Source organism: Mycolicibacterium iranicum (assembly GCF_002101705.1).
Lineage (GTDB): Bacteria > Actinomycetota > Actinomycetes > Mycobacteriales > Mycobacteriaceae > Mycobacterium > Mycobacterium iranicum.
Genome location: NZ_LQPC01000051.1, coordinates 1 through 99,791 on the forward strand (window position 1 = coordinate 1; position 99,791 = coordinate 99,791).

Annotated in this window: 97 protein-coding genes, 1 tRNA gene and 2 pseudogenes; 41 read left to right on the forward strand and 59 right to left on the reverse strand. The window is 65.6% G+C overall.

Annotation, left to right across the window (positions count from 1 at the left end; translation table 11 throughout):
* The first annotated feature begins 389 nt into the window (after positions 1-389).
* The 7 genes from AWC12_RS25135 to AWC12_RS25165 are packed head-to-tail and all read left to right on the forward strand — an operon-like array spanning position 390 to position 6,180.
* A complete protein-coding gene (locus AWC12_RS25135; RefSeq protein WP_085177889.1) occupies positions 390-932 on the forward strand; it encodes a carboxymuconolactone decarboxylase family protein in 543 nt (180 codons plus the stop codon).
* 5 nt (positions 933-937) lie between these two features.
* Positions 938-2,260 carry an aromatic ring-hydroxylating oxygenase subunit alpha gene (locus tag AWC12_RS25140; protein ID WP_024448264.1) on the forward strand — a complete coding sequence of 441 codons (1,323 nt, stop codon included), beginning with the start codon at positions 938-940 and terminating at the stop codon, positions 2,258-2,260.
* On the forward strand, positions 2,253-2,582 hold the full coding sequence (locus tag AWC12_RS25145) for a hypothetical protein (protein WP_085177775.1): 330 nt from the start codon (positions 2,253-2,255) through the stop codon (positions 2,580-2,582). The genes AWC12_RS25140 and AWC12_RS25145 overlap by 8 nt, the downstream gene beginning before the upstream one ends.
* A 2-nt stretch (positions 2,583-2,584) precedes the next feature.
* Positions 2,585-3,829 carry a metal-dependent hydrolase family protein gene (locus tag AWC12_RS25150; protein ID WP_085177777.1) on the forward strand — a complete coding sequence of 415 codons (1,245 nt, stop codon included), beginning with the start codon at positions 2,585-2,587 and terminating at the stop codon, positions 3,827-3,829.
* Positions 3,813-4,241: a nuclear transport factor 2 family protein gene (locus AWC12_RS25155; protein WP_085177779.1), complete on the forward strand. Its 429-nt coding sequence runs from the start codon at positions 3,813-3,815 to the stop codon at positions 4,239-4,241. Before AWC12_RS25150 ends, AWC12_RS25155 begins: the two co-directional genes overlap by 17 nt.
* Positions 4,238-5,365, forward strand: a complete 1,128-nt coding sequence (locus AWC12_RS25160) for an acyl-CoA dehydrogenase family protein (RefSeq protein WP_085177781.1) — start codon at positions 4,238-4,240, stop codon at positions 5,363-5,365. Before AWC12_RS25155 ends, AWC12_RS25160 begins: the two co-directional genes overlap by 4 nt.
* Positions 5,366-5,400: 35 nt before the next feature.
* A complete protein-coding gene (locus AWC12_RS25165; protein WP_036465708.1) occupies positions 5,401-6,180 on the forward strand; it encodes an acyl-CoA dehydrogenase family protein in 780 nt (259 codons plus the stop codon).
* A gap of 159 nt (positions 6,181-6,339) precedes the next feature.
* Here AWC12_RS25165 and AWC12_RS25170 read toward each other — a convergent pair.
* Positions 6,340-7,121 (reverse strand): annotated as a pseudogene (locus AWC12_RS25170) (enoyl-CoA hydratase).
* 164 nt (positions 7,122-7,285) lie between these two features.
* On the opposite strand from AWC12_RS25170, the gene AWC12_RS25175 reads away from it, so the two are divergent.
* The 4 genes from AWC12_RS25175 to AWC12_RS25190 all read left to right on the forward strand — a co-directional run bounded on the left by AWC12_RS25175 (position 7,286) and on the right by AWC12_RS25190 (position 11,918).
* Positions 7,286-7,999 carry a TetR/AcrR family transcriptional regulator gene (locus tag AWC12_RS25175; protein ID WP_081660099.1) on the forward strand — a complete coding sequence of 238 codons (714 nt, stop codon included), beginning with the start codon at positions 7,286-7,288 and terminating at the stop codon, positions 7,997-7,999.
* Positions 8,000-8,236: 237 nt separating this feature from the next.
* Positions 8,237-9,445, forward strand: coding sequence for a cytochrome P450 (locus AWC12_RS25180; protein WP_085177783.1), 1,209 nt, complete (start codon positions 8,237-8,239; stop codon positions 9,443-9,445).
* A gap of 47 nt (positions 9,446-9,492) precedes the next feature.
* On the forward strand, positions 9,493-10,329 hold the full coding sequence (locus tag AWC12_RS25185) for a mycofactocin-coupled SDR family oxidoreductase (protein ID WP_085177785.1): 837 nt from the start codon (positions 9,493-9,495) through the stop codon (positions 10,327-10,329).
* A 149-nt stretch (positions 10,330-10,478) separates the two neighbouring features.
* On the forward strand, positions 10,479-11,918 hold the full coding sequence (locus AWC12_RS25190) for a WS/DGAT/MGAT family O-acyltransferase (protein WP_085177890.1): 1,440 nt from the start codon (positions 10,479-10,481) through the stop codon (positions 11,916-11,918).
* Between the two features lies 1 nt (position 11,919).
* Here AWC12_RS25190 and fadD12 read toward each other — a convergent pair whose 3' ends face one another.
* Both fadD12 and AWC12_RS25200 read right to left on the reverse strand, forming a co-directional pair.
* Positions 11,920-13,521 carry an acyl-CoA ligase FadD12 gene (gene fadD12 / locus AWC12_RS25195; RefSeq protein WP_036465706.1) on the reverse strand — a complete coding sequence of 534 codons (1,602 nt, stop codon included), beginning with the start codon at positions 13,519-13,521 and terminating at the stop codon, positions 11,920-11,922.
* 23 nt (positions 13,522-13,544) lie between these two features.
* Positions 13,545-14,342, reverse strand: a complete 798-nt coding sequence (locus AWC12_RS25200; protein WP_234814155.1) for a lysophospholipid acyltransferase family protein — start codon at positions 14,340-14,342, stop codon at positions 13,545-13,547.
* Positions 14,343-14,403: 61 nt separating this feature from the next.
* Here AWC12_RS25200 and AWC12_RS25205 point away from each other — a divergent pair, with 61 nt between their 5' ends.
* A complete protein-coding gene (locus AWC12_RS25205) occupies positions 14,404-15,465 on the forward strand; it encodes an NAD-dependent epimerase/dehydratase family protein (RefSeq protein WP_085177789.1) in 1,062 nt (353 codons plus the stop codon).
* Here the strand turns inward: AWC12_RS25205 and AWC12_RS25210 are convergent.
* Genes AWC12_RS25210 through AWC12_RS25300 form a run of 19 tightly spaced genes read right to left on the reverse strand, consistent with a single transcriptional unit; the run spans position 15,462 to position 36,072 of the window.
* Positions 15,462-16,268 carry an SDR family NAD(P)-dependent oxidoreductase gene (locus AWC12_RS25210; protein WP_085177791.1) on the reverse strand — a complete coding sequence of 269 codons (807 nt, stop codon included), beginning with the start codon at positions 16,266-16,268 and terminating at the stop codon, positions 15,462-15,464. The genes AWC12_RS25205 and AWC12_RS25210 overlap by 4 nt on opposite strands.
* A gap of 10 nt (positions 16,269-16,278) precedes the next feature.
* The gene (locus tag AWC12_RS25215; RefSeq protein ID WP_085177793.1) at positions 16,279-18,696 is read right to left on the reverse strand and encodes a CaiB/BaiF CoA-transferase family protein; all 2,418 of its coding nucleotides are present in this window, start codon (positions 18,694-18,696) and stop codon (positions 16,279-16,281) included.
* Positions 18,697-18,703: 7 nt separating this feature from the next.
* The gene (locus AWC12_RS25220) at positions 18,704-19,663 is read right to left on the reverse strand and encodes an enoyl-CoA hydratase/isomerase family protein (RefSeq protein ID WP_085177795.1); all 960 of its coding nucleotides are present in this window, start codon (positions 19,661-19,663) and stop codon (positions 18,704-18,706) included.
* Positions 19,656-20,798, reverse strand: a complete 1,143-nt coding sequence (locus tag AWC12_RS25225) for a M24 family metallopeptidase (protein ID WP_085177797.1) — start codon at positions 20,796-20,798, stop codon at positions 19,656-19,658. Before AWC12_RS25225 ends, AWC12_RS25220 begins: the two co-directional genes overlap by 8 nt.
* The gene (locus tag AWC12_RS25230; RefSeq protein ID WP_085177799.1) at positions 20,798-22,045 is read right to left on the reverse strand and encodes a M24 family metallopeptidase; all 1,248 of its coding nucleotides are present in this window, start codon (positions 22,043-22,045) and stop codon (positions 20,798-20,800) included. The genes AWC12_RS25225 and AWC12_RS25230 overlap by 1 nt, the downstream gene beginning before the upstream one ends.
* Entirely contained in the window at positions 22,042-23,211 is a 1,170-nt protein-coding gene (locus AWC12_RS25235; RefSeq protein ID WP_085177801.1) for an amidohydrolase family protein, read from the reverse strand. The genes AWC12_RS25230 and AWC12_RS25235 overlap by 4 nt, the downstream gene beginning before the upstream one ends.
* Positions 23,212-23,251: 40 nt before the next feature.
* Positions 23,252-24,484: a cytochrome P450 gene (locus AWC12_RS25240; RefSeq protein WP_085177803.1), complete on the reverse strand. Its 1,233-nt coding sequence runs from the start codon at positions 24,482-24,484 to the stop codon at positions 23,252-23,254.
* A 7-nt stretch (positions 24,485-24,491) separates the two neighbouring features.
* On the reverse strand, positions 24,492-24,686 hold the full coding sequence (locus AWC12_RS25245) for a ferredoxin (protein WP_085177805.1): 195 nt from the start codon (positions 24,684-24,686) through the stop codon (positions 24,492-24,494).
* A 1-nt stretch (position 24,687) separates the two neighbouring features.
* Positions 24,688-25,362, reverse strand: coding sequence for a TetR/AcrR family transcriptional regulator (locus AWC12_RS25250; RefSeq protein ID WP_110808747.1), 675 nt, complete (start codon positions 25,360-25,362; stop codon positions 24,688-24,690).
* A 38-nt stretch (positions 25,363-25,400) separates the two neighbouring features.
* The gene (locus AWC12_RS25255) at positions 25,401-26,228 is read right to left on the reverse strand and encodes an SDR family NAD(P)-dependent oxidoreductase (RefSeq protein ID WP_085177807.1); all 828 of its coding nucleotides are present in this window, start codon (positions 26,226-26,228) and stop codon (positions 25,401-25,403) included.
* Positions 26,221-27,051, reverse strand: a complete 831-nt coding sequence (locus AWC12_RS25260; protein WP_024448241.1) for an alpha/beta fold hydrolase — start codon at positions 27,049-27,051, stop codon at positions 26,221-26,223. Before AWC12_RS25260 ends, AWC12_RS25255 begins: the two co-directional genes overlap by 8 nt.
* A 4-nt stretch (positions 27,052-27,055) precedes the next feature.
* Positions 27,056-27,646 carry an NADPH-dependent FMN reductase gene (locus AWC12_RS25265; RefSeq protein ID WP_024448240.1) on the reverse strand — a complete coding sequence of 197 codons (591 nt, stop codon included), beginning with the start codon at positions 27,644-27,646 and terminating at the stop codon, positions 27,056-27,058.
* A gap of 8 nt (positions 27,647-27,654) precedes the next feature.
* Positions 27,655-28,653 carry a cyclase family protein gene (locus AWC12_RS25270; protein ID WP_085177809.1) on the reverse strand — a complete coding sequence of 333 codons (999 nt, stop codon included), beginning with the start codon at positions 28,651-28,653 and terminating at the stop codon, positions 27,655-27,657.
* Positions 28,650-29,489 (reverse strand): coniferyl-alcohol dehydrogenase, encoded by an 840-nt coding sequence (locus tag AWC12_RS25275; RefSeq protein WP_085177811.1) that lies wholly within the window; start codon positions 29,487-29,489, stop codon positions 28,650-28,652. The genes AWC12_RS25270 and AWC12_RS25275 overlap by 4 nt, the downstream gene beginning before the upstream one ends.
* Positions 29,490-29,504: 15 nt before the next feature.
* A complete protein-coding gene (locus AWC12_RS25280; RefSeq protein WP_024448237.1) occupies positions 29,505-30,824 on the reverse strand; it encodes an LLM class flavin-dependent oxidoreductase in 1,320 nt (439 codons plus the stop codon).
* Positions 30,821-32,626, reverse strand: a complete 1,806-nt coding sequence (locus tag AWC12_RS25285) for an FAD-binding protein (RefSeq protein ID WP_085177892.1) — start codon at positions 32,624-32,626, stop codon at positions 30,821-30,823. The genes AWC12_RS25280 and AWC12_RS25285 overlap by 4 nt, the downstream gene beginning before the upstream one ends.
* Entirely contained in the window at positions 32,623-33,570 is a 948-nt protein-coding gene (locus AWC12_RS25290; protein WP_085177813.1) for a 3-carboxyethylcatechol 2,3-dioxygenase, read from the reverse strand. The genes AWC12_RS25285 and AWC12_RS25290 overlap by 4 nt, the downstream gene beginning before the upstream one ends.
* Positions 33,488-35,209, reverse strand: coding sequence for a bifunctional 3-(3-hydroxy-phenyl)propionate/3-hydroxycinnamic acid hydroxylase (locus AWC12_RS25295; RefSeq protein ID WP_085177815.1), 1,722 nt, complete (start codon positions 35,207-35,209; stop codon positions 33,488-33,490). Before AWC12_RS25295 ends, AWC12_RS25290 begins: the two co-directional genes overlap by 83 nt.
* Positions 35,206-36,072 (reverse strand): alpha/beta fold hydrolase, encoded by an 867-nt coding sequence (locus AWC12_RS25300; protein WP_085177817.1) that lies wholly within the window; start codon positions 36,070-36,072, stop codon positions 35,206-35,208. The genes AWC12_RS25295 and AWC12_RS25300 overlap by 4 nt, the downstream gene beginning before the upstream one ends.
* A gap of 152 nt (positions 36,073-36,224) precedes the next feature.
* Here AWC12_RS25300 and AWC12_RS25305 point away from each other — a divergent pair, with 152 nt between their 5' ends.
* Genes AWC12_RS25305 through AWC12_RS25315 form a run of 3 tightly spaced genes read left to right on the forward strand, consistent with a single transcriptional unit; the run spans position 36,225 to position 39,222 of the window.
* Entirely contained in the window at positions 36,225-36,926 is a 702-nt protein-coding gene (locus tag AWC12_RS25305) for an IclR family transcriptional regulator (RefSeq protein WP_085177819.1), read from the forward strand.
* A gap of 17 nt (positions 36,927-36,943) precedes the next feature.
* Complete coding sequence (locus tag AWC12_RS25310) at positions 36,944-38,557, forward strand: FAD-dependent oxidoreductase (RefSeq protein ID WP_085177821.1); 1,614 nt, start codon at positions 36,944-36,946, stop codon at positions 38,555-38,557.
* Positions 38,558-38,610: 53 nt separating this feature from the next.
* Positions 38,611-39,222, forward strand: a complete 612-nt coding sequence (locus AWC12_RS25315; protein WP_085177822.1) for a TetR/AcrR family transcriptional regulator — start codon at positions 38,611-38,613, stop codon at positions 39,220-39,222.
* Here AWC12_RS25315 and meaB read toward each other — a convergent pair.
* Complete coding sequence (gene meaB / locus AWC12_RS25320) at positions 39,153-40,052, reverse strand: methylmalonyl Co-A mutase-associated GTPase MeaB (protein WP_085177824.1); 900 nt, start codon at positions 40,050-40,052, stop codon at positions 39,153-39,155. The two genes, AWC12_RS25315 and meaB, sit on opposite strands and share 70 nt — an antisense overlap.
* Positions 40,053-40,148: 96 nt before the next feature.
* Here meaB and AWC12_RS25325 point away from each other — a divergent pair, with 96 nt between their 5' ends.
* Entirely contained in the window at positions 40,149-40,913 is a 765-nt protein-coding gene (locus AWC12_RS25325; protein WP_085177826.1) for an SDR family NAD(P)-dependent oxidoreductase, read from the forward strand.
* On the forward strand, positions 40,910-41,656 hold the full coding sequence (locus AWC12_RS25330) for an SDR family NAD(P)-dependent oxidoreductase (protein ID WP_085177828.1): 747 nt from the start codon (positions 40,910-40,912) through the stop codon (positions 41,654-41,656). Before AWC12_RS25325 ends, AWC12_RS25330 begins: the two co-directional genes overlap by 4 nt.
* Before the next feature lie 165 nt (positions 41,657-41,821).
* Here the strand turns inward: AWC12_RS25330 and AWC12_RS25335 are convergent, their stop codons facing one another.
* The 4 genes from AWC12_RS25335 to AWC12_RS25350 are packed head-to-tail and all read right to left on the reverse strand — an operon-like array spanning position 41,822 to position 45,886.
* The gene (locus AWC12_RS25335; RefSeq protein ID WP_085177830.1) at positions 41,822-42,586 is read right to left on the reverse strand and encodes an enoyl-CoA hydratase/isomerase family protein; all 765 of its coding nucleotides are present in this window, start codon (positions 42,584-42,586) and stop codon (positions 41,822-41,824) included.
* Between the two features lie 3 nt (positions 42,587-42,589).
* Positions 42,590-43,678 carry an acyl-CoA dehydrogenase family protein gene (locus AWC12_RS25340; RefSeq protein ID WP_085177832.1) on the reverse strand — a complete coding sequence of 363 codons (1,089 nt, stop codon included), beginning with the start codon at positions 43,676-43,678 and terminating at the stop codon, positions 42,590-42,592.
* Positions 43,665-44,480, reverse strand: coding sequence for an acyl-CoA dehydrogenase family protein (locus AWC12_RS25345; RefSeq protein WP_085177833.1), 816 nt, complete (start codon positions 44,478-44,480; stop codon positions 43,665-43,667). The genes AWC12_RS25340 and AWC12_RS25345 overlap by 14 nt, the downstream gene beginning before the upstream one ends.
* Positions 44,465-45,886 (reverse strand): class I adenylate-forming enzyme family protein, encoded by a 1,422-nt coding sequence (locus tag AWC12_RS25350; RefSeq protein ID WP_085177835.1) that lies wholly within the window; start codon positions 45,884-45,886, stop codon positions 44,465-44,467. The genes AWC12_RS25345 and AWC12_RS25350 overlap by 16 nt, the downstream gene beginning before the upstream one ends.
* A gap of 112 nt (positions 45,887-45,998) precedes the next feature.
* Here AWC12_RS25350 and AWC12_RS25355 point away from each other — a divergent pair, with 112 nt between their 5' ends.
* Positions 45,999-46,328: a 2Fe-2S iron-sulfur cluster-binding protein gene (locus AWC12_RS25355; protein ID WP_085177837.1), complete on the forward strand. Its 330-nt coding sequence runs from the start codon at positions 45,999-46,001 to the stop codon at positions 46,326-46,328.
* On the opposite strand, the gene AWC12_RS25360 is transcribed toward AWC12_RS25355, so the two are convergent.
* The 4 genes from AWC12_RS25360 to AWC12_RS25375 all read right to left on the reverse strand — a co-directional run bounded on the left by AWC12_RS25360 (position 46,316) and on the right by AWC12_RS25375 (position 50,419).
* Complete coding sequence (locus AWC12_RS25360; protein ID WP_085177839.1) at positions 46,316-47,374, reverse strand: CaiB/BaiF CoA transferase family protein; 1,059 nt, start codon at positions 47,372-47,374, stop codon at positions 46,316-46,318. The two genes, AWC12_RS25355 and AWC12_RS25360, sit on opposite strands and share 13 nt — an antisense overlap.
* Positions 47,371-48,327 (reverse strand): LLM class F420-dependent oxidoreductase, encoded by a 957-nt coding sequence (locus AWC12_RS25365; RefSeq protein ID WP_085177841.1) that lies wholly within the window; start codon positions 48,325-48,327, stop codon positions 47,371-47,373. The genes AWC12_RS25360 and AWC12_RS25365 overlap by 4 nt, the downstream gene beginning before the upstream one ends.
* A gap of 85 nt (positions 48,328-48,412) precedes the next feature.
* Positions 48,413-48,811 carry a cobalamin B12-binding domain-containing protein gene (locus tag AWC12_RS25370; RefSeq protein ID WP_024448219.1) on the reverse strand — a complete coding sequence of 133 codons (399 nt, stop codon included), beginning with the start codon at positions 48,809-48,811 and terminating at the stop codon, positions 48,413-48,415.
* 18 nt (positions 48,812-48,829) lie between these two features.
* Positions 48,830-50,419, reverse strand: a complete 1,590-nt coding sequence (locus tag AWC12_RS25375) for a methylmalonyl-CoA mutase family protein (protein ID WP_085177843.1) — start codon at positions 50,417-50,419, stop codon at positions 48,830-48,832.
* Positions 50,420-50,552: 133 nt separating this feature from the next.
* On the opposite strand from AWC12_RS25375, the gene AWC12_RS25380 reads away from it, so the two are divergent.
* The 4 genes from AWC12_RS25380 (at position 50,553) to AWC12_RS25395 (ending at position 54,768) form a co-directional block, all read left to right on the forward strand.
* Positions 50,553-51,437 (forward strand): SDR family oxidoreductase, encoded by an 885-nt coding sequence (locus tag AWC12_RS25380; protein ID WP_085177845.1) that lies wholly within the window; start codon positions 50,553-50,555, stop codon positions 51,435-51,437.
* Positions 51,434-52,933 carry a class I adenylate-forming enzyme family protein gene (locus AWC12_RS25385; RefSeq protein ID WP_085177847.1) on the forward strand — a complete coding sequence of 500 codons (1,500 nt, stop codon included), beginning with the start codon at positions 51,434-51,436 and terminating at the stop codon, positions 52,931-52,933. The genes AWC12_RS25380 and AWC12_RS25385 overlap by 4 nt, the downstream gene beginning before the upstream one ends.
* The gene (locus AWC12_RS25390) at positions 52,930-53,232 is read left to right on the forward strand and encodes a hypothetical protein (RefSeq protein ID WP_085177849.1); all 303 of its coding nucleotides are present in this window, start codon (positions 52,930-52,932) and stop codon (positions 53,230-53,232) included. Before AWC12_RS25385 ends, AWC12_RS25390 begins: the two co-directional genes overlap by 4 nt.
* Positions 53,233-53,307: 75 nt before the next feature.
* Positions 53,308-54,768 (forward strand): adenylate/guanylate cyclase domain-containing protein, encoded by a 1,461-nt coding sequence (locus AWC12_RS25395; RefSeq protein WP_085177851.1) that lies wholly within the window; start codon positions 53,308-53,310, stop codon positions 54,766-54,768.
* Positions 54,769-54,861: 93 nt separating this feature from the next.
* Here AWC12_RS25395 and AWC12_RS25400 read toward each other — a convergent pair whose 3' ends face one another.
* Genes AWC12_RS25400 through AWC12_RS25420 form a run of 5 tightly spaced genes read right to left on the reverse strand, consistent with a single transcriptional unit; the run spans position 54,862 to position 60,218 of the window.
* Positions 54,862-55,275, reverse strand: a complete 414-nt coding sequence (locus tag AWC12_RS25400) for a nuclear transport factor 2 family protein (protein ID WP_085177853.1) — start codon at positions 55,273-55,275, stop codon at positions 54,862-54,864.
* Positions 55,276-55,330: 55 nt separating this feature from the next.
* On the reverse strand, positions 55,331-55,747 hold the full coding sequence (locus AWC12_RS25405) for a Zn-ribbon domain-containing OB-fold protein (RefSeq protein ID WP_085177855.1): 417 nt from the start codon (positions 55,745-55,747) through the stop codon (positions 55,331-55,333).
* Between the two features lie 2 nt (positions 55,748-55,749).
* Positions 55,750-56,958 (reverse strand): thiolase family protein, encoded by a 1,209-nt coding sequence (locus AWC12_RS25410; protein ID WP_085177857.1) that lies wholly within the window; start codon positions 56,956-56,958, stop codon positions 55,750-55,752.
* Positions 56,959-56,970: 12 nt separating this feature from the next.
* Entirely contained in the window at positions 56,971-59,208 is a 2,238-nt protein-coding gene (locus tag AWC12_RS25415) for an acyl-CoA dehydrogenase family protein (RefSeq protein WP_085177858.1), read from the reverse strand.
* Entirely contained in the window at positions 59,205-60,218 is a 1,014-nt protein-coding gene (locus tag AWC12_RS25420; protein WP_085177859.1) for an NAD-dependent epimerase/dehydratase family protein, read from the reverse strand. The genes AWC12_RS25415 and AWC12_RS25420 overlap by 4 nt, the downstream gene beginning before the upstream one ends.
* Before the next feature lie 106 nt (positions 60,219-60,324).
* Between AWC12_RS25420 and AWC12_RS25425 the strand changes: the two genes are divergently transcribed.
* From AWC12_RS25425 to AWC12_RS25435, 3 genes are read left to right on the forward strand one after another with little or no spacing between them, the layout of a single operon-like run.
* Positions 60,325-60,912, forward strand: coding sequence for a TetR/AcrR family transcriptional regulator (locus tag AWC12_RS25425; RefSeq protein ID WP_085177860.1), 588 nt, complete (start codon positions 60,325-60,327; stop codon positions 60,910-60,912).
* Between the two features lie 43 nt (positions 60,913-60,955).
* A complete protein-coding gene (locus AWC12_RS25430) occupies positions 60,956-61,396 on the forward strand; it encodes an SRPBCC family protein (protein ID WP_085177861.1) in 441 nt (146 codons plus the stop codon).
* The gene (locus AWC12_RS25435) at positions 61,393-63,216 is read left to right on the forward strand and encodes a sulfatase-like hydrolase/transferase (RefSeq protein WP_085177862.1); all 1,824 of its coding nucleotides are present in this window, start codon (positions 61,393-61,395) and stop codon (positions 63,214-63,216) included. Before AWC12_RS25430 ends, AWC12_RS25435 begins: the two co-directional genes overlap by 4 nt.
* 9 nt (positions 63,217-63,225) lie before the next feature.
* Here AWC12_RS25435 and AWC12_RS25440 read toward each other — a convergent pair whose 3' ends face one another.
* Positions 63,226-64,488 (reverse strand): amidohydrolase family protein, encoded by a 1,263-nt coding sequence (locus AWC12_RS25440; RefSeq protein WP_085177863.1) that lies wholly within the window; start codon positions 64,486-64,488, stop codon positions 63,226-63,228.
* Positions 64,489-64,543: 55 nt separating this feature from the next.
* Here AWC12_RS25440 and AWC12_RS25445 point away from each other — a divergent pair, with 55 nt between their 5' ends.
* Positions 64,544-65,383, forward strand: a complete 840-nt coding sequence (locus tag AWC12_RS25445) for an AraC family transcriptional regulator (RefSeq protein WP_085177864.1) — start codon at positions 64,544-64,546, stop codon at positions 65,381-65,383.
* Between the two features lie 3 nt (positions 65,384-65,386).
* Here AWC12_RS25445 and AWC12_RS25450 read toward each other — a convergent pair whose 3' ends face one another.
* Complete coding sequence (locus AWC12_RS25450; protein ID WP_110808748.1) at positions 65,387-66,022, reverse strand: TetR/AcrR family transcriptional regulator; 636 nt, start codon at positions 66,020-66,022, stop codon at positions 65,387-65,389.
* Positions 66,023-66,117: 95 nt separating this feature from the next.
* On the opposite strand from AWC12_RS25450, the gene AWC12_RS25455 reads away from it, so the two are divergent.
* Positions 66,118-66,390 (forward strand): WhiB family transcriptional regulator, encoded by a 273-nt coding sequence (locus AWC12_RS25455; RefSeq protein WP_085177865.1) that lies wholly within the window; start codon positions 66,118-66,120, stop codon positions 66,388-66,390.
* A gap of 5 nt (positions 66,391-66,395) precedes the next feature.
* Here the strand turns inward: AWC12_RS25455 and AWC12_RS25460 are convergent, their stop codons facing one another.
* Positions 66,396-67,289, reverse strand: coding sequence for an alpha/beta fold hydrolase (locus AWC12_RS25460; RefSeq protein ID WP_085177866.1), 894 nt, complete (start codon positions 67,287-67,289; stop codon positions 66,396-66,398).
* Positions 67,290-67,503: 214 nt separating this feature from the next.
* Between AWC12_RS25460 and AWC12_RS25465 the strand changes: the two genes are divergently transcribed.
* On the forward strand, positions 67,504-67,755 hold the full coding sequence (locus AWC12_RS25465) for a hypothetical protein (RefSeq protein ID WP_085177867.1): 252 nt from the start codon (positions 67,504-67,506) through the stop codon (positions 67,753-67,755).
* Between the two features lie 181 nt (positions 67,756-67,936).
* Complete coding sequence (locus tag AWC12_RS25470) at positions 67,937-68,551, forward strand: hypothetical protein (RefSeq protein ID WP_085177868.1); 615 nt, start codon at positions 67,937-67,939, stop codon at positions 68,549-68,551.
* Between the two features lie 95 nt (positions 68,552-68,646).
* Here AWC12_RS25470 and AWC12_RS25475 read toward each other — a convergent pair.
* Positions 68,647-68,732, reverse strand: a tRNA-Leu gene (locus AWC12_RS25475).
* 105 nt (positions 68,733-68,837) lie between these two features.
* Between AWC12_RS25475 and AWC12_RS25480 the strand changes: the two genes are divergently transcribed.
* The 3 genes and pseudogenes from AWC12_RS25480 to AWC12_RS25490 form a co-directional block, all read left to right on the forward strand.
* Positions 68,838-69,212 carry a hypothetical protein gene (locus tag AWC12_RS25480; protein ID WP_085177869.1) on the forward strand — a complete coding sequence of 125 codons (375 nt, stop codon included), beginning with the start codon at positions 68,838-68,840 and terminating at the stop codon, positions 69,210-69,212.
* Between the two features lie 18 nt (positions 69,213-69,230).
* Positions 69,231-69,575 carry a DUF3817 domain-containing protein gene (locus tag AWC12_RS25485; RefSeq protein WP_024449518.1) on the forward strand — a complete coding sequence of 115 codons (345 nt, stop codon included), beginning with the start codon at positions 69,231-69,233 and terminating at the stop codon, positions 69,573-69,575.
* A gap of 40 nt (positions 69,576-69,615) precedes the next feature.
* Positions 69,616-70,719: pseudogene (locus AWC12_RS25490) on the forward strand (acyltransferase family protein); the annotation flags it as partial.
* A 26-nt stretch (positions 70,720-70,745) separates the two neighbouring features.
* On the opposite strand, the gene rdgB reads toward AWC12_RS25490, so the two are convergent.
* From rdgB to clpS, 11 genes are all read right to left on the reverse strand, one after another.
* Positions 70,746-71,354, reverse strand: a complete 609-nt coding sequence (gene rdgB / locus AWC12_RS25495) for an RdgB/HAM1 family non-canonical purine NTP pyrophosphatase (protein ID WP_085177894.1) — start codon at positions 71,352-71,354, stop codon at positions 70,746-70,748.
* Positions 71,351-72,133, reverse strand: coding sequence for a ribonuclease PH (gene rph, locus AWC12_RS25500; RefSeq protein ID WP_024449520.1), 783 nt, complete (start codon positions 72,131-72,133; stop codon positions 71,351-71,353). Before rph ends, rdgB begins: the two co-directional genes overlap by 4 nt.
* A 59-nt stretch (positions 72,134-72,192) precedes the next feature.
* Positions 72,193-72,966 (reverse strand): cyclic nucleotide-degrading phosphodiesterase, encoded by a 774-nt coding sequence (locus AWC12_RS25505; RefSeq protein ID WP_085177870.1) that lies wholly within the window; start codon positions 72,964-72,966, stop codon positions 72,193-72,195.
* A 58-nt stretch (positions 72,967-73,024) separates the two neighbouring features.
* Positions 73,025-73,855, reverse strand: coding sequence for a glutamate racemase (murI, locus tag AWC12_RS25510; RefSeq protein ID WP_024449522.1), 831 nt, complete (start codon positions 73,853-73,855; stop codon positions 73,025-73,027).
* Positions 73,852-74,529, reverse strand: a complete 678-nt coding sequence (locus AWC12_RS25515) for a rhomboid family intramembrane serine protease (RefSeq protein ID WP_085177871.1) — start codon at positions 74,527-74,529, stop codon at positions 73,852-73,854. The genes murI and AWC12_RS25515 overlap by 4 nt, the downstream gene beginning before the upstream one ends.
* Positions 74,526-75,500 (reverse strand): cysteine synthase, encoded by a 975-nt coding sequence (locus AWC12_RS25520; RefSeq protein ID WP_085177872.1) that lies wholly within the window; start codon positions 75,498-75,500, stop codon positions 74,526-74,528. The genes AWC12_RS25515 and AWC12_RS25520 overlap by 4 nt, the downstream gene beginning before the upstream one ends.
* Before the next feature lie 9 nt (positions 75,501-75,509).
* Positions 75,510-75,782 (reverse strand): MoaD/ThiS family protein, encoded by a 273-nt coding sequence (locus AWC12_RS25525; protein ID WP_024449525.1) that lies wholly within the window; start codon positions 75,780-75,782, stop codon positions 75,510-75,512.
* A gap of 14 nt (positions 75,783-75,796) precedes the next feature.
* Entirely contained in the window at positions 75,797-76,210 is a 414-nt protein-coding gene (locus tag AWC12_RS25530; protein ID WP_085177873.1) for a M67 family metallopeptidase, read from the reverse strand.
* A 10-nt stretch (positions 76,211-76,220) separates the two neighbouring features.
* Positions 76,221-77,243: a P1 family peptidase gene (locus AWC12_RS25535; RefSeq protein WP_085177874.1), complete on the reverse strand. Its 1,023-nt coding sequence runs from the start codon at positions 77,241-77,243 to the stop codon at positions 76,221-76,223.
* A 124-nt stretch (positions 77,244-77,367) separates the two neighbouring features.
* Positions 77,368-77,952 carry an oxidative stress transcriptional regulator AosR gene (gene aosR, locus AWC12_RS25540; RefSeq protein ID WP_085177875.1) on the reverse strand — a complete coding sequence of 195 codons (585 nt, stop codon included), beginning with the start codon at positions 77,950-77,952 and terminating at the stop codon, positions 77,368-77,370.
* A 7-nt stretch (positions 77,953-77,959) separates the two neighbouring features.
* Positions 77,960-78,262 carry an ATP-dependent Clp protease adapter ClpS gene (gene clpS, locus AWC12_RS25545; RefSeq protein WP_085177876.1) on the reverse strand — a complete coding sequence of 101 codons (303 nt, stop codon included), beginning with the start codon at positions 78,260-78,262 and terminating at the stop codon, positions 77,960-77,962.
* Between the two features lie 52 nt (positions 78,263-78,314).
* On the opposite strand from clpS, the gene AWC12_RS25550 reads away from it, so the two are divergent.
* The 3 genes from AWC12_RS25550 to AWC12_RS25560 all read left to right on the forward strand — a co-directional run bounded on the left by AWC12_RS25550 (position 78,315) and on the right by AWC12_RS25560 (position 83,230).
* Entirely contained in the window at positions 78,315-79,670 is a 1,356-nt protein-coding gene (locus tag AWC12_RS25550) for a nicotinate phosphoribosyltransferase (protein ID WP_272937898.1), read from the forward strand.
* Positions 79,671-79,676: 6 nt separating this feature from the next.
* Positions 79,677-81,656: an ATP-dependent DNA helicase gene (locus AWC12_RS25555; protein ID WP_085177878.1), complete on the forward strand. Its 1,980-nt coding sequence runs from the start codon at positions 79,677-79,679 to the stop codon at positions 81,654-81,656.
* A gap of 116 nt (positions 81,657-81,772) precedes the next feature.
* The gene (locus AWC12_RS25560) at positions 81,773-83,230 is read left to right on the forward strand and encodes a neutral zinc metallopeptidase (protein ID WP_085177879.1); all 1,458 of its coding nucleotides are present in this window, start codon (positions 81,773-81,775) and stop codon (positions 83,228-83,230) included.
* Positions 83,231-83,259: 29 nt separating this feature from the next.
* Here AWC12_RS25560 and AWC12_RS25565 read toward each other — a convergent pair whose 3' ends face one another.
* Positions 83,260-85,890: a glycosyltransferase family 1 protein gene (locus tag AWC12_RS25565; protein ID WP_085177880.1), complete on the reverse strand. Its 2,631-nt coding sequence runs from the start codon at positions 85,888-85,890 to the stop codon at positions 83,260-83,262.
* A 259-nt stretch (positions 85,891-86,149) separates the two neighbouring features.
* Between AWC12_RS25565 and AWC12_RS25570 the strand changes: the two genes are divergently transcribed.
* Together AWC12_RS25570 and glgB are read left to right on the forward strand one after the other, a co-directional pair.
* Positions 86,150-88,240 (forward strand): alpha-1,4-glucan--maltose-1-phosphate maltosyltransferase, encoded by a 2,091-nt coding sequence (locus tag AWC12_RS25570; RefSeq protein ID WP_085177881.1) that lies wholly within the window; start codon positions 86,150-86,152, stop codon positions 88,238-88,240.
* 4 nt (positions 88,241-88,244) lie between these two features.
* Positions 88,245-90,458, forward strand: a complete 2,214-nt coding sequence (gene glgB, locus AWC12_RS25575; protein WP_085177882.1) for a 1,4-alpha-glucan branching protein GlgB — start codon at positions 88,245-88,247, stop codon at positions 90,456-90,458.
* A gap of 32 nt (positions 90,459-90,490) precedes the next feature.
* Here glgB and AWC12_RS25580 read toward each other — a convergent pair whose 3' ends face one another.
* The 3 genes from AWC12_RS25580 to AWC12_RS25590 all read right to left on the reverse strand — a co-directional run bounded on the left by AWC12_RS25580 (position 90,491) and on the right by AWC12_RS25590 (position 93,019).
* Entirely contained in the window at positions 90,491-91,387 is an 897-nt protein-coding gene (locus tag AWC12_RS25580) for a tetratricopeptide repeat protein (RefSeq protein ID WP_085177883.1), read from the reverse strand.
* A gap of 13 nt (positions 91,388-91,400) precedes the next feature.
* Positions 91,401-91,775, reverse strand: a complete 375-nt coding sequence (locus AWC12_RS25585; RefSeq protein WP_085177884.1) for a DUF3817 domain-containing protein — start codon at positions 91,773-91,775, stop codon at positions 91,401-91,403.
* Positions 91,776-91,837: 62 nt separating this feature from the next.
* Positions 91,838-93,019, reverse strand: a complete 1,182-nt coding sequence (locus AWC12_RS25590; RefSeq protein ID WP_085177895.1) for an acetyl-CoA C-acetyltransferase — start codon at positions 93,017-93,019, stop codon at positions 91,838-91,840.
* Positions 93,020-93,122: 103 nt separating this feature from the next.
* Here AWC12_RS25590 and mce point away from each other — a divergent pair, with 103 nt between their 5' ends.
* The gene (gene mce / locus AWC12_RS25595) at positions 93,123-93,596 is read left to right on the forward strand and encodes a methylmalonyl-CoA epimerase (RefSeq protein ID WP_024444777.1); all 474 of its coding nucleotides are present in this window, start codon (positions 93,123-93,125) and stop codon (positions 93,594-93,596) included.
* Here mce and AWC12_RS25600 read toward each other — a convergent pair.
* Both AWC12_RS25600 and nucS read right to left on the reverse strand, forming a co-directional pair.
* Positions 93,593-93,886, reverse strand: a complete 294-nt coding sequence (locus AWC12_RS25600) for an Rv1322 family protein (protein ID WP_085177885.1) — start codon at positions 93,884-93,886, stop codon at positions 93,593-93,595. The genes mce and AWC12_RS25600 overlap by 4 nt on opposite strands.
* The gene (gene nucS, locus AWC12_RS25605; RefSeq protein WP_024444776.1) at positions 93,886-94,557 is read right to left on the reverse strand and encodes an endonuclease NucS; all 672 of its coding nucleotides are present in this window, start codon (positions 94,555-94,557) and stop codon (positions 93,886-93,888) included. The genes AWC12_RS25600 and nucS overlap by 1 nt, the downstream gene beginning before the upstream one ends.
* 47 nt (positions 94,558-94,604) lie before the next feature.
* On the opposite strand from nucS, the gene AWC12_RS25610 reads away from it, so the two are divergent.
* Positions 94,605-96,218, forward strand: a complete 1,614-nt coding sequence (locus AWC12_RS25610) for an adenylate/guanylate cyclase domain-containing protein (protein WP_085177886.1) — start codon at positions 94,605-94,607, stop codon at positions 96,216-96,218.
* On the opposite strand, the gene AWC12_RS25615 is transcribed toward AWC12_RS25610, so the two are convergent.
* Both AWC12_RS25615 and AWC12_RS25620 read right to left on the reverse strand, forming a co-directional pair.
* Complete coding sequence (locus tag AWC12_RS25615) at positions 96,205-96,819, reverse strand: DUF3159 domain-containing protein (protein WP_110808750.1); 615 nt, start codon at positions 96,817-96,819, stop codon at positions 96,205-96,207. The two genes, AWC12_RS25610 and AWC12_RS25615, sit on opposite strands and share 14 nt — an antisense overlap.
* A 91-nt stretch (positions 96,820-96,910) precedes the next feature.
* Positions 96,911-97,543: a TetR/AcrR family transcriptional regulator gene (locus tag AWC12_RS25620; RefSeq protein ID WP_234814159.1), complete on the reverse strand. Its 633-nt coding sequence runs from the start codon at positions 97,541-97,543 to the stop codon at positions 96,911-96,913.
* Between the two features lie 125 nt (positions 97,544-97,668).
* On the opposite strand from AWC12_RS25620, the gene AWC12_RS25625 reads away from it, so the two are divergent.
* Both AWC12_RS25625 and AWC12_RS25630 read left to right on the forward strand, forming a co-directional pair.
* Positions 97,669-99,156, forward strand: coding sequence for a DNA-3-methyladenine glycosylase 2 family protein (locus AWC12_RS25625; protein ID WP_085177888.1), 1,488 nt, complete (start codon positions 97,669-97,671; stop codon positions 99,154-99,156).
* Positions 99,156-99,659, forward strand: coding sequence for a methylated-DNA--[protein]-cysteine S-methyltransferase (locus tag AWC12_RS25630; protein ID WP_085177897.1), 504 nt, complete (start codon positions 99,156-99,158; stop codon positions 99,657-99,659). The genes AWC12_RS25625 and AWC12_RS25630 overlap by 1 nt, the downstream gene beginning before the upstream one ends.
* Positions 99,660-99,791 lie beyond the last annotated feature (132 nt).

Consider the following 99,791-nt stretch of genomic DNA (forward strand, 5'->3'; position numbering starts at 1 on the left):
TCCTCGTTGTGCACCAACCGCGGCGCCTCATCCAAATACTTCTTCGACAGATGATTCTTGAACATGTCCGGCGGCTCGACGATGTGATCATCCACGCTGATCAAAATCATGTCATCTCGGTTCACGGGACCATTCCTCTCGTCCGCACGGCCGTGCGCAGCGGGCATGCGATTCGGGCTGTTGTTCTCCTGCTAAGGAAACTATCTTCTCCATCAGCGAGAATCAATGTGTCCAACCGACAACATGCCTGGCAGGCAGCGTCAATCGGACTTTCCGGAGGCCCCTCACGCTGGAGCCCCTGACCTCGGACGTTGACGACGTCGCCGAAAGATGGAAATCTATTGGCGAAATATGAGAACCTGATTCTCATGAGCGAGAGGAGGTTGGCGGTGAGACTTGCCCCACTGCCCGCCGATCAGTGGGACGACAGCGTCACCAATGCGCTGAGCGGACTCATGCCTCCGGAGCGGCACAATCCGGAAGCGACGGGAAATCTGGTGGCCACATTGGTGCGCCACCCCCAGCTCACCAGGGCGTTTCTGCGCTTCAATTTTCACCTGCTGTACGGATCGACGGTGCCGGCACGCATCCGCGAACTGGCTGTCCTGCGGGTCGCGCGCCTGACCAACTGCGAGTACGAGTGGCGCCACCACGTCGACATGGGGCGCGAGGCTGGACTCTCCGACGACGAAATCGCCGGTATCGAACGCGGCGAGCTGTCCGACGACCTCGACCGCGCCGTGCTGTCCGCCGTGGACGAGCTGCAGCACGACTCGGTCGTCTCCGATGCCACGTGGTCGGTGCTGACGGCGCATTTCGACGAGCGCCAACTGATGGATCTCGTCTTCACGATCGGCTGCTATGGCTCTCTGGCCATGGCGATCAACACCTTTGGCGTCGAACCCGACGTCAACATGGAAGCAGAGAGGTAGCCACCGTGGCATTTTTCAAGAAGCCCGATGTCGGCAGCTGGACCGAGAACTGGCCCGAACTCGGCACTGCTCCGGTCAACTACGAGGACTCCATCGACCCCGAGCACTGGAAGCTGGAGCAGCAGGCCATCTTCCGCAAGACGTGGCTACAGATGGGCCGCATCGAGCTGATTCCCAAGAAGGGCAACTACATCACCCGCGAGTTGCCGTCGGTGGGACCGGGCGTGTCGATCATCATCGTCAACGACGGCGAGCAGATCCGGTCGTTCTACAACCTGTGCCGGCACCGTGGCAACAAACTGGTATGGAACGACTACCCGGGCGAGGAGACATCCGGGACCTGCCGTCAGTTCGTCTGCAAGTACCACGCCTGGCGGTACAACCTGCAGGGCGACCTGACATTCGTCCAGCAGGAACAGGAGTTCTTCGACCTCGACAAGGCCGACTACCCACTCAAGCCGGTGCGGTGCGAGGTCTGGGAAGGCTTCATCTTCGTCAACTTCGACGACAACGCCGTCTCGTTGGAGGAGTACCTGGGCGAATTCGGCCAGGGCCTCAAGGGATATCCATTCCACGAGATGACCGAACACTACAGTTATCGCTCGGAGGTCAAGGCGAACTGGAAGTTGTTCATCGACGCGTTCGTCGAGTTCTACCACGCGCCAATCCTGCATATGAAGCAGGCGGAGAAGGAGGAGGCCGAGAAGCTGGCCAAGTTCGGGTTCGAGGCGCTGCACTACGACATCAAGGGCGATCACTCGATGATCTCGTCCTGGGGCGGCATGAGCCCGCCGAAGGACTTGAAGATGGTCAAGCCTATCGAACGCATCCTGCACAGCGGCCTGTTCGGACCGTGGGATCGACCCGACATCAAGGGAATTCAGCCTGACGAACTGCCGCCCGCGATCAACCCGGGCCGCCACAAGACCTGGGGGCAGGATTCGTTCGAGTTCTTCCCGAACTTCACGCTGCTGTTCTGGGTTCCCGGCTGGTACCTCACCTACAACTATTGGCCCACCGGAGTGGACAGCCACATCTTCGAGGCCGACCTGTACTTCGTGCCACCGAAGAACCTGCGCGAGCGGCTCTCCCAGGAGTTGGCCGCGGTAACGTTCAAGGAGTACGCATTCCAAGACGCCAACACTCTCGAGGCCACGCAGACCCAGATCGGCACGCGAGCAGTTCTGGACTTCCCGCTGTGCGATCAGGAGATTCTCCTGCGGCACCTACACCACACGGCACACAAGTACGTGGACAGGTACAAGGAGTCCCTCGCCAACAGCAACGGGGCTGTCGACACGAGGGAGAAGGAATCTGCACATGCCTAAGTTGCCAGAGGAATTCGCCGACCTGGAGCGGTTCAGCGACTGGTGCCTGCCCACCGAAGAGGAGCGCTACCAGAAGCGGCTCAGCTCCACGATGGACGAAATGCAGGAGCTCTATGATGCCGGCATGGCAAGGCTGGAAGACATCATGGTCTATGTGGACGCGCGCTTCCCGCTCAAGGGCATGCCCGACGACGCCAAGGCGTTGGTACATCTGGGACAGTCGATAGTCATGGTCAGCTTTCCTGTCGAGGTTTGGAAGCAGCCGCGGGTTCTGGACAGTGGTGCGGCCTACATCAAACTCATCAAGGAGCCGGTGGTCTAAGGGTGTCCTCTCCGCCACCGCTCTCGCTCAAAGCCGCGGGTTACATCGACGTCGACACCGGAGAAATCATCCGGCCCGGCGTCATCCACGTCGCCGATGGACACATAGTCGGCATCGGCGGCGAGACACCCAGCGGCTCAACCGAAATCGACCTCGGCGATTCCATCTTGCTGCCCGGCTTGATGGACATGGAGGTCAACCTCCTGATGGGCGGGCGCGGAGAGAACCCTGGTCTGTCGCAGGTTCAGGACGACCCCGCCACCCGCGTGCTGCGGGCGGTGGGCAATGCCCGCCGAACACTGCGCGCCGGGTTCACGACGGTGCGCAACCTCGGCCTGTTCGTCAAGACGGGTGGCTATCTCCTCGACGTCGCACTCGGTAAAGCCATTGCGGCGGGCTGGATCGACGGCCCGCGCGTCATCCCCGCGGGGCATGCCATTACGCCGACTGGCGGCCATCTCGACCCGACGATGTTCGCGGCCTTCATGCCGGGCGTCCTCGAGCTGACGATCGAGGAGGGTATCGCCAACGGTGTCGACGAGATCCGCAAGGCGGTGCGCTATCAGATCAAACATGGCGCTGAGCTGATCAAGGTGTGCTGTTCGGGCGGTGTCATGTCGTTGACCGGAGAGGCCGGCGCACAACATTATTCAGACGAGGAACTACGTGTCATCGTCGACGAGGCGCACCGTCGCGGCCTGCGCGTCGCAGCGCACACTCACGGAGCCGAGGCAGTCAAACACGCAGTGGCCTGCGGTATCGACTGCATCGAGCACGGGTTCCTGATGGACGACGAGGCCATCCAAATGCTGGTCGACAACGACCGGTTTCTCGTCACGACCCGGCGTCTCGCTGAGGCGATGGATGTATCCCGCGCTCCGAAAGAGTTGCAGGACAAAGCTGCTGAGATGTTCCCAAAGGCGCGGACGTCCATCAAGGCGGCCTACGAGGCCGGGGTCAAGATCGCCGTGGGCACCGACGCGCCGGCCATCCCGCACGGCAAGAACGCCGACGAACTGGTCACGCTGGTCGACTGGGGCATGCCGGCTGCCGCGGTCCTGCGCGCCGCTACCGTCGTCGCCGCCGACCTGATCAACCGCTCCACCACGCTCGGGCGTCTCGCCGAGGGCTATATCGCGGACATCATCGCCGTGCCCGGTGACCCGCTGACCGATATCACCGTTACACGGGATGTCAACTTTGTAATGAAGGACGGTAAGGTCTTCAAGAATGAGCTCACGAACTGAGGATCTCGTCGAGATCCAGCAGCTCCTCGCCAAGTACGCGGTGACGATCACCCAGGGTGACGTCGAAGGGTTGGTCGAGGTCTTCACACCCGACGGCACCTACAGCGCGTTCGGGGAAACCTACACGCTGAACCGCTTCCCCGTGCTCGTCGACGCGGCGCCCAAGGGATTGTTCATGACCGGTACCGCACTGGTGGACCTGGTCGACGGCGCCGACACCGCAAGCGGCACCCAGCCGCTGTGCTTCATCGAGCACTCCAAGCACGATATGCGGATCGGCTACTACAACGACACCTACCTGCGCACCGAAGCCGGGTGGCGGCTGAAAACCCGTGCCATGACGTTCATCCGGCGCAGCGGCGACCACGACTCCGGACGCCCCCATGCGATCGGGAGGCCCGAAGCCGGATGAGCACTGAGCTCCACGAACCCGCCGCGTTCCGTACCGCGTTGCGTGACTGGCTCGATCAAAACGATCTGACCCCGGTGGTGGACGACCACTCGCTCGAGGGCCACATCCGGCAGTTCGCGCGGGTGCAACGGGCGCTCTACGACGCCGGCTGGAGCCGCTACGGCTGGCCGGAGCACGCTGGCGGCCTCGGTGGTCCCGCCATGCTGAGAGCCATCGTCGGCGAAGAGGTCGTGGGTAGGCGGCTGGCCGAGCCGGGACCGTACTCAATGCTCGAGGTGCTGGCACCGACGATGATCGATTACGCACAACCCGAGCTGGCCGCCGAGATGGTGCCCAAGCTGCTCAGCGGCGAAGAGCAATGGTGCCAGGGGTTTTCCGAGCCAGGCTCCGGCAGCGACCTGGCCTCGCTCACGACCCGCGCGGTGAAGCGCGGAGACAAGTGGGTCATCAACGGGCAGAAGGTGTGGACCAGTTTCGCGCAGTTCTCCCACCGGTGCATCCTGCTCACCCGCACCGGCGATGCGAACACCCCTGCGCATGAGGGCATCACGGCTTTCTTCGTCGATCTGGACACCCCGGGCATCTCGGTCCGTCCACTGCGCACCATGCACGACGTCGACGAGTTCTGCGAGGTCTATTTCGACGACGTCGAGGTGGATGCGAGCCGGATGCTGGGCGAGCCCGGCGACGGCTGGAAGCTCGCGATGGACCTCCTCCCCTACGAGCGGTCCACCTGCTTCTGGCAGCGCGTGGCGTATCTGTACTCGCGTCTCGACGCGCTCGTCAACGAGGTTCGCAGCCACGGCCAAGCCATCGATTCCGACATGGGAGAGGCCTACCTGGCCCTGCACACCCTGCGCTGCCGATCCCGAGCCACCCAGCACCGGCTGGGTGAGGGCCACAAGCTCGGTCCGGACACCTCCATCGACAAGGTGCTGCTGGCCGGCGCCGAGCAACGGCTCTACGACACCGTCCGAGATCTTCTGCCGGGTGTCATCGAACTCGACGACACGGAATGGCGAACGGAGTACCTGTATTCGCGCGCTGCGACGATCTACGGGGGAACCGCAGAAGTGCAGCGCAACATCATCGCCCGCCGCCTGCTCGACCTCGGGAAGGAGTGACCGTGACCGCTCAGCTTGATCGGGAGTCGCTCGAGATGCTCGAAGCATCGTTGCGCAAGACCATGCTGTCGTCGTCGGGGCCGACGCTCGACGCGGCGCTGACAGACCTGGGCTGGGCCGAGATGTTGACCGAGGTGCCCGAGCTGGCGATCCCGCTATACTTTCGCCTGCTCGGCGAAACTGGCTCCCACGCTTCGATTCTCGTCGATGTCGTGCTGAATGCGACCGGGAATACGATTGGCGACACGGTGGAACTGCCGCTGCCGTACGCCGGCAATGCATGGGTGGTGTGGGACCGAATCAGTCCTGAAAGCCTCGACCCCACGCTCGGCGGGCTGCCATTGCGCCGAGAAGAAGAGGGTTACCCCATCCGCGTGGCCGAGGCGCGGGTTGCCGTCGGCTGGTGGCTGGTCGGCTCGGCGAGGGCAATGCTGGCGCTGGCTCGGCAACATGCACTGGACCGCACGCAGTTCGGCAAGCCGATCGCCGCGTTCCAGGCGGTACGGCATCGGCTCGCCGAGACGCTGGTCGCGATCGAAGGTGCCGAGGCGACGCTGACCCTGCCCGGGGCAGACAACCCGGACCTCACAGCCCTGCTGGCCAAGGCGGCCGCAGGGAAGGCCGCGCTGACTGCGGCCAAGCACTGCCAGCAGGTGCTCGGCGGTATCGGCTTCACCGAGGAGCACGCACTTCAGCACCATGTGAAGAGGGTGCTGGTGCTCGACGGATTATTGGGTAGCTCAAGAGAACTCACGCGACGGGCGGGAGCAGGCCTGCGCGCCCGCGGCTCCGTCCCCCGCCTGGCCCAGCTCTAGCGCCGCCGCACCGCGAGCGCGCGCGTCTGCTCGCCAACACGCCGGTGGTTGATGGCATTTCGCGCACGCTCGCAATCAGCGAGCGCGCCCTCAGTGCCGCGCTGCGCCCGCGTGTCGCTGTGCTAACACGCGCGCTCGCGGTGCGAATCGAATCGGCACCTACTTGATGTTGGCCTTCATCTCTTCGAGGTTCACCAGAACCGGCCAGCCCCCTACGCTGAGCGCGTTGCCGTGTCCGGTCTGGTGCACATCGAACACCGACTGGATCGCGGCGTAGAAGCCCTGGACGTCCAGCGTCTGGTTGACAGCGCGCTTGGCCTGGCGCAAAGCGAACGGCGGCATCTTGGCGATCTGTTCAGCCAGCGCCCTGGTCTCGCTGTCGAGCTGATCGCGCGGCACCACACGATTCACCATTCCCGTGGCTGCCACCTCGTCTGCGGTCATGGCGCGGCCGGTGAACAGGATCTCCTTGGCCTTGCGAGGCCCGAGCTCCCACGTGTGGCCGTGGTATTCCACGCCGCCGATACCCATCAACACGACAGGGTCGGAGAACTGTGCGTCGTCGGCCGCGACGATGAGATCGCAGGGCCAGCACAGCAGCAGACCACCGGAGATGCAGCGACCCTGCACGGCGGCAATCGACGGCTTCGGGACGTTGCGCCAGCGCAGGGTGTACTCCAGATAGCGTCTGGCCTCGTGCTGGATGATGAACTCCAGCGTGATCTTGTCCGGGACCGGGCCGCCCCCACGCAGATCATGGCCGGCCGAGAAGTGCTTGCCGTTGGCCCGCAGCACGATGACCGAACCTCGTTGTCCTCGGCGGCACGCGTCCACGCGGCGTCGAGTTCGTCGAGCAGTTCCGGGTTCTGCGCGTTGGCTGCTTCCGGCCGATTGAGGGTGATGGTCGCGATCCGGTCGGTCACGTCATAGTCGATGTACACGGCAGTCCTCGGGTCCGGGAGGTAGAAAATCAGCAGGTGAAGGCCGGGTAGCCCGCCAAGCCAAAGATCTGGGCCTTCTGTTATCGCCAAAATGAGAATACTATTCTCGCCAAGAGGAAGTTTCAATCTCTGACACGTTGACCGAGAGGGGGTCGAGGACCGCTATGGCAAGGCGTTCTCCGGTACAGTCAGTTCATGTTCTCCCCAGTCGGCCTGCATCTGAGCCCTCGGTGACGAATCCCAGCGAAGAGCCCGCGTGGAAGCAGCGCGCGGTCGAGCGTTCGATCAAAACCGCGAAACTGCGGGCCGCCCAGCGCGTGCAGCGCTTCCTCGACGCCGCGCAGGCCATCATCATCGAAAAGGGCAGCACCGACTTCACGGTGCAGGAGGTCGTAGACCGCTCGCGCCAGTCGCTTCGCAGCTTTTACCTGCAGTTCGACGGTAAACACGAGCTCTTGCTCGCCCTGTTCGAGGACGCCCTGAGTCGGTCGGCCGACCAGATCCGGGCCGCCACCTCCGGACAGGAAAGCCCCATCGAGCGCTTGAAGGTGGCTATTGAGCTGCTTTTCGAGTCTTCGCGCCCGGACCCTTCTGCCAAGCGGCCGCTGTTCACCGACTTCGCGCCGCGCCTGCTCGTGTCACATCCTTCAGAGGTCAAGGTGGCCCACGCACCACTGCTGGCCTTGCTGACCGAGCTGATGGAAGAGGCCAGCGAGGCCGGCCAGTTGCGCGAAGGGATCAACCCCAAGCGCATGGCCGCAATGACGATGCAGACGGTCATGTTCGTCGCGCAGTCCAGCGGTGACGGCGACGGGTCCCACCCCATCACCGCGGATGAAGTCTGGGACTTCTGCGCCTTCGGATTCTGTGCCGACTAGGGCGAGAACCCTACTCTTTTTTGGTCAGAATCACGCTCTCCTCGCAACCAGAGCGTGCTCTCATTGATTCGGTGCTTTTCACGCTGCCCGTTGTACGAGAAGATGATTCTTCACATCGGAGAGCTGCAATTGCGCCACAGGAGTTTGGCATTGACACCCGCGCGTCGGCAATGCCACAGTTGTGAGACAAATGGCAGCCCGATGTCTTACGAAGACTGATCCAGCGAGAGGGACCACGTGACGATCAGCGCTGACAACTCCGACGTGCAGGATGCGACGACGGAGGACCTGTACTACGACACGTACAACGTCGAACTCAACATGAATCCCTACCCGGTGTTCGCCCGCCTGCGGGAAGAGGCACCGCTGTACTACAACTCCAAGCACGACTTCTACGCGCTGAGCAGATACGAAGACGTCAACAAGGGCGTCATCGACCACGAGACCTTCATCTCGGGCCGCGGTGCCGTGTTGGAAATCATCAAGTCCGGTATGGAGATCCCGCCCGGGACACTGATTTTCGAGGATCCGCCAATCCACAACATCCATCGCAACCTCCTCTCCCGGGTATTCACGCCGCGCAAGGTGCAGGCTCTTGAGCCGCAGATCCGCGAGTTCACCGCGCGGTGCCTGGATCCGCTAGCGGGAACTGACCAATTCGATTTCGTCCGAGATCTCGGCGCGCAGATGCCGATGCGTGTGATCGGCATGCTGCTGGGGATCCCAGAAGAAGATCAGCGACGCGTCACCGACCACGGCGAGGCCACTCTCCAGAGCGACTCGGTGGATCTGATGGCCACCGGCGAAGTCTTCGCCGAGTTTATCGACTACCGCACTGAGCACCCGTCGGACGACATCATGACCGATCTGCTCAACGCCGAGTTCGAAGACGAAACCGGCACCCGCCGCAGGTTGAGCCGGGAAGAGCTGCTGATGTACCTGACCGTGATCGCGACCGCGGGCAGCGAGACCACCACCCGCCTTATCGGCTGGGCGGGCAAGACTCTCGCCGACTACCCGGATCAGCGCGCCGAACTGGCGGCCGACCCTAGCTTGATACCGCAGGCGATCGAGGAGATCCTGCGCTGGGAGCCGCCCGCCCTGCAGATCGCCCGCTACGTCACCCGCGATGTCGAGTACTACGGCCAGACCGTGCCCGCGGGGTCGGCGATGCTGATGCTCGTCGGTTCTGCGAATCGAGACCATCGCAGGTTCCCGCCCAACGGAGACGTCTTTGACATCCACCGGGAACTGCGTTCCCACATGACGTTCGGTGCCGGAACCCACTTCTGCATGGGCAACGCCCTGGCCCGGCTCGAAGGCCGCATCGCTTTGGAGGAGATCCTGAAGCGCTTTCCGACGTGGGAGGTTGACTGGGCCAACGCCACGCCTTCCCAGACCACCGCAGTGCGCGGCTGGGAATCCATGCCGACGTTCGTCTCCTGAAATCACCACCACCTCAACACCTCGACACCTCAAAGGACTGGAAACACATGGCAGGACGTGTAGAAGGCAAGGTCGCTTTCATCACCGGTGCGGCGCGCGGACAGGGACGGGCGCACGCGGTGCGGATGGCCCAAGAGGGCGCCGACATCATCGCCGTCGACATCTGCAAGCAGATCGACAGCGTGCTGATCCCCTTGTCCACGCCCGAGGATCTCGCCGAAACCGCCGATCTGGTCAAGAACGCGGGCGGGCGAATTCACACCGCCGAGGTCGACGTTCGCGACTTCGACGCATTGAAAGCAGCCGTCGACGCGGGCGTCGAAGAGTTCGGGAAGCTCGACATCATCGTTGCCAACGCCGGCATCGGCAACGGCGGCCAGACACTCGACAAGACCGGCGAGCCCGACTGGGAGGACATGATCGCCGTGAATCTCTCGGGTGTCTGGAAGACCGTCAAAGCCGGTGTGCCGCACATCATTGCCGGAGGCAATGGCGGCTCGATCATCTTGACCAGTTCTGTGGGCGGACTCAAGGCCTACCCGCACACTGGCCACTATGTCGCCGCCAAACACGGTGTCGTCGGTCTGATGCGGACGTTCGCCGTCGAACTCGGCGCGCAGAACATTCGCGTCAACTCCGTGCATCCGACGAATGTGAACACCCCGCTGTTTATGAACGAGCCGACGATGAAGTTGTTCCGGCCCGACCTGGAGAACCCCGGCCCGGACGACATGAAGGTGATTGGCCAGCTCATGCACACGCTGCCCATCGGCTGGGTGGAGCCCGAGGACATCGCCAACGCGGTGCTGTTCCTGGCCTCCGACGAGGCGCGCTTCATTACCGGCGTCACGCTGCCGGTCGACGGTGGCAGCTGCCTGAAGTAGCGGCGCCGACCGGGCGCCGAGAAAAGCCGCCGGCCACAGGAGATCTCCCGCGTGGCCGCAGCGGCACCTGACGGCGTTCGGGCATCTGGGCTGGTCACATTCGGCCAATCCACCGTGATCATGGGGCGCGAATGGTTGCATGGTTCACCATGAAGCGGCTCAACGGTATGGACGCCATGCTGTTGTATAGCGAGACCCCGAACCTGCACACGCACACCTTGAAGGTGGCGGTGATCGATGCAGACTCCTATGACGGCGACTACGGGTTCGATGCCTTCCGGCAAACCGTGGCCCGCCGGCTCCACCTGCTCGATCCCCTGCGTTACCGGTTGATCGACATCCCCGGGCGGCTGCATCACCCGATGTGGCTGCAGGACTGCCCGGTGGACCTGGACTACCACCTTCGACGCGTCCAGGTGCCCGCACCGGGTGGGCGTCGCGAACTCGACCGAGTCATCGGGGAAGTCGCCAGCGCACCGTTGGACCGCAGCAAGCCGCTGTGGGAGTTCCACTTCGCCGAAGGGATGGCCGATAATCGCTTCGCCCTGATCGGCAAGGTGCATCACACGCTGGCCGACGGGGTGGCCTCGGCGAATCTGCTTGCGCGACTCATGGATCTGGTTGACATGCCCCAGGACGAGCGTGACCAGCCGCCGCCCGCCTGTGCGGAGCCGTCGGCGAAGGATCTGCTGTGGGATGCGCAGGTCGACCATCTCCGGAACATCGCGGAACTGCCCGGTCTGCTCGCCGACGCCGCACGGGGAATGACCCGGTTGCGCAGACGCGCCAAGGAACGCCGCACGATCCCCGACCTGGCCAAACCGTTCAACGCACCGCCGACTTTCCTCAATCACGTGGTTTCGCCTGTCCGAACCTTCGCCACCGCCACGCTGTCGCTTGCCGAGATCAAGGAGACGACGAAACACCTTGGGGTGACGTTCAATGATGTCGTCCTGGCCGTTGCCGCCGGTGGGCTTCGCGAGCTGCTGATGCGCTACGACGGGAGGGCAGATCGTCCCCTCATGGCGACGGTTCCTGTCGCGACGGATAAATCGACCGATCGAATTACCGGCAACGAGATCGGCGGAATGATGGTGTCACTTCCGGTCCACATCGACGATCCGCTGGAACGGGTTAAGCTCACGTCCGTGGCGACGACCCGCGCCAAGGAGAACAACGAGCTGCTCGGCCCCACACTCCAGGGCAGGATGCTCGAGTACCTGCCGCCCCCGTTGGCGCCCGCGCTCTTTCGAGCCCAAGCCAAGCGCGCCGACCACAACCGGCTGATGAACGTCGCGATCTCCAATGTCCCCGGACCCAGACAGCGCGGACACATCGGCGGCGCCCCGGTCAGCGAAATCTACTCTGTCGGCGTGCTTTCCGCGGGCAGTGCATTCAATATGACGGTGTGGAGCTATGTCGATCAGCTCGACATCGCGGTGTTGACCGACGACCGCACATTCGCTGATCCGCACGAATCCACCGACGCGATGGTGCACGCATTCGACGAGCTGCGGCGTGCGTGCGGTCTGCCGCCCGCGAGCTCCGTCGACACCGCGATGGCACCGGCACCCGCCGGCGGCCGCTGACTCAGCGACCGAGCAGTTCGTTGCGAAGGATTTTGCCGGTGCTTCCGCGCGGCAGTTCCCCCAGCATCGTAATATCGCGCGGCACCTTGTAATTGGCCAGATTGGCGCGCACATGCGCTTTCAGATCGTCGACGGTCGCCGCGCCGCCGTCGGTGAGCACGACGAACGCGGCCAGGCGCTGGCCGTATTCCGCGTCGTCGACACCCAGGACGGTCGCCTCAGCCACCTCCGGGTGGGCTACCAAGACCTTTTCGACTTCGATCGGGTAGACGTTCTCCCCGCCGGAGACGATCATCTCGTCATCGCGTCCGACCACGAACAGTCGACCCGCGTCGTCGAGATAACCCATGTCCCCGGTGGCCATGAACCCGTCATGGAAGTCCTTGGTGGAACCCGAGGTGTAACCATCGAAAAGCGTTCCGCTGCGGACGAATATCTGCCCCACCTCGCCTGCGGGCACCTCGCGCTGGTCGGCATCGAGAACGCGAAGCTCGGTACCGTCGGCGGGCTTGCCCGCGGTGTCCGGTGCCGCGCGAAGGTCTGCCGGCGTCGCCGTGGCGATCATGCCGGCTTCTGTGGCGTTGTAGTTGTTGTAGATGACATCGCCGAACTGGTCCATGAATGCGGTGACGATGTCGGGGCGCATCCGCGATCCCGAGGCCGTGGCAAAGCGCAATGACTTGCCGCTGTAGCGATTGCGCACCTCATCGGGCAAGTCCATGATGCGGTCGAACATGACCGGGACGACGGCAAGACCGGTTGCGCGGTGGCGGTCGATCAAGGCGAGTGTGGCGGCCGGGTCGAACTTCCTGCGGGTGACGATGGGGCAGGCCAGCAACGCGGCGAAGAGCAGTTGCGAGAAGCCCCAGGCGTGGAACATCGGCGCGGCGATCACAATCGGTTCCTCGGCACGCCACGGGATCCGATCGAGGATCGCCTTGAGGTCCCCGGAGCCCCCGCTGCCCGCAGAACGCTTGGCGCCCTTTGGACTTCCCGTGGTGCCCGACGTGAGCAAGATGATGTCACTCTTGCGGGTGGCCGGCTCAGGACGGTGCCCGAGGTGGTTGCCGATCAGCGATTCGATGGTCGTCAGATCGCCGTGGTCACCGTCGACCCACCCCAGGATCTTGACCACGTCCGGGGTGTCCTGGAGTGCGCGGTCGACGGTCGCCGCGAACTCCTGGTCGTAGATCACGACGTCGGCGCCTTCACGCGCGATGACCTCCGCCATCGCCGGTCCGGCGAAGGACGTGTTCAGCAGCAGCACATCCGCGCCGATCCGGTTGGCGCCGACAAGCGCCTCGACGAAGCCCCGATGGTTGCGGCACATCACGGCGACGGTCGCCGGCGAGCCGGCAGTGGGCTTGAGCGGTTCGTGCTTCTGGAGTGCGACACCGAGCGCGTCGCAGCGGTCGTCGAGCTGCTTCCACGTCAGAGTGCCGAGCTCGTCGATGATTCCGGGGCGGTCGGGGCAGCGCGCTGCGGCAGCCGCAAAACCGACAGTCGCGGTCAGACCGGCGCGGCGCATCGCCAGCCCCATCCGCAGATAGCGGTCGGGGCGCATCGGCGCGATCAGCCCGGCCCGCCACAGGGTCGCCAGCATGCCGAATTGATCTGCCACGGGCCTCAACCGATTACCGGGAACCGGCGCTTGCGGGACAGATCGTCGAGGGCGGTCTGCATCACCGAGCGCACGTGGTGGTCGACCTCGTCGATATCCGGGTTCTCACCGAACGTCGCGGTGATGTCGATGGGCTCCAAAACCTGGGTCACGATCTTCGACGGCAGCGGGAAATTCGGCGGGAAGATCACCGAGAGACCGAACGGGAATCCGACGCTGACCGGCAGGATCTCCATGCGCGCCTTGGTGAGGCCGATGCGGCGCGCGATGGAATCGCCCCGGGTGAGGAACATCTGAGTCTCCTGCCCGCCGATCGACACCATCGGCACGATGGGCACCCCCGCGTCGATTGCCGTGCGGACGTAGCCGGTACGTCCGGCGAAGTCGACCTTGTTGGCCGTCATCGTCGGGCGATAGGAGTCGTAGTCCCCGCCCGGGAAGACGAGCACCACGGCGCCGTCCCGCAGTGCCTTACCGGCATTCTCGCGGCTGGCCTCGATGACGCCCGCGCGACGCAACAGGTCACCGAGAGGGCCGATGAAGACTCCGTAATGCGCCAGCGTGTACAGCGGGCGATCGAACCCGAATCGCTTGTAGAACTCGGGAGCGAAGATGAGGACATCTGGAGTCAGCATGCCACCGGAGTGGTTGGACACCAGCAGCGCGCCTCCGCTTTCCGGCATCGAAGCCAGACCACGAACCTCGGCACGGAAGTATCGTCTGATCAGCGGACCGACCCAGCCCGTCACCTGGCGGGTGAACCCGGGGTCCCATTTGGCCGTCTCGGCGCCCTCGTCCGACATGGTGACGGATATGCTACTCTCGCCTGAGGAGAATGTCATATCCGCAGCTGGGAGGCCATAAATGACGGGTACGGTGCTCGTCACCGGCGGCTTCGGTCTTGTGGGTTCGGCCACGGTGCGACGACTCGTCGAGCTCGGCCGCACCGTCGTCGTCGCCGATCTGGAAACACCTGCCAACCGTGCCGCCTCCGAGAAACTGCCACCGAGCGTGTCGGTCCGTTGGGTTGACCTGACCAACGCCGATCAGACGGCCCGCCTCGTCGGAGACGTAGCACCGTCAGTCATCATCCATCTCGCTGCGGTCATCCCGCCGGGGATTTACAAGAACCGAGCACTCGCCCGTCGCGTCAACGTCGATGCCACCGCGACGCTGGTCAAGATCGCCGAAGCCCAGCCCACTCCCCCTCGGTTCGTGCAGGCGTCCAGTAACGCCGTCTTCGGCGCGCGCAACCCGCACAAGGCGACCGGCCCGGTGACCGCGGACATGCCGATGAGGCACTCCGATCTGTACAGCGCGCACAAGGCCGAAGCAGAGTCGATCGTGCGGGCGTCGTCGCTCGAATGGGTCGTGCTGCGCCTCGGCGGTGTGCTGAGCGTGGACCCGAAGGCGATTCCGTTCAACGCGGACGCCCTGTACTTCGAAAGCCTGCTGCCGACCGACAACCGGATGCACAGCGTCGACGTCCGTGACGTCGCATGGGCTTTCGCGGCCGCGACCACCGCCGATGTTGCCGGTGAGATTCTGCTGATCGCGGGCGACGACTCTCACAAGCAGCAGTACGGCGACATCACCCCGGCACTGGCCGGAGCTCGCGGCTTCAAAGGCGGGTTGGCACCGGGACGCAAAGGCGATCCCGACGACGACGATGCCTGGTTCGTCACCGACTGGATGGACACCACCCGCGCTCAGGAAGCACTGCAGTTTCAGCACTATTCGTGGCAGGACATGATCGACGAGGCCGCCCGTCAGGCGGGTCCCTCGAAGTATGTGCTGCCGCTCGTGGCGCCCCTGGTGCGCGCCGTTCTGAAGCGTCGGGGAGCCTATTGGAAGCAGCCGGGCCAATACGCCGACCCGTGGGGCGCCATCAAGCGCAGACTCGGTGATCCGTCGCCGGATTCCTAAGCGGATCCCAGCGTCGGCGTGCCGGTGCCCGGGTGAAAGTACCAACCACCCGCGGCTTCTGTACCGCCGTCGACGTGGATGGTCTGACCGGTGATGTAACTCGCCATATTGGATGCGAGAAATACTGCTGCAGATGCGATTTCGTCGACATGACCGACTCTTTGCATCGGGATGCCGTCGGCCAGCCCGCCGGAGAGGTCGCCGATGGCCAGGTTCTGAATCCCCTCGGTCATGGTGAGGTCGGGCGCTATTGCGTTGACGCGGACGCGGTGCGGCGCCAGCTCGAACGACGCGGTCTTGGTGTAGTTGACGACCCCTGCCTTGGCCGCGGCGTACGCGGCGTATCCCGGCGCGGCGCGGCCGCCTTCGATCGAGGTGATGTTGATGACGCTGCCGGGCTGTGCCGCGTCGACCAACCGGCGGGCCACCCGCTGCGTGCACAGAAGCACGTGACGAAGATTGCTGCGGTACAGAGCATCCCAGCCGTTCTCGGAGGTCTCCAGTAGCGGTGAGTGAAACGTGCCGCCCGCGTTGTTCACCAGGATCGAGACGGTGCCCAGCTCCCCTTGGGTGCGGTCGAGGGCCGCGTCGACTGCAGCGGCATCGCGGACATCGGTCTCAATACCGAGTCCGCCCACCTCCTGCGCCGCCTGGACGCATGTGTCGGGATTTCGCTCCCAGATGGCCACCGACGCTCCGAATGCGGCCAGGCCCTGTGCGATTCCTCGCCCGATGCCCGCTCCGCCGCCGGTGACGACGGCGACGCGGCCGGTGAGAAGGATGTCCGACGGGGCGATCGCCATGACAGGCAGGCTAGCGTGCCGGCGATGTGCCGATGACGCCATCGGCCTCAAGTTGGGCGATCTCGTCCTGTGTCAGTCCGAGCTCACCGAGCACCTCGTGGTTGTGCTGGCCGAGCAGCGGGGCCGGCGCGGTGTGCACCCGCTCCGGTCCGCGCGAGCTGCGGAACGGCAGCGTGCTGTGCGGGGTGGTCGGGTTGACGGGATGTTCCACGGACTCGAAGAACCCGCGGAAGGTCAGCTGAGGGATTTCCGTCTGCCGATGCGGCTGCAACACCTTGGCCACCGGGACTCCTGCGCCCCACAGTGTTTCGACGATCTGGTCGCGGGTGCGCTCGGCGCACCACGCCGACAGGTGCTCGTCGATCAGATCATGGTGTGTCCGACGCCCCTCCGCGGTCGCGAGCCCACTCATGGTCGCCCACTCCGGCTCTCTCAGCGCGCAGCGCAGTCTCGACCATTGTTCGTCGGTCGCGACAGCGATCGCCACCCAACTGTCGGAACGGCCGAACTCGTCGATCTCGTTGGACAGATACAGGTTCTGCGGCGCGGCCGCGGGTCCGCGATTGCCGTCGCGCTGAAGCACCGCTCCGTAAGCGGAATACTCGATCACCTGCTCAGCGGCAAGATTGAGTGCGGCATCGACCATCGCCGCCTCGATCATCGACCCTTCACCGGTGCGTCGGCGGTGTTCGAGTGCCAGCAGAATCGCGTTGAGCGCGTGGATCCCGGCGTTGGGATCGCCAACCGAGTACGGCTCGAACGGGTTCAGGTCGGGATAGCCGGTGAGCCAGCTGATCCCGGCCGCCGCCTCGATGACATAGGCAAACGCCGGGTTGTCGCGCCATGGACCGTCGAGACCGAAGCCTGGCATCCGTACCATCACGACGTCCGGCCGAATCGCCTGGACGACCTCATAGGTCAATCCCATGCTCTCCAGGACGCGCGGCGTGAAGTTTTCGACCACGACGTCGGCCGTCCCGATCAGCCGTTTGAGGATGTCCCTGCCGGTGTCGCCCTGCAGGTTCAGCGTGAGGCCGCGCTTGTTGGTGTTGAGGCCCGAGAAGATAGGCGACTGCTCCCACCACCGGTCCTCGGTGACCGGGATGCCTGCGATCAGCCGGGTCCCGTCCGGGTGGCGGGTGGACTCGACGTGGATCACGTCGGCACCCAGCATGGCGAGCAGGTGGGTGCAGCTCGGACCGGCCCAGAAGGTGGTCATGTCGACGATCCGCAAACCCTCGAATGGCAACCCGTCGCTTGTCCGCGGAATAGCATTCCCGGTTGCCGATCGGCCGGAATCGCGACCAGGAATGCTATTCCGCGAGCGGTACAGGTCGGTGTGCTCGCCCAGGCGCGGCGCGGGTTCCGGGGGACGCAGCATCGCCGGGGTGGTGCGGTACGGAGGGGCCGGCTGGGTGAACCCGTCGCGGGGGTTGACGACGAACGACTGGCGCGTCATGTAGTGGTCGAGCTTCTCGACGTTCGCACCGTTGGCAACGGGAGCATTGGGGATCCTGAACGCAGTCGCCAAATCTCGGATCTCGTCGACAGTCTGGTCGGCGACCCACGCGTAGAGCTCCTCGGCCTTCTCGTTGGCCTGCTGTGTGATCGACAACGGCGAATCCTCGTCGATCCATTCCACGTGTCCGGTCATCGCGCACAGGTCGAACCACTGCTGAGCCGTGCCGCAGCCGATGTCGACCAACCCGTCCTTGGCGCGGGCGATACCCGGGACAGTCAGCCTGCGCGCGTCGCGCCATGGGCGGCCAAGCATCTCGAAGTAGCTCACCGGGTAGTAGGTGAGGCCCAGGATCGCAGTCTCCAGCATGGACAGATCGATCAACTCGCCGCCACCGCGCATTCTCGACGCCAGAGTCGCCGCGGTCGCATAGGCACCCGCGAGGTACTCCCCGACCTGTCCGCCGACGTAGACGGGAGCACGGTCAGGCGTGCCGCGTCCCAGACCGACGATTCCGCCGGACCACGCCTGCAGCGTGAATTCCGTTGCTGGAAGGTCGGACCAAGGACCCTCGAGACCGAACGCAGTGAGCGCGGTGACGGTCAGATGCGGATGACGCGCGTGGACCGCGGCGGGGGCGAAGTCGGGGTGGCGGGCCGCACCCGGCCCCTGCGACCACACGACCGCATCCGCATCCGCGAGTAGCGCGTCGACGAATTCTGCGTCGGTGGCGGGGTCGGCCACCACCGAGTGCTTGGAGCAGGCCAGAAACGAGAACAGCGCGCCGTCGTCGCCGTCGATGATAGCCGCCCCCGACGCCGACCAGCCGCGTAGCGGATCGCCCTCGGGCGCCTCGACTTTGACCACCGAAGCTCCGCCGTCGGCGAGCAGTTTGGTGCAGTAGGCGCCGGCGATCCCACTGGACAGGTCGACGATGACGTAGCCGGTAAGCGCTGGCACCGCGGGCACCGAATCCCTAGTCACTCTTGGCCCGGTTGCGCTTGCTCAACCGGAATTCAGGTGGGAACTTGCTGTCATTGTCGTTGACTGCCGCCGACAAACCGCTGTCGATGGATTCGAACATGTCGAGGTCGTCGTCGCTGTCGTTCGCCACGCCGTTGCCCATCGACTCGAAGAAGGCCGACAGCAGGCTGCCCATGTACTCACCCTGCTGTTGTTTGAACACCTCGAAGAACAGCTTCTGTTGAAACACCGTGTCCACCGGCCGGTTTCGCGCACAAGCCAACGCGTACTTCTCGACTTCGGCCTCCAGCTGATCGCGCGCGACCACCTTGTTCAAGAAGTTGCAGTCGTACATCTCCGCAGCGGTGAACGGACGACCGGTGAACACCATCTCCTGGAACTTGCGCAGACCCATCATCTGCACCCAGGTCCACATTCGCGGACCCCAGCCGTGGTAACGGAACGACGGGTGACCGAAGAGTGCATCGTCGGAGGAGATCACCAGGTCGGCGTCGGCGCACTGGTAGAAGTGCCAGCCATAGCAGTAGCCCTTGGCTTCGACGATGCTGATCTTCTTGAAATCCTGCAGCGCACGGTTCCCCGCTTGAGAATTGGCGTACCAGGCGCTGATCGTGGCACCGTTACGGAACGTCCCCTTCGGCGGATACGCGACCTCACCGACCCCGTCATCCTCCAACCGCAGTTCTGCCAGCCGCGCGGCCGGATTGTCGTTGCCCTCCATGAACTCCGGCAGATCGGCACCGCTGCCGAGGTTGTCTCCGGCTCCCCGGATGATGACGACCTTCACATCGTTGTCCGTATTGGCGGCACGCAAGATGTCGGCGTACCGCAGCCGGGCCATGGACGTCGGAGCGTTGAGGAACTCGGGCCGATTGAACGTGATCGTGGCGATCTTGGTCTTCGGGTCCTTCTCGTAGAGGATGATCTCCTCCGGCGACGGCCGCTCAGCCATGGACCGTCCCCATCACCGCTGCCGAGAACGACGGGCTGGAGGTCAGCACCTCGGGGCCGTCATCCTTGATCAGGACTGCATCGCGGCTGAAAACCGCGCCGAGGCCCGGTTCCCACACATACGACGTGACGGCCAGCACCGTTCCTGGGTCGAGCCGCTCGGCAGCGGACGTGGCAGGCAGGTCGGGCGAGATCACCGGCGGGTCGAAACCCAGACCCAGCCCGTGGGCCACCGGTATCGGTGGGAGTGCCTCTCCGGCAGCCTCATAGGCGCTCAGCAGGTCACTGGCGGGCGCACCGGGACGACACGCATCGCGGAGCCGCTGCCACAGATCGTCCGAACGCCGATACAGCTTGTCGGCACCCTGGACTTCGCCCACCGGCCAGGTCCGCCCGACCTCGCCGACATAGCCATCGGCCAGCGCGCCGGCAGCCAACGCCACCAGGTCGCCCTCGCGGATCCGGCCGTCACGGCGGCCCACTCGCCACGAATGCTCGGGCGAGGTGATCCAGACGCCGTCCTGGGTGGCCGAGGTGCTGAAGCCGCCCGCTGCCATCGCCTCCATCAGGACGCCGTTGAGGGCCTGCTCGGTGATTCCCTCGGTGAGCTCGGAAACTGCTGCGGCAAGCCCGCGTTCGGCTACCGCCAGAGCTCCCCGCAGAACGCGCAATTCGTCGGGGGTCTTGCGACGCCGCGCCGCCTTCATCGCGGTCTCACCGTCGACGAACTCCGCCTGCGGGAATGCCATCGGCAGCAGCTGACCGAATGTCGGAGACATGGCGTCGGTCCCCACGCGGCGGGCCTCGGCTGCGCCGTCGATGTTCTTGAGCACCTCGATGAGCGTCATCGGGTTCCAGGCCAGACCGTAAAGGTGGTCGTGGCCGATCTCCTCGGGGATGCCCTCGTCCCAGCTGCTGTTGAGGTGAATGTCCCCGGTGGCTCGGACCAGGACACAGATTGGCGCGAACGGCCGGGTACCCGCGACCCACAGCTGCGGAGCGCCGGTGACATATCGCACGTTGGCCTGCCTACCAAGCACCAGGACGTCGAGATCCTCGGCTGCCATCTGGGCAAGCACCCGCTCGCGTCGTCCGACACGCAGCGCCGGGTCGTCTGGAACGATCTCGTCGGCCATCAGATTCTCCCGTACGGGGCGTAGGGGCAATCGGTGATCGATTCGTATCCGTCCTCGGTGATGACGACGATCTCCTCACTGCGGTACCCGCCGGTGCCGTCCTCCCAGATGACAGGCTCGAGCACCAGTAACATCCCCGCCGGGAACACGAAGTTGTCGTCGAACTCCTCGCCGAGATCCGTTCCGATCATCGGCATCTCGGCGGCGTTGGTGCCGATGCCGTGGCCAAGGTAGAAGTGCGGTAGCCACGGCTTGGCACCACCGTTGGCAGCGATCGCCGCGCGGGCCAGATCACCGGATGTCGCGCCTGCCTTCGTCACCGCCAGCACGGCGTCGAGGACGTGACGCCACTGCGCGAACTGTGCCTCCTGGCGGTCCGTGGGTTCGCGTCCCACGATCCAGGTCCGCCCCCAGTCCGAGCAGTAGCCCTCGTACGTGATGCTGATGTCGGTCCACAACACGTCGCCCTCGACCAACTCCTTCTCCGTCGGCAACAGCGGCAACGCCAGGTCGCCGGTGGTGGTCCACACCGCGCCGCTGTCCCGCGTGGTGGGCATCACCTGCCAGATGGCCTCGATCATGTTCGTGGTGGCGCCGAGTTCGAAAGCCCGCCGCACGAACTGGGCGGACAGGTCCATCTGCCGCACGCCGGGAGCCAGCGATCGGTACACGTCGGCCACTGCTTGTTCGGTGATGCGGCATGCCTTCCGGACCGCGGCGATCTGATCGACGGTCTTCACGAGCTTGGCGGGGCCGATGACCTGAGCCGCGTCCGACGGTGGGCCGGCGGGAAACAGCCGGCCTGCGGCCCGCCGCATCGCTCCGGTCAACTCGTCGACCGCAACAGCCGCACCCGCCGGCACCAAAGAAGCCAGCACCGTAGCGAAATATTCGACGCCTTCGTCGAATTCGAGATAAAGCGGGCCGTGGACGTGGTCGGCCGGCACTTCGGTATCGAATGCGCTGCCTTCCCGGAACGGCATGAACAGGTGGGGGTGCTCGTCGTCTGCCAGCACGACGGCGACCGGTCGCTCGACGTGAGACAGGCCGGCGTCGAGAAGCGGCCAACTCGCCCCCGTCGCATACACAACGTTGCCGTTGCCGAGCAGGATCAGCGCGTCGACCCCCCTAGCGCTCATGGAATCCCGCAAACGGGAACCACATTCGCGATACATGCGATGGCGGTCGGGCAAATCGGGAACGTCGAGCAGCGCAGTGCCGCCCGAGGTGGTGAGGGTCGCGGTCATCGCAGACCCAGGAATTTCTGCACGTTGGTGCTCACGATCTTCACCGCAGCCTCCGGTCCGACGGCCGCGACGACGGATGCCAGAGATTTCTCCGAGTATCCGAACGTGCTCTCGTTGTGCGGGTAGTCCGAGGACCACATGACGTTGTCGACACCGATGCGGTCGATCAGCTGCAGGCCGAGCGGGTCGACCATGAACGACGCGCTCATGTGATTGTCCCAGTAGTAGCTGACGTCGTGCTGCAGTTCGTGATTGAACATGTGCCGGTAGGAGGCGAGCATGTGCTCGGCGTCCTGCAGCGCAGTGGGGACCCAGGCGATGCCACCCTCGAACCATCCGACCTTCAGAGAGGGGTGCCGGTCGAGGATGCCGGAGAAAACATACTTGGCGAACTGCTCACGGAACGAGTCGACGTTGACCATCATGCCGACGACCACGCTGTTGTTCTGGCACGGCGTCTTCGGCGGCGTCTCGCCGATGTGGTGGCTCACGGGCAACCCCGCCGCCTCGATCTCGTCCCACACCGCGTCCATGCTGGTGCTGCCGTAGTCATAGATGTTGCCCTCGTCGTCCTTGCCGGGGTTCAGCGGCAGGAGGAACGTCTTGAGCCCCAACGATTTCAATTCCGCAAGGGTGGCTCGAGTTCCAGCAGGATCCCACCAGTTGATCAGGCCGACGCCGTAGAAGTGTCCGTTGGAGCGCTCCTGCAGATCGGCGATGTGCTCGTTGTAGATGCGGAACACCCGCTCACGCAGGCTCTTGTCCGGGTAGTGGAAGAGCGCGAGAACCGCATTCGGGAATGCCAGCTCCTTGTCGATGCCGTCTTCTTTGAGCTCCCGCATGCGGGCCTCGATGTTGTTCGACGCGGCGCCGGCGAGGTCGTCATACTGCATCAGCACACGGCCGAAATCACCGCCGGTCCAGGCCTTGCCCTTCATGCCCACCATGTAGGCGCCGTCCTCGTACCAGATGCGCGGGGCGGCGCCCTTGAGCTCTTCGGGGAAGCGCTCGTAGAAGATGTCGTCGGCGACGGAGATGTGGTTGTCGGCCGAGAAGATCACGGTGTCCTTGGGCAGACCGACGACGCCGCCGGTGGAATGACCCTGACGGTTCTTCGGGGCGCCGAAGCCCTCCGGCGGATACAGAGTGGCTGTTGCTGTAGACATGTGCGTCTCCAATCGGGCTGTAGGGCTTGAAGTCTCGGGGTTACCAGGTCACCGGCAGTTCGTAGACGCCATAGGCGAGTCGGTCGTGCTTGAAAGGCACTTCGTCGAGGGGGATGGCCAGTTTCATCGTCGGGATGCGGCGCAGCAGCGTGTGGAAGACGATCTGCAGTTCGGCACGCGCGAGCTGCTGACCGACGCACTGGTGCCTGCCGTAGCCGAAGCCCAGTTGCTGACCCGCGTCGCGCGTGAGATCGAGTTTGTCGGGCTCGGGATAGGCGGCCGAGTCCCAATTTGCGGGTGCCAGGTCGATGATGATGCCCTCCCCCGCATGAATCGTCTCGCCGGCGATGTCGATGTCCTCGATCGCCACCCGGCGCTGACCGTTCTGGATGATCGACAGGTACCGCATCAACTCTTCGACCGCGTTGGCGATGAACTTCGGATCCTCCGAATCACGCAGCAGCGCTGCCTGTTCGGGGTTCTCCAGCAGTGCGCAGATTCCGATGCCGATCATGTTGGCGGTCGTCTCGTGGCCGGCGATCAGCAGACCGGTGCCCAGCTGGGCGGCCTCCTTGACGCTGATCTCGCCGGCGGTGACGCGTTCGGCGAGGTCGGACACCGCGTCCTCGGCCGGATTCTGCTGCTTTTGCTCGACGAGGTTGATCAGATACTGGTGCAGGCTCATCGCACCCTTTTGCATGGCGTCCGCGGCGGCGAATCGGGCCAGCCCGGCGTTGGCGTGCTCCTGGAAGAACTCATGATCGGCATAGGGCACACCAAGCATGTCGCTGATCACCCGCGTGGGCACGGGCAGCGCGAGCTTGGCCACCATGTCGGCGGGCGCAGGCCCGGCGAGGATCTCGTCGATGCACTCGTCGGTGACCTCCTGGATCACCGGGCGCAGGCCCTCGACCCGCCGAAAGGTGAAGGGCTTGGACAGCATCCTGCGGAACCGGGTGTGCTCTTCGGCGTCGGAGGTGAACACCGACCGCGGCCGCTTGTCGACCGTGGAGAGCATGTGCTCGTTCCAGTGCGGGAAGCCGTCGCGCCGGTCGTCGACACTCACCCGAGGGTCGGCGAACAACGTCCGGGCCACTTCGTGGCCGGTGATCAGCCACGGGGTCGTGCCGTTCCAGATCCGCACCCGGGAAAGAGGTTTGGACTCGTTCATCTCGAGCATTCGACGCGGGGGCGCGAATGGACACCCGGCCTCCCGCTCCATCGGGTACTCGGGGGCAGCCGAGACCGCCTGGTCTGCGAGCGTGTCCGTCATGGGTCAGTCACTCCTCGATGTGGATCGCCAGGGCCGGGCACGCGGCCGCGGCGTTTCTGGTCTTTTGGGCGTACTCCGGTCCGGGCTCAGGGATGAGCAGTTCGACGACGCCGTCCTCGTCACGCTGGTCGAAAACTTCCATGGCGTTCAGCACGCACTGGCCAGAGGAGACGCACTTGTCCTGATCGACGGTGACCAACATGTCAGGGCAGCTCCGTCACGGGTGATCGCCACAGCCCGACGATCGCGTCGATGAGGCCGGATCCGACTGCGCGCCAGGAGGTTCGGGGCAGGTCGGCGCCGTCGGCGAACGCTCGCTCGAAGTCAGCGCAGGTGTGCACCAGCAGGTTTCGGGCCATGATGTTGCGCTCGACGACGACGGCCGTCGGCAGGTCGGGTAGGCATCGCGTGATGCCGTCGACGACGCGGACGAGCGACGGCGATGCCAGCGCGTCCCGAACGACGACCTTCTGGTAGGCCGGATCCGCCAAGGCTTGGGCTGCGAAGCGCGCGTACCACGTTGGGTTCCCGAGCTGAGCCAGGTGTTCGGTGAGCGAGCAGACCAGGCAGGCGATCCAGTCCCGCAGTTCGTCGGAGTCGCCGGTGTCGGCCACCATTCTTTCGAGCAGCAACTCGATCGAGGCGCGGTGCTTCTGCTCGATGGCGCGCACCAGATCGGTCTTGGTGCCGAAGTGATAGCCGACGGCTGCGTTGTTCCCCTGCCCCGCCGCTTCGCTCACCTGCCGGTTCGACACCGCATAGACACCGTGCTCGGCGTAGAGCCGTTCAGCGGCCTTCAGGATTGCCTCTTGCGTGGAGGTGGCGCGGTCGGCTCGGACCGTCCTCGCTGTCGTCACACGACCAGTGAACCCGGTCACAAGAATTAAGTCAAGCGACTGATTTAAAATTGCGGCCCCTAGCCTGCGGCGTTTTCGCGCGGCTTGCGCGCGATCACCTTGCCTGCCACGGTGCCGCCGTCGACGGGCAGCACGATCCCGGTCACGTAGCGAGAGCGGTCCGTCGCGAGATACAGCGCGGCCTCCGCGACGTCGTCCGCGGTGCCCTCGCGCTTGAGGGGCCTGTCGTCGCGCATCTGCTGACGGATCCGCGCTTCGAAGCGCTCCAGCCGCTCGCGATTCTCGTCCGTCGCCGATGTCGCCAGAATGGGCGTCGGAATGTTGCCTGGCGCAAGGCAGTTGACCCGGACGTCGTAGTGGGCGAGCTCGATGGCCGCGCACTTGGTGAAGTGAATGATGGCGGCCTTGGACGCCCGGTAGGTCGATACGCCGCCTCCGGCCTGAATGCCGCCGATCGAGCCGAGGTTGATGATCGATCCGCCCCCGTAGTCAGCCATGTGCCGCGCGGCGTCACGCGTGCCTGCCATGAGGCCGAGGAGGTTCACGCGCATGACGCGGTCGAACTCCTCGAAGTCCTCGTGGAAGAGTCCCTTGCGCAGCGGGCTGGAGATACCGGCGTTGTTCACCATCACATCCAGACCGCCGAAGGTCGAGACCGCCGCCTCGACCAGCTCGGCGACCTGGGCCTGCTCCCCGACATCGGTGTGCCGGTACACGACTTTCGCCCCGGTCGAATCGAGCTCGCCCACCAGCCCTTCACCGAGGTCGTCGCGAACGTCGGCCACCAAGACGCGTGCGCCTTCGGCGGCGAATCTTTCGGCGATCCCGCGGCCGATACCTGATGCACCACCCGTAACGATCGCAACCTTGCCGGCCAGTTCAGTCATCGGCGATCCCTCCAAGAAAATCCAGCAGAAGTTCGTTGGCGATCTCCGGCTGTTCGATCTGCGGGCAGTGCCCGGCTCCGTCGATCACCGCCGATCGACCGTGTTTGATCTGACCGGCTATCTCGGCCGCCCAGCCCGCCGGCAGCAGCTTGTCCTGCCCGCCTTCCACCACCAACGTGGGTACCGTTATCCGGTCATAGGCGCGCACGCTGCTGGGAGAGGCGGGGGGTTCGAGACCCGGGCGGCGAAACCTGGCTGCCGCCAGGGACTCCCACGCCCCCGGCGCGATACTCGACTCGTAGCGTCTCCGCACGTAGTGGTCGTCCCTTGGATAGGAATCGTCGGCGAACAGCGCGGTGACGATGCGGCGCATTCCTTCGAAGGTGGCGTCGTAGTCGTAAAGGGCACTGACGTGTTCGTTCCGCTGGATCGCGCCGCCACCGCAGATCGCGACGAGACTGCGAACCGGCAGCACCGGATCGTCAGACGTGGCGTCGACCAGGAGATTGATCGCACCCATGGAGTTTCCGACGAAATGGGCAGACGTCACGCCCATCGCATCGCAGAAGCGGGCGATGTGCCTGATGCGCATGCCACGACCATCGGTGAAATCCACGACTTTGGCCGAGTCGCCGAAGCCCAGCATGTCCGGCGCCAGCACGCGGTAGCGCTGCGCCAGTGCGCCGACTGTGTGCTCCCACCCGATCCTGGCATTGGCACCGAACTCACCGCCGTGCAGCAGGACGACCGGATCTCCCTGTCCCGCTTCGAGATAACCGGTGGTCAGTCCGTCGATCAGCACAGAATTGGACTCGAACGTCACGCTCTCACGTCGTTTCCCTGTTCGTCTGAGCGAAGGCCAGAACCTGACTCGCCAGCAATTCCAGTTGGTTCGCGACGGCCTTACCCTGGTCGGTGTCGGCGAGAGCACCAGAAGAATCCCAGATCGGGTCGGCCGAGTTGATCGCCACCCCCAGCGGTGTCGGCCACGCCCGTAGGGCATGACCGATGCTGCGCAACTGCGTCAGGGTGCCCACCGCGGCCTGCCAACCGTATGCACAGCTGATGCAACCCCAGGGGGTGTTGTCCAGATACACCCGCGGATCCTCGCGAAGGTCTTCGATGTAGTCGAGCGCATTCTTCACCAGTCCGGACACCGCCCCGTGATAGCCGGGCGAACCGACGACGACGGCATCGGCGTCCCGCAGTGTCTTGACCAATTCCAGCGCGCGCGGCGTGCGTTCGAGCTCATGCGGGGCATACATCGGCAGATCGAGTTCTTCGGCGGCGAACAGTCGGGTTCGCCCGCCCTGTTTCTCGACCGCCTCCAGGCAGTAACGCAGCGCCCGCTCGGTCGACGAGTTGGCCCGCAGTGTTCCGCCGAGACCGACGATGAACGGTTGGTTGGTACTGGTCACTTCACCACTCACTTGATCGCAATCGGACTGACAGGTGCGCCCACCGCGCCCACCACCTTCAGTGGCGGTGCGACGAGCTGAAATTCATAGATGCCATCGGCGGCACAGTCAGCGGCCAGCGGCCCGAGATCCCAGTACTCACCCAGCATCAGGCCCATGTCACGCAGGCACAGCATGTGCATCGGCAAGAAGGTTCCCTCGACCCCGTTGGCCGGGTTGGGATCCTCGACCATCAGGTTGTCGGCAGCCACCGCTGCCACCTCGTGCCGGTGCAGCCATGATGCGCACGTCCAATGCAGACCCGAGCCGGCTTCACCACCGTCACCGGTCGTCAGGAAGCGCGTCCACCATCCGGTGTGCACGACGACGATATCCCCGGAACGGATCTCGACCTTCTGCGCGGCCACGATCTCGTCGAGCTCGTCCGGCGTGATCGGATCGCCGGGCTCGCAGAAGATGTCGGCGCCGCGATGAGCCACCACATCGAGCAGAACACCGCGCGATGTAATGCCCTTCGCGTCGACCTTCTCGATGCCGAGATGGTAGGCACCGAAGCTTGTCACCGAGTCCGCCGGAAAACCGTTGTACAGCTTGTCCTCGTAATAGACGTGCGACAGCGCGTCCCACTGGGTGGCCGCCTGCAGGGGCATGACGATGAGGTCGTCGTTGAAGCGGAACGGGTTGTCGGCGAAGAACGCGCTGACATCGGAGGCCACCGCGTTGCGGAGCCAGTCGGGGCCGTACCGGACCAGGGTCGAGGCATCGCCGCCGTCGACGGTCATCACGTGCACGGGGTTCTGCCGGAACTTGAACGCGCCCTGCGGTCCTGCTGAGCTGAAATCACCACCGAGGGTGATGACCTTGCCCTGCTTGACCAGACCGGCCGCTTCGGCGACCTTCTGCGGCGTGATGAAGTTGAGGGTCCCGAGCTCATCGTCGTCGCCCCACCGTCCCCAGTTGCGAAGCTCGTCCGCGGCCTTGCGGAAGTCGCTCATGGTGCCGGTCATGTCGGATCCTTTGCTTGTCGCCGGTCTGCCAGATCACCGAAGACGCGTTCGGCGACCGATCCGCCGTCCACCCAGATGACGTGGCCGGTGATGTGTTTGGCGGCTGAGCTGTTCAGGAACGCCAGCACACTGGCCTGTTCGTCGGCGTCGGCGTGACGGCCCAGAGGGTTCTGGAAGGAGTCGAGAAACTCCTGACCGTAGGCGCTTCTGAGCTGGTCGAGGATCGGGGTGTCCGTCACACCCGGCGCAGTGCAGTTGATCCGAATCCCTCTGGCCCCCAACGCGGTGACGGTGCGCATGCCGTAGAGAATGGTGGCCTCCTTGGAGAGGCGGTAACCCCCGTCGGCGAGTGCTTCGGGATTGCGGTGACACCACTCGATGCCGTCGCTGAATGACTGGGTCTCCAGTAAGCCCAGTGTCACCGGCGCATTGGCAAGATACTGCGACGCCGCCAACGACGACACATTGGCGATCGCCGAACCTGACGGCATCAGAGGGGTGATCGCCTCGGTGAACCTCCTGGTGCCCAGGAAGTTGATCCTGACGACCCGTAGCGGATCCTTGATGCCCGACGACACCCCGGCGACGTTGAACAACGCATCGACCGGACCCTCGACTGCAGCCGCCACATCAGCGATCGACTCCTCGTCGGCCAGGTCGATGGCATGGAATCCGGCAACCCTCAGATCTGGTGCCGGAGGCCGGACGTCGAGGCCGACCACGTCGGCCCCGAGCCCGCCCAGCAGTCTCACCAGTGCCGCACCGATACCCGACGCGCAGCCGGTCACGATCACGCGCCTGCCGTCGTAGCGGAACAGTTCGTCGATCTGCGCCACGGTCGTGAGTGTCGCTCAGCCCGCAGCTTCTTTGGCTGCTTTCGCATCCTTTTCCGCCTGCGCGGCCTTGACGCGGCCCTCGTTGATCTCGGCCATGGCCTCTGGGATCTCGCCGGCGGTGAACTTTCCACCTTTGCCGGTGGGCAACCCGCCGAACGCGTAGGTCTCGTCGAACAGCGGTGCATCCCAATCGTGGCGGCGTGCCTCGACCTTCTCGATCACCGGTTCGAGACGTTTGGCCTTGTCCTTGACCGCCTTCTCGTCGCGTTCGATGAACTCAGGCAGAATCTCCCTGCCCATGATCTCGATGGACTCCATCGTGCCTTCGTGACTGCGCGGGTTGAGGAGCAGGATGATCTCGTCGACACCGCTGGCCTCGTAGCCGCGCAGGAACTCTCGCACGGTGTCAGGTGAGCCGATCGCGCCGCGGCCTGGACCGTAGGCCAGGGTCGGATCCTCCTTGACCGCGTCCCGGTACAGCTCCCACACGCCGGTGCGCCCGGGTGTGTGCATACCGGTCAGGTAGTAGTGCATGATGCCGAACGAGAAGAACCCGCCGCCGATGCCGAGCCGCTTGAGCGCTTCCTCGTCAGTCTTGGCCACCATCATCGACAGGTCGCCGCCGATGGCGAGCAGGTTCGGGTTGATCGCCGGCGTGATCGGCGTGCCCTTCTCCTCGAAGTCCCTGTAGTAGCCGTCGACACGGTCTTTGAGCGCTTCCGGGCCGGTGTAGGCGAAACTCAGTGCGCCGATGGCTTTCTCGGCGGCCATGCCGACCGAGGACGGGCGGGTGCAGGCGACCCAGACCGGCGGGTGCGGGCTCTGCAGGGGCTTGGGGATGACGTTGCGTGCCGGCATCTCGACGTGCTCGCCCTTGAAGCCGGTGAACGGCGCCTCCGTCATACAGCGGATCGAGACCTCAAGGGCCTCCTCCCACATGGTGCGTTTGTCGGCGGGATCGATGTTGAAGCCGCCGAGCTCAGCGACCGACGACCCTTCTCCGGTGCCGAACTCGACGCGACCGTTGGACAGGTGGTCCAAGGTGGCGACCCGCTCGGCGATACGCGCCGGGTGGTTGATGGGCGGCGGCAGATGCATGACGCCGAAACCGAGCCGAATGTTCTTGGTGCGCTGGCTCGCCGCGGCCAGGAACATCTCCGGCGCGGTCGAATGGCAGTACTCCTCGAGGAAGTGGTGCTCGGTCAGCCACACCGTGGAGAAGCCCGCCTTGTCGGCGAGTTCGACCTCGTCCAGACCATGCTGGAACAGCTGGTGTTCGTCGTCCTCCCCCCACGGGCGTGGCAGCGGGAACTCGTAGAACAGAGAGATTTTCATTGCTGGTTACCTCCTTGAAGTTTCAGGGCTGTCGATGCTTGAGATGTGGTGGCCGGGGAGGCGGTGTGCGACTCGGCGATGTGCTTTGCCGCGACGTACCCGAAGGCCATCGCCGGTCCGATGGTGGCGCCCGCACCCGCGTAGCTACGGCCCATCACCGCGGCCGACACATTGCCCACGGCATAAAGCCCGTCGATCACGGTGTCATCGGGGCGCAGCACCCGGGCGAACTCATCGGTGCGCAACCCGCCCGACGTGCCGAGGTCGCCGAGAATGATCTGGAAGGCGTAGTAGGGCGGCTTGCCGAGCGGATAAAGGTTGGGGTTCGGCAGAGTCTGGTCGCCGTAATAGTTGTCATAGGCACTGTCGCCGCGATTGAAGTCGTCGTCGTGGCCCGTGCGCGCCAGCGCGTTGAAACGTTCGGCGGTCTTACGCAGTTCGTCTCCGGGGACGCCGATCTCGCGTGCCAGCTCCTCCCAGCTCCCGCCGGTCTTGACAACACCCGATTCGAGCCACGCCTGCGGCACCTTTCTGCCGGTCGGGACTGGCGCGAACGGCACCTTGGGGATCGGCAGATGCCCGCCGACCACGTAGCGGTGAAACGACCGAATGTCGGTGATCAGCCAGCACGGGATATGGGTGACACCCGAACGCTCACCCTCGATCATGGCGTGGGCGAAGTCCATGTAGGGCGCCGCCTCGTTGATGAATCGCTTGCCGGCTCCGTTGACGATGAACTGTGCGGGCATCATCCGCTCGTTCAGCATGAACTGCAAACGGCCGTCCGGCCAGCAGATCGCGGGGAACCACCAGGCCTCGTCGAGGAGTTCGGTGGCTCCGCCCACCTTCTCCCCCGCTCTGATCCCGTCGCCCATGGCCGCCGGATTGCCGAAACTCCAGTCTGTTCCGGGCCCGGCCAGCTCGGCGACGCGGGCGAGCTCTGGTAGATGCTCCAGCCGCCAAGCCATGTCGTGGTCGAAGCCACCGCTGGCCAGTACGACACCACGCGTGGCGTGGATGCGCAACGGTCGCCCGTCCTTCTCGACCACCGCACCGATCACCCGTGCCTCGGGTGAGTCGCTGTCGGTGATCAACTCCGTCATCGGGGCGTTCAACCACAACGGGATGTTCTGCTGCCTCATCGCGAGCCGCAATCGTGCGGAAAGGGACTGCCCGATGGCAGCCATTCGGTCGCCGAACACCCGTGCCCGGAACATTCTCCAAATCAGTTTCACGAGAACGGCTTTGCCCCGCCAGGATTGGCGCACCTGATAGAACAGGCGAAGATCTTTCGGTGCGAACCAGATTCCCCGCGGAGCCAGAGCGAGCGGCGCGAGCAGATTTTGTTCCTCGTCGCCGAGCTTGCGCAGGTCGATCTCGGGGACGTTGATCGTGCTGCCGAGGGCTGAGCCACCCGGCAATTCCGGGTAGTAGTCGGCGTATCCTGGCTTCCAGACGAATTCCAGCCAGGGACTGATCTTTTCGAGAAACTCCATCATCTCGGGTGCAGCATCGACATACTTGCGCAGCCGCGCGTCGGTAACCAAGCCTGCGGTGATCTCCTTGAGATAAGCGAACACCGCATCGGGATCGGGTACGTGACCTTCCCTGCGCTGCGACGGAGCTCCCGGTACCCAGATTCCACCGCCCGACAGTGCCGTGGAGCCACCGAACCTCGCAGACTTCTCCACCAGCAGGGTGTCGAGGCCCTCGGCATCTGCGGCCAGGGCGGCGGTCATCCCGCCACCACCGGAGCCGACGATCAGGACCTCGACGACATGGTCAAAGCTATGCGCCGTCATCGGCACACCGCCGTTCTGATGGCGAACCCTGCGATCAATTGCGGTGCGGCACGGTAGAACCGGCTGTCCGTCTGGTAGTCGCCCTGGGTGGCCAAGACCGAGAAAGCCGCCACCCAGGTCCTGACCTCATGCGCGGAGTTTCCCGCCTGCGCCGCGATCCACCCGTTGTCCCAAACATCCACCTCTGCCAGGCGGCCGGTGTCGAGAAGATCCAGGAAGGCGCGGTCCCAGTCGGGGTTGAGTGGAGCGAGTCCGCCCTGCCCCGAGGCGAATTCGCGGGCCGCTTCGATCACGGCCGTCTGGCGGGCCTGCCGCTGTTCTGCGCTCATCGGGGCGCCGTGCACAATTCGCTCCAGCGCCGCCGGTGGCGCGGTGGCCAGCGTCGGCACCGGCGGGTCGTGGGACAGCCCGCCGGACCCGACGACCAGAACCCGCTTGCCGAGGGTCGCGAGATAGGCGCCGACGGCCGTACCGAGGGCTCGCACCCGCCTGAGCGGTCCCAGGGGCGTGGCCACCGAATTGATGAACACCGGGATCACAGGCTTGGCCGTGGCGTCACCGAAGAGTTTCTGCAGCGGCTGGACGGTTCCGTGGTCGACGTCCATCGCCGCTGAGATCGCGATGTCCACGTCGGCGTCGAGAACGGCGCCGGCGCAGTCGGTGGCCAGATCAGCGGGCACGTTGAGCGGCCCCTTGTGAGTGCCGTAGTCTCCTACCCCCTGCGCCGCGGTACCGATACAGAACGGTGGCATCGCCCGGTAGAAGAACCCGTTGTAGTGGTCGGGTGAGAAGGTTACGACAAGCTCCGGGTCGAAAGCAGCGACGAAGTCCCTGGCGATCGCTATCGCACCGTCGATGTCATCAAGGAGTTCCTGTGACGGTCCCGGAAGGTTCAGCAGCGGGCTGTGCGACATGCAGCACAGCGCTATCTCGCTCTGGGCCATGAGAATCCGATCCTCCTCCCTGTCGAGGTGTCGCGTTCAGATGCAGCGCCAAAAACAGCGCCGTCGAGACCTCCGGTGCGCGCTGGGCGATGCAGGCGCTCGCGATGCAGCGGTCGGGGCGTATGAAAAGTACCGAATCGGTGTAGACGTCGAACCACGCCTTGAGTGCGCCGGTCCGGTCGCCGACGACGGCCACATCGGGGTCGTCGTGGCCCGGCCAGTGCAGCTGCGTCATCGGTCTGGCTTCGATGAAGTTGGCCCCCAGCGCTTTCCATTGTTCGAATGCGTCCTGGCCGAGAACCGCACGCAGATTGTTGCTCCAACACAGGATCGCGAAGCCGGGCCCGAGCACGTCGTCGAGGAGGACGTTCTGGTTGTCGCGGAGGTCCACGCGAGGCTGGATGAACAGGGTCCCGGTGGGTGAGTTCGGAGCCGCATGCTCGCCATGGTGCACCGCGCCCTGCTGATAACGGGGCATCGGCTTGAACCGCATCTCGAGCACGTAGCGCTTGAGTGTCGGCACCGCTGATGCGGCGTGGATGATGCGGTCGCGCAACGCGGCCACTTTCGTGTTGGTCGGGGAGATAACGCGTCCGACCATCGTGGACAGGTCGATCATTGCGCGGGCATGTTTGCGGCGTTCGATGTCGTAGGAGTCCAACAGTGCCGCCCCGGCCTTGCCGGTGACCACCGCGGCCAGTTTCCAACCCAGGTTCGCAGCGTCGCGGATACCGCTGTTGTAGCCCTGGCCCTGCCACACGGGCATCAGGTGGGCTGCGTCGCCGGCCAGCATCAGCCGACCTTCGCGGAAGGATGCGGCGATGCGGGAATGGTGCGTGTAGACACGATGACGGATCATGTCGACCCGCTCCGGATACGGAATCAGCTGCGCCAGCATCTTTCTGACGAACGCCGGGTCGTCGGCCTCTTCATCGGTCTCGTCGGGATGGATCATGAACTCGAAGCGCCGAATGCCGTGCGCGATCGCGATCGAGACGTAGGGACGCCTGGGGTCGGCGCCGACCTCACTGTTGGGATGGCCGAGGGGGTCGTTGGCGATGTCGACGACGAGCCAGCGTGTCGACGACGTCGTGCCGTCGAACGACACTCCCATCAGACGCCGGGTCGCGCTTCGGCCGCCGTCGCAGCCCACGACGTAGCGGCCGCGGACGGCGGGTTGTCCCCCGTCGAATTCGACGGTCACACCGTCGAACGTCTCGGAGCAGTTGTGCATCCGATGGCTGAACCGGACTTCCACGTGGTCGAACCGTTCCAGACCGCGGTACAGTTCTGCGTCGACCATGGGCTGGACGAAACCATTACGCTTCGGCCAGCCGAATCGCGCGTCAGGGGGCGCCATCTCGGCGAGTAGTTGCCGCTTGGCGTCGAAGAAGCGCAGGATCTGATTGGGGACCGTGTGTGGCAGGACGCGGTCGACCAGGCCGATCGCCTGGAAGGTGCGCAGCGATTCGTCGTCGAGCCCGACGCCGCGGGGATAGTCGATGAGCCTGTCCCGCTCGTCGACCACCAGGGTCCGAACACCCTGCAGACCAAGGATGTTCGCCAACGTCAGTCCTGCCGGCCCTGCGCCGACGATGACGACATCGACCTCTTCGATTCCGCCTCGCGAGGAAGTCATGCGCGCCCCAGCAGAAAGTCCAGATGCAGTTGGTCGAAGGTTTTCGGATCCTCGTATTGCGGCCAGTGACCGCACCCCGACATCACCTCGAACCGGGCATCCGGGATCATCGATGCGATGCGGCGACCTTCCTCGACATCGGCCGTGGGGTCATCGCTGGTCCAGAGCACCAGCGTCGGCGCGGCGATCGCCCCGTATTCTTCGGGCCCGAGCAGGTTGCGTGCCCTGATCTCCGGATCCTGTAACGCCATGATGTCGCGCATGGCGTCGACGAAACCCGGCTGCCGGTAGACGCGCTGGCGACTCGCGACGATGTCGTCGTAGTCCTTGGACTTGTCGGCCATCAGCCACTTGATCCTGGCCTGCACGGTGTCCCAGGTGGGGTTCTCCGCGGCGGCCATCGACAGAGTGATGATTCTCTTCATCACCTCGGGGTCGGCCTGGGACCCGCCTGCGGTGTTGAGGACGAGGCGATCGACGCGTTCCGGATGCTCGGAGGCGATGCGCGCTGCGACCCAGCCCCCGAGCGACTCTCCGCTGATATGGGCTCGCCGGACACCGATGGCGTCCAGGAAGCCGGTGAAATGGTGGACGTAATGGGCGATTTCGAGTGGATGGCCGGGCTTGTCGGTGTAACCGTGTCCGAGCATGTCGATCGACCACGTCGAGAAGTGCTCGGCGTGGGCCTCGAGATTGCGCACGTACGCCTCGGCATGTCCGCCAGAACCGTGGAGGAGAACCAGCGCAGGCTTGGCCCTGTCGCCGGCGTGAAGGTAGCGGGTTCGCACCCCAGCAACGTCGAGGTAGCCCTGAGAGAACGCGACGCCCTGCAGGTCGCTCCATACGCTCTCGAACTCTGGCACCTCTGTTTCCCTTCTATTGCAGCCGTCTGGGACCTTGACAGCGAGAATTAGATTCTCGTATTTTGTAAGCACCTTGCTCATTTATCGCACATGCATGTGCACTATAGTCAGAGCATCACTCTCGCGACGGCGTCTGTCAAGGAAGGTCCGCAATGACTGATCCCGGAAACCCGACCGCAGGTTCGGGCGCGCCTGGATCCCAGACGCTGGCCCGCGGGCTGAACGCGTTGCAATTGGTGGCGAGCTCACCGACCGGCCTCACTGTGGCGCAGGTCGCCGACGACATCGGGGTGCACCGCACCATCGCCTACCGGCTCTTGAGCACGCTGGCCCAATTCCGTTTCGTGGCAAAGGGAGAAGACGGCCGGTACCGTTCCGCGTCCGCTCTCGCGGTGCTCGGCGCGTCGTTCGACAACAACGTCCGCCAGCTGTGCGTCCCCACACTGCGCGGGCTCGCCGACGAACTCGGCACCACGGTGTCCCTGTTGGTCGCCGAGGGCGACCAACAGGTGGCGATCGCGGTAATGGTCCCGACAAATGTGTACTACCAGTTGTCATTCCACGAGGGCAGCCGATACTCCCTCGACCGCGGGGCGGCCGGTCTCGCGCTGCTGGCCAGCATGCCGCCGCGGCCCGGCGAACGCGAACTCGTCCAGCAGACCCGTCGGCAGGGCTGGGTGATCACCCACGGCGAGATCGAGCCGAACACCTACGGTCTGGCCGTACCCGTCCGCCGGAAACCACCGTCACCGCCGACCTGCATCAACCTGATCTCGCACCGCGAGGATGTCGTCCTGGACGGGCGCGACGCAGTCATGAAGGCAGCCAACGAATTGTCGGCGATTCTGAGTTGAGAGGAAGGGGGCCAACGGTGTCCGACTGGGATCACGAGGTCGATGTCGTCGTGCTGGGCAGCGGAGGCGCGGGGCTCACCGCGGCACTGGCCGCCGCCGTTCACGGCGCCGACGTCGAGGTGTACGAGAAAGCGTCGACTGTGGGCGGCACGACGGCGGTATCGGGCGGGATCGTGTGGATTCCCGCCCACAACCGCGCCGCCGATGGCGAGCTGAGCGCCGACGATGCGATGGCCTACCTGCGCGCACAGTCGTTGGGCTTCATGGACGACGAACTGGTCGAGACGTTCGTGACCACCGGCGCTCCGATGCTCGACTTCGTGGAAGCGCACAGCGATCTGGTGTTCGAGGTCGCGGCGGGCTTTCCTGACTACAAGCCCGAACTGCCCGGCGGCAAGCCCGGGGGCGGCCGTTCCCTGAACGCCAAACCCTTCGATCTTTCCCTGCTCGGCGAGTGGAGCGACAGGATCTCTTCGTTCCCCGCCGATTTCAGCAATGTCGGGATCGACGCCGAGACCCGCGCCCGAATCCACGCCTCGGTCGACAGCGAGTCGGGGAACTACTGCGTCGCAGGCGCGGCGCTGATCGCCGGCCTGCTGAAAGGGCTGCTCGACCGAGGCATCTTCCCACATACCGGCGCACGCGTAACCGAACTCGTTGCCGATGCGCTGGGCATCACCGGAGTCCGAATCCAACAGGGCGACAGAGATTTCCGTGTGCGCGCGCGGAAAGCGGTGATCTTGGGGACAGGCGGCTTCGAGTGGGATCAGCGCCTCGTCGAGGCCTATCTCCGAGGACCGATGCGCGGCGCGGTCTCTCCACCCAACAACACCGGCGATGGGCTGCGGATGGCGATGGCCCACGGCGCCGATCTGGCCAACATGGGCGAAGCATGGTGGGTGCCCATCGTCGCGATCCCCGGCGACACCTTCGAAGGACGCCCGCGCAGCAGGAGCGTCCGGCTCGAGCGGACCCGCCCGCGCAGCATCATCGTCAACCGGGCGGGCAAGCGCTTCCTCAACGAGGCCGGCGAATACAACTCGATGGCCGGACCATTCCACTTCCTCGACCCGAAATTGGGCTACGCCAACGATCCTGCGTGGATTGTCTTCGATTCACTGCACCTCAAGCACTATGGCTTCCTCGGCGTCGACCCCGACGGACCGGTGCCCGAGTGGTTCTGCCAGTCGGCCGATCTCGATGAACTCGGCGAGAAGACCGGAATCGACCCCGCAGGGCTCGCGGCGACGCTGGCGGCATGGAATGAGAACGTCGCAGACGATCGCGACCCCGACTTCGGCCGTGGCGCAAGTGCTTACGACGGCTACTGGGGTGATGCCTTAGCCGCCACCGCAGCAGGCAAGACGCTCGGGCCGATCGACACCGCGCCCTACTTCGCTGTGCCGGTGTCCATCGGTGCCATGGGCACAAAGGGCGGCCCTCGCACCGATCGCGACGGGCGCGTCCTACACGTCAGCGGGACTGCGATCACCGGGCTGTTCGCGGCGGGCAACGCGATGGCCGGCGCCACCGGCAAGGCCTACGGCGGCGCCGGCGGCACCATCGGACCGGCCATGGTGTTCGGCTACCGCGCCGGCTACACGGCAGCCACCGGCACGTCATTGTCATGATCCGGTAGCCGATCGGCAACTGCCGGCTCCGCTGGTCGGCTACCCTCGTCGCTGTGACGACGGCACCGCAGAAGTTCAGCGCGATCACCAGAACGGCGGCGCAGACCCGTGTTCTGGACGCGGCGCTGAAGCTCATCGCCGAGCACGGCGTCAGTGGGACGTCGCTTCAGATGATCGCCGACGCGATGGGCGTCACCAAGGCCGCGGTGTACCGGCAGTTCAAGACGAAAGAAGAGATCGTCATCGCGATCACCGAACGCGAGATGAGCCGCCTGGAAGACGCGGTGGAAGCGGCCGAGGCAGTAGGACACACGGTCAGAGCCCGCGAGGTACTCCTGGACCGGATGATCGACCAGGCCATCGAGCGCCGCGGCATCGTCAGCGTCCTACAGTTCGATCCGGTGATCATCCGCTTGCAGGCCGAACACGAGCCATTCCAGCGCTTCATCGAACGGCTCTACGCCGCACTCCTCGGCACCGAGCCCGGCGTCGAGGCGCGGTTCCACGCGGCGATGCTGTCGAGCGCGATCAGCGTCGCGGTCATGCATCCGCTCGTCGCCGAGTTCGATGCCGAAACGCTGCGCGCACAACTCAGTCAAATGTCGAGACGCATGCTCGATCTGCCTGTCACGTCGTCTGAGAAGAGACGCTCGGCGGCGGTGTAAGCGTCCACGCCACCCTCGGCGACCGACGCCGAAAGCCGGTCCAGTTCCGGATGGTTCCGGAGTAGGGTCTGTGCCAGCGACAGAATCTGCGAGCGCGCTCTGGCCGACCGGCGCTGCGGGCTGTCAGCCCGGTGATGGGCGTCGATCACGTCGACGAGCTCAGCGAGCCCCACACCCTGTGCAGCAACGAGTTTGAGAATGGGTGCGTGGGTTTCAGCGCGCAGGTCGCGCACCGTCTGATCGGCTCCGTCCCGGTCGGCCTTGTTGACCACGACGATGTCGGCCACTTCAAGCAGACCAGCCTTGGCAGCCTGAATGGCATCGCCAGCACCGGGATTGAGGACCACAACCGTCGGATCGGCGACCGCCGCGATCTCGATTTCCGACTGCCCGACTCCCACCGTCTCGAGGATCACCAGGTCATAGCCGAGAGCCGACACCAGCGTGATCGAGGCCGGCACCGCGGCGGCGAGACCACCGAGGTGTCCGCGGGTCGCCACCGATCGGATCAGCACGTCGGGATCATTGATGTGCGCGGCCATCCGGATTCGGTCTCCCAGCAGCGCGCCGCCGCTGTAGGGAGACGACGGATCCACGGCCAGCACCGCTACCCGCATCCCGTCCGCGCGGTAAGCGCCGACCAGCGCCCCCACCGTCGTCGACTTCCCCGCACCCGGCGGCCCGGTGATCCCGACGACGCGCGCGGGCGTCACGGGCCCCAGAGCAGCGAGCACCTCCGCCCGCCGGCGGCTCTCCACGGCGCTCAGCAGCCGTCCCGCCGCACGCGGTGACCCGCCGCGAGCAGCGGCGATGAGCTCATCGATGGTCACTTCAGACAGATTACGCAGGCTCACTCCCGGTCGATTGTTACATGGTTGAGAATGCTATTCTCCACTGAAGAGAGTCGCCTTTCAAGGAGTGTTCGTATGGAGATCGCCGGAAGCTCTGCCGTGGTTGTCGGAGGCGCAGGCGGTCTCGGAGAGGCCACGGTGCGCCGACTGGCCGGCGCGGGCGCCAAGGTAGTGATCGCCGATCTCGCCGACGACAAGGGCAAAGCCCTCGAATCCGAACTCGGGGTGCGCTACGTACGGACCGACGCCACGTCTGAGGACTCGGTCAACGCCGCGATTGCCGAGGCGGAATCGCTGGGGCCGCTGCGTATTTCGGCTGACACCCACGGCGGGCCCGCCAGCGGCGGTCGGCTGATCGGCAAGGACGGCTCACCACTGGACCTCGACGGCTTCAAAAAGACGATCGAGTTCTACCTGACCGCGGTGTTCAACGTCATGCGACTGTCGGCCGCGGCAATCGCCAAGACCGATCCGCTTGATGAGGGCGCGCGCGGCGTCATCATCAACACGGCCTCGATCGCGGGCTACGAAGGGCAGATCGGCCAGCTGCCATACGCCGCAGCCAAAGGTGGCGTCCTCGGCATGACGCTGGTGGCCGCACGTGATCTGTCCCCCTTGGGGATTCGCGTCGTGACGATTGCCCCGGGCACAATCAATACTCCGGCCTACGGGCAGGCCGCCGACCAACTCGAGCAGTACTGGGGCCCGCAGGTGCCGTTCCCCAAGCGCATGGGTCGCTCCACGGAGTATGCGCGACTGGCACAGAACATCATCGAGAACGACTACCTCAACGGCGAGATCATCCGGCTCGATGGGGCGTTGCGGTTCCCGCCGAAATGAGCGGTCCGCTCGACGGCAAGGTGGCCTTCGTCGCCGGTGCGAGCCGGGGCATCGGCGCGACCATCGCCACGGCGCTGGCGCGCGCAGGTGCCTCCGTCGCCGTGGCGGCTCGATCCGAACGTGAGGGCAAGCCGCCCGGCACCATCGGCGCTGTCGCGCAGCGCATCACCGATGACGGTGGACGCGCGTTGCCCGTCGTGTGCGACGTCACCAGCGAGGCGTCGGTCGATGACGCCGTGGCGGCCACGGTCGCCGAATTCGGCGGCATCGACATCCTGGTCGCGAACGCGGGGGTCCTGTGGCTGGGCCCCATCGAATCCACGCCGCTCAAGCGCTGGCAGCTGTGCCTCGACGTGAACACCACCGGCGTCTTCCTCGTCACCAAGGCCGCCATCCCGCACGTGCGCGCCCGCGGCGCAGGCTCGCTGATCGCGATCACGACCACCGGCGTCACCATGACCGGGCACGGCGCCAACGCCTACTGGGTGTCTAAAGCCGCCGCCGAGCGGCTCTACCTCGGTCTGGCCGCGGACCTGAAAGCAGACAACATCGCCGTCAACTGCCTGAGCCCGTCGCGCGTCGTACTGACCGAGGGCTGGCAGGCCGGCGGCGCGGGGATGCAGGTCCCGCCCGAAATGGTCGAACCGCCAGAGGCGATGGCCGACGCCGCCGTTTTCCTCGCCCAGCAGGACGCTTCGGGCATCACGGGCACGATCCAGCGCTCGGAAAAAATGGTCAGGTAGCGCACCACTTGCACCGCGCTTTGCACCGCGAGCGCGCGTGTCTGCTCGCCAACACGCCGATAGCTCTTGGCATTTCGCGCACGCTCGCCAGCAGCGAGAGCGCGCTCACACGCGCGCGCCGCGGCGTGTCGCTGTGCAGACGCGCGCGCTCGCGGTGCGAGTCCTCTACTTCTTGGCGATCAGGCCGTCGACGATCTTGTTGAACTCCGGCGTCCCGAACGACACATACTCTGCGAGGTTCGCATAGTCCAGCGAGGCCATCACCGACTTCTCCAATTGCATGTTCATCAGCCGCTTGGTGGCCTCGACGGCCTGCTGGGGAAGTTCGAGCAGCTTCTTGGCGCAGGCGATCGCCTCGGCAAGCGGGTCCGCGACGACGTGATTGGCCAAACCGAGTTCGACGGCGCGCGAGGCCTTGATGCGAATACCGGTGAGCGCAAACTCCTTGGCCTGCAACAAACTTATCTGTGATCCCCACACCAGCGGGCCTCCGTCGGCGGCGACCAGACCGATCGAGACGTGCGGGTCGGCGAAGAACGCGTTCTCGCCGATGTAGACGACATCGGACAGCGCCGCGAGGCTGCAGCCGAGCCCGACGGCCGGCCCGTTGACGGCGGCCACGACGGGGATGCGGCAACGCACCATCCCGATGACAAGGTCGCGACCGTGCTTGATCGTCTTCTGGCGCAGCGCTTCGTCGTTGCGCAGCTCGTCGAGGTAGTTGAAGTCGCCACCGGCCGAAAAGGCCCGGCCCGCACCGGTGATCACCGCAGCTCGGGCGTCGACGTCCTCGTTCAGCTCCTCCCAGATCTTCGCGAGACCCACATGCAGATTGTCGTTGACCGCATTGAGGTCGTCAGGCCGGTTGAGGGTGATGATGCGTAGCGCACCGTCGGCCTCGACCTTGATTTCGTCCGGCATTCCATACATGTTCTAGACCCCCAGTCCGAGGATGCGTTGCGCGATGATGTTCTTCTGAATCTGTGACGTGCCGCCCATGACACTTTGTGCGCGGCTGTACATGTAGGCCCCAAAGAGCTCCTCGTCGCCGGTGCCCACGGTCTTGAGCGCTGCATGTCCGACCGACTGCTCGACCCACGTCATCAGCAGCTTGTCGAGCGATCCCTGCGGGCCGTGATTGAGACCGTCGAGTTGTTCCGACAACCGCCTGCGCACGTGGAGGCGCAACATCTCCGTCTGCACCCATGCCCACAGCAGTTCCTCGTTGGGGGCGTCGGCGAGCCCGGATGCCATCTGCCGCACGGTCTTTCCGTAGCGGGCCGAGAATCCGAGCGTCGACGGTTCGCGTTCGTGGCTGACGACTGTCATCGCCAGCTTCCAGCCCTCTCCCGGAGCGCCGACCATATTCTTGGCAGGCACCCGTGCACCGTCGAAACCGACCTGGCCGAACTCCTTGGTGACGCCGCTGATCATCTTCAGTGGACGCTGCTCGATGCCGTCCTGGTGCATCGAGACGATGAACGCCGAGATGCCTTTGTGCTTGGGAACGTCCTTGTCCGTGCGGGCGAGGACCAGACACCAGTCCGCCACGTCGGAGTAGCTCGTCCAGATCTTGTGCCCGTGGATGACGTACTCGTCACCGTCCCTGACGGCGGTGGTGGTCAGAGAGGCCAGATCCGATCCGGCACCTGGTTCTGAGAAGCCCTGACACCACCGTTCCGTGCCGTTGATCATGCCGGGCAGAAAACGCTGCCGAAGTTCCTCGCTGCCATGGTGACTCAGGCCGACGACGAGATATCCCAGGCTGGGCCGCGCGGGAGCGCCCGCCTTGGCGATCTCCTCGTCGACTATCACATCGTAGACAGGGGGAAGATCCTGTCCGCCGTACTCCTTCGGCCACGAGGTGCCGAAGAAGCCCGCCTCGAACAGAGCCTGGTGCCACTCCCCCGCCTTGGCCCAGTAGGCGTCACCAGAGGTCGGGAACTTGCCCTTCTGCTCCTTGAGCCAGCCGCTCAGCCGTTCGCGGAACGCGGCCTCGTCCGGCGAATCACGAAAGTCCAATGGTCAGCTCCTCCAACTTGGCGGGCCAGGTCTCGGTGGCAGCCAACACCCGGCGAAGATAGACGTGAGCCAGGCACTCCCACGTGTTGCCGATACCGCCGTGCACCTGAATCGACGTCTCGCACACTGTCATTGCGGCGCGTGCGCAATAGATCTTCGCCACCCGGTTCGCCTCGATCGCTTCACGCACCGGGAGTTCGTCGACCGCCCACGCGCCGTGGCGCGCCACGCTGATCGACCCCTCGATCAACGCCAGACCCTCGGCGAGCAGATGTGCGACGGCCTGGTAGGAGCCGATGGCCGACCCGTACTGCTCACGTACCTTGGCGTACTCGGTGGCCAGCGCGTGGGTGCCCCGAGCCGCTCCGACGATGTCGGCCGTGGTCGCCGCGAGTGCCAAGGCATACCAGCGCCCGGCGTCTTCGTCGGACAACTCGGTGAGCTCGCTCGGTGACTCCACCACTCCGGCAAGGCTTCCCGTCAGGTCGACCGATTCCGGGGCACTCTCGGGCGGCAAATCCGCTCGTCCCAGCCGGTTCTGGAGATCGTCGATGAGCACCGGCCCGAGGTAGGGCACGTCGACCAATCCCCTGCCGAACTCCTCGGCGACGATGGCGACCTCCACGGCCGACGCCCCGTCGGCGCGCAGGGTCCGGAACCCGGTGGCGTCCACCGCCTTCTCCAGCCGCGCACGACGCGTCGCGTCGTCGAGGTCGGCCACCGACCCCGGCCCGAAGTCACCTGCCACCTCCGCTGCGGCATCGCGCAGCTGTCGCTGCTCCTGGGTCAGACGGACGTCCACTGTTCTCCTCCGCTCTCGGGGCTCATCGCGCGCTCCCGCAACACTCTCCGCAGCACCTTGCCCGAGGGCAGCCGCGGGATTTCGTCGACGACCAGCACCTGACTGGGACGTTTGTAGGAAGCGAGCCGATCCCCCACGAGGGTGACGAGCTCATCGGTGTCGACGGTGCGGTTCACCGCAACTGCGGCGACGATCGCCTCTCCGTCGGCCACGGGAACACCGAACACCGCGCAGTCCTCGACGGCGGAATGGCCGTGAAGCACGGCCTCGATCTCAGCGGGCGCGACCTGGAAGCCGCGGACCTTGATCATCTCCTTGGCGCGGTCGGTGATCCTCAACCAGCCGTCGGCATCGAGACTCCCGACGTCGCCGGTGCGATACCAGTCGTCGCAAAATGCCTCCGCCGTGCAGTGTTCGGGGAGGTAGCCGGCCATCGCCGAGCCGGAGCGCACCTGGATCTCGCCCTCCTCGCCCGCGGGCAGCGGCTCGCCGGTCTCGAGTGAGACGGTCCGGATGTTCACGTCCGCGACGGCACGCCCGACCGTGTCGAGCCGCGCGCCCTGAAGGTCGTTGCAGGAGATCACCGGAAGCTCGCTCGCGCCGTAGGCGGTCACCCACGAGACCCCTGTGCGTGCCGAAACCGCCTCCGCCACGCTCTGTGTGACCGGGGTGGCACACCACATGATGTAGCGCAGCGACGACAGGTCGTGGTCTTCCAGGTGTGGATGCGCCGACAGCGCCAGGGCAATGGGCGCGACGGCCATCTCGATTGTGATGCCGTCGGATTCGATGTGGCGCAGCATCGCATCGATGTCGAACCTGCGGTGCAGCCGGATCCACGCGCCGGTGTCGAGCGCCATGATGATGTTGAGCAGACCGAGGATGTGCGACGGCGGGGTCATCACCTGCATCCGGTCTGCCTGCGTCAACCCGATCGCCTCACGCCAGTGCCGGATGGCCACGGACAGCGAGGCATGCGTGTGGCGCACCGCTTTGGGCAACCCCGTCGTTCCTGAGCTGAACACGAACACCGCGTCGGCTTCGGGCGCCGGCGCCTCTGCCAGCCAGGACCCGGGCACGATCTCGTCGTCGAGCGAGACCATGGGCATCGTGTCGGCGAGCACGGGATGATCGCCCACCGCATGCGTGGGCGCCGTCAGCGACAGGGCGTAGTCGACCTCGGCCCGCTTCCACGCCGGGCTCAGAAGCACGGCCGCCGCTCCGAGTCGCCAGATGGCGCGCAGCGCGACGACGAATTCGGGGCGGTTGGACGACATCAACGCGACGCGGGAACCGCGCGTGACTCCACGCCGACTCAGCGCCGATGCCATACCGCCGGCCAGTGCGTCGAGGTCGGCGAGGCTGAACTCCCGTTCCTCGAAGGCGAGCGCCATCGGCTCACTCACGTCGCGCGCGCCCCTTCCGGAAGTAGTGGATGATGTCCGCGAGAGGACTACGGTTTGTCGAGGAGAATAGTATTCTCCTATTATCAGAATGACAATGTCGAAAGAGGGTCACATGACCGACCCGCAGGCACCGGGAACGGGGTCCGCAGTGACTGAGGCAGCAGCCCAGGGCACCATCACCATCCACCTCGACGGCTCGACCGCATCGGTCGGCCAGCGGCCGGGTGAAACCCTGCTGGAAAGCGCGCGCCGCGCCGGCATGGGACCGCCGTTCTCCTGCGAGGCAGGCAACTGCGGCACGTGCATGGCGCTTCTCACCGAGGGCACGGCGACGATGCGCGTCAACGACGCGCTCACCGAAGACGAAGTCGACGAGGGATACGTGCTCACCTGCCAGGCCGTTCCCGACACCCCGAACGTGACCGTCAACTACGACGAGTGAGCCGCCGCGCCGGCGTGCTCGTCCAGCGCAGGCGCAGGCCGATACTCGGGCTCATAGCCCGCAATCCTGATGGGACTGCCCACCAACCGAAAAGCTCCTGCGGTGACCAACGCCTCAGGTGTCGCCTGGAGAGCTTCCGGCAATGTGCGCACCGCGGCGACCGGAAGTCCCAACGGCCGCAACCGTTCCTGCCAGTTCAGGGCGGTGTCCGTCGCCAAGACCGCGCTGACCAACTTCAGCACGTCGTCGCGACGCGCCGCGCGCTCGGCCAGCGTGGCGAAGCCCTCGATACCGGCCTCGGCAGCGAACGCCGCCCAGAAGGCGTCGTGGGTGATGAACAGCGCCAGGTATCCGTCGGCGGTCAGGAACAATTGCGCGGGCACGTAGAACGAGTGCGCGCCATAGGGATAGCGCTTCGGCTCGAGTCCGTCGTTGAGGAACGCCGCTGCGCGATAGTTCAGCTGGGAGAGCATCACATCCTGCATCGACACGTCGACCTGCCCGCCGCGGCCCGCGACGATCTGGGCCAGCAGTCCGAGCGCCGCGGTGAGCCCCGTCGAATTGTCCACCGACGAATATCCCGGCAGCGTCGGAGGACCCGCCGGATCACCCGTCATGGCCGCCACGCCCGTCGCCGCCTGGATCACGTAGTCGAACGCCGGGTCGTCACCGCCGTCGAGCCCGAAGCCGGTCAGCGCGACGCAGACGATGGCCTCGTTGAACTCTTTGAGCGCCTCGTAGGTCAATCCCAGCCGCTTGATCGCCGACGGCTTCATATTGACAAGCAGCGCATGTGAATTCGCGACGAGCTCACCCAGCTGCTGCCGGCCTTCGGCCGAGCGGAGGTCGAGTACCACGCTCTGCTTGTTCCGATTCAGACTCGCGAAGTAACTGTCGCTGACCTGCCTGGAGATCTCGCCGCCCGGCGGTTCGACCTTGATCACTTCGGCGCCGAGATCGGCGAGCATCATCGTCGCGTACGGCCCCGCCAGCATGACACCGACCTCGAGGATTCGGATTCCCGCGAGCGGGCCGACAGACGTCACTTGACGGCCTTCGCGAGCTCTCCGATCACCTCACGGGTCCGGTACTTCGACGCCACCAGCTCGTCGCGTGTCTCCCCGATCGGCAACAGACGCACCGAAAGGTCCGTGACCCCGGCGTCGGCAAATTGTTTGAAGCGAGCCAGGATCGCGTCCTCATCGCCCGCTGCGCAGAGGTCGCCGACGTTGCGCGCGTCGCCGCGGTCCAGCAGCCGCTGATAGTTCGGCGAGGTCTCCGCCTCAGCCAAGATCCGGTTGGCCCGTTCCTTGGCGGCCTCGATCTCAGAGTTGGCGCACAGACAAACCGGGATGCCGGCCACGATGCGCGGCGCCGGGCGTCCCGCGTCGGCCGCAGCCTTGGTGATCTTCGGCGCGATGTGCTCACCGATGGCCTTCTCGTCGGCCATCCACAGCACGGTGCCGTCGGCGTGCTCACCCGCTATCTGCAGCATCACGGGGCCGAGCGCGGCGACCAGAACCGGAAGTGGCTGCGCTGCACCGAGAACGGTCGGGTTGTGCACCGTGAAGGTGTCGTTCTCCACGTCGACGTCGCCGGGCCCGGCCAGTGCGGCGTTGAGCACCTCGAGGTAGTCGCGGGTGTACGCCGCGGGCTTCTCATAGGGCATGCCCAACATGTCGCGCACGATCCAGTGGTGCGACGGCCCGACACCGAGGGCCAGTCGCCCCGCCGCGATCGCATGCACGGAAAGCGCTTGTCGGGCAAGCGCGATCGGGTGTTGCGCCTGCAGGGGGACCACAGCCGTGCCGAGTTCGATGCGCGAGGTGTGGGCGGCCATCAGCGCGACCATCGTCAGACAGTCGAAGTCGTTGGGCACCTGGGGCATCCACGCGGTGTCCAGACCGGCCGATTCCGCCCATTCGATGTCGGACACCAGCTTGGCCACCTTGCGTGCCATGTCGCCGCGCTCAGCCCCGATCATCACACCGAGCCTCATGCTGAGTTCTCCTTTGCCGAGAGTGCGACCAGATCGCGGATATCGCCGTGAACGCGCGCTGAGCGCACCGTCGGCGGGCTGAAAGTCACTGGGCGGCTTCTTTGGTCAGCTCACGCACATCGCGCACCAGGTCCTCGAGCGAGGTCCCCGTCGGGAACACGGCGGCGGCACCGGCGTCCAGCAGCTTCTGCACATCGCCCTGCGGGATGGTCCCGCCCACGACCACCGCGATGTCACCTGCGTCGGCGGCCCGCAGCGCGTCGACCGTCCGGGCTGTCAGCGAAACGTGGGCGCCGGAGAGAATCGAAAGTCCGACCAGCGCAACATCTTCCTGGAGGGCAATCGAGACGATGTCCTCGATACGCTGCCGGATACCGGTGTAGATCACCTCGAAACCCGCGTCGCGCAGCGTGCGCGCGACGATCTTGGCTCCTCTGTCGTGGCCGTCCAACCCGGGCTTGGCCACCAACACACGTACACCCATCGCCAGAACACCTCCTCTCTAGAAAACGACGGGCTGCTGGAACTCGCCCCACACCGACTTCAGTGTCGACACCATCTCGCCCACGGTGCAGTAGGCATTCGCGCAGTCGATCAGATTGTGCATCAGGTTGCCGTCGCCCTCAGCGGCGCGGGCCAGCGCGGTCAGCGCCTCCTTCACCGCGACGTCGTCACGCTCGGCCTTGACCTTGGCAAGACGCCTGAGCTGCTTGTCGCGCCCCTCCGCGTCGAGCTCGTAGGTCGCGAGGTCGGGCGGTGGTTCGTCGACGACGAACTTGTTCACACCGACGACGGGCCGCTCCCCCGACTCGACCTGCTGATGGATTTTGAACGCCTCGTCGGCGATCAGGCCCTGCAGGTAACCGTCCTCGATACAGCGCACCATGCCGCCGTGAGTCTCGAGATCGTGCATGATCTCGACGATCTTCTCCTCCGTGGCATCGGTGAGCGCCTCGACGAAGTACGAGCCCCCGAGCGGATCGGCCACCTTGGTCACGCCGGTCTCATAGGCCAGGATCTGCTGGGTGCGCAGCGCCAGCGTCGCCGACTCCTCCGACGGCAACGCGAACGGCTCGTCCCACGCCGCAGTGAACATCGACTGCACGCCGCCCAGCACGGCAGCCAGGGCTTCGTAGGCGACGCGCACCAGATTGTTCTGCGCCTGCGGCGCATACAGCGACGCCCCACCTGCGACACAACCGAACCGGAACATCGACGCCTTGTCGGTGGTGGCGCCGTAACGCTCCCGCACGATCGTCGCCCAGCGCCTGCGGCCGGCCCGGTACTTGGCGATCTCTTCGAAGAAGTCGCCGTGGGTGTAGAAGAAGAACGAAATCTGCGGCGCGAACTTGTCGATCGTCATGCGGCCGCGCTCGACGACGGTGTCGCAGTAGGTGACGCCGTCGGCGAGGGTGAACGCCATCTCCTGCACGGCGTTGGCACCGGCATCGCGGAAGTGGGCGCCCGCCACCGAGATCGCGTTGAACCGCGGCACCTCGGCGGCGCAGAACTCGATGGTGTCGGCGATCAGTCGCAACGACGGCTCCGGCGGCCAGATCCACGTCCCCCGGGAGGCGTACTCCTTGAGGATGTCGTTCTGGATGGTGCCGGTGAGCTTCTCCCGCGGGACGCCCTTCTTTTCAGCCGCCGCGACGTAGAAGGCGAGCAGGATGGCCGCGGTGCCGTTGATCGTGAAGCTCGTGCTGATCTTGTCCAGCGGAATGCCGTCGAACAGGATCTCCGCGTCGGCGAGGGTGTCCACCGCGACGCCGACACGACCGACCTCCTCGCCGAACTCGGCGTCGTCGGAGTCGTAGCCGCACTGCGTCGGCAGGTCGAGGGCCACCGACAGTCCCGTACCGCCCTGATCCAGCAGATAGCGGTAACGGCGGTTCGATTCCTCAGCGGTGCCGAAGCCCGAATACTGGCGGAATGTCCACGTCTTACCGCGGTACCCGGACGCGAAGTTGCCGCGGGTGAACGGATACACGCCGGGCGGTGGCGGTTCGACCGCCCGCTCGCCCGGTCCGTACACGGGGTCCAGCGGGATACCGGAAGGGGTCTCGACCCGAGGCACGACTTGCTCGCTCATCGTTGGATAACGTACTTGCAAAAAATGAGAATGCCAATACCGTCTGGGGGAAAGCTGCACGCCGCAGCATGTGCAACACCCCCAATATGTGAGTCGAAGCCCCGGTACACAGCGATTATGGGATTCGCCTAAAATGAGAACGGCACTATCTAGCGCCGATGAGGAGGGCCGACGTTTGCCTGAGAGCAGCGCACAGTTCGCCGACCGCACCATCGTGGTCTCGGGAGGCAGCCGAGGGATCGGGTTGGCCATTGCGCTGGGAGCCGCCCGTCGCGGCGCCAACGTCGTGCTTCTGGCCAAGACGGCCGAGCCGCACCCCAAGCTTCCCGGCACCGTGCACACCGCCGTGGCTGAGGTAGAGGCGGCCGGCGGCAAAGGTGTCGCGGTGGTCGGCGACGTCCGCAAGGAAGAAGACGTCGCACGCGCGGTCGATACGGCCGTGGCGCACTACGGCGGCGTGGACATGGTCGTGAACAACGCCAGCGCGATCGCCACCGAGCCGACCGATCAACTGTCGGCCAAGAAGTTCGATCTGATGATGGACATCAACGTTCGAGGCACCTTCCTGCTGACCAAGGCCGCGCTGCCGCACCTGCAGAAATCACGGTCCGCACACGTGCTCACACTCGCGCCGCCGCTGAATCTGTCTCCCAAATGGCTCGGCGCCCACCCCGTCTACACGTTGTCCAAGTACGGGATGACGCTGATGTCGCTCGGCTGGGCCGCCGAGTACGCCGACGCGGGGATCGGTTTCAGCTGCCTGTGGCCCGAGACCTACATCGCGACCTCGGCGGTCACCAACCTGGCCGAAGGGGATGCGCTGGTGAAGGCGTCACGCAGTCCCGACATCATGGCCGACGCCGCGGTCGCGGTCCTGTCGCGGCCCCCGGACACCGTGAACGGAAAGACCTTTATCGACTCCCAGGTCCTCGCCGAAGCCGGCGTGACCGACCTGTCCGCGTACGGCGGCGGCGACGCCCCGATCCTGGACATCTTCGTCGACGAGCGCACGTCATGAGCATCTCTCTGCTTCTGGAGATGGCGTGCGACGCCGGTCCTGATCGGACGGCGCTCGTCGCCGACGACGTGCGGCTCACCACAGCCGAACTGAGCGCCCTGGCAGACGGTGGCGCCGGCGTGATCGCCGCATCGGGGGCCCAGCATGTCGCCTACGTCGGCACGGGTGGTGCGATGCTGCCGCTGCTGCTGTTCGCCGCGGCGCGCGCCGCGATACCGGTCACCCCGTTGAACTACCGACTCTCTGCCGAGGGTCTGCGCGCGCTGCTCGACCGACTGCCCGCGCCGCTGGTGATCGTCGACGACGACTACCGCGACGCAGTGGGTGACCGGTACCCGACGATGGGCTCCACCGAATTCCTCGAGACGGCCCGCGCAGCCGAACCTGCTGCCGAGTTCGCCGACCCCGATGGGGTCGGGGTGGTGCTATTCACCTCGGGGACGACATCCAAACCCAAAGCCGTCGAACTCACCCACAGCAACTTGACCAGCTACATCATGGGCACCGTCGAATTCGCCGCCGCCGAACCCGACGACGCCGCATTGATCTGTGTCCCGCCCTACCACATCGCCGGGGTCAGCGCCGCCCTGTCGAATCTCTACGCGGGCCGGAAGATGGTGTACCTGACCAACTTCGACGCACACAAGTGGGTGCAGCTGGTGGCCGACGAAGGCGTCACCTCGGCGACGGTGGTGCCCACCATGCTCGACCGCATCGTCACCGTCCTCGAATCGCAGAACACCACCCTTCCGACACTGCGCACCCTGGCCTACGGCGGGTCCAAAGTTCCTCTCCCCCTGGTGCGTAAAGCACTCGAACTACTACCCGGGGTCGGATTCGTCAACGCCTACGGGCTCACCGAGACCAGCTCGACGATCGCCGTACTCACCCCCGACGACCACCGCGCCGCGCTGGCGGCCACCGACGAGTCCGCGATCCGACGCCTCGGATCGGTAGGACAACCCGTCCCGGGCATCGAAATCGAAATCCGCGCCGAGGACGGCACCGTCCTGGGGCCGGGCCAGACCGGTGAACTGTTCGTGCGCGGCGAGCAGGTCTCGGGCAAATACACCGACATCGGTTCGGTGCTCGACGAACGCGGCTGGTTTCCCACCAAAGACGTCGCCCACCTCGACGAGGCGGGCTACCTGTTCATCGGCGGCCGCTCCGACGACACCATCATCCGCGGCGGCGAGAACATCGCCCCCGCCGAGATCGAGGACGTCCTCGTCGAGCACCCCCACGTGCGTGACTGCGCCGTCGTGGGCGCCGACGACCCCGAATGGGGCCAGATCATCGTCGCCGTCGTCGTCCCCCAGCCCAGCACCGAACCCGACGTCGAAGACCTGCGTTCCTACGTCCGATCCCAGCTGCGCGGGTCCCGGACCCCCGACCGGGTGGTATTCCGCGAAGAGCTGCCCACCAACGCGACCGGCAAGGTGCTGCGCCGCGAACTCGTCAACGAACTCAACGTGACGTCGAAGGAGCCCGCATGATCAAGAACGGCACCCGCCTGCAAAGCCAAGTCTGCGACACCCAGGTGATCATCGTGCGCAGCGCTGAGAGCCTCGAAGACCTGCGGATCGGCGGGGCACCCGCCATCCCCATCGGAGACCAGCCCGATTCCAGCCTGTCCCTGGACGACACGCTGGCCGACGGGAACCTGATGGGCAAACGCTACGTCGACGACGACGGCGCCGAGGTCCTCGTCACCAAAGCCGGCAAAGGCACCATCAGCATCGGCACAACCCCCCTGGCACTCAAAGAAGCCAAACCGCTGCCCGCCAGCGACTGAGCGACAGCGGTTCCCTGCGGCGGGTCGCCGTCGCGATCCAGGGTGCGGCCGAGACACGCCTGATACGTTCGGCCGGTGAGGCCACGCCGCCTGCTTGTCAAGTACGCTGCCGGCCTCACGTTTGCCTACCTGCTGACCGTCGCCGAGGTCGTGGCAATCGTCGTCGCGCTGGCGGGCCGCGGCGTCGTCACGCTCGGCAACGTCGTCACCCTGTCGGTGGTCGGACTGATCGGCATCACGACGGTCACTCTCGGCGCGGTGCTGATACTGCGTCCGTCGTTGCGCTGGCTCAACGCGGGCCGGCGTCCCACTCCTGCCGAAATCCGGACGACGTCACGGATCACGCGACGCCAAGCCGCCATCACGCTTGCGCCGTGGCTCCTCACGGCGGCGGTCCTTGTTCCGCTGAATCTGCACGCCGAAGCCACGGTCTTCATCGTGCTGACGACAGCCCTGCTGTTCGGCGCCATCGCGACGGTGTCTACGGGATTCCTGTTCACGTTGCGGACGCTGCGGCCCGTGCTGGCTGCCGTACCTGCCGATGCCGAACGACCGCCCGCACCCGGGGTGCGGGCCCGACTGCTGATCATGTGGGTGATCTGCACGGCGCTGCCGGGATCCGCGATCGCGGTGCTCTTGGTGATGAGATACCGGGAATGGCTGCTCGACAGCTCGTCGCCCATCGAACTGGCGCTGCTCGTCCTGGCATTGGTGGCCGTCGTCCTGGGCTTGAGAGCGATGATCCTCGTGTCGATGTCCATCTCCGATCCGGTCAACCAGGTCGTCGACGCGATGGCCGATGTCGAGAAGGGAAAGATCGACCGCACCATCGAGGTCTACGAATGGTCCGAGATCGGCCGGCTGCAAAGCGGTTTCAACCGCATGGTTGCCGGCTTGCGGGAACGGGACCGGGTGCGGGATCTGTTTGGACGCCACGTCGGCGAGGAGGTCGCCCGCCGGGCCGTCGACGAAACCTCCCGACAGGAAGCCACCGGTGACGAGCGCGAAGTGGCAGTACTGTTCATAGACCTGGTGGGCTCGACACAGTTGGCTGTCGAGCGAGAACCCCACGAAGTGGCCGAAATCCTCAACGATTTCTTCCGGATCGTCGTCGCGGCAGTCGACGATAAGCACGGCCTGGTCAACAAGTTCCAGGGCGATGCCGCGCTGGCGGTTTTCGGTGCACCACTGCGGATCGCCGACCCGTACTCGGCGGCGATGGCTACAGCACGGGCGCTTGCTCTCGCATTACGAAGGCTGCCAGTCGACTTCGGCATCGGCGTGTCCGCGGGGCCGGTGTTCGCAGGCAATATCGGCGCAGAGAACCGCTACGAGTACACCGTCGTCGGCGATGCGGTCAACGAGGCTGCGCGACTCGCCGACCACGCCAAGCAGTTTCCGGGCCGGACCCTGTGCTCGGGCACGGCGCACGCGCAGGCGAGCGCCCCCGAACAAGCGTGCTGGACAGCCGACGGCCAGACGATCCTGAGGGGACGCTCTAAGGCCACCTGCATCTTCACGCCCTCGAAAGGTTAGGCCGGCGCTGCGGGTGGAAATGCGCGCCTATGCGTTCCGCCGACGAGTGGCCGTTGCGACAGCTGGTGCCGGACAGTCAAGACTGAGCATCAGTCAGCCCGCGGTCACCGTCCGCACCATCACGGTCGTAAAGCGTCTGCGACTGATCCGCCAGCCCGTGTCGGTGCGAACCAGCTCGTCGTCGTAGAACCCGGCAGCACTGACTCCAGAGGTGTTGTCCTGCGACATGATCAACGCGTCGACATACGCCTGCGCCGTCGCAGCGTCCCCGTCGACCGAGACAGCCTGATTGGTGATCCGGTGCAAGGTGTGCCCAGCCATCTCGTGCGCGGCGACCATGAACTCGACAACGGCGTCGACGCCACGCCAGTGGCCGATCTCGCCGTAGTCGAGCTCGCAGTCATCGGTGAACACCGTGCGGAACAGCGGCCAGTCGCGACGGTCGATCCCCGTGGCGTACCGGATGAGGACATCCCTGATGTCCTGGCAGTCTTCTCGGTGACTCATCAGAACTCTCCGTTCGGCTCATCGGGTCAGCGCGTCACCACGGTTGCGACGCCCCTCAGCGGTCAGCAGGCGCGTAGCGCAGCATCGTGACGTCGTGGTCGGGATAGTCGAAGAACACCGGCTTGACCCTCATCCCGATCGCGACGGCCTCAGGTTCGACGTTCACGAGTTCGGTCGAGAAGCGCGGCCCCTCGTCCCATTCGACGATGGCGAGCAGTTGCGGCACCGCATCGGCGAAGTGCGGCCCGACGGGACGCCGAGCCACGGTGAACGAGTACAGGGTCCCCATTCCCGAGATCTCCCGCCACTCCAGGTCATTCGCAAGCGTCCGCGGCGCGCGAACACGGGGATAGAACACATACGACTGCGAGGAGGGCGAGTACTGGATGACCACCCGATGCTCGGCAAGCCCATCCCAAAACGGCGCCGTGGTCGGTGTTTTCACGGGCATCGGCCGCTCAAGACCGGTCACGGTCAGTCTCCTTCCAGAACGAGCGTGGTCTGCTCGGACAAAATTCCACCATTGCCCGAGACGAAAGCCCGGTGACAATCGGCGACCTGGGCGGCGCCTGCGCGCCCCATGATCTGCCTGGCCGCATCGCAGACGTGGTGCATCCCACCGGCATTACCTGCCTGCCCGAACCCCAACTGCCCGCCGGCGGTGTTGAGCGGGAAGTCGCCGCGAAAGGTCAGATCGTGTTCGGTGACGAACTCCATCCCTTTGCCCTTCTCACAGAAGCCGGCGTCTTCGAGGCTCAGCAGCACCGTGATCGTGTAGCAGTCGTAGATCGACACCATGTCCATCTGGTCGCGGGTAAGGCCGGACATCGAAAAAGCGGTATCGGCTGCGCGCACGATCGGCGTGTGCAACAGATCCTCGGCGTAGGTGGGCGTCTTGTAGGGCACCTGCTCGCCGAATCCCTTGATCCACACCGGCCTGTTCTTGGCTTTGGCGGCGACATCCGCGCCGGCAACCACGACCGCCGCGCCCCCGAGGCACGGCATCACGATCTCCAACATGTGCAATGGGTCGGCGATGACCGGGCTGGCCAGCACGTCCTCGATGGTGAGAGGCTTGTCTTTCCAGATCGCCCCCTCGGTGTGGTTGGCGTTGACACGCTGATCCACCACAATCTTGGCCATCGCCCGCTCGTCGTAGCCGTAGACCGAGGCGTAGCGTTGAGCGACCTGGCCGTACGGTCCGTTCTGGCCGAGGTTCCCATACGGGATCTCGAATTCAGCTTGTGGAGAGCCGAATTGGTTGCTCGACGCGCCGAAGTAGACGGCGTCGATGAGTGGTTTGGGCTTCTTTTCCGACGTCGGGGTGAGGTAGCGCGCCGGAATGGCACACAGCACCACGTCGCAGATGCCGAGCTCGATCGCGGCGGCCGCGCGCCACACCATGCCGACTGCGCTGGCACCTCCGAGATCAACGAGTTCAGCGAAACCGGCACGCACACCAAGGTATTCGGCGACCGTCGAGGGTACGAAGATCTCGGACTCGGCGAGGTGTGAGGTGACGATGCCGTCGACCAGCTCGCCGGAGAGCCCGGCGTCGTCGAGCGCCGCGGAACCGAGTTCGGCCCACTGCTCGAGCGTGAACGGCGCGATGCTTGCCTTATTCATCCGCTCCGGCGGCAGCTCCACGTAGCCGACGATGGCGGCCTCACCGCGCAAACCCATGTGCTGCTCCTGTCACTTGCGGGGCAAACCGAGAATCATCTGGGCGATGATATTGAGCTGAATCTCTTTGGTACCGCCGCCGATCAGTTCGGCGGGCAGGTGGAAATATGGCTCGACGATCGGCGGGTCGGAGTCCTCGACGAGTGCGGACGGCGCGGCGAGCTCCAACGTGGCTTTGAAGGTGCGACGCAGCATCACGTTCATCGCCACCTTCGCGATGCTCGATGCGGGGCCGGCCGCCTGCCCGTCGAGGAGCCGCATGACCTCGCGCACGGCCAGCACTTTGATCGCGTTGGCGTAGGCGTCGGCCTCACCGAGAGCTGCCAGCACCCTGGCCCTGTCGGGCCGATCCTCCTCGGCGAGCCTGCGCAGAATGCTCGCCCGGTCGAAGTTGACGTAGCCGCTGATCGCGACCCGCTCTTGGGCCATCGTCGCGATCGCGAGATTCCAGCCGTCGGTCGGACCGCCGAGCAGTAGCTCGTCGGGGACGAAGACATCGGACAGGAACACCTCGTTGAAGTGGGCTTCGCCGGTGGCTTGGCGGATCGGCTGCAGTTCGATTCCTTCGGACCGCATGTCCACGATGAAGTACCCGATGCCGCGGTGCTTGGCGGCGTCCGGATCGGTGCGGGCCAACAGTGCGCCGTAGTCCGCGGTGTGTGCCGACGATGTCCAGATCTTGTGACCGTTGATCCGCCAGCCGCCGTCCACCTTCGTGGCGCGTGTCGCAAGGGAGGCGAGGTCGGAACCAGCGCCCGGCTCGCTGAACAATTGACACCAACCGAGTTCACCGCGTTGCGTCGCCGGAATGAACCGCTCCTGAAGGTGTTCGGGCGCCGAGCTGATGAGCGATGGCAGAATCCACTCGGAAATCCCCAGCGACGGTCGGACGAGTTCGGGTCGCTTCGCGAACTCCTCGTCGATGATCAGCTGTTGTAGCTGGGTCGCCGCGACTCCCCAGGGTCTTGGCCAGTGCGGCGCGATCAGACCGGCGTCGGCGATCAGGGTGCGCTGCGGTCCAGTGGCGAGGTTCGGATAATCGCCCTGCCTACCCGGCCGATCGTTGCGCAGCGTGAGCGCTTCATCGAGCACAGCCGCCACATCGCGGCGGAAATCCGCATCGACATCACCGAGTTTCACCGAGACATCGCGGCTGCGGGTCCGGGTCAGGTCGCCGAGCTGCTCGGCGAAACGTCCTGCGGGCCCGATCGATGCGGCCAGGCTTGTCGCCTTGCGCCAGTAGAGGTGAAGGTCGTGTTCCCACGTGTAGCCGATCGCCCCGAACATCGTGAGGGTGTCGAGGACCAGGTCGGGTGCGGGCGCGATGGCCATCAGCGCGGCACCGGACGTGGCGATCCGATACTGCGCCGGATCCTCCGACAGGGACCGCACCGCGTCCCACGCCGCTGAGACCGCGAGTTCGCTGCTGACCAGCAGCATGGCGGCCTGGTGCTGCAGGGCCTGGAAGGTGCCGATCGGTTTACCGAATTGTTCGCGGGTGCGCAGATGCTCGGTGACAGCCTGTACGCACCACCGGACGGTGCCCGCGGCAGCAGTGGCCGTCAGTGCCAGTGTCACGCTGCGCGCATGATCATCGTCGATACCCTGCAGCACAGCGTCGGTGGGACAGGTGTAACCGTCGAGGCGCACGACGCCGATGTCAACAGTCTTGTCGGTGCCGTTGCGGACTTCGACACCGAGGCCCCTGTGCGCGAGGCCACTGTGCGCGGTATCCAGAACCAGCCACACGGTGTCGTCGTCTGCATGGGCCGCAGCGAGAATCAGCTGCGCCGAGCACGCGGCCAGTGTCGGTCCGCAGGAGCCGGTGACCGACCAGCCCTGCGCCGTCGGCGTTGCGCGGAAGTTGTTGTCCTCAGGCAAGATAACCGTGGCCGGTGCCCCACCGGCCAGCCGTCGGAGGATCTCCCCACGCGCTGGCGTGTCGTCGGCGAGTCCGGCTATCGCGCTCGCCGTCACGCTCTGCAGTACCGGCCCGGGCAACATGGCGAGTGCCGCAGCCTCCAGTACGCACGCGGTGTCGACGAGAGTGCCGCCCTGGCCCCCGAACTCCTCGTCGAGGTGCACTGCGTGAAAACCGTTGGCCACAAAGTCGTCCCACCAATGGGGTAACTCACCGGCGGCCGCTGCGTCGAACGACTGGCGGGTCTTGTCGATCGGAGCATGCCGCGCGGCGAACTGTGCGACGGCGTCGGCCAACTGGAGCTGCTCGGGCATCAATCCGATCGTCATCGCACTCCCTCCGCGGCGGGATACCGCCGGGCGCTGAAGAAATGGGCGGCGGCCACGATCGCCTCCGATGTCGGTTGGGGGTGCCAGCCGAGTTCGCGTTCGGCCTTGGAGTGGTCCAGGGGCGTCATGATGTGCATGAGGCGGATGTTCAACGGCGTCAGCATCGTGTCCTTGTTCCTGATCCGCGCGACGGCAGCGCTGACGTGGCCGGCGGCCGACATCACGCGGATGGGGATCGCGTACCTCGGCGGAGCGACTCCGACTGCCTCACAGCCGATTCGATGTATCTCGCGGGTGCTCATGAAACGTTCGGAGACGATGTACCGCTCGCCCACCCGGCCACGTTCACCGGCGAGAATCATGGCGCGAGCGGCGTCCTCGATACCGACGACCTCCGCCTCGTATCCGTCAATGTAGAACGGAAGCTTGCCGAGGACCGCGGCGGCGAGCATGCCCCCGTGCGGGGTGGGCAGGAAATCGCCGGGTCCGTAGGTGTTCGCCACGCACATCGCCACACCGGGCAGCGCCTTCTCTGTGCAGTAGCGCATGACGAGTTGTTCGGCGGCCACCCTCGATCGAACGTAGTCCCCTCCGGCGTCGAGCCAGTTGTGCGGGGTCGTCTCGTCGGCGAGGCCGCCGTCGGCGCGACCGATCGTGCCGATGGAACTGGTGAAGACGAATCGGTAGAGGTCGGCGTCGGCAGCGACATCGAGGACGCTGCGTAGGCCGTCGACGTTGGTCCGCCATATCGGCGCGGGGTCCCGCAGCCAGGAGCGCGCGTCGACGACGCAGTAGTACACGATGTCGCATCCGGTCATGGCGGCGCGCACGGCGTCGGTGTCGAAAACGTCGCCGTAGCGAATATCCACGGGCAGCCCGTCGATTCCCCGCGTCGAGCTCGTAGCGCGGATGAGCACGCGAACGTCGGTTTCGCCGCCGGCGACCAGTTGCTTGACAACGTGGGAGCCGAGGAAACCGCTGGCGCCGATCACCAGCTTCGTTCCCGCCATCGAAAGACCTCCAGCCCCACCTCCGCGACATAACGAGACGCAACGTCTCGTCTTGTGGCACACTACGGGCGATGCCCCAGCGTGTAAAGCCGGACGGGAACCCCTGATGGCCACCGAGACCGCTGCGCCACGGCGGCGCAGCGAGCGATCACGGATGGCCATCGTCGGCGCGACCCGAAAGCTTCTGATGGAGCGCGGTTTCGACAAACTCACCATCGAGGCCGTTGCCGCGCGAGCAGGTGTCGGGAAACAAACGATCTACCGCTGGTGGCCCAGCAGACACGCACTGGTCGCCGACGTCATCCTCGAAGATGCCGACAGAATCCTGCGGCCCGTCGCTTCCACCGACGACGTCACCGCCGATGTGTGCGCCTGGGCCATCACCCTGGCCACCGCACTGACGACGTCGCGGGGCAACGCGATGCTGCGCATCCTGACGATTGCGGGAATGGAGCACCCCGATACCGCGGCGCGGCTGCAAGCGGGCTTCAGCACGCCACTGCACGACACCGTGCGAAACCGCTTGGCAGCAGCAGGATTCGATGACGCGGCGGCTCGCGATGCCGCCGACGCGATCGTCGGCGGCATCGTCTACGCCGTCCTCACCGAAGGCCGCACCTTCGCGCCGCACCGGGCCGAGTCCATCACCCGTACCGTCATCTCAGGCATCTCTGGCATCCAGATCCGGGACTGATCATGATCTGGCGGTCTTCCCCGCGACCGAGTTGGATGGGGTCATGACCGACGTCAGCCGATCACGCGAGTTGGCTGCGGAGCCTTCCGCTGTCTGGGCGATCCTCGCCGATTTCGGCTCCCTGAGCGCATGGGCCGACGGTGTAGACCATTCCTGTCTGCTCAACGACGAACCCCGCGAGATCGGGCTGACCCGACGGGTGCAATCCGGTCGCGACACCTTCGTCGAGACGATCACCGTGTTCGACCCTCCTCACCTCCTCGCCTACGACATTCACGGCGTGCCGCGGCGCTTCACGGTGTCGAACCGGTGGGATCTGCGCCCGCACGGCGGCCGTGGGACTACGGTGACGTTGACCAGCACGGTCGCCATGAAAGCAGGCATCCTGCGGCCGGTCGGCGAATGCGTCTTCGCAGAGATGATGGCGCGCCGCTCGGAAACACTGCTGAGTTCATTGGCCCGAGCCCTCGGAGGCACATCATGACATCCACCCGGCCCGACATCGTCATCGTGATGACCGACGAGGAACGTGCCATGCCGCCGTACGAATGCGACCGCGTGCGCGCCTGGCGTGACGAAACACTCACCGGCAGAAGGTGGTTCGATGAGCACGGGGTGAGCTTCGAGCGGCACTACACGGGATCACTGGCCTGCGTGCCCAGTCGTCCGACGATCTTCACCGGCCAGTATCCCGATCTGCACGGCGTGACACAGACCGACGGGCTCGGCAAGGCCCACGACGATTCACGGCTGCGGTGGCTGCGGCGTGGCGAGGTACCCACGCTGGGCAACTGGTTTCGCGCGGCCGGCTACGACACGCACTACGACGGCAAGTGGCACATCTCCCATGCCGATCTCATCGACTCCGGCACCGGACAATCCCTGGACACCAATGACGACAACGGAGTCGTCGACCCCGCCGCCGTTCAGCGCTACCTGGACGCGGATCCCCTCGGCCCCTACGGCTTCTCGGGGTGGGTGGGTCCAGAGCCGCACGGCGCCAAGCTGTCGAACGCAGGCATCCGACGAGATCCGCTGATCGCCGACCGTGTGGTCGCCTGGCTTGAGCACCGGTACGCCGCCCGCCGTGCGGGCGACCCCGCGTCGCAGCGACCGTTCCTTCTGGTGGCCAGCTTCGTCAACCCTCACGACATCGTGCTGTTTCCCGGATGGGCCCGTCGAAATCCTTTGGGGCCCTCGCCTCTCGCTCCTCCACCGGTACCTGCGGCGCCGACCGCGGAGGAGGATCTCTCTACCAAACCCGCCGCACAGATCGCCTTTCGTGAGGCGTACTACTCCGGGTACGGGCCCGCCTGGTCCATCGAACGCACCTATCGCCGCAATGCCCAGCAGTACCGCGATCTCTACTACCGACTGCACGCCGAGGTCGACGGCCCGATCGACCGCGTTCGCCGTGCGGTCACCGATAATGCGGGTTCTGCGGGTCCGCACGACACCATTCTGGTCCGCACCGCCGACCACGGAGATCTGCTCGGGGCTCACGGCGGACTGCATCAGAAGTGGTTCAACCTCTACGACGAGGCGACCCGGGTTCCGTTCGTCGTCGCGCGCGTCGGCGACCGCGCGACGACGGGCCGCACGGTCGCTGCCCCGACGTCACATGTCGACCTGGTCCCCACCTTGCTGTCGGCGGCCGGTGTGGACGTCGGCGCGGTCGCAGCCGTGCTCTCGGAGTCGTTCACCGAGGTTCATCCGCTCCCCGGCCGTGACCTCATGCCGATCGTCGACGGCGCGCAGGCCGACGACGATCGACCGGTGTATCTGATGACTCGCGACAACGTCCTCGAAGGCGACACCGGCGCGTCAGGTCTGGCTCGCATGCTGCGCCTCACCGCGAATGTGCCGCAGCCATTGAAGATCCGAATACCTGCACACACCGCCGCGAACTTCGAAGGGCTGGTCGTGCGGGTCCCGGAGAGCGCGGTGTCACACGGCGCCGGACACCTCTGGAAGTTGGTGCGCTCGTTCGACGACCCCGGTACGTGGACCGAACCCGGCGTACGGCACCTCGCCGCTGACGGGATGGGCGGACCGTCCTATCGCAGCGATCCGCTCGACGATCAGTGGGAGCTCTACGACCTCACCGACGACCCGATCGAATCCCGGAATCGGTGGGCCGATCCCGAACTGCTGGAGCTGCGCGCGCACCTGCGCGCACAGCTCAAGCACGTCCGGGCGGAATCGGTTCCCGAGCGCAACGTCCCGTGGCCCTATGCTCAGCGCCGACCGGAGCACCGACGGCGGTGGTCACCGCTGGGCACGCTGCGCAGCTTCCTGAGCTGAATTCGTGAATCAGGCTCGTGCGAACTGCTTTTCGTCGTACATGCGAGCCCACTCGGCGCGCGGCCGGATCGACACGTCGACGTCAGCTCCTTTGACGCGCAGTGCGCCGACGGTGGCCTGATCCTTCGGCGTCAGCTTGAACGGATCCCAGCCGAAGAACCGGCACGAGTTCTCCCAGGTGATCTTGTTGATGTCGGAATCCGAAGCGCCGGCGGCGTTCAGCTCGGCCAGCACCTGCTCGGGCGCATCCGGCCAGAAGCAGTCCGAGTGGGGGTAGTCGCACTCCCACGCGATGTTGTCGATGCCGATTTCGTGGCGCAGCTTCAGTGACGTCTTGTCCGTGACGTAGCAGGCCAGCGAGTGCTCACGGAACACATCGCTGGGCAGCTTGTCGCCGAAGTCGCGGCGCAGCCACTTCTGGTTGGTGTAGTGGCGGTCGCTGCGGTCGAGATAGAAGGGGATCCAGCCGATTCCGCCTTCGGAGAACGCGAACTTCAGGTCCGGGTAGTTGCGCATGGCAGGGCCCCACAGCAGATCCTGCGCGCACATGGCCGACACCTGTGTGGCGAGGATGATCAGGTTGTCGATCGGCGCGTCCTTGGCCATCGAGATCGCGCCGAAGCCCGTGCCGATGTGCAGACACATGACGACGTTCTCTTCGGAGAGTGTCTGGAACACCGGGCCCCAGTAGTTTTCGTCGAAATAACTGGGCAGGCCCTCCAGATGCGGCAGTTCCGGCATCGTGACCGCGCGGCATCCTTTGGCCGCGACCCGGCGGATCTCCCGGCACATGGCTTCCGGGTTCCACGTCGGCAGGATCGCGATAGGGATGAAGCGGTCCGGGTAAGAGCCGGCCCATTCGTCGATGTGCCAGTCGTTGTACGCCGAGACCATGACCAGGGTGGCCTCTTCGCGGTGCATGTTCAGATGACGGGCCGAGAAGCCGGTGAAAGTCGGGAAGCACATCGAGGCGAGAATTCCGTTGCGATTCATGTCGCGGACCCGCTCGTGGACGTCGTAGACGCCGGGTCGCATCTCCGCGAATCCCGCGGGATCACGACCCCACTCCTCGGCAGGCCAGGACACGACCGCGTTGAGGCCGCTGACGCCTTGCGGGCGCCCCTGGTACATCCACTGGTCGACGCCCTTCTCGTCGGTCACGACGATCGGAGCCTCCTCCTTGTACTTCGCCGGGACGTGACGCAGGAACATGTCGGGCGGCTCGACAACGTGGTCGTCGATGCTCACCAGGATCATGTCGTCTTTATTCATCTCTGCTCCTCACGTCCGCGGTGTTCATCTGCCTCCAGTAGTACCGTCTGAAGGCGTGACCGTCTCCGCGTCTTCGGACAAGCTCTTGTCTGAAACGGCCAAGATGCCCCGCCGCGTGATCGAACTTCGCCGTGGCGGGTGCGCGCTCGGGGGCAGCTATCTGTACGAGGGCGACGCGCTGATCACCGGATGGCACTCGCACGAGGTCCATCAGATCGAGTACGCGCTGCACGGGGTGGTCGAGGTCGAGACCGATTCGGCCCACTATCTGCTGCCGCCTCAGCAGGCCGCGTGGATCCCGGCCGGACTCGAACACCAGGCTGTGATGAATCCTGACGTCAAGACCGTCGCCGTGATGTTCGACAGAACGCTGATCCCCTACGGGGGCAACCGAGCGCGAATCCTCGCAGTCTCGCCGCTGATTCGCGAAATGATGATCTACGCGCTGCGGTGGCCGATCGACAGGGCCCGCGGGGACGAAACCTCCGATGGATTTTTTCGAACGCTCGCGGCACTGGTGTCCGAGGCTCTCGACCACGAAGCGCCGCTGAGCCTGCCGACGTCGGACAATCCGATCGTGGCCGCCGCGATGGACTACACCAAGGCGCACCTCGACACCGTCACCTCCGACGAGGTCAGCCGCGCTGTCTCGGTGTCGGAGCGGACATTGCGCCGCCTCTTCGCCGATACGCTCGGCCTGCCGTGGCGGACGTACCTGCTGCACGCGCGGATGCTGCGCGCGATGGCACTGCTCGCCGCACCCACCCAGTCGGTTCAGGAGACCGCGACGGCGGTCGGCTTCGACAGCGTCAGCTCGTTCACGCGCGCGTTCGCGCAATTCTGCGGCGAGACGCCGTCTGCTTATCGCAAAAGGGTTGCCGGCAACGCAGATTGAGCGCTACTCCGCATCGGGACGACGGAACAACCCTTCGCGCAGCAATGAGTCGACGGCGCGCTGCCAACGCTCCAGCTGAGCCGGCGAGGTGAGCGGTTCGGCGAGATGCCGGTCAAGGTGGGGCTTGAGGCTGATCGCGCCGAGCGCGAGCACCAGACCGTTGATCGCCGCCCAGGTGACGTCGATGTCCGGGCGGACCTCGCCTCGCTCGATCCGCTGCTGCCACCGCGCGACACCAACGGCGAAAAGGGTGTCGAAGATCCGCACTCCCACCGCACTGCCGTCGGCGAGTGCGCGGCCCACATACGCGGTCATGTCCGGATACTCGGAAAAGAGCCAAGTGACTCGATCGCCGATCTCGGCCACTGAATCGATGGGAGGCTCGGGCAGCGGCCGCGACATCGTCGTGACGAGCAAGTCGACGACGTAGTCGTCGACAGCTTTGGTCAGCCCGGCCTTGGTGGCGAAATGGTGTTGCACCAGCCCGAGCGAAACGCCCGCCCCCGCGGCGACACCCCTCATCGTCGTCGCGGCAGCGCCGTGCTCGCCGAAGCTCCGCAATGCCGCCGCGCGAATTCGCTCGATGGTGCGCGGTTCGCCGGCGCGCAGCCGGTTTGACTCAGGTAGCACAGTGGCCACGTTAGACAACGTCGCTTCCAGGCACGTTAGCCAATACGCATGTATCGCCCTTACGATACAAGCGTATCGCCAACTACGGAGGGGAACGGGGGTCCATGTATCCGCTATCGATCGACGAGGAACCGTGGACTGCGCCGTGCACACGGGATCCCGACCGCTGGACCACGACGGCCGACGACGGCGCCAAAGCGTTGTGCCGCGCCTGTCCGCGCCGGTGGCAGTGCGCCCGAGAAGCATGCGTCACACCCGGCGCAGTGGGTTTGTGGGCAGGCATAGTGCTGCCCGAAGGTGGCCGCAACCGTCAATTCGCCCTCAAACAGTTGAGGTCGTTGGCTGAGCGCCACGGATTGACCGTCAGGAGACGGTGAGCCCGTCAGACGATGGGCGATCGGCCGATCGCCGTCGAGGTGGTGTCATTGGACGTCGTTGCCACGAAGTCCTCGATGAGGTCCACCACCTCGTTCGGCTTCTCCACGTGCGGGAAATGTCCGACACCGGGAAGTACCTCGAGCCGGCAGCCCGGCCGCATCTCGGCGAGCGCGTAGCCGTGCTCGACCGGGATGATGCGGTCCTGGTCACCCCAGATGACCAGGAGGGGCAGTTCCGACGTCAGATGCAGCCGGTTCAGCGCACTCACCGCCTGCCCGCGATAGTCCACGACCGACCGCAGGGTGCGGAGGAAAGCGTGGCGGGTCTTGGCGTCCGACAGCGATGAATACGCGCTCCACATCTCGGCGCCTCGCGGCGACTGGATGTTGGCCGCGGAGAACCACGACCGCACTTTGTCGCCGAGCCGCACCACCGGGGGCGGCGCGATCGCGGGCATCAGCAATTCGGCGCCGGGGGCCGACAACAGGCGAAGCGTCCACCCAACGTCCTGACCGAGCCCGCCACTGCTGATGAGCACGAGCCGCCTGCAGTAGTCAGGATGTTGGTAGACGAACTGCATTGCGACACCGCCGCCCAGTGACTGACCCACGACGGTGACCCGCGAGATACCGAGCTCATCGAGTAGGTCGCGCAGCCACACGGCGAAAGCGCCGAGCGAATAGTCGCCCCTCGGCTTGGCAGATTGGCCGTGGCCCAGCAGATCAGGGGCGATGACGCGACAGCGCTTCGACAGCTGCGGAATCACCGATCGCCACGTTTCCGAGCTTCCGGCCATCCCGTGGAGAAGCAGCAGCGTTTCGCGCCCCTCTCCGCCGGACCCGGCGTCTCGATAGGCGACGCGGTCGCCGTGCAAATCCAGATAGTGCAGATCGCTCATGAGAATCGTGTCCCCCGTATTCAGCGGATTACTCGCCATGGTTGCAGACGACGAGCTGGCCCGGCACTGCCAGTGCCAAGAGCCACCACGTCGCGCCGCAGTGAGTGAGATCACCACGTGTGCAACGCGGCTGATCAGGTTTCGCAGAGGGTCCGCCGGGTAACACCGGTGTCAGTTACCGCGCAACCCAATCGTTTGTCGAGAAGGAGAACCCATGGCCGAGATGGCCGAAGGAACCCCCACCTCTGACGATCCGTTCCACGAGACGGTCGCCACCACCGGGCTCTTTCTCATCATCACGGCAATCATCTCTGTGGCGTTTGCCCTCGCCAGTTGGGGACTCGCAGAGCCGATGATCGCCATTTTCGCCGGAGCAGTTGCCCTCGTGAGTTTCGCGGCAAGCATCCTGTGTTTCACGACACAGGCCACGGAGTCGACACCCCAGGGCAACGAAGCTTCGGCCTGATCTGCTCCACCGCCGGTGGCCTGCGCTTTATCGGTGAGTCCAATTCACGCAATCCCCCGACTCGGACGTCCGCATTTGCAGTCTGTGAGTCGTTCGTCGCGCTCAACTACTTAGCTGTGCGTAATATACCTTTTCGTCAATATCGAGCGGGCTGAGCAGGCGCGGATCGAAGAGGGGGCGCATGGAGCTGGCGGGCACCTACCTCGTCAACACCTCCGATCTCGACGTCGCTGCGACGGTTCTGGGGCTGGAATACGGCCGTATGCGCATCGCGCGGGCGGCTCCTGACGTGCAGCCTTGGATCCGGATCTGGCGTACGCGGGTGGGGCCGATGACGCTTGACGACGCCGACATCACCTCCGACGTCCGCTACGACGTGGATGCGCCGCAAGGAATCATGATCTGCCGGATCCGCGCCGGCGTCGTCGAGTTCACCGCCGGTGAATCCCGCAGAACCTTTGGGCGTGGAGACATGGTGGCCGTCGTGGCCGACGGCGTGCCGATGACCGTGGTGATGAAAGAGGCTCGGTGCGACCTGGTCTCCTTTGCCCCCTCGCTACTCGACGAGATGGCGTCGCTGGACGGCGCGGCCCCCCTCTGCGGCGCGGCGCTGAAACGGTTTTCGGATCCGATCACCCCGTCCGCCGGGCAGCAGGCCGCCGACGTGATCGATCACATCCGCCGGTTCATTGCCAACAATCCGCTGGTGGCGCATGAGCCGCTGGTGGCCGGAAGTGCCGCACGCTATCTGGTTGCGACGATCTTGACCGCATTCCCCAGGGAGACCCTCATCTAGCGACATCCTGGAAACAACTGTCGCACAATGGTTCTCACCCTCAGCGACACGCTGTGGGCTTCCGAGGCCGCGAAGGGACCTGTACCGTCGAACCTTGGTGCGGGCGGTGGGACTCGAACCCACACGTTCTTTCGAACACGGGCACCTAAAACCCGCGCGGCTGCCATTACGCCACGCCCGCAACGGCTGCGATCGTACCAATCCGAATTTGTCGGAATGCGCCCCGCGCTTGGCCCTGGCGACGGCGACGAGCACTGATCGCGAGGTCGCGCGGTACCGTTGACGAGTGTCCACTACAAGACGTAGGAGGCCGGCGCTCATCCTTTTGGTGACCGCCGCCGCCCTCGGCTGCCTCGCCCTTGCGTGGTGGCAGTGGACGCGCTGGGAGTCCAGTTCCGGCGATTTCCAGAATCTGGGCTACGCCATGCAGTGGCCACTGTTCGCCGGCTTTTGCTTCTACGCTTATTTCAAGTTCGTGCGCTACGAAGAGGCCCCGCCCGAGCCACACGCGCAGGACACTGTCACTGAGATTCCCGCCGGGCTGCTGCCCGAACGACCCAAGACAGATGCGGCCGACGACGCCGACGCGACCTTGCGCGAATACAACGCCTACCTGGCCGACCTGGCCAAAGCCGACGCCGAAGACAACAAGCACCAGTAGACACAGAGGAACCGGTACGTGACCGCACCCGAATCCCCCGCCCCCATCACGCCCGTCGAATCGATCCGCAAAGCGCTCACCGGCTACCGCGTCCTGGCCTGGGCGACTGGCCTGTGGCTGATCGCGCTCTGCTACGAGATGGTGATGAAGTACGGCTTCAACGACGACTCACTGGGCTGGATCGCCGTTGTCCACGGCTGGGTGTACTTCGTCTACCTGCTCTTCACTGCGAATCTGGCAGTGAAGGTCCGGTGGCCGATCGCCAAGACGGTCGGGGTTCTGCTGGCCGGCACGATCCCACTCGTCGGCATCATCGTCGAGCATTTCCAGACTCAGAGCATCAGAGAACAGTTCGGCATCTAGCCAGGGGCGAAAACCGCGTTCGTAGCTACACTCGAACTCGATGTCAGCCAGCCTCGGCGAGCGCTGCGGCGCCGCCCCGGCAGGTCCGCGCCGCGTTGCACTCCCTCGCGACCCCGCACTGACCGGCCTGCGCGCCGTGGCGGCCCTCCTTGTCGTCAGCACCCACGCGGCGTTCGCGACCGGATACCTCACGCACGGCTACCTCGGCACGATGTACGCGCGCCTCGAGATCGGCGTCGCCATCTTCTTCGTGCTCTCCGGCTTTCTGCTGTTCCGCCCGTGGGTGCGCGCCGCCGCGAACGGCGAGCGCGCGCCATCGGTCAGCCGCTACGGCTGGAAGAGGTTCCGCCGCATCGTGCCGGCCTACGTGATCACGGTGATCGCGGCATTCGAGATCTACACCGTCTTCACTCCGGGGCCCAATCCCGGCCAGACCTGGCATGGATTGCTGCGACATCTGACGTTCACGCAGATCTATGAAGACAACTACCTGGCGACGATGCTGCACCCCGGACTTTCCCAGATGTGGAGCCTGGCGGTCGAGGTGTCGTTCTACGTCGCGTTGCCTGCGATGGCGTTCCTGATCTTGGGCGTCTTGTGTCGGGGACAGTGGCGACCTCGCCTGGCCTTGGCCGGCATCGCAATGCTTGCCGCGATGTCGCCGATCTGGATCCTCGCCGTACCCGCCCTTGATCTTCTGCCCAACTCGGCGGGCATGTGGCTGCCCGCTCATCTGGCCTGGTTCGCCGGCGGCATGGCGCTGGCCGTCCTTGAGACAACGGGTGCACGCTGTCCCGCGATCGTCGCCATCCCCGTCGCTGCCGCGCTCTACCTCACGGTGTCCACCTCGCTCGCTGGCACGTTGGCCGGACCCGATCCGGAATGGACGCCGGTGGTCAAGTCGCTGCTGTACGCGGCGATCGCGACGCTGGCGGTCGCCCCCGCCGCGCTCGGACGCGATTCCTACGCGCGGGTGCTCGCGAGCAGGCCGATGGTGTGGCTGGGCGAGATCTCCTACGAAATCTTCCTGGTGCACGTCGTGGTCATGGCACTCACGATGAACATGGTGCTGCGCTGGCCGCTGTTCACCGGATCAATGCCCGGCCTCATCGTCGCGACCCTGGCCATCACGGTTCCGGTGGCCTGGCTGTTGCACCGCGTGACCCGCCCTCAGAGCAGTGCGCGCAGAGAAGGCAGCAGTGCCGCGAGTGCTCTGCCCCGGTGCGATGCGGCGTCCTTTTCCGCGGGGCTCAGCTCGGCGGCCGTCCTGTCCGAGCCTGCCGGCAGGAAGACCGGGTCGTAACCGAACCCGCCGTCGCCGCGCGGTTCGTCGACGATGCTGCCCGGCCACTCCCCGCGGACCACCGCCGAGTCCGCCTCACGGGGCCCGAACACCACTGCGCATGCCGAAACGAACGCCGCGCCCCTGCGCTCTGCCGGTACGTCGCGCATCTGGCCCAGGAGCAACTCCGTGTTCGCAGGATCGTCACCGTGGCGCCCTGACCATCGCGCGCTGAGAACTCCCGGCATCCCGTTGAGTGCATCCACTTCGATGCCCGAATCGTCGGCCACAGATGGCAGGCGCGTCGCGGTGTAGGCATCGCGGGCCTTGGCCAACGCGTTCTCCTCGAACGTCGCACCCGTCTCCGGTGCTTCGTCGAACGGGGGCACATCGTCGAGCGACAACAGCGTCAACCCCGAAAGGCCGGCCGCGTCGAGCACGCGTCGCAGCTCGGCCAGCTTCTTCGGGTTGCGCGACGCGACCAGTAAGCGGGTCAGCTTCCGAACGCCTTTTTCGCAGGCTCGCCAGACTCGGGCAACACTCCCGGGTACGGCAGCTCCAGCGCGGCGCGCTGAATCTCGAAGAGCTGATCGCACGCCGCCATCGCCGCGTCGAGCATCTTGTCCAGGGTTGATCGCGGGAACGTCGCACCTTCGCCGGTGCCCTGGATCTCGACGAGCGTGCCGGTGTCGGTGGCGACGACGTTCATGTCCACCTCGGCGCGCGAGTCTTCGGTGTAGGGCAGGTCGACACGGACGCGGCCGTCGACGACGCCGACGCTGACCGCGGCGATCGCGCAGGACAGCGGGCGCGGGTCGGACAGTTTGCCCGCCGCGCCCAGGTAGGTGACGGCGTCGGACAGGGCGACGTACGCGCCCGTGATGGCGGCAGTGCGGGTTCCGCCGTCGGCCTGAAGGACGTCGCAGTCGATCGCGATGGTGTTCTCTCCCAGCGCGCCCAGGTCGATGCACGCGCGCAGCGACCGGCCGACCAGACGGCTGATCTCCTGCGTGCGTCCACCCACACGGCCCTTGACCGATTCCCGGTCCGAGCGGTCGTGCGTGGCGGCGGGCAGCATCGCGTACTCGGCGGTCAGCCAGCCCTGGCCTGAACCTTTACGCCAGCGGGGCACGCCTTCTGTGACACTCGCCGTACACATGACCCGCGTCTGACCGAACTCCACCAGCACTGAACCCGCAGGATGGGTGGTGAAACCGCGTGTGAGGGTGACCGGGCGCAATTCGTCGTCGAGGCGGCCGTCTTCTCGTCTGGACACGGGCCAACCCTAGCCGGTCGTCCGGACACGTCGGTTGAGCCGGCCAACGGAGGCAAGTCTCAAGAACGGGAGACCTCGAAGGTCTCGTTACACACCACGGCGTGCACGGGTCCGTCGAACTCCGCCTTCGCCTCGCTGATGACGTCTTCTCGCGACGTCCAGGGCGGGATGTGGGTCAACAGCAGCTCGCGGACGCCCGCGCGGGCGGCCGCCCGTCCGGCCTCGGTGCCCGAGAGATGCAGCCGCGGCGGACGGGACGGCGAATGCGTCCACGACGCCTCGCACAGGAAGACGTCGGCGTCGCGCGCCAATTCGATGAGTTGATCGCAATACCCGGTGTCACCGCTGTAGACGAGGGTGGCACCCGACGGATCGGTGATACGCATGCCGTAGGACTCGGTGGGGTGGCATACCTGACGGGCCAGAACGGTCAGCGAGCCGATCTCGACGGCCTGGTTGTCGACCCAGTGCCGGATTTCGAAGATGTCGGTGAAGTCGTCGATCTCGCCGCCCTCGGGCGACGATGCGGCGCCCAGGCGCGCCCAGGTGTTGGCCGGTCCGTAGACGACACCACGCTCCTGGGCCGGGGTGGGGTGATAGCGGCGCCAGACGAACAGCCCGGGCAAATCCAGGCAATGGTCGGCGTGCAGATGGGACAACAACACGTGAACGGAGTTCGGATCCGCATGACGCTGCAGTGCGCCAAGGACACCACCCCCGAAGTCGAGAACCAGAGGCGGGGTGTCGGGCGCGGTGACGAGATATCCGGACGCGGGCGAATCAGGACCGACGACACTGCCGGAACAACCGAGTACGGTGATTCGCACGCTCACTAGCTTGCCATGCCCGGGAACAGCATGGCGAAAACATCGCAGGTTTCGGCGACGAACGTCATGTTCGGCTGACGACGTGACGCTGAACGGGCCGGACACCGTCGAGCGTCGGTCCGAGGAAGCGGGCGGCGAGCGCGGTGAACGCGTCCGGATCGCCCGTCGCTTCGAAGACCCGACGGGCCGCGACCGCGGAGTCGCCCGGATGCGGTTTCAGCAACTCCCGTTCAGTAAGCACACGCAGGAGGTCTTTGGCCGTCTCCTCGGCGCTGGAGACCAGGGTCACCTGATCGCCCATGGCCAGCTGAATGAGACCCGACAGCATCGGATAGTGCGTGCAACCGAGCACCAGAGTGTCGACCTCGGCTCGCTGCAGGGGTTCCAAATAGCCCTCGGCGAGGCCGAGCACCTGACGGCCGCTCGTCACACCGCGCTCGACGAAGTCCACAAACCGCGGGCACGCCACCCCGAACACCTCGATATCGCGTGCTGCCGCGAACGAATCCTGGTAGGCACCGGACGCGATCGTCGCAGCGGTGCCGATTACTCCGATCCGTCCGTTGTGCGTGGCGGCGACCGCCCGGCGCACCGCGGGAAGGATCACCTCGACGACCGGGATCGGCGCGTAGCGCTCCCGGGCGTCACGCAGGCACGCCGACGAGGCGGAGTTACATGCGATGACGAGCGCTTTGACGCCGCGCTCGGCGAGGTCGTCCCCGATCGCCAGCGCGTGTGCCCGAATCTCGGGAATCGTCAACGGCCCGTACGGACCGTTCCCGGTGTCCCCGACATAGATGATGTCCTCGTCGGGCAGTTGGTCGATGACCGCACGGGCCACCGTCAGCCCTCCCACACCGGAATCGAAGATTCCGATCGGCGCCTCGGCACTCATGCGTTCAGCGAAGGCGGCCGCACCGGACGTCGCAGTGCCCGGCTCTTGCGTTCGGGGCCGGACAGCAGATATGCCGCCACCAGCCCGGCCAGGGCGCCGCACAAGTGCCCCTGCCATGAGACACCGAACGTGCCCGGCAGGACGCCGAGCAAAATGCTGCCGTAGATCAACAGCACGACAACCCCGGTGACGATCTCCCAGATCTTGCGGGTGAAGAAACCGAAGACGATCAGGAACGTCAGCCAGCCGAAGATCAGTCCCGAGGCCCCGATGTGGTTGGTCTCCACGACCGTCCCGTAGTAGGTGGGCGCACCGACGTTGCCGATCAACCAGGTGCCGAGGCCGCCGAGAATCCAGATGATCGCGGTCGCGAAAATGAACCGCGACAGACCCGCCAGCGTCATCAAAAACCCGAGCACCAAGGCCGGACCGGTGTTGGCGGCGAGGTGTTCCCAGTTGGAGTGCAGCAACGGCGCGAACAGGATGCCGGTAAGGCCGTCCGTTTCCAGCGGCCGAATGCCGTTGCTGTCGAGGCGATGTCCCGTGACGGAGTCGTACGCCTCGATGACGTAGAGCAGAGCGACGAACGACAGGATGGTGAGCCCGCCGACCACCCATGCGGGCCGCTTCTTCGGCTGCGCGGGAAGCGGGGAATACCCACCGGTGCTCGTCATGCCCAAAGTTGCCCTTCCAGCGCGTCCTCCGCGTCATCCAGGCTACCGGCGTACGCGCCGGTCGACAGATACTTCCATCCGGCGTCACACACGGTGAACGCGATGTCGGCGCGCTCCCCCGCCTTGACCGCCTTGGCCGCCATGCCCAGCGCTGCATGAAGGATCGCGCCCGTCGAAATACCCGCGAAGATGCCCTCCACCTGGACCAGTTCCCGGGTGCGCTTCACAGCGTCGTAGGAGCCGACCGCGAACCGGGTGGTCAACACGTCAGGGTCGTACAGCTCGGGGATGAAGCCCTCGTCGATGTTGCGCAACGCGTAGACGCCCTCGCCGTACCGCGGTTCGGCGGCGACGATCTGCACGCCGGGCACGTTCTCGCGCAGGAAGCGTCCGGTACCCATCAGCGTCCCCGTCGTACCGAGGCCCGCCACGAAGTGCGTGATCTCGGGGAGGTCGGCCAGCAGTTCCGGCCCGGTGCCGTCGTAATGCGCGGCCGCGTTGGAGGGATTGCCGTACTGATACAGCATCACCCACGAAGGGTTCTGTGCCGCAAGCTCTTTGGCGTGGGCAACGGCGGTGTTGGAACCACCCTCGGCCGGGGAGTAGATGATGCGCGCACCGTAGAGCTCGAGGAGCTGTCTGCGCTCGATCGACGTGTTCTCCGGCATCACGCAGATCATCTGGTAGCCCTTGATCAGAGCGGCCATCGCCAACGAGATCCCGGTGTTCCCGCTCGTCGGCTCCAGGATCGTTGCTCCCGGCTGCAACCGGCCTTCGCGCTCGGCGTCCTCGATCATGCGCAGTGCCGGTCGGTCCTTGATGGAGCCGGTCGGATTGCGGTCCTCCAGCTTGGCCCACAACCGGACATGCGGGGTGCCGTCCGCGGCGTCGTCCCAGCGTGGGGACAGCCGCGGCAGGCCGACGAGCGGGGTGTTACCGAGGGCATCGAGCAGCGACTCGTGACGGGTCATGCCTGTCGCTCACCCACCGGCGACGGCGGGAAGGATCGTCACCGAATCCCCGTCGGAGATCGCGGTGTCCAGCCCACCAGAGAAGCGCACGTCCTCGTCGTTGACGTAGATGTTGACGAACCGGTGCAGCTTGCCGTTATCGACGAGCCGCTCCGAGATCCCCGAGTAGTTGGCTTCGAGGTCGGTGATCACCGCCTGCAGGGTCTCGCCTGAGGCGGAGACCCGCTTCTCGCCACCGGTGTGGGTCCGCAGGATCGTGGGGATGGACACGGTCACAGACATGGGGATTTCCTTCTCTAGTACTGCTCGACGATGGTGACAGGCTCTTCGGTGACCACCCCGTCCACGATGCGGTAGCTGCGCAACTCGTGTCTGTCGGGGTCGCGGGTCGACACCAGAACGTAGTGGGCGTCAGGTTCGGACGCGTACGAGATGTCGGTGCGGCTGGGGTATGCCTCGGTGGCGGTGTGCGAGTGATAGATGACGATCGGGGCCTCGTCGGCATCGTCCATCGAGCGCCACACCTTCAGCTGCTCGCCGGAATCGAAGCGGTAGAAGGTGGGCGATCGTTCGGCGTTCACCATGGCGACGAACCGCTCAGGGCGATCGGATCCCTCGGGTCCGGCGATGATGCCGCACGCCTCGTCCGGATGGTCGGCACGCGCATGCTTCACCATCGCGTCGACCAGGTCGGCACGGATTGTCAGCAAGGTGTCCCTCTCATTCGAACGCTCCGGGCAACAGCCCACGGTATGTGGGTATTCCTGCGACCGACTCGGCGGCCAGCACTCCGACCACGACCGCGCGCGCCAGGATCTCCGCCGCGGCGGAACCGACGGCGGTGACCAGGGGCAGTTCGGGGGTCATCGATGCCGGGGTCGTCGGGTCGGGGTTCACCTCCACGGCACCGGTGGCCAGCGCGAAGACGGTGTCGCCGTCGAGCGGGGTGTGACAGGGATTGATCGTGCGGGCGAGCCCGTCCTGCGCCGCGACGGCGACCCGGCGACACGCCGCCTTGCTGAGTGCAGCGTCGGTCGCCACCACCGCGATCGTCGTGTTCAGCGGGCTGAGCTCACCGTGCCTGTCGGCGTAGGCGGTGCGCTGGTCGGCCGGCGGCGCCACCAGACCGAACTCGTCGATGTGCGAGGCCAGCCACGGCAGCCCCGTGCCGGGGTCGACGACATCGCCCGCCGAATTCACCACGACGAGCGCGCCGACGGTCACGCCCGAGTCGAGCGTGACCGACGCGGTTCCGACACCGCCCTTGAGGACCCCGGCCCGAGCGCCGACACCCGCCCCGACGGTGCCGATGCCGACCTCCGTGCGCGCCGCAGCCGCTGCGCGATATCCGAACTCCGCATCGGGGCGGCATTTCCAGCCTCCGACGGGAAGGTCGAAGATCACCGCAGACGGGACGATCGGCACCACGCCGCCGTCCAGGGCCACGCCGCGGTCCTGTTCTTCCAGCCACGTCATCACGCCGTCGGCCGCCGCCAGCCCGAACGCGCTACCGCCGGTGAGCACGACGGCGTCGACGTGACGAACCGAATTGCTCGGATCCAGCAGGTCGGTCTCGCGGGTACCGGGGGCGCCGCCGCGACCGTCGACAGCGCCGACGGTCCCCGGCGGGGTCAGGACGACGGTCGTTCCGGTCGCCCAGCCGGAGCCGAGTTCGGCGTCGGGGTCGATCGCGTGGTGGTGGCCGACGCGAATACCGCCGACGTCGGTGATCGATCCGCTCATCGCTGTACTCGGCTCTTCGCGCAAGCGCTCATCGCTGTACTCGACTCTTCGCGCAAGCGCTCATCGCTGTACTCGACTCTTCGCGCAAGCGCTCATCGCTGCCCTCGGCTCTTCGCGCAAGCGCTCATCGCTGCTGCCCCATCAGGCAGATCACCAGATACTCCTGCAGCACCGTGAGCCATTGATAGACGTCGAGGTGACCGGCCATCGGGTGGTCACCGGGCAGGCGATCAGGGCCCTCGGAGCCGACGTCGAGCATCGTGCCCAGCGCCAACCGCACGTCGTTGACCGCCGAGGCCCAGGCATGCGCGTCCTCCTCGGACAGTTCGAACTTGCCGCCACCTGGGGGCACGGTGTCCAACAAGCGTTGTGCCGCTTCTCGTTTGGCGTCGAGGATGGCGGGCTCGTGAAGGCTGCGCAAGGCGCTGTTGAGGCTTTCCGCGGTAGCCGACCCGGCCGGGTGCTCGGTAGCCGGACGGTAGAAGTCGGGCAGCAGCCGCTTCATCGTATCGTCTTGGGGCGGAGTGGAATTGCCCGTGCGCATGCCGGTGATCTCGGCGAGTTCGTCGACCGGCGCGGACGACTCGCGATCGTCGAGCATCCCCAGCAGCGACGTGACCAGACTGCTCAGCAGTTCAGCTTCGTGGGCGGCCAGAGCCGATCGGAACCGAGGACCACCGGCGCTCTCGACCCGCTTCCATTTACGCACAGTGTCTTCAGCGGTCCTGTTGTAGCGTCGCCCACAACCCCGCGGCGTGGAGCCTGGTCACATCGACTTCCATCGACTCCCGACTGCCTGCGGAAACCACGGCCTTGCCCTCGTTGTGCACCTGCATCATCAACTTGGTCGCGTGCGGTTCGCTGTAGCCGAACAGCTTCTGGAACACATACGTCACATAGGTCATCAGGTTCACCGGGTCGTCCCAGACGATGGTCACCCAAGGGGTGTCGGCGGTGGTGTCCTCGTGGACAGCAGTCTCTTCGCGCGTTCCCGGTCGTGCCTTCGCCGGCGTCACCATGGGGCCAGACTACCGGGGTCACACCCGTACTCCGAACCGATACGGTTGGGCTGTGAACCCCTCGCCCCGCGAGACGCCGGAGTCGTCCGCCTGGCCCTCCACGGCTTTGCTGACCGACAAGTACGAACTGACGATGCTCTCCGCGGCGCTACGCAACGGCACCGCGCACCGCCGAAGCTCGTTCGAAGTGTTTGCCCGCCGCCTGCCCGAAGGGAGACGCTACGGTGTCACCGCAGGCACAGGACGGTTCGTGGAAGCGTTGCAGGCGTTCAGGTTCGACTCCACCGAACTGCAGTCGCTGGAGGACTTTCTCGATTCCGAGACCCTTGAGTACCTGGCCGAATACCGCTTCACCGGAGATGTGGACGGATATGGCGAGGGCGAACTCTATTTCCCCGGCTCCCCGGTGCTGTCGGTACACGGAACGTTCGGCGATTGCGTGATCCTCGAAACGCTGGTGCTGTCGATCTTCAACTACGACACCGCAGTTGCCTCGGCCGCGGCGCGCATGGTCAGTGCGTCGGCGGGGCGCCCGCTGATCGAGATGGGGTCCCGGCGAACCCACGAGCAGGCCGCCGTCGCCGCCGCCCGAGCGGCCTACCTTGCCGGCTTCACCGGTTCGTCGAACCTCGAGGCTCAGCGCCGCCACGGAGTCCCTGCACTGGGCACCAGCGCGCACGCCTTCACGCTGCTGCACACCTCCGACGGCACACCGTCGGACTGGGAGAAGGCGGCGTTTCGCGCTCAGGTGGATCGGCTAGGGGTCGGGACCACGCTGCTGGTCGACACCTACGACATCACCGCGGGGGTCGCCAACGCTGTGGAGGTCGCCGGTCCCGAGCTGGGCGCGGTGCGGATCGACTCCGGCGATCTGGGCGTGCTGGCCCGCCAGGTCCGCGAGCAACTCGACAGCCTTGGCGCGACGAAGACCCGCATCGTCGTGTCCGGCGACCTCGACGAGTTCGCGATCGCGGCGCTGCGCGCCGAGCCTGTCGACCTCTACGGGGTCGGCACGTCGGTGGTCACCGGGTCCGGCGCCCCGACGGCGGGCATGGTCTACAAGCTCGTCGAGGTCGATGGCATCCCCGTCGAGAAGCGCAGCAGCCACAAAGAATCGCACGGAGGCCGCAAGCAGGCGCTGAGGCTGGCCAAGCCTTCCGGCACCGTCGTCGAAGAGGTGGTCCACCCGGCGGGCCACACCCCTGACATCCCAGCGGGCCTCGACTGGCGACCGCTCACCGTTCCGTTGATCCGCAACGGCGAAGCCGTCGCAGAGCTAGGGCTCGACGCCGCGCGCAGCACCGTCAGGGAGGGATTGCTGAGCCTGCCGTGGGACGGTCTCGCTCTCTCGAAGGGCGACCCGGCGATCCCGACGCGGATGATCGCGCCTGCGCCCGGCCGAGGCTAGACACCCGTGGAAGTCACCGACCTGCTGGCCACCGCGGTCACCGCGCTGGGTGGCACCGAACGCGAAGGTCAGATCGCCATGGCGCAGGCGGTGGCGGACGCCTTCGCCACCGGTAAGCACCTTGCGGTGCAGGCAGGAACGGGCACCGGCAAATCGCTCGCCTACCTCGTACCTGCGATCGCGCATTCGCTCCAGGACAACCGGCCTGTCGTCGTATCGACGGCGACCATCGCGTTGCAACGCCAGCTCGTCGACCGCGATCTGCCCCGGTTGGTCGACTCCCTGGCGGCGTCACTGCCACGCCGGCCCACCTTCGCGTTGCTCAAAGGACGGGGAAACTATCTGTGCCTGAACAAGATTCACAATGGCTCGACAGGCAGTGAACCCGACGACATTCCGCAGGAGGAGCTGTTCTCACCCATGGCCGCCAGCGCGCTCGGACGTGATGTCCAGCGCCTGACAGAGTGGTCGGAGTCGACCGACACCGGCGACCGTGACGAACTGAAACCCGGCGTCCCGGACCGGTCCTGGTTACAGGTCAGCGTGTCATCCCGAGAATGCATAGGGGTTTCCCGCTGCCCCTTCGGCACGGACTGCTTCTCGGAACGGGCACGCGAACGCGCCGGGCAGGCCGATGTGGTCGTGACCAACCACGCGCTGCTGGCCATCGACGCCATCGGGGACCTCAACGTCCTTCCAGAGCACGAACTGCTCGTCGTCGACGAAGCGCACGAGCTGGCCGACCGCGTCACCAGCGTCGCCACCGCAGAACTGTCGGCCACCTCGATGGGCGCGGCTCACCGTCGCGCCGCCCGCGTCGTATCGGCCGAGCTCGCGCAGCGACTCGAGGCCGCGATCGCCACGTTCTCGTCGGCAATCTTCGACACCCGTCCGGGCCGCATCGATGTACTGGACGAGGAGATGGCCAGCTATCTCACGGTGCTGCGCGACGCGGCGCACGCCGCACGCACGGCGGTCGACACGTCCCGCAACGATCCGAAGACGGCCTCGGCGCGCGCCGAAGCCGCCACCGCACTGTCGGACCTCGGCGACACCGCCGCCCGCGTCCTCGACTCGTTCGTCCCCGCCATCCCCGACCGCACCGACGTCGTCTGGATCGACCAGTTCGACGACAACAGGACAGGCAGCCGCACGATCCTGCGCGTGGCACCTCTGTCGGTCGCAGGGTTGTTGCGCACCAGGCTCTTTGGACACAACACCGCGGTGCTGACGTCGGCGACACTGACCATCGGCGGCAGCTTCGACGCGATGGCGTCGGCATGGGGCCTCGCGGGAGGCGACGCCCCTGAAGCGGGATGGCGTGGCCTCGACGTGGGCTCACCGTTCGACCACGCGAAATCCGGGATTCTCTACGTGGCCGCGCATCTGCCCCCACCAGGACGCGACGGCACCGGTTCGGCCGAACAGCTCGACGAGATCACTGCGTTGATCGAGGCGGCAGGCGGACGCACTCTCGGCCTGTTCTCCTCCATGCGTGCGGCCAAGGCAGCGGCGGAGGTGCTGCGGGAACGACTCTCGACGCCGGTGCTCTGCCAGGGTGACGACACCACCTCGGCACTGGTCGCGCGGTTCGCCGACGACGAAGCGACGTCGCTGTTCGGCACGTTGTCGCTGTGGCAGGGCGTCGACGTACCCGGACCGTCGTTGTCGCTGGTGCTCATCGACCGGATCCCGTTCCCGCGTCCCGATGATCCTCTGCTGACGGCTAGGCAGCGGGCGGTCGCGTCCAGGGGTGGCAACGGTTTTATGGCGGTAGCGGCCAGTCACGCCGCGCTTCTGCTCGCGCAGGGTGCGGGCCGGTTGCTGCGCCGGGTCGACGATCGCGGCGTCGTCGCGGTGCTCGATTCGCGCATGGCGACGGCACGCTACAGCGGATTTCTGCGGGCATCCCTTCCGCCGTTCTGGGCAACCACCGACAGCGCGGCGGTGCGTGCGGCGCTGGCACGCCTGCGCGGCCCGAACTGATCCTCGGAGTCTCCCGATAACCGCTGCACGCGGCCTGGATTCACTATCCTGTCGGAAAGTTCGGTGCAATCTCTTGCGGATGGCCATCCGCGCACCACTACCGAAAGGCGGCGTCCATGAGCCCGTCGAGAAGTCCGCGGCGCCTGCTGGCCGCCGGCGTCGTCGCGTGCACCGCGCTGGCGGGCGCTGCATGCTCGACCACGTTGCAGGGCAACGCCGTATCGGTGTTCGACGATCCGTTCAGCGTCGCCGGTATGCCCGCGACCGACGGTCCGACCGGCTTGCGCCCGAACGCGGAACCCCCGGCACGCGACGTCGAGGGCACCGACGGCGGCGAGATCGACGAACTGGCCGCCAGCGCCGTCAGCGACATCGAGGACTACTGGGCCACCGCCTACGAAGAGGCCTTCGACGAACCTTTCAAGCCGGTGGCCGAGCTGATCTCCTGGGACGCCAACGGCTTCGACGGCGAGTTCTGCGGCGACGACACCTACGGGCTGGTCAACGCGGGTTACTGCTATGACGACAGGACGATCGGCTGGGACCGTGGCGAACTGCTCCCCGGGCTGCGGCGCGCGTTCGGAGACATGGGCGTGGTCATGGTCCTGGCGCACGAGTACGGGCACGCCGTCGCGCGCCTGGCCGCGCTGTCCAAGGACGACACCCCGACACTGGTCGCCGAGCAGCAGGCCGACTGCTTCTCGGGTGCCTACATGCGCTGGGTCGCCGAGGATTCGTCCCCACGCTTCACGCTGAACACCGGCGAAGGCCTCAACACCGTTCTCGCAGGTGTCATCTCGTTCCGCGATCCGCTTCTCGCCGAAGGCGATCCCGACGTCGGTTACGACGAGCACGGTTCGGCGTTCGAACGCCTCTCGGCGTTTCAGTTCGGCTTCGCCGACGGCCCGACGGCGTGCGCCGCCATCGACCTTCGCGAGATCGGTCAGCGACGCGGCGACCTGCCCGTGCTGCTGCCGGAGGATCAAACGGGCGAGTTGCCGGTCACCGAGGACTCCGCCCGATCCATCGTCGACGCGATGGGAATTCTGTTCTCGCCCAAGAACCCTCCGGCGTTGAGCTTCGACGTCGAGGACGCCGAGAACTGCGCCGACGCCAGGCCGAGCCCACCCGCGTCGTTCTGCCCGGCGACCAACACGATCATTGTCGACCTACCCGCGCTGGAGGAGCTTGGCGCGTTGCCGGATCCCGCCGATGGGACCAGCCTCGCGACCGGAGACAACACGGCTTACTCGGTGCTGGTGTCCCGCTACATGCTGGCGATCCAGCAGGAACATGGTGGAGTGGCGCTCGACAACGCCGAGGCTGCGCTTCGCACCGCATGTCTGACGGGGGTGGCCACAGTCAAGCTGACCAAAGAGGTCGAGACGCCCGACGGCGACACCATCGCCCTGACGGCAGGCGACGTCGACGAAGCGGTATCCGGGATCCTCGTCAACGGCTTGGCCGCCAGTGACGTCAACGGCGACTCGGTGCCGGCCGGCTTCTCACGCATCGACGCGTTCCGTCTCGGCGTCCTCAGCGACACCGACCGCTGCTTCAAGCGCTTCCCCTGAGGCCCTGCCGCCGGGCCCGCCGGAGGGGGTCAGGCCAGGGCGACGAGACCGAGCTCGTTGTCCCCTGCCAGCAGTCGATGGTGCGGGAGCACCCGCACCGTGTAACCCACCGACCCGGCGAACGGCAACGGCGTCGTCGCGGAGAAGATCTCGTTGCCGGTGTCTGCCGTGCCGGTATGGGTCATCGGCAGCGTGGTCGCGTCCACGAGCACATCCCCGCCGTCGACGCGCCCGAGCACGGCCTGGACCGTCACCTCGTCGGGGCGAAGGCCGCCCAGCTGGACCATCGCCGTCAGCGTCAGCTCCGATCCCAGCAGCGGGACGTCGGGCAGCCCGTAGCTGTCCACATCGGTGATCTTGACCTGCGGCCACGCAGCCGCGACCCGGCGCCGGTACTCGGCGAGCTCGCGCGCCGCCCCGAACGGCACCGCGTACTCGGCCGCACTCGGCTCTCCGGGCTCGATCACCTTGCGCAGCGCCTGCGCCGCGGGCAGGTAGTACTTCTGTGTGTAATCGCGAACCATCCGCGAGGCCAGCACCTTCGGCCCGAGTCCCTGCAGCGTATGGCGCACCATCTCGACCCAACGGGTCGGCACGCCGTGCTCGTCGCGTTCGTAGAACTTCGGAGCGACGGCACGCTCGAGAAGGTCGTACAGCGCGGCGGCTTCCAGGTCGTCGCGGCGGCCCTCGTCAGCGAGACCGTCGGCCGTCGGAATCTCCCAGCCGTTCTCGCCGTCGTACCACTCGTCCCACCAACCGTCGCGGATCGACAGGTTCAGGCCTCCATTGAGCGCACTCTTCATCCCTGAGGTGCCACAGGCCTCCAGGGGACGCAGCGGGTTGTTCAGCCACACATCGCAGCCGTGATAGAGCTTGCGCGCCATCGACATGTCGTAGTCGGGCAGAAACGCGATGCGATGCCGCAGATCCTCGCGGTCGGCGAAGCGCACGACCTGCTGGATCAGTGCCTTGCCACCTTCGTCTGCGGGGTGTGATTTGCCTGCCACGATCAGCTGGATCGGCCGTTCCTCGTCGAGCAGAAGCCTGGCCAGCCTGTCGGGGTCACGAAGCATCAGCGTCAACCGCTTGTAGGTCGGCACTCTTCGCGCGAATCCGATCGTCAGCACGCCTGGATCGAATGCTGTTGCAATCCAACCTAACTCGGCGTCAGATGCGCCACGCTCCAGCCACGAGCGGCGAAGCCGGGCACGGACGTCGTCGATCAACTCCTCACGTAACTGAGAGCGGATCCACCACATGTGCCCCGGATCCACCTCGTGCAGGCGCTGCCAGGTCTCCGGCTCGCTCAGCGAGCTCAGATCCGTGCTGCCGATCAGTTCGCGCCCGAGTTGCAGCCACTGCGGCGCCGCCCAGGTCGGGGCATGTACACCGTTGGTGACGGATCCGATCGGCACCTCGTGCGGGTCGAAGCCCTCCCACAGCCCGTTGAACATCTCGCGGCTGACCCGGCCATGCAGCAGCGACACCCCGTTGGCTCGCTGGGCGAGCCGCAGCCCCATGTGCGCCATGTTGAACTTCGTCGGATCGTCCTCCGCGCCGAAAGCGACGATCCGTTCCAGCGACACCCCGGGCAACAGACGCGAGTCGCCCGCAGGCGACCCACTGGGCTCGGGACCGAAGTAACGCTGCACCATATCCACCGGAAACCGGTCGATGCCCGCAGCCACCGGCGTGTGCGTGGTGAACACCGTCGAGGCACGAACGACGGTCAGCGCGGTGTCGAAATCCAGACCTGCCTCGATCAGCTCCCTGATGCGCTCGGCGCCGAGGAAGCCCGCGTGCCCTTCGTTCATGTGGAACACCTCGGGCGCTGGAAGGCCCTCGACCTCGGTGAACGCGCGGATCGCCCGGACCCCGCCGATGCCCGCGAGAATTTCCTGACGGATCCGGTGTTCCTGGTCGCCGCCGTAGAGCCGATCGGTCACCGACCGCAGGTCGTGTTCGTTCTCGGGAATGTCGGAATCGAGCAGCAGCAACGGAATTCGGCCAACTTGGGCGATCCAGATCCGTGCGTGCAGCTTCGCGCCGCCGGGCAGCGCAAGTCGGATCAACACCGGGCCGCCCTGCCCGTCGGTCAACAGCCGCAACGGCAGCCCCTGTGGATCCAACGATGGGTAGCTCTCGTGCTGCCATCCGTCCGCAGTCAAGGATTGGCGGAAGTATCCGGAGCGGTAGTAGAGACCGACGGCAATCAGCGGCAGACCCAGATCCGACGCGGACTTGAGGTGGTCTCCGGCCAGAATGCCCAAGCCACCCGAATAATTCGGCAGGACTTCGGCGACGCCGAACTCCATCGAGAAGTACGCGATGCCCTTGGGCAGCTCGGCGGACTGCTCATCCGCGAGCTGTTGGTACCACAACGGCCTGGTCAGGTAGTTGTCGAGCTCCGCCGCCAGTGCATCGAGGCGCCGGACGAAGGACTCGTCACGGGAGAGTTCCTCGAGGCGCGCGGGCGCGACCTGCCCCAGCAGTGCGACAGGATCGCCGCCGACGTGCGCCCAGACCTGCGGGTCGATGGCCTCGAACAGATCCTGTGTGGGTTTGTCCCAGGACCAGCGCAAATTGACGGACAGGCGCTCGAGAGCGGCCAGCTGCCCGGGAAGGTGCGCGCGGACGGTGAATCTGCGGAGTGCTTTCACGCGTCTTCACGTTACTGCCGTCGACTGCGCGCGCGTGGCACGTTCCCTTCCCCGATTCCTTACCAGATTCGCGGGTCCAACCTTCCCCGCTGTCCGACGGAAGGTTGAGCCGGACACTACGGTGGGTATAGGCGCGACTAGGGCAGTGTCGATGCGAGGTTTGTGCCGGAGTGCCACCAGATCGACGCTGCAGACGAGACCAGACAACGACGCGTGCGGTGTATGCCGCAGCATGTTCGAGTGGTAGGGAGAGTCGAAAGTGACCGCCGGTCGTATCGAGATCGATGACGTCCAGCCCGTCGTATCCAACGGGCGCTTCCCCGCCAAAGCGGTTGTTGGTGAGGTACTGCCCGTATCCGCGACCGTGTGGCGGGAAGGCCATGACGCCGTGGCGGCCACCCTGGTGGTGCGATATCACGGTGCCACCTACCCCCCGCTGGCGGAGGAACCACCGGGACGCGTGAGCGCTCCCGAACCTGTTCCGATCCAGGACGTGGTGAGCACCAAGGGCCGTGGCAAGCCGAGGGCGCTGCCGATGGCGATGGGCCGCACCCCGGACGTTTTCCACGGGCAGTTCAGCCCGGACGAAGTGGGTCTGTGGACTTTCCGGGTCGACGGGTGGGGCGACCCCATCGCCACGTGGCGCAAGCATGTGATCGCCAAACTCGACGCGGGTCAGAGCGAGGGCGAGCTCAACAACGACCTTCTGATCGGTGCGCGGCTGCTCGACCGCGCTGCCACGGGCGTTCCGCGCCAGGACCGCTACCCGCTCGCCGAGGCGGCCGCCCGCCTGCGCGAGCCTGGCGACCCGTTCTACCGGGCGGGTGCGGCCTTGGCGCCCGACATCACCGCCCTACTCGACCAATATCCGCTGCGTGAGCTGATCACCCGCGGGCAGCAGTACGGCGTCTGGGTGGATCGTCCGCTGGCCCGTTTCAGCTCCTGGTACGAGTTCTTCCCGCGGTCGACGGGTGGCTGGGACCAGTCCGGAAACCCTGTGCACGGAACCTTCGCGACGGCGACCAAAGCCCTACCGCGTATCGCGAGAATGAATTTCGACATCGTCTACCTGCCTCCGATCCACCCGATCGGCAAGGTGCACCGCAAGGGGCGCAACAACAGCGTCACGGCGGCACCGGGTGATGTCGGATCGCCGTGGGCCATCGGCAGCGACGAAGGCGGACACGACGCAGTCCACCCCGACCTCGGAACGATCGAGGACTTCGACGACTTCGTGAGCGCCGCCCGCGACGAGGGTCTCGAGGTGGCGCTGGACCTTGCCCTGCAGTGCGCGCCTGATCACCCGTGGGCACGAGATCACCCCGAGTGGTTCACCGTGCTGCCCGACGGCACGATCGCCTACGCAGAGAACCCTCCCAAGAAATACCAGGATATCTATCCGCTGAACTTCGACAACGACCCGACCGGGTTGTACGAAGAGGTTCTACGGGTGGTGAAGTTCTGGGTTTCCCACGGCGTCAAGGTCTTTCGTGTCGACAACCCGCACACCAAGCCGCCGAACTTCTGGGCCTGGCTGATCGGCGAGGTCAAGAACATCGACCCCGACGTGCTGTTCCTCGCCGAGGCGTTCACCCGTCCTGCCCGACTGTTCGGGCTGGCCAAGCTCGGTTACACGCAGTCCTACACCTACTTCACCTGGCGTACGTCCAAGGCGGAGCTCACCGAGTTCGGTCAATCCATTGCCGAGCACGCCGACTACAGCAGGCAGAGCCTGTGGGTCAACACGCCCGACATCCTGCACGAGAGCCTGCAGCACGGCGGACCCGGCATGTTCGCCATCCGCGCCGTCCTGGCATCGACCATGAGCCCAACATGGGGCGTGTACTCGGGGTACGAACTGTTCGAGCACCGCGCTGTGCGGGAAGGCAGCGAAGAGTATCTGAATTCCGAGAAGTACGAGCTGCGGCCGCGCGACTTCGACGCCGCTCTCGCAGACGGCGAATCGCTGGAACCGTTCCTCACCCGCCTCAACGAGATCCGGCGGGTACATCCCGCGTTGCACCAGTTGCGCACCATCACGTTCCACCACATCGACAACGACGCGCTGCTGGCCTACAGCAAGTTCGATCCGATCTCCGGTGACCAGGTGCTCGTCGTGGTGACACTCAACGCGTTCGGCCCGGAAGAGGGCACCCTCTGGCTCGACATGGGCGCACTGGGCATGGATCAACACGATCGATTCTGGGTACGCGATGAGATCACGGGCGAGGAATACCAGTGGGGACAAAGCAATTACGTGCGGATCGATCCGGCCCGGGCCGTCTCTCACGTACTGAACATGCCCCAAGTTCCGGCCGACCAACGATTGAACCTACTGCGTAGGGAGTGACGAGATGACCAAAGCGTCCAACCTGAACAACCAGATCGAAAGCCCGCATCTGCGGCCGCACACCGCTGATCTCAACCGTCTGCTGTCCGGCGAACACCACGATCCGCACTCGGTTCTGGGTGCGCACGAATACGGCGACCACACGGTGATCCGCGCCTACCGGCCACACGCTGTCGAGGTCGTCGCGGTGATCGGCGGCGTGGCGTACCCGCTACAACACATCGAGGCCGGAGTGTTCGCCGTTGCGGTCCCGTTCACGAACCTGATCGATTACCGCCTTGAGGTGAGGTACAGCGAGGACGAATCGGCGTTTGTGCACCACGTCGCCGACGCGTACCGCTTCCTGCCCACGCTCGGCGAGATCGACCTGCATCTGTTCGCCGAGGGGCGCCACGAGCGTCTCTGGGAAATCCTGGGCGCCCACCCGCGCAGCTTCAGCACCCCCGACGGTGAGGTCACCGGGGTGTCGTTCGCCGTGTGGGCCCCCAACGCCAAGGGCGTCAGCGTAACTGGCGACTTCAACCACTGGGGCAACGAAGCACAGATGCGTGTCCTCGGTTCGACCGGCGTGTGGGAGCTGTTCTGGCCCAACTTCCCCGAGGGCGGGCTGTACAAGTTCCGCATCCACGGCGCAGACGGATCCGTCACCGACCGCGCCGATCCGATGGCCTTTGCCACCGAAGTTCCGCCCCACACTGCGTCGCGTGTCTTCGAGAGCAGCTACACCTGGGACGACGGCGACTGGATGAGTGATCGATCCCTGCGCAACCCGGTCTTCGAGCCGATGAGCACCTACGAGGTGCACCTGGGTTCGTGGCGGCCGGGCCTGAGCTACACCGAACTGGCCGACCAACTCACCGAATACGTGGTCGAGCACGGGTTCACCCACGTCGAGATGCTGCCCGTGGCCGAGCACCCGTTCGGCGGGTCCTGGGGCTATCAGGTGACCTCGTACTATGCGCCGTCGTCGCGATTCGGGTCACCAGACGAGTTTCGTTACCTCGTCGACGCGCTGCACCGTGCCGGGATCGGCGTCATCGTCGACTGGGTGCCGGCCCACTTCCCGAAGGACGCCTGGGCACTGGGCCGCTTCGACGGCACGGCGCTCTACGAACACGGCGACCCGCGCCGCGGCGAGCAGTTGGACTGGGGCACATACGTTTTCGACTTCGGTCGCGCGGAGGTACGGAACTTCCTCGTCGCCAACGCGCTGTACTGGCTGCAGGAGTTCCACGTTGACGGACTCCGGGTGGACGCGGTCGCCTCGATGCTTTATCTCGACTACTCACGCCCAGAAGGCGGCTGGTCTCCGAACATCTACGGCGGACGCGAGAACCTGGAGGCGGTGCAATTCCTGCAGGAAATGAACGCCACCGTCCACAAGATCAACCCCGGGATAGTCACCATCGCCGAGGAGTCCACGTCGTGGCCCGGCGTGACACGGCCGACCAACCTTGGCGGACTTGGCTTCTCGATGAAGTGGAACATGGGCTGGATGAACGACACGTTGGAGTTCATCAAGCGTGATCCCATTCACCGCAGCTATCACCACGGCGAAATCACATTCTCGATGATCTATGCCTTCAGCGAAAACTTCGTGTTGCCGATCAGCCACGATGAGGTCGTGCACGGTAAGGGCACACTGTGGGACCGCATGCCCGGGAACGACCACATGAAGGCCGCGGGCATCCGCAGCCTGCTCGCCTACCAGTGGGCACACCCCGGTAAGCAATTGCTGTTCATGGGTCAGGAGTTCGGCCAGCGCGCCGAATGGTCCGAGGAGCGTGGTGTCGACTGGTTCCAGCTCGACGAGCAGGGCTTCTCCGACGGCATCCTGCGAATGCTGACCGACGCCAATTCCATCTACAGCAGTCGCCGCGCCCTGTGGTCACGGGACTCCCAGCCCGAGGGCTACTCCTGGATCGACGCCAATGACTCGGCGAACAACGTCCTGAGCTTTCTGCGCTTCGGTGACGACGGCTCGATGATGGCCTGCGTGTTCAACTTCTCCGGCACCGAGCATTCGCGCTACCGGTTGGGCCTTCCGCATGCCGGTACCTGGCGCGAGGTGCTCAACACCGACTCGGACACCTACCACGGTTCTGGTATCGGTAACTACGGCGCCGTCGAGGCGACGGACGAGCCGTGGCACGGCCGCCCGGCGTCAGCGGTGATGGTCATTCCCCCGCTGTCGGCGCTCTGGTTCGAGCCCGCCTGACCGGCGCTCAGCGAGCGCGCCGGAACGCGCCGTCAGTACAGCGCGTTGGCGAGGTTACGCCGACCCGCTATGACCTCCGGATCCGCCGGGTCGAACAGGTCGAACAGCTCGATGAGCCGCGTGCGCACCCTGGTGCGGTCGTCGCCTGCCGTGCGCCTCACGAGGTTCGTGAGGCGTGAGAACGCGGCCTGAATGTCCTGCTGGAGGATCTCGACGTCTGCGGCCGCGAACGCGGCGTCGATGTCGTCCGGTGCGGCGTCGGCGAGCGCGACAGCGTCCTGCGGGTGCGTGGTCGCCCGCTGCAGGAAACCGATCTGCCGGACCGCGCCTTTGGCCTCAGGATGGTTCGGGTCGGCGTCCAGGATCGCCTGATACGCGCTGCGAGCCGCCTCGAAATCCCCGGCGTCCAGGAACGCCCTGGCCTGTTCGACCTGGGGATCGGCCTGCTCGGCTCCGTCTTGTTCACCTGCGCCGCTGAGCTTTCCGGCGACGGCATTGAGCAGTGAGTCGATCCACCGGCGCAGCTGCTCCGGCGGCTGTGGGCCCTCGAAGCTGGACACCGGCCTGCCCGCAGCCAGCGCGACGACGGTGGGCACCGCCTGGACACCGAACATCTGCGCCACGCGCGGCGTGGTGTCGACGTTGATGGTCGCGAACGCCCACTTACCGCCGTCGGCGGCGGCCAATGAGCTGAGCGTGTCACCGAGCTGGATGCTGGCGTCGCTGCGGGGCGACCACAACAGCACCACGACGGGCACCTCGGTGGAGCGAGCCAGCACCTCGGCCTCGAGGTTGGCCTCGGTGACCTCCACTCCACCCGGGCCCCCGGCAGGGGAACCGCCGCCCGAAGCGGCAGGTCGCTGCTTGAGCGCCGACAGATCGACGGCGCCCGCCAGGGCAGGTGAAATACGGGGTCCAGGACGCGTCACGTGTACAAGTCTGTCACGTCGTTTCGGCTACCGGCGCCCCTGCCTGACCCTGCCTGACAGCGACCGGCGCGGCACCCATGCGACCCGTCCGATCAGCCCATATGAGGAAAATCACACTGCCCAGTGGCACGATGCTGGCCAGCAACGCCAGCAACCATGTTCCGATACGCCACTTGACGGCGATGCCGACCGCGAGCGCGGCGACGACGAACGCCATGAAGATGCCGCCGTGGATCGGGCCGAACACCTTCACCCCGATTTCGGTTTGCGGGGTGCCGAGGTATTTGAAGTACATCCCGATCAGCAGGCCGGCCCAACTGACGGCCTCGGCGAAGGCGATCAACCGGAACCATCCCGCGGCGGTGCGGAGGTCATAGGCGCTAGTCATATCGACATTGTGCCCGAATCGGACGCTGTGCTACTACGCAGCGTCGTTGAGTGCGGCGAAGGTCACGGCCTGCGAAGAATGAGCGCGTCACCTTGTCCACCGGCACCGCACAGCGCGGCGACGGCGTACCCCGACCCCCTACGAGCCAGTTCCAGCGCTGCGTGCAACGTGATCCGCGCTCCGGACATGCCGATCGGATGGCCGATCGCGATGGCGCCGCCATCGGTGTTGACCTTGTCGGCATCCACCCCGAGTTCCTGCGTCGAGGCCAGTGCGACGGCAGCGAACGCCTCGTTGATCTCGATGACGTCGAGCTGGTCCAGGGAGATGCCCTCCTTGTCGACAGCCTTCTTTATTGCATTGGCAGGCTGGCTCTGCAGCGTCGAATCGGGCCCGGCGACCACGCCGTGCGCCCCGATCTCACACAACCAGGTCAAGCCCAGTTCCTCGGCTTTCGCCTTGTTCATGACCACCACTGCGCACGCGCCGTCGGAGATCTGAGACGCCGAGCCTGCGGTGATCGTGCCGTCCTTGCGGAACGCCGGCCGCAAACCTGCCAGCGACTCCGTCGTGGTGTCGGCGCGGATGCCCTCGTCCTCGGTGAACTCGATCGGGTCGCCCTTGCGCTGCGGAATCTTCACCGGAACGACCTCGTCGGCGTACACGCCGTCCTTCCAGGCCCGCGCCGCCTTCTGGTGTGACGATGCGGCGAACTCGTCCTGCTGGGCGCGGGTGAACTTGTCGACATCGTTGCGTTGCTCGGTCAGCGCGCCCATCGGCTGATCGGTGAACACGTCGTGCAGACCGTCGTAGGCCATGTGGTCGAGCACTGTGACGTCGCCGTATTTGTAGCCCGAACGGCTGTTCATCAACAGGTGGGGCGCCTGGCTCATCGACTCCTGGCCACCGGCGACGATCACGTCGAACTCACCGGCGCGGATCAGCTGATCGGCCAGCGCGATCGCATCGATGCCCGACAGGCACATCTTGTTGATGGTCAGCGAGGCCACGTCCCAGCCGATGCCTGCGGCAACGGCCGCCTGACGGGCGGGCATCTGCCCGGCACCGGCGGACAGCACCTGGCCCATGATCACGTACTCGACTGCGGAGGCCGGCACGTTGGCCTTTTCGAGGGCACCCTTGATCGCCACAGCACCGAGATCGCTGCCGGAGAAATCCTTCAGCGAACCCATCAGCTTGCCGACCGGAGTACGGGCTCCAGCAACAATCACGGACGTCGTCATGGCTACCTCCACGGTAGAAATTGGTGGCTTAGAAAGCTCAGAGAAAGGCTATACAGGCGCACCGACCTATTCGAAATCGATCTTGTTAGGTTACTTTTTCTTTATGACCGCCGAGCAGACAGACGCCCGTCCGGTACTGGCCACCGCGCTGGTGACCGCCATCGACCATGTCGGCATCGCCGTCGGTGACCTGGATGAGGCGATCAAGTGGTACCACGACCACCTGGGCATGATCGTCCTCCACGAAGAAGTCAACGAGGAGCAGGGCATCCGCGAGGCGATGCTCTCGGTGCGCGGCGCGACGGTCGGCAGCACCCAGATCCAATTGATGGCACCGATCGACGACAGCTCGACCATCGCCAAGTTCCTGGAGAAGCGCGGCCCCGGCCTGCAGCAATTCGCTTACCGCGTCAGTGACCTTGATGCGCTGAGCGACCGTCTGCGCGAGCAGGGCATCCGTCTCATCTACGACGCTCCGCGCCGCGGCACCGCCAATTCGCGGATCAACTTCATCCACCCGAAAGACGGCGGTGGCGTACTGATCGAGCTCGTCGAGCCGGCAGCCGACGCTCACTAAGACCACTTTCGGGTAGGTCCGCGTGTGGCGCGGTTCGCCCAGCACGGCGTATGCCAGTGTCTGCGGTCGTCGACACTGCCCGAACTATCGGCGGGCCACACCACGACATGTGAGATTCCCGGCTTGATCTCGTGGTCGCAGCCCGGACACCGGTAAGTTTTGGCCGCCCTGGCAGCACTCACCGGCCGGACCTCGTAGTCATACCCGTCGGCACCCACCTCGACGCGGGTGGGCCCCGGCAGCGCATCGCGCACCGGCCTTCGCTTGCGCGGCGCGCGACGCTTCGCCATCAGAACAGGCGGAACTCGTCGCTGTCCATGCCCCGCATCTTGTCGTAATCCAGTGTCAGGCAACGGATCCCGCGATCAGTGGCCAGGGTGCGGGCCTGTGGCTTGATCTGCTGGGCGGCGAAGACTCCCGCGACCGGGGCCAGCAGCGAGTCCCGATTCATCAGTTCCAGGTAGCGCGTCAACTGCTCGACACCATCGATCTCACCGCGCCGCTTGATCTCCACGGCCACCGAGCGGCCTTGCTCGTCGCGGCACAGCAGATCCACCGGGCCGATCGGCGTCATGTACTCGCGCCGCACCAGGGTGTACCCGGCCCCGAGGAGTTCGACGTGCTCGGCCAACAGAGCCTGCAGATGAGCTTCCACGCCGTCCTTGACCAGGCCGGGGTCAATGCCCAATTCGTGGCTCGAATCGTGCTCGATCTCCTCGACCGTGATGCGAAGCTGCTCCCCCGCCTTGTTCTCGACCACCCACACCGGGACCTCCCCGTCGGGTTGCTCGACGAGCCAGCACGGCGGGCTCATCCAGTTCAGGGGCTTATAGGCACGATCGTCGGCATGCACGCTCACCGAGCCATCGGACTTGAACAACAGCAGTCGTTTGGCCGACGGGAGATGAGCTGTGAGCCTACCGACGTAATCGACGGTGCACTGAGCGATGACGAGCCGCACCGAACCACCATAGATGGCGGACTCGGTATCACTAGGCTGACGCCACGATGACGGACAAGAAGAGCGGCGCGCAGCGGCTCGGGCGGTTGCTGGCCAAGGTCACCAGCCAGACGGCGACGGGGCCGTCCACCCCCGAGTACGGATCCTGGATTCTCGGGCGCGTCTCTGAGAGTCAGCGAAGACGGCGAGTCCGCATCCAGTTGATCCTCACCGCGTTCGCGCTGGGCGCGAACCTCATCGGGGTCGGCGTCGCGGTTCTGGTCGTCACGGTCACCTTCCCGGTACCGAGCGTGTTCGACTCGAACGTCCTGTGGATCACATTCGCGGTGGCGCCCGCCTACATCGTGCTGGCGTTCATGGTCGGGGTGATCTGGGCGACCAACCGCGTCATCAGGAACGTCCGCTGGGCCATCGAGGAACGGGAGCCCACCCGCGCCGATCAGCGCAACACGTTCGTCGCGCCCTGGCGGTTGACCCGCGTGCTGCTCGTGCTGTGGGCCGGAGGGACAACCCTCCTGACGCTCCTCTACGGCCTGCAGAACGCCGCCTTCATCCCGAAAGTGCTGCTCGGCATCAGCTTCCCCGGAATCGTCGTCTCCGCCAGCTGCTACCTGTTCACCGAGTTCGCCCTGCGCCCGGTGGCAGCCCAGGCACTCGAAGTGGGTCCTCCACCAAGGCGTTTCGCCCCGGGCATCATGGGCCGGACCCTGACAGTGTGGGCGCTGGGTTCCGGCGTCCCGGTCCTCGGAATCCTGCTGTCGGCCATCATCACGCTGACGCTGCAGATCGTCTCACCGACACAGTTCGCGATCGCGGTGATGATCCTGGCTTCGTTCGCGTTGATCTTCGGATTCATCCTGATGTGGATTCTGGCATGGCTCACCGCAACTCCGGTTCAGGTGGTGAGCCACGCGCTGAACCGGGTCGAGCGCGGCGACCTGGAGGCCAACCTCGTGGTTTTCGACGGTACCGAGCTGGGCCAGCTCCAGCGGGGATTCAACTCCATGGTGGACGGACTGCGCGAGCGCGAGCGAGTGCGAGATTTGTTCGGGCGCCACGTCGGCCGGGAGGTCGCGGCCCTCGCCGAGAAGGAACGCCCCAAGCTCGGCGGCGAAGAACGCCATGCCGCCGTGATCTTCGTCGACATCATCGGTTCGACCGAACTCGTCACCAGTAGGCCGGCCGCGGAGGTCGTCGAACTCCTTAACCGCTTTTTCGACATCATCGTCGACGAGGTCGACGAACACCACGGACTGGTCAACAAGTTCGAGGGCGACGCTGTGCTTGCCGTGTTCGGCGCACCGGTGTCGCTGGACAATGCCGAGGCTGAGGCACTCGCCGCAGCGCGCGCAATGGCCCGGCGGCTCCGCGTCGAGGTACCCGAATGCGATGCCGGCATCGGGGTGGCATCGGGCCAGGTCGTCGCGGGCAACGTCGGCGCCAAAGAACGATTCGAGTACACCGTGATCGGTGGACCCGTCAACGAGGCGGCCCGATTGTGCGAACTGTCGAAGAAGATCGAGGGACATCTGGTCGCCTCATCGGAGGCCGTGAACAGGGCGACCGAAAGCGAAAGGGAGCACTGGGTATTGGGCGAATCGGTGACGCTGCGTGGCTACGCGGAGCCGACACGGCTGGCGACGCCGGTCAGCGCGAACTGAGACGCCGCTTCGAATACCGGACCGCCCCGTAGGCGACCACCAGCGCCGCGACGAGCAGCGGGTAGCCCATCGCGATCCTGGCGAAGGCCAGCCAGCCCGTCTGGTCTCCGTCGTAGAGCCAGCGCTGTACGACGAACCGCGCCACGAACACGAGCACGAAGGTGAGCGTGGCGATGTCATACGCGTACAGGGAACGTCTGTCGTCACGCCAGGTGTGGCCGGCGCCGTTCAGGCTGTTCCAGATGACGCCGACCAGAGGCCACCGCACGAGCATTGATGCGAGAAAGACAAGGGCGAGAATGAGACTCATCCAGATACCCAGCAGAAAATAGTCTTTCGCTTCTCCGGTCTGCCAGGCGATGTACGCCGCAATGGCGACACCGAGAGCTCCGGACAGCGCCGGTTGCACCGGTTCCTTGCGCAACAGGCGGACCGTAGCGATCGCCGCCGCCACGCCGAGAGCGACGGCGATGGCACCGGTGAGGCCGAATGCCGCGTCGCCGGCGACGAAGGCGATACTCGGCAGGGCTGCGTACACCAGGCCGGCAGTGCCGCCCATCTGCTGGAGAAGTGTCGGCGCCGGCTTTGTTGTGTCGGCCATCGTTGAGTTCCTGGTTCCTTTCAGGCGTGCGCCATCACCGGGCCGGCTGCCCGTGGCGTTATCCGCTTGTGCAGAGGGACTTTCGATCAGATCAGGACGTGACGGGCCCGCCGAGACGGCCATTGGTGGCATCGGTGATCGCCTGATCCATCAATTCGAGGCCCTCTTCCTGGGTGAATTTCTCCTTGCGGACGATCACCGCGACGCTGACTTCCTCGTCCACCACGCGGAAGGCTGCTGTCACGGCGGCGGCGTACAGCTTGACCGTCAGGTCCGAGTCCGGCAGTTTGAGCCGCTGCGCGAACACTGGAATCAAGCCCTTTTCCATGTAGTCGTGCACCATCAGGTACGACGTGCGCAACGCGGGATCTGACACCGAGAGGGTGGCGATCCGCATCGCGCTCCTCTCGTCGACGATGTCGCGTTCCGACAGCGGGTAGGCGATCATGTCGGCAGCCAAGTGCTCGGACAGGGAGAGTTCGGGCGGCCACCGGTGCATCGAAGCCAGGAATCTGTCAGCCGACTTGGCCAGCACCGGCTCGACACAACTCTCCTTGGATCGGAAGTAGCGCCAGATGGTGCGTGTTGAAAGCCCTGCGGCGGCGGCAATTTCGTCACCGCTGGTGGCTGCGACACCTTTCTCCCAGAACAGTTCGCAGGCAAGCCTCGACACCTCGAGACGCGCCTGCGCCGCATCTGGCCGGGCCTGCGCGATCGCCCCCACCTCCTAACTGTCACTTAGTGACACGCCCACAGTGTCACTAAGTGACAGGGATGTCAAGACGGCGCGGTGACTACCGTGTCGTTTTTCCGCCAGTGATGTCGGTGGTCGCGTGTAATTGTCGAGTCATGCACGCCGATTTCGACCGCTGCTACCGGGCAGTCCAATCGAAGGATGCACGGTTCGACGGGTGGTTCGTCAGTGCTGTGCTGACAACGAGGATCTATTGCCGGCCGAGTTGCCCGGTACGTCCGCCCTATCCGCGCAACATGCGGTTCTATCCGACAGCGGCGGCAGCACAGAGGGCCGGCTTCCGGTCCTGCAAGCGATGCAGACCGGATGCCTCACCTGGCTCGCCGGAATGGAACGTGCGCGGTGACGTCGTCGCTCGCACGATGCGTCTCATCGCCGACGGGACGGTGGACCGAGACGGCGTCACCGGGCTCGCGGCGCGCGTGGGTTACACCGTGCGGCAACTGGAGCGGTTGATGCAGGCCGAGGTCGGCGCCACGCCTCTGGCCCTCGCTCGGGCTCAGCGCGCCCACACTGCCCGTGTACTCATCGAGACGACCGATATGCCCTTCGGTGACGTTGCTTTCGCGTCCGGTTTCTCCAGCATCCGGCAATTCAACGACACAGTGCGCACCGTATGCGACGTGACTCCGACGATGCTGCGCCGCCGGGCGCAGACGCGATTCAGGAAGACCGACACGGCCGGCGCGGGCGTGATGTCGCTCCGCCTCCCGGTACGGGCGCCGTTCGCGTACGAAGGCATTTTCGGACATCTGGCGGCCACTGCAGTCTGCGGTGTGGAGGAAGTGCGCGACGGGGCGTTCCGGCGCACCCTGCGTCTGCCCAATGGCACCGGGATCGTCAGCCTCGCGCCCTATCCCGATCACGTCGAGTGCCGACTCGTTGTTGATGACTTCCGCGACCTGACGGCAGCGATCGCGCGGAGTCGGCGCCTGCTCGATCTCGATGCCGACCCCGAGGCGATTGTCGATGCCCTCAGTATTGACCCGCAGCTCGCTGCAATCGTCGCGAAGGCGCCGGGCCAACGCATCCCGCGGACTGTCGACGAACACGAGCTAGCGCTACGCGTCGTTCTCGGCCAACAGGTTTCGACGGCCGCGGCGCGCACGCATGCCGGGCGGCTCGCGGTGGCGTACGGCAAGCCTGTCACCGACCCGGAGGGCGGGCTGACGCATGTCTTTCCGGCGGTGGACCAGCTTGCCGAAATCGACCCACAGCATCTGGCCTTTCCCAGGTCACGCCAGCGCACGTTGATCGCCCTTGTATCGGCTTTGGCGCACGGCGACGTCGTGTTGGATTCCGGCTGCGACTGGGACGCAGCCCGCACACAGCTCCTCGCAATCCCAGGAATCGGGCCGTGGACGGCGGAGATGATCGCCATGCGCGGCCTTGGAGATCCCGATGCGTTTCCCGCAACAGACCTCGGGGTGTGTGCGGCGGCAGAACAGCTCGGGTTGCCGTCAGCCCCGCGTCCGCTCACGGAGCGCAGCACAGCGTGGCGGCCGTGGCGTTCCTATGCAACGCAGCACCTTTGGACAGCACTCGACCACGCCGTCAATCAGTGGCCACCCAAGGAGAAATGATGGATGCCACGTGCTACCGCACCATGGACAGCCCCGTCGGCCTGCTCACGCTGGCAGGCATGGGCGGACGATTACAGCACCTTCGGATGGTGGATCAGACCTATGAGCCGAATCGCGCCGACTGGCAGCTCGATGAATCGGCGTTCTCCGATACGGTGGAACAGCTTGACGAGTATTTCCGCGGTACGCGTTATGAATTCGACGTAGACCTCGATCTGGTCGGGACAGCATTTCAAAAGAAGGTCTGGGAAGCGCTGTTGACAATCCCCTATGGGGAGACGCGGTCCTATGCAGAGATTGCCAGTCAAATTGGTGCCCCAGGCGCATTCAGGGCAGTCGGCTTGGCCAACGGACATAACCCAATCGGCATCATCGTGCCTTGCCATCGGGTAATCGGGGCCAACGGAAGTCTGACCGGATACGGCGGCGGATTGGATCGCAAAAGAATGCTGTTGGGAATGGAAAAGAGCAATTCGCCGGCCATTCCCACGCTATTCGACTGAGCGAAATTCTGCACAAATGCCTGTGCCCCTCGATTGAATCGAGGGGCACAGGACTTAATTTGTGTTCGGCGGTGTCCTACTTTTCCACCCGGGTGGGTAGTATCATCGGCGCTGGTAGGCTTAGCTTCCGGG

What these genes read in the sequence shown, in the direction of transcription:
- AWC12_RS25520 (WP_085177872.1), bottom strand. Translation starts at nt 75,500, where the DNA reads ATGACCCGTCACGAGTCGCTGCTCGATGCCCTCGGTAACACCCCGCTC.
- AWC12_RS25630 (WP_085177897.1), top strand. Translation starts at nt 99,156, where the DNA reads ATGGATGCCACGTGCTACCGCACCATGGACAGCCCCGTCGGCCTGCTC.
- AWC12_RS25440 (WP_085177863.1), bottom strand. Translation starts at nt 64,488, where the DNA reads ATGAATAAAGACGACATGATCCTGGTGAGCATCGACGACCACGTTGTC.
- AWC12_RS25410 (WP_085177857.1), bottom strand. Translation starts at nt 56,958, where the DNA reads ATGGGTTTGCGCGGTGAGGCCGCCATCGTCGGCTACGTGGAGCTGCCG.
- AWC12_RS25515 (WP_085177871.1), bottom strand. Translation starts at nt 74,529, where the DNA reads ATGACGAGCACCGGTGGGTATTCCCCGCTTCCCGCGCAGCCGAAGAAG.
- mce (WP_024444777.1), top strand. Translation starts at nt 93,123, where the DNA reads ATGACCGCCGAGCAGACAGACGCCCGTCCGGTACTGGCCACCGCGCTG.
- AWC12_RS25585 (WP_085177884.1), bottom strand. Translation starts at nt 91,775, where the DNA reads ATGACTAGCGCCTATGACCTCCGCACCGCCGCGGGATGGTTCCGGTTG.
- AWC12_RS25435 (WP_085177862.1), top strand. Translation starts at nt 61,393, where the DNA reads ATGACATCCACCCGGCCCGACATCGTCATCGTGATGACCGACGAGGAA.
- fadD12 (WP_036465706.1), bottom strand. Translation starts at nt 13,521, where the DNA reads ATGCTGGCGACCCTGTGGCGGGCCGGGCTGATCGCGCCGATGCGCCCC.
- AWC12_RS25330 (WP_085177828.1), top strand. Translation starts at nt 40,910, where the DNA reads ATGAGCGGTCCGCTCGACGGCAAGGTGGCCTTCGTCGCCGGTGCGAGC.
- AWC12_RS25145 (WP_085177775.1), top strand. Translation starts at nt 2,253, where the DNA reads ATGCCTAAGTTGCCAGAGGAATTCGCCGACCTGGAGCGGTTCAGCGAC.
- AWC12_RS25335 (WP_085177830.1), bottom strand. Translation starts at nt 42,586, where the DNA reads ATGTATGGAATGCCGGACGAAATCAAGGTCGAGGCCGACGGTGCGCTA.
- AWC12_RS25325 (WP_085177826.1), top strand. Translation starts at nt 40,149, where the DNA reads ATGGAGATCGCCGGAAGCTCTGCCGTGGTTGTCGGAGGCGCAGGCGGT.
- AWC12_RS25305 (WP_085177819.1), top strand. Translation starts at nt 36,225, where the DNA reads ATGACTGATCCCGGAAACCCGACCGCAGGTTCGGGCGCGCCTGGATCC.
- AWC12_RS25535 (WP_085177874.1), bottom strand. Translation starts at nt 77,243, where the DNA reads ATGAGCGGATCGATCACCGACGTCGGCGGTATTCGCGTCGGCCACCAC.
- AWC12_RS25205 (WP_085177789.1), top strand. Translation starts at nt 14,404, where the DNA reads ATGACGGGTACGGTGCTCGTCACCGGCGGCTTCGGTCTTGTGGGTTCG.
- AWC12_RS25220 (WP_085177795.1), bottom strand. Translation starts at nt 19,663, where the DNA reads ATGGCTGAGCGGCCGTCGCCGGAGGAGATCATCCTCTACGAGAAGGAC.
- AWC12_RS25465 (WP_085177867.1), top strand. Translation starts at nt 67,504, where the DNA reads ATGGCCGAGATGGCCGAAGGAACCCCCACCTCTGACGATCCGTTCCAC.
- AWC12_RS25470 (WP_085177868.1), top strand. Translation starts at nt 67,937, where the DNA reads ATGGAGCTGGCGGGCACCTACCTCGTCAACACCTCCGATCTCGACGTC.
- AWC12_RS25400 (WP_085177853.1), bottom strand. Translation starts at nt 55,275, where the DNA reads ATGAGTCACCGAGAAGACTGCCAGGACATCAGGGATGTCCTCATCCGG.
- AWC12_RS25385 (WP_085177847.1), top strand. Translation starts at nt 51,434, where the DNA reads ATGAGCATCTCTCTGCTTCTGGAGATGGCGTGCGACGCCGGTCCTGAT.
- AWC12_RS25390 (WP_085177849.1), top strand. Translation starts at nt 52,930, where the DNA reads ATGATCAAGAACGGCACCCGCCTGCAAAGCCAAGTCTGCGACACCCAG.
- AWC12_RS25430 (WP_085177861.1), top strand. Translation starts at nt 60,956, where the DNA reads ATGACCGACGTCAGCCGATCACGCGAGTTGGCTGCGGAGCCTTCCGCT.
- AWC12_RS25185 (WP_085177785.1), top strand. Translation starts at nt 9,493, where the DNA reads ATGGCAGGACGTGTAGAAGGCAAGGTCGCTTTCATCACCGGTGCGGCG.
- AWC12_RS25285 (WP_085177892.1), bottom strand. Translation starts at nt 32,626, where the DNA reads ATGACGGCGCATAGCTTTGACCATGTCGTCGAGGTCCTGATCGTCGGC.
- AWC12_RS25255 (WP_085177807.1), bottom strand. Translation starts at nt 26,228, where the DNA reads ATGACTGAACTGGCCGGCAAGGTTGCGATCGTTACGGGTGGTGCATCA.
- AWC12_RS25290 (WP_085177813.1), bottom strand. Translation starts at nt 33,570, where the DNA reads ATGGCCCAGAGCGAGATAGCGCTGTGCTGCATGTCGCACAGCCCGCTG.
- AWC12_RS25525 (WP_024449525.1), bottom strand. Translation starts at nt 75,782, where the DNA reads ATGTCTGTGACCGTGTCCATCCCCACGATCCTGCGGACCCACACCGGT.
- AWC12_RS25210 (WP_085177791.1), bottom strand. Translation starts at nt 16,268, where the DNA reads ATGGCGATCGCCCCGTCGGACATCCTTCTCACCGGCCGCGTCGCCGTC.
- AWC12_RS25160 (WP_085177781.1), top strand. Translation starts at nt 4,238, where the DNA reads ATGAGCACTGAGCTCCACGAACCCGCCGCGTTCCGTACCGCGTTGCGT.
- AWC12_RS25155 (WP_085177779.1), top strand. Translation starts at nt 3,813, where the DNA reads ATGAGCTCACGAACTGAGGATCTCGTCGAGATCCAGCAGCTCCTCGCC.
- AWC12_RS25425 (WP_085177860.1), top strand. Translation starts at nt 60,325, where the DNA reads ATGGCCACCGAGACCGCTGCGCCACGGCGGCGCAGCGAGCGATCACGG.
- AWC12_RS25420 (WP_085177859.1), bottom strand. Translation starts at nt 60,218, where the DNA reads ATGGCGGGAACGAAGCTGGTGATCGGCGCCAGCGGTTTCCTCGGCTCC.
- AWC12_RS25355 (WP_085177837.1), top strand. Translation starts at nt 45,999, where the DNA reads ATGACCGACCCGCAGGCACCGGGAACGGGGTCCGCAGTGACTGAGGCA.
- AWC12_RS25165 (WP_036465708.1), top strand. Translation starts at nt 5,401, where the DNA reads ATGCTCGAAGCATCGTTGCGCAAGACCATGCTGTCGTCGTCGGGGCCG.
- AWC12_RS25295 (WP_085177815.1), bottom strand. Translation starts at nt 35,209, where the DNA reads ATGACTTCCTCGCGAGGCGGAATCGAAGAGGTCGATGTCGTCATCGTC.
- AWC12_RS25245 (WP_085177805.1), bottom strand. Translation starts at nt 24,686, where the DNA reads ATGTTGGTCACCGTCGATCAGGACAAGTGCGTCTCCTCTGGCCAGTGC.
- AWC12_RS25415 (WP_085177858.1), bottom strand. Translation starts at nt 59,208, where the DNA reads ATGACGATCGGATTGATGCCCGAGCAGCTCCAGTTGGCCGACGCCGTC.
- AWC12_RS25190 (WP_085177890.1), top strand. Translation starts at nt 10,479, where the DNA reads ATGAAGCGGCTCAACGGTATGGACGCCATGCTGTTGTATAGCGAGACC.
- AWC12_RS25240 (WP_085177803.1), bottom strand. Translation starts at nt 24,484, where the DNA reads ATGACGGACACGCTCGCAGACCAGGCGGTCTCGGCTGCCCCCGAGTAC.
- AWC12_RS25280 (WP_024448237.1), bottom strand. Translation starts at nt 30,824, where the DNA reads ATGAAAATCTCTCTGTTCTACGAGTTCCCGCTGCCACGCCCGTGGGGG.
- AWC12_RS25230 (WP_085177799.1), bottom strand. Translation starts at nt 22,045, where the DNA reads ATGACCGCGACCCTCACCACCTCGGGCGGCACTGCGCTGCTCGACGTT.
- AWC12_RS25375 (WP_085177843.1), bottom strand. Translation starts at nt 50,419, where the DNA reads ATGAGCGAGCAAGTCGTGCCTCGGGTCGAGACCCCTTCCGGTATCCCG.
- murI (WP_024449522.1), bottom strand. Translation starts at nt 73,855, where the DNA reads ATGAGTGCCGAGGCGCCGATCGGAATCTTCGATTCCGGTGTGGGAGGG.
- AWC12_RS25365 (WP_085177841.1), bottom strand. Translation starts at nt 48,327, where the DNA reads ATGAGGCTCGGTGTGATGATCGGGGCTGAGCGCGGCGACATGGCACGC.
- AWC12_RS25615 (WP_110808750.1), bottom strand. Translation starts at nt 96,819, where the DNA reads ATGGCCGACACAACAAAGCCGGCGCCGACACTTCTCCAGCAGATGGGC.
- AWC12_RS25200 (WP_234814155.1), bottom strand. Translation starts at nt 14,342, where the DNA reads ATGTCGGACGAGGGCGCCGAGACGGCCAAATGGGACCCCGGGTTCACC.
- AWC12_RS25175 (WP_081660099.1), top strand. Translation starts at nt 7,286, where the DNA reads ATGGCAAGGCGTTCTCCGGTACAGTCAGTTCATGTTCTCCCCAGTCGG.
- glgB (WP_085177882.1), top strand. Translation starts at nt 88,245, where the DNA reads ATGACCAAAGCGTCCAACCTGAACAACCAGATCGAAAGCCCGCATCTG.
- AWC12_RS25270 (WP_085177809.1), bottom strand. Translation starts at nt 28,653, where the DNA reads ATGACCGGCACCATGAGCGACTTCCGCAAGGCCGCGGACGAGCTTCGC.
- AWC12_RS25625 (WP_085177888.1), top strand. Translation starts at nt 97,669, where the DNA reads ATGCACGCCGATTTCGACCGCTGCTACCGGGCAGTCCAATCGAAGGAT.
- AWC12_RS25600 (WP_085177885.1), bottom strand. Translation starts at nt 93,886, where the DNA reads ATGGCGAAGCGTCGCGCGCCGCGCAAGCGAAGGCCGGTGCGCGATGCG.
- AWC12_RS25225 (WP_085177797.1), bottom strand. Translation starts at nt 20,798, where the DNA reads ATGGCCGACGAGATCGTTCCAGACGACCCGGCGCTGCGTGTCGGACGA.
- AWC12_RS25370 (WP_024448219.1), bottom strand. Translation starts at nt 48,811, where the DNA reads ATGGGTGTACGTGTGTTGGTGGCCAAGCCCGGGTTGGACGGCCACGAC.
- AWC12_RS25560 (WP_085177879.1), top strand. Translation starts at nt 81,773, where the DNA reads ATGAGCCCGTCGAGAAGTCCGCGGCGCCTGCTGGCCGCCGGCGTCGTC.
- AWC12_RS25455 (WP_085177865.1), top strand. Translation starts at nt 66,118, where the DNA reads ATGTATCCGCTATCGATCGACGAGGAACCGTGGACTGCGCCGTGCACA.
- AWC12_RS25235 (WP_085177801.1), bottom strand. Translation starts at nt 23,211, where the DNA reads ATGTCTACAGCAACAGCCACTCTGTATCCGCCGGAGGGCTTCGGCGCC.
- AWC12_RS25460 (WP_085177866.1), bottom strand. Translation starts at nt 67,289, where the DNA reads ATGAGCGATCTGCACTATCTGGATTTGCACGGCGACCGCGTCGCCTAT.
- AWC12_RS25590 (WP_085177895.1), bottom strand. Translation starts at nt 93,019, where the DNA reads ATGACGACGTCCGTGATTGTTGCTGGAGCCCGTACTCCGGTCGGCAAG.
- AWC12_RS25610 (WP_085177886.1), top strand. Translation starts at nt 94,605, where the DNA reads ATGACGGACAAGAAGAGCGGCGCGCAGCGGCTCGGGCGGTTGCTGGCC.
- clpS (WP_085177876.1), bottom strand. Translation starts at nt 78,262, where the DNA reads ATGGTGACGCCGGCGAAGGCACGACCGGGAACGCGCGAAGAGACTGCT.
- AWC12_RS25380 (WP_085177845.1), top strand. Translation starts at nt 50,553, where the DNA reads ATGAGAACGGCACTATCTAGCGCCGATGAGGAGGGCCGACGTTTGCCT.